This window comes from Variovorax nitratireducens, assembly GCF_051216545.1.
Classification (GTDB): Bacteria; Pseudomonadota; Gammaproteobacteria; order Burkholderiales; family Burkholderiaceae_C; genus Variovorax.
Map to the genome: position 1 here is coordinate 1 of NZ_JBPJZO010000005.1, position 111,929 is coordinate 111,929.

A 111,929-nucleotide genomic window follows, 5' to 3' on the forward strand; every position below is an offset into this window, starting at 1 on the left:
GAGGGCTTCTACAACCGCGTGCGCATGCACACGGCCATCGGATACCTTGCCCCTGTCGAAAGGGAACGCAGCCTCCTGGCTGCGTGACTTGGTGTACGTGGAAACGAGGCAGGGTCAACCTTCAAGCGCGCCGCTGAGGCCGCGCTGCGCGATGCACGCCCGCTGGCGCACAACGCCTACAAGGTCGAACTGGGTCACCGTTCCGTCGTGCGAGCGCTGATGCGCGCCGCACGACTGGCTTGAGAGAGAAGATCGTCATGGCACGCTATTTAGGCAAAGAAACGACCCGGGTCGATGGGCTCGCCAAGGTCACGGGCAAGGCGAAGTACACCGCCGAGTTCCAGATTCCTCACATCACTTACGGCTTCATCGTGTTGAGCACGGTGGCCAAAGGCCGCATCTCCGCGATCGACACACGCGACGCCGAGAAGGCCGGCGGCGTGATTCGCGTCTTCACGCACCTGAACGCAGGCAAGCTCGGCCCGGCACCTGCGGCCGGTGCGCCGCCGGCGTGGACCTGGCCGCTGCAGTCGGATCGGGTGTTCTTCAACGGCCAGCCGATCGCGCTGGTCGTGGCCGAGAGCTACGAACAGGCGCGGCACGCGTCGCGGCTGGTGAAGGTCACGTACCAGACCGAGCCGCACAACACCGACTTCTCGAAGGTGCTGGACCGCGCGCAGCCGGACCCCGCCACTGCGAAGGGCACGCCGCGCGGCAACCCGGTCGCCGCGATGCAGACCGCGGCGGTCAAGGTCGAAGCGGAATACCGCATTCCTATCAACCATCACAACCCGATCGAGCCGCATGCAGCCATTGCGTTCTGGCAGGGCGATCAACTCACGATCTTCGACAAGACGCAGGAGGTCTACGGCGTTCAGAAGCACCTGGCAGAAAGCCTGGGCGTGCCGGCCGAGAACATTCGCGTGGTCTCCCCGTTCGTCGGCGGTGCCTTCGGCGCATCGCTCAAGCCGAACTACTACCCGTCGTTGACGGCAATGGCCGCGCGTGAACTCAAGCGCCCGGTCAAGGTGGTGTACACCCGGGCTCAGATGTTCACGGGCCATGGCTACAGGCCGTACACCATCCAGAAGGTCGCGCTGGGCGCCGACCGCAGCGGCAAGCTGTCGGCGATGATTCACGAGGCCTTCCACAACACCTCCTCTTTCGAGCCTTTCTCGGATTCCACCACGGGCTTCAGCCGGCAGGTCTACGCATGCCCCAACCTGGATGCGCCGCTGAAGGTTGCGGCGACCGACCTGGCCACGCCCACCTGGATGCGCGCACCGGGCGCGGTGAGCGGCATGTTCGCCCTGGAAAGCGCCATGGACGAACTGGCCTACGCGCTCAAGATCGATCCGATGGAGCTGCGCCTCATCAACTATGCCGAAGTCGACCCGGAAAGCGGCAAGCCCTTCTCCAGCAAGGCCCTGCGCGAATGCTACCGGCTCGGCGCCAAGAAGTTCGGCTGGAAGAACCGCAAGGCCGAGCCGCGCTCGATGCGCGACGGTCGCCTGCTGGTCGGCTGGGGCATGGCCTCGAGCGTCTGGGGCGCGATGCAGATGCCTGCCAGCGCGCGCATCACGTTCCGCGCCGACGGGACCGCCGGCGTGACCAGCGCCACCAGCGACATCGGCCCGGGCACGTACACCGTGATGACCATGATTGCGGCCGAATTCCTCGGCCTTCGTCTGGACCAAGTGCACTTCGAGCTCGGTGACACGCGGCAGCCCAAGGCGCCGGCGCAAGGAGGATCGTGGACGACCTCCAGCGTGGGGTCGGCTGTGCGAGGCGCCGCGCTGACCATCGTGGCGAAGCTCCTGGACTTGGCGAACCGGGATTCCGCGTCTCCGCTGAAGGGCGTGAACGCAGCGGATGTGGAGATGCTCGATGGGCGCTTGCGTCTCAAAAGCGATCCGTTGCGCTCGGTCAGCATTGCCGACGTCATGCGTCGCACAGGAACCAACGAAATCACCGAGACCTACGATTCGACGCCGTCGCCGGAGCGCGAAAAGTACGCAACGCTGGGCCACGGTGCCCAGTTCGTCGAGGTGAAGGTCGACCCGGATCTTGGCACGGTGAAAGTGACACGCGTGATCGAGGTCACGGCCTGCGGCAAGATCCTCAATCCGCTGGCATCTCACAGCCAGGAGATCGGCGGCGTGGTCTGGGGCATCGGCATGGCATTGGAGGAAGCGACCGAGATCGACCACCGCTACGGCCGCATCATGAACGCCAGCCTGCAGCACTACCACGTGCCGGTGAATGCCGACATTCACTCCATTGAAACCATCTTCGTCGAAGAAGAGGACACCGTCGTCAATCCGCTGGGCGTCAAGGGCATGGGAGAACTCGGCATGGTGGGCATTCCGGCAGCCATCGCCAATGCCATCTTCCACGCGACCGGCCGGCGCGTGCGCGATCTGCCGATCACGCCGGAAAAGCTGCTGTGATGGCGAGATACCAGCGGGCTTGAAGGTTCGACAGCATTCGCCCCCCGGTCGCGCGAGATGTGCTTGGCGTGACCAAAGCCGGTGTAGTGGAAGTCCCGAATAACGCGCGATTAGCGATCCTTGTTGAGCGATTGGCGTACCGCGATCGAAGGGAAGCCTGTCCGCTGAGGGTCAAGCCGACTATCGTTGCGCGTCCCAGCAAGCAATCACCGCACGGCGACTACAGCCACCGGCTTGGCGGGACCGACCTATTGCAACTCCAGGAGACAACGAATGACGACATCCCTTTTGAAGCGGCGCGCCGCCTTGTTCACCCTGTCGGCGCTGACCTTGGCCGTCTACGGCCCTGCAGCCCAAGCCCAGGACGCCGCCAAGTGGCCCACGCGCACCGTGCGCCTGATCACGCCCTATCCGACTGGTGGCGCGCCGGACACGATTGCCCGGGTGTTGGCCGAGAAGCTCTCGCGCAAGTGGGGCCAGAGCGTGATCGTGGAAAACAAGCCGGGTGGCAACGGCTTCATCGCGATCGATGCGTTCAAGCGTGGCGCCAAGGACGGGCACGACCTGATCCAGCTCGACAGCGTGCACATCGCCGCCTATCCGTACCTGTTCAAGAAGCTGCCGTACGACCCAGCGAAGGACTTCGACGTGCAGGCCACGCTGTGGAAGGCCTACCTCATGTTCGTGGTGCCGACCGGCAGCAAGTACAAGACCGTGGGCGACGTGATAGCGGACGCCAAGGCCAACCCGGGCAAGATCGACTACGGCTCCTGGTCCATCGGCAACCCGGTGCATCTGGGGATGGAGGAACTGCAGCAGTTGACCGGCACCAGCATGCAGCACGTGGTGTACAAGGAGACCTCGCAGCTCTATACCGCGGTCGCCACCGGCGAGTTGCCCGTCACGCTGGGCACGGCCGGCACGACCGGGCCGATGTACAAGGCCGGCAAGGTTCGCTTCCTGGCCGTGGGTGCGCCTCAGCGCTTGGTCGCCTATCCCGACGTGCCAACTGTGGCCGAGGCCGGCGGCCCCAAAGACTACGAAGTCAGCGGTTGGAATGTGATCGCCACACCGAAAGGCTTGCCGCTGGCCGTCAGAGACAAGATCCGCCAGGACATTGCCGAGGCCGTGGCCAGTACCGACGTGCAGGATCGCTACGCGACGCTGGGTTACGTCCCGCTTGCGCTGGATCGCGCGAAGATCGAATCGTTCATCCAGGCCGAGACCAAGCGCCATGAAGCCATCATCAAGCGCGCCAAAATCGAACTGCAATGAAAGTAGAAGCGCCTGGAGCCGTGCCAAGTAGTCTGTCTGCTCGCGGTCCAGTTCGACAGGCCGCATGGACACTGGCATCCCTTCGTTGAGGGTGGCCTGTCCGGAGGGGATCGAACCCCCGACAACCTGCTTAGAAGGCAGGTGCTCTATCCAACTGAGCTACGGACAGAAGTGGCTTCAAGGATGGAACGAACCGTGGCGCGGGGTTCGATCAAGAGAAAAAGTGGTCGGGGCGAAAGGATTCGAACCTTCGACCCTCTGGTCCCAAACCAGATGCGCTACCAGGCTGCGCTACGCCCCGACGAGCCTTCGATTCTAACCTGACGAATCAGCGCTTCTGATATTGCGTCTTGCCGAAAAGGATGTCGCGTTCCTTGTCGCTGGTGAGCGGCTTGCGCAGGTCGGCCAAAACTTTCACGCCGCGCTGCACAGCGGGGCGGGCCGCGATGCCGTCGAACCAGGCTTTGAGGTGGGGGTAGTCGGTCAGCGTGATGCCCTGGTTCTCCCAGCTGCGCAGCCACGGGAAGATCGCGATGTCGGCAATCGAATAGGTCTTGCCGGCGATGAACTTGTTGGCCGAGAGCTGCTTGTCGATCACGCCGTAGAGTCGCTTGGCCTCGTTGCTGTAGCGGTCGATGGCGTAGGGGAGTTTTTCGGGCGCATACATGCGGAAGTGGTGGGCCTGGCCGAGCATCGGCCCGACGCCGCCCATCTGGAACATCAGCCACTGCAGCACGTCGTAGCGCGCGCGGTCGCCGGTGGGCATGAGCTTGCCGGTCTTGCCGGCCAGGTACACCAGGATCGCGCCCGACTCGAACAGCGAGATCGGCTTGCCGCCCGGGCCGGCCGGGTCGGTGATCGCGGGAATCTTGTTGTTGGGGCTGATCTTCAAGAAGGCCGGCTCGAACTGGTCGCCACGGCCGATGTTGACGGGGTGCGCCACGTAGGGAAGGCGGCATTCCTCCAGCATGATGTGGATCTTGTGGCCGTTGGGCGTGGGCCACGAATAAACGTCGATGGGGGCTTGTGGGGTCATGGCGGGCAGCATATCCGCGGCCCGGATTTCCTGCTGGCTCAGGCCGTGGTCGTCGCGCCCGACAGATGCTGGTGGATAAGCGCCACCACGGCCGCACCCTCGCCGATGGCGCCACCGACGCGCTTGACCGAGCCCGAGCGCACGTCGCCCACCGCGAACACGCCGGGCACGCTCGATTCGAGCGCAGCGGCCGGCCGAGCCGGGAAGCCGCCGCTGGCCGGCTGGCCGGTCAGCACGAAGCCGTGCCGATCGACCGCCACGCCGCAGCCATCGAGCCAGGTGGTTTCAGGCTCGGCACCGACAAACAGGAAGATGTTGCGCGCCGCGCAGTCGTGTTCGGTGCCGGTGCGGTGGTCGCGCCAGGTAGCGCCATTGAGGCCCGTTTCGGGGTCGCCGTGCAGGCCGCTCAACTCGGTGTGCGGATGCAGTTCGATGTTGGGCGTGGCCTCGATGCGGTCGATCAGGTAGCGCGACATGCTGGCCGCGAGCGACGGCCCGCGCACCAGCACGTTGACCTTGGCCGCGTGCTGCGAAAGAAACACCGCGGCCTGGCCGGCTGAATTGCCGCCGCCGACCAGCCCGACCTCCTGCTGTGCGCACAGCTTGGCTTCGAGCGCCGAAGCCCAGAACCAGATGCCGCGGCCTTCGAAATCGGCGAGGCGCGGAACGGCCGGGCGCCGGTAGCGCGCGCCACTGGCGATCACCACCGTTCGGGAGCGCAGTTGCCGGCCGTCTTCGAGCGTGATCGACAACTCGCCGGTACGGTGCGCCTTGCTGCAGTCCATCGACACCACCTTGGTCGGGATCAGCATCTCGGCGCCGAACTTCTGCGCCTGCACATAGGCCCGGCCCGCGAGCGCACCGCCCGAGATGCCGGTCGGAAAGCCGAGGTAGTTTTCGATGCGGGCGCTGGCGCCGGCCTGGCCGCCGTAGGAGCGGCAGTCGAGCACGATCACGCGCAGCCCTTCGGAGGCCGCATAGACCGCCGTCGCGAGGCCCGCGGGGCCGGCACCGACGACCACCACGTCGAACAGTTCGGCGTACTCCTCGCTGTCGATCATGCCGAGGCAGCGCGCCAGCGCATCTTCGGTCGGGTTCATCAGCACTGCGCCGTTCGGGCAGACCACCAGCAGCCGGGCCTCGCCGTATTGTTCGAGCAGGGCTGCGGCATCGGCATCCTGCGTAGCGTCGACCACGTGGTACGGATAGCCGTTGCGGCCCAGAAAGTTCTGCAGGCGGCGCACGTCGGGTGAGTCGGGCGGCCCGATCAGCACCGGGCCGCTCGCGCCGGCCTCGATCAGCGCCACACGCCGAAGGATGAGTGCGCGCACCAGCCGCTCGCCGAGATCCGCCTCGGCAATGATCAGCGCCCGCAACTGGTCAGGCGGCACCAGCAGCGTTTCGACTTCGCCGATCGCATGGCCATCGACCAGGGCAGGGCGGCCCGACAGTTGTCCCACTTCGGCCAGGAAGTGCCCGGGGCCCTGCTCGGCAATCGGTGTCACGTTGCCCAGGCCGTCGCGCTGCGTGATTGCCACGGCGCCCTTCAGCACGACGTACATGCCCGGGCCGGGTTCGCCGGCGCGGAACAGGCAGGCATCGGCGGGGTAGTGCCGCTGCGTGCCGAAGCGCGTGATGCGCGCGATATCGGCGGCGCTCAACACCGGAAACATCTGGTGCCGGCGGGTTTCGACTTCGATCGGGGCTTCGGTGGGCATGCGCCATTAGACGATGTTCACGCATTTGCCATGCTGCTGACACGGGCTTTTCATGTGCGGTCACCAGACTCCCGTGCAACCAATGCCGAAGGATCATGGATGAAAGAGTTGCCCAACCCGATGTTCGCCATTTCGCAACTGGGGCTGCGCGGCGTGCTGCAGCCTGCAGTGCCGGCGCGGCCGCAGATGCCGTTGCCGGTAGAGGCGAACGGCATCACCGTGCACTGGGCCCGGCACCAGGATGAAGTGCGTGCCGCGCAGCGTCTGCGCTTCGAGGTTTTTGCTGGTGAGATGGGCGCGCGCCTGAACACGCCGATCGCCGGCCACGACGTCGACCTGTTCGACGACTTCTGCGAGCACCTGCTGGTGCGGGACGCTGCCACGCGCATGGTCATCGGCACCTACCGCGTGCTCACGCCGGCGCAGGCGCGCCGTGTCGGCGGCACCTACAGCGACACCGAATTCGACCTGACGCGGCTGCGTTCGCTGCGCGAGCGCATGGTCGAGCTGGGTCGCAGCTGCGTGCACGCCGAGCACCGGCAGGGCGGCGTGATCATGGCGCTGTGGGGCGCGCTGGCCGGCTTCATGCACCGCAACAAGCTCGACACCATGATCGGCTGCGCCAGCATTCCGATGTGCCACCACGGCGTGGCCGGTGGCGATGCGGCGGCCAGCATCTGGCGGCAGCTGTCGGCCACGCACCTGGCGCCGATCCAGTACCAGGTGCAGCCGCGCCTGCCGCTGCCGGTGGATCGGCTCGATGGCGCGCTCCAGGTCGAGCCGCCAGCGCTGATCAAGGGCTATCTGCGGCTCGGTGCCAAGGTTCTGGGCGCACCGGCCTGGGATCCCGATTTCAACACCGCCGACCTGCCGATGCTGATGCGCATCGAAGACCTTCCGGCGCGCTACCGCAAGCATTTCCTGGGCAATTGACGGGTTGGGTCGTGTCATGAGATCGTCATATGGTTGTCATATGGTCGGTTTCCGCGTGCCCCTGGCGCCTTGTCCCAGAATCCATACCATGCAGCCTGCCGCCAACGATCCGGTTCATCAAGAAACCGCCCCGCAACCCGTTCTCACGCTGCTCGACCGCGACCACGCCATCCTGGCCTTCAACGAGCGCGTGCTCGACTGGGCCTATCGGCCCGAAGTGCCGCTGATCGAGCGGCTGCGCTACCTGTGCATCGTGTCGTCCAACCTGGACGAGTTCTTCGAGGTGCGCACTGCGCCGCACCTGATCGCGGCCGGCACGGGCGATCACACCGGCAGCTACACCGTCGAATCGTTCGAGGCGCTGTCGGCCGCGGCGCACAGCCTCGTGGCGCGCCAGTACGCGCTCTACAACGACGAGCTGATGCCGACCTTTGCCGGTCGCGGCATCGAGATGATCTCGCACGGCGAGCGCAACCCGGCGCAGCGCAAGTGGGTGCATGAGTACTTCGAGCGCGAGGTGCGGCCGCTGCTGATCCCGGTCGGGCTCGATCCGGCGCATCCGTTTCCGCAGGTGGCCAACAAGTCGCTCAACTTCATCGTGCGGCTGGCCGGCAAGGACGCATTCGGGCGCGAGAACCCGATCGCCATCGTCAAGGTGCCGCGGGTGCTGCCGCGCGTGATCCGCATGCCGGCCAAGCTGTCGGGTGGCAAGACGCTGTGCGTGGCGCTGTCGAGCATCGTGCGCTCGCACCTGTCGAGCATGTTCACCGGGCGCGAGGTCGGCGACTTCTCGCAGTTTCGCGTCACGCGCCATTCAGACCTCGCGGTCGACGAAGAAGACGTCAAGAACCTGCGCACCGCGCTGCGCCAGGGGCTGCAGCACCGGCACTACGGCCAGGCCGTGCGGCTCGAGGTGTCGGCCAGTTGCGCCGAATCGCTTGCGGGGTTCCTGCTGGCCCAGTTCAACCTGCCGCCGCAGGCGCTTTACCGCGTGCACGGGCCGGTGAACCTGGCGCGCCTCACGCAGATGATCGACCTGATCGACGAACCCGCGCTGCTGTTCCCGCCGTACCTGCCGTCGTACCCGGTCACGCTGTCGCCGGGCCAGTCGTTCTTCGACCGACTGCAGCGCGGCGACGCGCTGATCCACCAGCCCTTCGAGAGCTTCGACGGGGTGCTGGCCTTCCTGCGCGAGGCGGTCTACGACCCCGACGTGCTGGCCATCAAGCAGACCATCTACCGCACCGGCACCGATTCGGCGCTCATGGACTTGCTGCGCGAGGGCGTGCGGCGCGGCAAGGAGGTCACCGTCGTGGTCGAGCTCAAGGCACGCTTCGACGAAGAAGCCAATATCAACTGGGCCGAGATGCTGGAGTCGATCGGCGCGCAGGTGGTGTATGGCGTGGTCGGGCTCAAGACGCACGCCAAGATGCTGCTGGTCACGCGCCGCGAGGGCAAGCAGCTGCGCCGCTACGGCCACCTTTCCACCGGCAACTACAACCCGCGCACCGCGCGGCTCTACACCGACATCAGCCACCTCACGGCCGACCCGCTGCTCACCGCCGACATGGAAGCGGTGTTCGTGCACATGGCCAGCCAGAGCAGGCTGCCGAAGCTCCACCGCATGTGGCTGGCGCCATTCGACCTGCACAAGAACCTTGTGGCGCAGATCGATGCGCTCGGCGTTGCCGCGGCAGCGGGCCGCCCGACGCGGATCGTCGCCAAGATGAACGCGCTGACCGACGAGGCGCTGATCGCCGCGCTGGTGCGGGCCGGGCAGAAGGGCGTGAAGATCGACCTCATCGTGCGCGGCGCCTGCACGCTGCCCGCGCAGGTGCCCGGGCTTACGGACAACATCCGCGTGCGTTCGGTGATCGGCCGCTTTCTGGAGCATTCACGCGTTTTCTACTTCCGCAACGGCGAAGACGAAAGCCTCTACCTGTCGAGCGCCGACTGGATGAACCGAAACATGATGCGGCGCGTCGAGCTCGCCTGGCCGGTGACCGACCCGAGCCTGCGCCAGCGCCTGATCGACGAATGCCTGGTGGCCTATCTGCACGACGGCCGCGATGCCTGGGATCTCGGCCCGGACGGCCGCTACCACCGCGTCAACCGCGACACCCACAGCGAAGAGGCGGGCGCCTCGCGCTCGATCGAAGCCCACGGTGCGCAGAGCGCGCTGATGGGCCGCTATGCCTCGCGCGGCCTGCGTCGCGCCGCGGCAAGGGACTGATGATCTTTATTCGAGGACTGGACTGATGGATCTGATCTTCTGGCGCCATGCCGAAGCCGAGGACTGGACGGAGGGCTGCGACGACATGCAGCGCTCCCTGACCTCCCGCGGTGAGAAGCAGGCCAAGCGCATGGCGTCCTGGCTGGATCGCCAGTTGCCCGAGGGCACGCGCGTCATTTCGAGTCCGGCACGGCGCTGTGAACAGACGGTGCTGGCGCTCGGGCGCAAGTACAAGCTGCGCGCCGAGCTGAGCCCCGACACCACGGCCGATGCGCTGCTGGCGGCGGCCGGCTGGCCGAATGGCAAGTCGGTGGTGCTGCTGGTCGGCCACCAGCCGTCGCTCGGCCAGTCGATCGCCATGCTGCTCGGCTTGCAAAGCGACAGCTGCCAGGTGCGCAAGGGTGCGGTCTGGTGGATCCGCACGCGCGAACGCGATGGCGACGTGCAGACCGTCGTGGTCGCGGTGCAGTCGCCCGAGCTGCTCTAGCAGCCTTCAGCCGCCGAGCAGTTCGACGGCCCAGTTGGTCTTCTGCCAGGCCAGCACTTCTTCGCGCAACAGGTGCGCCGATTGCGGAAAGCGTTCCGGCCAACCCGGCCGGCAAACGATGCTGAAGCTGCGGCCGTCGGGCACGCCGAGCTTGAGCGCATTGGCTTCCGGGTCGCGCCGCGCGTGGCAAAGGATCACCGCCAGCCGCAGCGCCAGCAACTGGCGCGCGAAGGTTTCGTCGTCCAGCAGGGGGCCGAGCTTGCGCAGCTTGCCGCGGTGCCCCAGCACCAACTGGCCCAGCGCATGCAGTTCGTTCACGGCAAAGCCGGGTGCGTCGGCGTTGTCGAGGATGTAGGCGCCGTGCTTGTGGTACTCGCTGTGCGAGATCTGCGTGCCGATTTCGTGCAGCTGCGTGGCCCAGTCGAGCTTTCGCAGCGCCCGGCCGGCGCGGTGGGTGGTGCGGGCACCGCGGGCGGTCGGATCGAGCTGCACGAACAGCGCGGCAGCGGTTTCGCCAACGCGCTGCGCCTGCGCCGCATCGACCGTGAAGCGGGTAGCGAGCCGCGTTACGGTGGCAGCGCGCAAATCGGCCACGCCTTCGTCTCGTTCCAGCAACTCATACAGCACGCCATGGCGCAACGCGCCCTGGGCCACACGCATCTGGTCGATGTCGAGCAGGTCGAACACGGCGCGCAGCACGCTCACGCCGCCACCGATCACAGCCTTGCGGTCTTCGCGCATGCCTTCGATGCGCAACTTGTCCGCGCTGCCGGCCCTGAGCAGCCGGTCGAGCAGCCAGTCGAGCCCGGCGCGGGTCACCAGGCCGGGCGCGTTGCCGGCCGCGGCCAGCACGTCGCCGACCGCGCCGATGGTGCCCGACGCGCCATAGGCCACGTCCCACTGGTCGCGCGTGTAGCTGCTCAAGGCCTCGTCGAGCACCGCCTTGGCCGCGACTTCAGCGGCACGGAATGCGCCCGCGGTGAACTGGCCTTCGGCAAAGTGCTTCATCGACCAGGCCACGCTGCCGACGCGGTAAGACTCCATCACCTGCGCCTGCAGCGCCTGGCCGAGGATCATTTCGGTGGATCGGCCGCCGATGTCGACCACCAGGCGGCGTTCCCGGTCGGACGCGTCTGTCTGCGGCAGCGCGTGCGCGACGCCCAGGTAAATGAGCCGGGCTTCTTCGCGACCCGGAATTACGTCGATGCCGAAACCGAGCACGGTGCGCGCCCGCAACAGGAATTCGTCCCGGTTGCGCGCCTCGCGCAGCGTCTGGGTGGCCACGGCCCGCACCTGCGATCGCTTGAAGCCGGCCAGTCGCTCGCCGAAACGCGCAAGCGTGTCCCAGCCGCGTTGCATGGCTTCGGGCGTGAGGTTGCGTGCGCTGTCGAGGCCGTTGCCCTGGCGCACGGTTTCCTTCAGGTATTCGGTGCGGTGGATCTGGCCATGGTCGAGTTGACCGATTTCGAGGCGAAAGCTGTTCGAGCCGAGATCGACTGCGGCGAGACGGGTACCGTTTTGCATGGAAAAGAGAGAAAAGAAGGCACCCGCATGGTAGCCGCCGCAGTGGCGCCATCTTGTGACGGTTGTGTGACACGGTCACGCAGCAGCACCCCCGACCGACCATCCTTTCCCTCTGTGGCGGGGTGTCATAGAGGTGTCACATAAGCTTCCTAGAGTCGCCCGCATGCCCCGCAACGGGGTTTCGCTGTACGTCAAAAGGAAGCTTCATGAAAACGTCCCTCCAATTCGCAACCGCCGGCCTCGTGGCCGCCGCCTTCGCCCACGTCCCCGCCTTTGCCCAGAACGTGACTGGCGCCGGCGCCAGCTTTCCGGCGCCGCTGTATGCCAAGTGGGCCGGTGATTTCAACAAGGCGACCGGCACCCAGGTCAACTACCAGTCGGTCGGTTCGGGCGCCGGCATCAAGCAGATCGAAGCCAAGACGGTGGATTTCGGCGCTTCGGACATGCCGTTGACCGACGACGAACTGAAGACCAAGGGCCTGATGCAATTCCCGACCGTGATCGGAGGCGTGGTGCCGGTGGTCAACATCGCCGGCATCAAGCCGGGCGAACTGAAGCTCAGCGGTTCGGTGCTCGGCGACATCTACCTCGGCAAGATCACCAAGTGGAACGACCCGGCGATCAAGGCGCTGAACGGCTCGCTGGCGCTGCCTGACGCCGCCATCGCACCGGTGCGCCGCGCCGACGGCTCTGGCACCAGCTTCCTGTTCACCAACTACCTGAGCAAGGTCAACGCCGACTGGAAGAGCAAGGTTGGCGAAGGCACGGCCGTGAACTGGCCGATCGGCACCGGCGGCAAGGGCAACGAAGGCGTCGCAGCCTTCGTGAAGCAGCTGCCCAACTCGATCGGCTACGTCGAGTACGCCTACGTCAAACAGAACAAGATGGTCTACGCCCAGATGCAGAACGCAGCCGGCACGACCGTGTCGCCCGACGACAGCGCCTTCAAGGCCGCCGCCGCCAATGCCGACTGGAGCAAGACCTTCTACCAGGTGCTGACCAACCAGACCGGCAAGGAAGCATGGCCGATCACCGGCGCCACCTTCATCCTGATGCAGAAGGTGCAGGACAAGCCGGCCAACGCCACCAGCGTGCTGAAGTTCTTCGACTGGGCCTACAAGAGCGGCGACAAGACGGCTGACGACCTCGACTATGTGCCGATGCCCGACAGCGTGAAGACGGTGATCGCCAAGTCATGGGGCGAGATCAAGGACACGTCGGGCAAGTCCGTCGCGCCCTCCGCCGCCAAGTAAACCCGGCCGCCAAGTCAACCCGGACAGGCGCGCGCATGAGCAGCATTTCCCCGCTCGATGCGTCGCCGTCTTCGTCCATGTCGGAGCGACCCGTGTCATCCACCTTTCCCGCTAATGGCTCCACGCTCGACCACTCGGCCGAGCGTGCTGGGCCCTCCAATCCGCCGCCGGCCAAAAGGCCGCGCACCGGCGCCCTGACCGACCGCCTGTTCGGCATGGCCGCGATGGGCGCCGCGCTGATCACGCTGGCGCTGCTGATCGGCATCCTGCTGTCGCTGTTCGCCGGCGCCTGGCCGGCCATCTCCAAGTACGGCCTGAGCTTTCTGACCAGCACGACCTGGGATCCGGTGCAGGAGGAGTACGGCGGCCTCGTGATGATCTACGGCACGCTGGCTACCTCGCTGATCGCGCTGATCATCGCGGTGCCGGTGAGCTTCGGCATTGCACTGTTCCTGACCGAGCTGTCGCCCTCGTGGCTCAAGCGCCCGCTGGGCACCGCCATCGAATTGCTGGCCGCAGTGCCGTCGATCGTCTACGGCATGTGGGGCCTGCTGGTGTTCGGCCCGATCCTCGCGCAGTACGTGCAGCAGCCGCTGCAAAAGCTGTTTGCCGGCGTGCCGTACCTCGGCGCGCTGGTGTCCGGCCCGCCCGTGGGCATCGGCATCCTGTCGGCCGGCATCATCCTCGCGATCATGATCATTCCGTTCATTGCTTCGGTGATGCGCGACGTGTTCGAGGTGACGCCGCCGCTGCTGAAGGAATCGGCCTATGGGCTGGGCTCCACCACCTGGGAAGTCGTTTCCAAGGTGGTGCTGCCCTACACCAAGGCCGGCGTGGTCGGCGGCATCATGCTCGGCCTCGGCCGCGCGCTCGGTGAAACGATGGCCGTCACCTTCGTGATCGGCAACACCAACCAGCTCAATTCGCTGTCGGTGTTCGAGGCTGCGAACAGCATCACCTCGGCGCTGGCCAACGAGTTCGCCGAAGCCGGCGCGGGCCTGCACCAGGCGGCGCTGATGTATCTCGGCCTCGTGCTGTTCTTCATCACCTTCGTCGTGCTCACGCTGTCGAAGCTGCTGCTGCAACGCATGAAGAAGAGCGAAGGCACGAAGTCATGACCACCGCAGAAAAGCTCCTGGCCGTGAAGGCCCTCAACGAAACGCGTGCGGCGCGGTTCGCCAGCCGCAAGCGCGTCAACCAGATCGCGCTGGCGCTCTCGCTCGCGGCGATGGCGTTCGGCGTGTTCTGGCTGGTGTGGATCCTCTGGGAAACGCTGCGCCAGGGCATCGGTGGGCTCGCGCTCGCGACCTTTACCGAAATGACGCCGCCGCCGAACGAGGCTGGCGGCATCGCCAACGCGATCTTCGGCTCGCTCGTGATGGTCGCGATGGCCACCTTCGTCGGCACGCCGATCGGCATCATGGCCGGCATCTACCTGGCCGAGTACAACCCGAAGGGCTGGCTCTCGAACGTGACGCGCTTCGTCAACGACATCCTGCTGTCGGCGCCGTCGATCGTGATCGGGCTGTTCGTCTATGCGGTGGTCGTGGCGTACTTCAAGAGCTTCTCGGGCCTGGCCGGTGCGCTCGCGCTGGCGCTGATCGTGATCCCGGTCGTGATCCGCACCACCGAGAACATGCTGCAACTGGTGCCCCCGGGCCTGCGCGAAGCGGCCTATGCGCTCGGCACGCCGAAGTGGAAGGTGATCATCAGCATCACGCTGCGCGCCGCCCGCGCCGGTGTGGTCACGGGCATCCTGCTGGCCGTGGCGCGCATCGCGGGTGAAACCGCGCCGCTCCTGTTCACCGCGCTCAACAACCAGTTCTGGACGGCTGACGTCTCGCAACCGATGGCCAGCCTGCCTGTGACCATTTTCAAGTTCGCGATGAGCCCGTACGAAAACTGGCAGCAGCTGGCCTGGGCCGGCGTGTTCCTGATCACCGTCGCGGTGCTGGGCCTCAACATCCTCGCGCGGATCCTCACGCGCAACAAGTTTTGAAAGACAACAACATGGTCGCCACCCTCGCACAGCCCGCGCGCTCGAAGATCTCCGTCAAGGACTTGAACTTCTACTACGGCAAGTTCCATGCGCTGAAGGGCATCAATCTCGAGATCCCAGAGAACAAGGTGACGGCCTTCATCGGCCCGTCGGGTTGCGGCAAGTCGACCTTGCTGCGCACCTTCAACCGCATGTTCGAGCTCTACCCTGAGCAGCGCGCCGAAGGCACGATCGCGCTCGACGGCGAGAACCTGCTCACCAGCAAGCAGGACGTGGCGCTGATCCGTGCCAAGGTCGGCATGGTGTTCCAGAAGCCGACGCCGTTTCCGATGTCGATCTACGACAACATCGCCTTCGGCGTGAAGCTGTTCGAAAACCTGAGCTCCAGCGACATGGACGACCGCGTGGAGTGGGCGCTCAAGAAGGCTGCGCTCTGGACCGAAGTGCGCGACAAGCTCCAGCAAAGCGGCTCCGGCCTCTCGGGCGGGCAGCAGCAGCGCCTGTGCATCGCACGCGGCATCGCGATCAAGCCCGAAGTGCTGCTGCTCGACGAGCCGTGCTCGGCCCTCGACCCGATTTCGACGGCGAAGATCGAAGAATTGATCGCGGAGCTCAAAAGCGAGTACACCGTGGTCATCGTGACCCACAACATGCAGCAGGCAGCGCGCTGCAGCGACTACACGGCCTACATGTACCTCGGCGACCTGATCGAGTTCGGCGCCACCGAGCAGATGTTCTTCAAGCCGCAGCGCAAGGAGACCGAGGACTACATCACCGGCCGTTTCGGCTGATCCGGAGCAACGACATGACTGAAAAGCACCTCTCCAGCCAGTTCGACAGCGAACTGAATGCCGTCTCCTCGCGCGTGATGGAGCTCGGCGGCATGGTCGAGTCCCAGATTCACCAGGCCGTGTATGCGCTCTCGCAGTTCGATGCCGAGGCGGCCGACCGCGTGATGCAGGCCGAGCACAACGTGAACGCGATGGAGATAGAGATCGACCGCGAGCTGTCGTCGATCATCGCGCGGCGCCAGCCGACCGCGCGCGACCTCCGCCTGCTGATCGCCATCTCGAAGACCACTGCCAACCTGGAGCGCGTGGGTGACGAGGCCAACAAGATCGCGCGCATGGTCAAGTCGATCATCGAAAGCGGCTCGGCCCGCGCCTTGCCGTCGACCGAGATCCGCATTGCGGCCGACCTGGCGTCGGGCCTGCTGCGCAAGGCGCTCGACGCCTTCGCGCGGCTCGATACGGTGGCGGCGGTGTCGATCCTGAAAGAAGACGACCTGATCGACAAGGAGTTCGACGGCTTCGTGCGCAAGCTGGTCACCTACATGATGGAAGACCCGCGCACCATTTCGGCCAGCCTCGACCTGCTGTTCCTGGCCAAGGCGATCGAGCGCATCGGCGACCATGCCAAGAACATCGCCGAGTTCATCATCTACATCGTCAAGGGCGCCGATGTGCGGCACACTTCGATGGAAGAGATCGAATCCGCGCTGCAGTGAAGCTCGCCCCCAGGATGCGCGCACTTCGTGTCGCTCCTCCAACCCCCTGCTGGGGGCAACACCAGCGGCCCGGCAAAGCCGGTTCCGCGGTGTTCCGCGAAGGGACACCCTCAACATTGGACAATTCATTGTCATGAAGAAGCCCAGAGTCCTGATCGTCGAAGACGAGTCCTCGATCGCCGAGCTGATCGCGGTCAATCTGCGCCACAACGGCTTCGATCCGATCTGGGCCGAAGACGGCGTCTCGGCGCAGCGCGAGATCGACAGTGGCTTGCCGGACCTGATCCTGCTCGACTGGATGCTGCCGGGCCAGAGCGGCCTGGTGCTGGCACGCCAGTGGCGCAAGGATCCGCGCACCAAGGCGATTCCGATCCTCATGCTCACCGCACGCGGCGACGAGCCCGACAAGGTGGCCGGGCTCGATGCCGGGGCCGACGACTACATCACCAAGCCGTTCTCCACGCAGGAAATGCTGGCGCGCATCCGCGCCGTGCTGCGCCGCCGCGCACCCGAGGTGGCGACCGAGCGCGTCGAGATCGGCGAGCTCGCGCTCGACACCGCTACGCACCGCGTGACCTGGCAGGGCCAGTCGCTCAAGGTCGGGCCTACCGAGTTCAAGTTGCTGGCCTACCTGATGCAGCACGCCGAGCGTGTGCATAGCCGTTCGCAGCTGCTCGACAAGGTGTGGGGCGACCACGTTTACATCGAAGAGCGCACGGTCGACGTGCACGTGAAGCGGCTGCGCGAATCGCTCGGCGCGGCGGCGCCCATGGTCGAGACGGTGCGTGGCGCCGGCTACCGGCTCACCGCACAGATCACGGTCTAGCCGTTCCGGCCTTCAACAGGCCCGCCGCGCCGCACCTGGCGCGGATAATCCCTCGCCATGCCCTTTCGAATTGCTACGTTTTTGATAGCGTCCTGCGCAGGCGCAGTGGGTGCTTCCGCCATTCTGGGTTTGAAGTTTGCGTGGGCTGGCGCCTGGCTCGGCGCATTGCTGTGGCTGTTGCTCGATGCCTGGCGCGCCGGGCGGCTGCTGGCCGTGCTGCGCAGCGACGTAGCCGGCCTGCCTTCGCGCGGGCCGGGTATCTGGGGCGAGCTGTCGGAGCGCATCCGCAAGCTGCTGCGCGAGCGCGAGCAGCAAACGCGCCAGGCCGAAGACCGTCTCCAGGAGTTTCTGGCCGCGATCCAGGCTTCGCCCAACGGTGTGGTTCTGCTCGACGAACAGGGCCGCATCGAATGGTGCAACCAGACGGCCGCCACGCAGTTTGGCATCGATGCCGAACGCGACATGCTGCAGCACCTGGCCAACCTGGTGCGCGACCCAGCCTTCGTGGCCTACCTGGCGTCGTGGAACTACAGCCGTGACGTGCTGATCAATGCGCAAGGCCGCACGCAGCGCCGCCAGCCGGTGCGGCTGTCGGTGCAGGTGCATCCCTATGCCGGCAACCGCCGCATGCTCTTGACGCGCGACATCACTGCGCTGGAGCAGGCCGAGACCATGCGGCGCGATTTCGTCGCCAATGTGTCGCACGAGATCCGCACGCCGCTCACGGTGCTGGCCGGGTTCGTCGAGACGCTGCAGAACCTGCCGCTCGATGCCGAGGAGCGCGCGCGCTACCTGCGCCTGATGGGCCAGCAGTCGAGCCGCATGGAGATGCTGGTGAACGACCTGCTGACTTTGTCGCGGCTCGAAGGCAGCGCGGCCCCGCCGCCCACTCAGTGGATTCGCATGCGCGCGCTGTTTGCGCAATGCGAGGACGAGGGCAGGGGCCTGTCGGGCCGGCTTGCGCCGCAGGGCCACAGGCTGTCGTTCGCGCTCGAGGCCGACTCCGAAATCGCCGGTGCTTCGACCGAGCTGCAGAGCGCGATGTCAAACCTGCTGAGCAACGCCATCCGCTATACACCCGGCGGTGGCGAGGTGGCCGTGAGCTGGAAGCTGTTGCCCGACGGGCGCGGCGAATACGCGGTACGCGACAGCGGGCCGGGCATCGCGGCCGAACACATTCCACGGCTCACCGAACGCTTCTATCGCGTCGACCGCAGCCGGTCGCGCGAGACTGGCGGCACCGGGCTCGGCCTGGCCATCGTCAAGCACATCGCGCAGCGGCATGGCGTCGAACTGCATATCGAGAGCACGCTGGGGCAGGGGTCGAAGTTTGTGCTGGTGTTTCCTGCTGCGCGGGTGCGCGAGGCCAGGGAGCGTGTGAGTTGATGCCGTTCGATGAACTGGTCTACCAGGCGAAAGGCCTGAACTTGCAGCCTGCGCAGTAAAGGACGACGCGCTCGCCGTCGCCGATCGTCAGCGTGCCGGAGCGGAACTGGTCGATGCGCCAGCGACCGCTGCGCCCATCGCTGAAAGTCACGTCGCCTGCGGCGTAGCAGGGCGACCAGTCGAGCGTGAAGTGCGCCGCGCGCGCCGTCGTCGTCCTGGCGCGCGCTAGATAGCGCCGGACCTGTGCTTCGTGCAGGCGGAAGCCATCGCAACGGATCGCCGGATCTTTCTCTGCAGGCGACTTTGCTGCGTTTTCAGTGATGACGATCTGGCGGATCGCTGGCAGTTCCAGCGGGCAAAGCGGCGGTTCGAACTCCGAGCCAGCCGTGCAGCCACCATGCGCCTGCGCGGCCGACGCGGCCACGCACAACAACACCGATGCGGCAACGCGGATCATCATCGGGTGGTGGCCGAGACGCGAATCGTCCGCCAGAGCAGGGCCATGAACAGCACCGCCGTCCCAGCCAGTGCGGCCGCGCTCATGAGCCAGAACGCCAGTGGTGACTGCATCGCAGTCCACGGCCCGAGCCCGCGGTAGGCCAGCAGGTAGCTGCCGCCGAGCCCCACGCCCCACAAAAGCGCGCAGTAGAGCAGCAGGGGCAGCACGGTCACGCGGTAGCAGCGCAGCACGAACACGCACATTGTCTGCAGCACGTCGGCGATGTGGTAGCCGGCGGCCACGACCAGCAGCGCCGCCGCCAGCGCCGCCACTTCAGGGTTGGCCGAGTAGACGCCGGCCAGCCAGCCGCGCAGCAGCAGCATCGCGGCCGCGATCAGCAGTGCCATGGCGGTTGCCAGCTCGAAGCCTCTGCGGCAGGCCTGCCGCGCCAGCGCGGGCTCGCCGGCGCCGAGCCAGTAGCTCACCCGCGCGCTGGTCGCGATCGAGAGCGACAGCGGCATCATGTAGGCCACGGCGGTGAGGTTGGCCGCGATCTGGTGCGCGGCCGCCGCCGCAGTGCCCAGCCGCGCAATGAAAAGCGCCATCAGCGTGAACGAGGTCACCTCGACCAGCACCGCGAGCCCGCCCGGCCCGCCGAGCCGCAGGAACCGGCCGAGCTGGTGCCAATCCGGCGGCTCGATGCGCTGCCAGAAGCGGTAGCTGCGGTAGAACGCGCCCTGCCGCAGCAGCAGCAGCGCGCAGGCCAGCATCGTCCAGTTCACCACCAGCGTGGCCCAGCCGCAGCCGACCAGGCCAAGCGCCGGCACGCCGGCGCCGCCAAAGCAGAGCCACACCGACAGGGGCAGCTTGATCACGAGCGAGGCGAGCTGCAGCCAGGTCACGAGTTGGGGTTTGCCGAGGCTCTGGTTCAGTGTGCCGAACAGGCGGAACAACAGCGCCGGCGGCAGCCCGAATGCCAGCACCGCAAGGTAGCGGCCGACCTCGTCCTGCATCGCCGCAGGCACCCCGGTCCAGCGCATCAGGGCATCCGGCTGCAGCAGCACCGCCATGCCGAGCACGATGGTGAAGCCGCACAGGTAGAGCGACTGTCGCACCGAGCGGCCCACCTCGGCCGTGCGGCGCGCGCCGTGCAGCTCGGCCCAGACCGGCAGCAGCGCCTGCAGCACGCCCATGAGCGAGACATACACGCTGATGAAGATGGCCGAGCCGACCGACAGCGCCGCAAGGGCGCCTTCGGCATAGCGGCCTGCCACGATGGTGTCGGTCACGCCGAACGCCATCACGGCGAGTTGGCCGACCAGCACGGTGCCGGCGTGGCGCGCGATGACGCGCCATTCGCCGACCGCGCCCGCGTGGCTCACGGGGCGATGCGCTGGTACAGCAGCAGGTCGTCGCTCGGGCTGGTGGGGCGCCGCAGGGTACCCATGAAGCGCCAGTGTTCGAGGCTCACGATGTCGTGCAGCCGGGCGATCACCTCGGGGTTGACCAGCAGCCAGGCGCAGTCGGTCTTGCCGGTCAGGGGCTGCAGCTCGAAGTGGCCATGGTGCTGCAGCGCCGCCAGGTGCGGGCGCTGGAGGCCCAGCTCGGAAATGCATTTGGCGTCGCCCACTCGTTCCGAGATCGCGCGCACCTGCGGCACGTAGCTACGCGCGTAGTCGAGCAACGGCAGCCACAGCGTCATCAGCAGCATCCAGCAAAGGGCTGCGCCGCCGGCCGGCAGCACGAGCGTCCTCCAGAGCGCGGTGCGATGGCGGCCGGTGCGCCAGCGCACCAGCCAGCACCACGCCAGCGTGGCAGCCAGCGCGAACACGAAAGCCGGCACCGAGAACTGGGGCACGAAGCCGGGTGCGAGCTTGGCGACGTTGGCGGCAGGCTTGGCCGGCACGCCGGTCTGCATCGCGATCCAGATCACCCAGATGATCACGGCCGAGCCACTGAAAAAGAGCAGGGTGAACCAGTCGATCAGCGCTGCCACGCTGCGCCGGAAGGTGGGCAGCGCAAAAGCCGCGAGCGTGGCGAATGCCGGCAGCCCGAGCAGCAGCGAGCGTTCGGAGAAATCGGTGGTCAGCGTCGCTGCCAGCGGCACCAGCGCGAACCAGAATGGCAGCGCTACATGGCGTGCAGTGAGCTGTCGCCGCCAGCGCCAGAGCGTCCACACGGCAAGCGGCCACGCCGGCCATGTGAACCACAGCAGCAGCTTGGCCTGGCTGCGCAAGTCCTTGATCACCGACACATTGACGGTGCTGCCCGGCAGTTCGATGTGCCAGCGCAGCAGCCCGAGCGAGATCGCGAGCACTGCGGTCAGCGCCGTGATGGCGAGCATTGCGGCCAGCGCGTGTCGCGGGTAGGCCGGGCCTTCGGCGTCGTCGTCTGCGGGGTCGATCGACCGGCGCCGGTGCCGTTCCCAGCCGAGGAACAGCACGCAGCCGCCGCTCAGAATCAGTGCCAGCGTCGGCGCGCCGCTGAGCGCCATGCCAACCGCGCCGAGCACCAGTGCGAGCAGCCCGCTGCCATGCCGATACGGCAGGGCGGCAATGCCGTAGAACAGGTTCGCGGCGAAGAACAGCTGCGCTAGCGCCGGCGTAGTTTCATGCCCGAGCTGTGCAAGCCCGAGGCAGGCCAGCAATGCCAGCAACGCGCCGTCGGCCATTGCGCGGGCGTAGTCGGTCGGCCTGGCCTCGCCGCCGAAGGCGAACGCCAGTGGCTGGGCGCGCGGCGTGCGCGCAAGGTAGTACACCGCGTACCACATTGCCGTGAAGCTGCCCCAAAGCAGCAGGGCAAACGCGATGCGCACGGCCAGGTCGGGGTTCACCCAGGCCGGCGCGATCTTGATGGCCCAGGCACCGATCCAGTAGGGCAGCAGTGCCGGCGTCTCGGGCCGCAGGCCGAACAGCAACGGGTCGAACCAGCGGGCGATGCCTTCGGTGCTGCGCGCCAGTTCGGCCATGTAGCCGAAGGCCGTGATGTCGGCGCTCTTCCAGGGGCCGCGGCCGAGCAGGCCGGGCATCAGGTAGGCCGCGCAAAGCAACAGCAGGGCGACGCGCGGCAAGCGGCGCACGGCTGCTTGGGCAACGATGGCAGGCGTCGGCTGGCTCAACGGAGGACGAAAGAAGAGGCGTTGGGAATGAAAAAGGGCAGCGCGGTAAACCGGGCTGCCCTCGACCTGGAAGCGGCGAGCTTACTTGGAAGCGGCGCCGGTGGTCTTGCCGAAGCGGTTGCGGAACTTCTCCACACGGCCGCCCATGTTGTCGACCGACTTTTGCGTGCCGGTGTAGAACGGGTGCGATTCGCTCGTGGTGTCGAGCTTGAAAAGGGGCAGTTCGCGACCGTCGTCGGTCTTGCCCATTTCCTTGGTGTTCGCGCACGAACGGGTCACGAACTTGAAGCCGTTCGACATGTCGACGAACAGGATTTCGCGGTAATTGGGGTGGATGCCTTCTTTTGCCATGGTCTTTCCTTTTGCGCCCTGGAATCTGTGCGCGATCGATGCGAGAGCCACGTGCCCGGCGATCCTGCCCGGCCGCACTTTTCGCGGAGCCCATGATTATCGCATACTGCCTCGTTTCCGAGCAAACATCGCCTTCCCATGACTTCCACAACGTTGCACGCCGGCCTCGTCGGCTACGGTTTTGCCGGCCAGACTTTTCATGCCCCGGTGCTATCTGCCGTGAACGGGCTTGAACTGGGCGCGATCATGACCTCGCAGGCTGACAAGGCGCAGGCCGACTGGCCGGGCGCGGCGATCGTGCCCGACCTGGCCGCATTGCTGGCTCGGCCCGGCATCGACCTGATCGTGGTCGCGGCGCCGAACGACGCCCACTTTCCGGTGGCCAAGGCCGCGCTCGAGGCCGGCAAGCACGTGGTGGTCGACAAGCCGTTCACGCTCGACGCGGCGCAGGCGCGCGAACTCGCTGACTTGGCGCTGCGCCAGGGGCGAGTGCTGTCGGTCTACCAGAACCGGCGGTTCGACGCGGATTTCCTCACGCTGCGCGATGTGCTCGCGAGCGGGCGAATCGGCCGGCCGGTGTACTTCGAATCGCATTTTGACCGTTTCCGCCCCCAGGTGCGCGAGCGCTGGCGCGAGCAGGCGGTGCCCGGCGCCGGCCTGTGGGTCGACCTCGGCGCGCACCTGGTCGACCAGGCGGTGCAGCTGTTCGGCCAGCCCGACACGCTGCAGCTCGACACGGCCGCTCTGCGCGACGGCGCGCGGGTCGAAGACCATTTCCATGCGTTGCTGCGCTACGAGAGCGGCCCGCACGCGCCGCTGCGCGTGGTGTTGCACGCCAGCACGCTCGCGGCCCACGCGGCGCCGCGCTACATCCTGCACGGCACCAAGGGCAGCTATGTGAAGCACGGCACCGATCCGCAGGAGGACGCGCTGCGCGCGGGCGAGAGGCCTGGCGGCGAAGGGTGGGGCGTCGATCCGGTGCTGGGCGAGTTGAAGGTGGCGGCAGTGGATGACTGGGTGCAAAGCAGCACAGTGCCCAATCGCACCGGCAACTATGTCGATTACTACGCAGCAGTGCGCGACGCGATTCTCGGCACCGGCCCGAACCCCGTGCCACCGGAGCAGGCCGTGGCGTTGATGGAACTGCTCGACCTCGGCGCGCGCAGCGCTAGAGAGGGCCGAGCGCTCGCCCGATAAAAAAAGCCCGTCGACTTGACGGGCTTTCGTTGGTGAAACACCGCGGAACCGGCTTTGCCGGGCCGCTGGTGTTGCCCCCTTGAGGGGGAGTCGGCTACACGAAGTGAGCCAGCTCGGGGGTGGGCTACTCTCAGCCGCCCCTGCGCATCATGTCGAAGAACTCGACATTGGTCTTGGTCGCCTTCATGTTCTTGAGCATGAGCTCCATCGACTCGATCTCGTCCATGTTGTACATGAGCTGGCGCAGGATGCGGGTCTTTTGCAGGATCTCGGGGGCGAGCAGCAGCTCTTCGCGGCGCGTGCCGCTGCGGTTCAGCTGGATCGACGGGAACACGCGTTTTTCGTACAGGCGGCGATCCAGGTGGATTTCGCTGTTGCCGGTGCCCTTGAACTCTTCGAAGATCACTTCGTCCATGCGGCTGCCGGTGTCGATCAGCGCGGTGCCGATGATGGTCAGCGAGCCGCCTTCTTCCACGTTGCGCGCGGCACCGAGGAAGCGCTTGGGCCGCTGCAGCGCGTTGGAGTCCACACCGCCGGTCAGCACCTTGCCCGACGAAGGCACCACGTTGTTGTAGGCGCGGGCGAGGCGGGTGATCGAGTCGAGCAGGATCACCACGTCCTTCTTCAGTTCGACCAGGCGCTTGGCGCGCTCGATCACCATTTCGGCCACGTGCACGTGGCGCGCAGCCGGTTCGTCGAAGGTCGAAGCGATGACTTCGCCCTTCACGGTGCGCTGCATTTCGGTCACTTCTTCCGGGCGCTCGTCGACCAGCAGCACCATCATGTGCACGTCGGGGTAGTTGGCGCTGATCGCGTGGGCGATGTGCTGCATCATCACCGTCTTGCCGCTCTTGGGCGGCGCCACCAGCAGGGCGCGCTGGCCTTTGCCGATCGGCGCGATGATGTCGATGATGCGGCCGGTGATGTTCTCGTCGCTCTTGACGCCGTCGCGCTCCAGCTTCATCTGTTCCTTGGGGAACAGCGGCGTCAGGTTTTCGAACATCACCTTGTGCTTGTTGTTCTCGGGCAGGCCGTCGTTGACCTTGTCGAGCTTGGTCAGCGCGAAGTAGCGTTCGCCGTCCTTCGGCGTGCGCACTTCGCCTTCGACCATGTCGCCGGTGTGCAGGTTGAAGCGCCGCACCTGGCTCGGGCTGATGTAGATGTCGTCGGTGCTGGCCGTGAAGCTGGTGTCGGGGCTGCGCAGAAAGCCGAAGCCGTCGGGCAGGATCTCGAGCACACCGTCGGCAAACACCTGCTCGCCCGCTTTCGCGCGCTTCTTGATGATGGCGAACATCAGCTCCTGCTTGCGCATGCGGCCGGTGTTTTCGATCTCAAGGGCTTCGGCCTGCTTGAGGACTTCAGACACGTGGAGTGCCTTGAGTTCGTTTAAGTGCATGGAATGACCCCTGGTGGGGTTTTTCGACTGGAAACTGGGGGGAGGTTTGATGTGAGGCGAGAGGTGCCTCACAACCGGGGAACTCGAACCGGGGCGCTTGTGGCGAGCCGGTGATCTGCTGCGGATTATGCAGCAAATCTGGCGGGTGGCGCGTTGCGCGCCGCCCGCCGGGTGGAATCAGGCTGCAGGAGCGAGATGCTTGTCGATGAAAGCGGCAAGTTCGGTCTTGCGCTTGGCGCCCACTTCGGTGGCCACCAGCTGCCCGTTGTTGAACAGCATGAGCGTCGGCATCGCGCGGATGTTGAACATGCCGGGGATCTCGCGGTTCTCGTCCACGTCCATCTTCACGATCTGCACTTTGCCTTCGTAGGTGGCAGCGACTTCGTCAAGGGCGGGCGCCATCTGTACGCACGGGCCGCACCATTTGGCCCAGTAGTCCACCAGCACCGGCACGCTCGATTTGAGTACGTCGGCTTCGAAAGAGGAATCGGTCGTATGTTTGATGAGGTCGCTGGCCATGTTGGAATCCTTGAGCGCTGAGTGAAACCCGGGGTTCGGGTGCAGCTAAAGTTCAGGTCATTGTGACAGAGATCAAGGTATCGCGTGCCATGGGCACAGGCTATCGGCGTCATAGTCAAAAGCCCCCTGCAGCCTCTCTGGAATGGCCTCGTTTTCCCTGATGAACCCCGCCGACGCCCACGTCCCCCCACACGCGCTCTGGTGCGACCCTGCCACCGGCGTCGTTGCGCGCATCGCCGCGGCCCTGCGCCAGCGCGGCGCGCACCCGGCGCGTGCGGTGGTGCTGGTGCCGTATGCGCAACTCATGAACGTGGCGCGCTCCATGTGGGGGCGTAGCGGCCACGCCGGCTTCGTGCCTCGCTTCGAAACCACGCGCAACTGGGCCCGCAGCGCGGGGGGATTCCTGCCTGCCGGCTACGACATTGCTTTCGACATGGCGCGCGATCTGCTCACGGCCCAGTCGCTGCTGTCGCAGGCGGGCTTTGGTGCCGAGCGCCAGGCCTGGGCCGGGCGCGTGGTCGAGTTGGCGATGCAACTGGCGCCGCTGGCTGCGGCCGAGTTGCCCGACGCCCGCAATGCCTGGGCGCAGCGGGCGACGCGCGCTGCCGAAGCCGGCAACGAGTCGCAGTGGTTCGACATCGAGCGCGCACTGGTGCGCATCGCCGTGCTCTGGGCTGCAACCTCGGCCTATGCCACCGACGTGCTGCTGACCGAAACCACGCGCGGCCAGGTCGACGCGCTGATCGTGCTCGACGGCTTCCAGACCGACCCGCTGACGCAGAAGCTCGCCGCGTTGTGGGGCGAGCGCGCCATGCATCTGTCACTGGTGGCCGCGGACGGGCCGATGGGCGATGCCACCCTGCATGGCGCCGCCGACCCTGAAGACGAAGCCGACCTCGCTGCCGCGTGCGTGCTGCGCCACCTGGCCGAAGGCCGCGCGCCGGTTGCGCTGGTTGCCACCGATCGCGCGTTGACGCGCCGGATCAGCGCGCAACTCGCGGCCCAAGGTGTGGCGCCGCACGACGAAACCGGCTGGAAGCTGTCGACCACGCGCGCCGCCGCCACGCTGATGGGCGCGTTGCGCGCCTGCGCCCACGACGCCAGCAGCGATCAGGTGCTCGACTGGCTGAAAGGCACGAGCGCGCAGGCCTCGCTCGTGCTGTCGCTAGAAGCGCGTCTGCGCCGCGACGGCCAACGCGACTGGCTGAACTGGTGCTCCCATGTCGCACGCAGCGAGCGGCCACAAGACGTGGCGTTGCTGTTGTTCACGGAAGGCATCGAGGCGCGCCGAGCGCAGTTGATGCATGCGCGGCCGTTGGCCGACTGGCTGCCCGCGCTGCGCGCGCTGCTGCAGGCCGACGGTTCGTGGGATGCGCTCGCCGCAGACCTGGCCGGCGCCAACGTGCTGGCCGCGCTCTGGCTCGACGCCGAAGGCGGCGAAATCATCGGAGGCCGCCACACGCTGGCGGAGTTCACGGCCTGGGCGCGCGATGTGCTCGAGGCGGCGAGCTTCGTGCCGCCAACCGGCGGACAGGCGCCGCAGGTGGTGGTGCTGCCTCTGCACCAGCTGCTTGGCCGCGCGTTCGGTGCCGTGGTGATTCCCGGCTGCGACGACCGCCGCTTGCCGGCCTCGCCGGAGCCGCCCGGCAGCTGGAGCGCGGCGCAACGCAACGAACTCGGCCTTCCGGCGCGCGAACTGCTCGAGTCGGCGCAGCGCGCCGCCTGGGCCACTGCGTTGCGCAATCCGTTCTGCGAGCTGCTGTGGCGACAGTCGGACGCCAGCGGCGAGCCGGTGCAGCCCAGCCCCCTGGTGCAGGCGCTGCAGTTCGACCATGCGTTGCGCCCCGGCACCGAACCCCGCAGCCTGCGCGAAGTGCCGCTGCAGCCCACGCTGCGGCCGCTGCCTAGCGGCGCGTTGCTGCCGCTGCAAAACGTTTCGGCCACGGTGTACGAAGACCTGCGGCGCTGCCCATACCGCTTCTTCGCGCTGCGCCAGTTGGCCCTGCGCAGCGCCGACGAGCTCGATGCCGAGGTCGACAAGCGCGATTTCGGCAACTGGCTGCATGCCGTGCTGGGGCATTTTCATGAGGCATTGCAAGCGGCGCCGACGCCCGACCCGCGGGCACGGCGGGCGATGATTTCGTCGGCAGAGCAGCAGGCCACGCGCGAGTTCGGCTTGTCCGAAGCCGAGTTCCTGCCGTTCGCCGCCGCGTGGCCGGCCGTGCGCGACGGCTACCTGGCGTGGCTCACCGGGCACGAAGCGGACGGCACCACGTTCGTGGAGGCCGAGCCCTGGAAAGAGCAGCCGCTCGGCGCGCTCAAGCTGGTGGGTCGGCTCGACCGCATCGACCGCATGCCCGACGGCCGCGCCTTCGTGATCGACTACAAGACAGAATCCGCCGCCACCACGAAAGAGCGCATCAAGGAACCGACCGAAGACACGCAGCTTGCCTTCTATGCAGCGTTGGTGGCCGACGACACCCTGCGCGCCGCCTATGTCAATGTCGGCGAGAAGTCCTCGGGCACGCAGACCTTCGAGCAGGTCGAGGTGGTCGACGCGCGCGACGCGCTGGTGGCCGGGCTGATCGACGACTTCACGCGCATCGGCGAAGGTGCTGTGCTGCCGGCACTCGGCGAGGGCATGGTCTGCGAGCACTGTGCTGCACGCGGCCTGTGCCGCAAGGACTTCTGGGAGCTGTCCGAATGAACGGCGCAGCCTACGAACACAACGGCGCCCACGTCGTGCGCGAAGCCTTCTACACGATCGCCTGCGACCCGCGGCGCTCCGTCGCGGTCGAGGCCTGCGCCGGCGCGGGCAAGACCTGGATGCTGGTGTCACGCATCGTGCGGGCCTTGCTGGAGCAGGGCGACAACGCCTGCGAGCCGCACGAGATCCTGGCCATCACCTTCACCCGGAAGGCAGCCGGCGAGATGCGTGAGCGGCTCGACCAGTGGCTCGAGAACTTCGCAACGCGCGCGCCTGCCGACTTGATGGGCGAGCTCACGATGCGCGGCCTTTCGCCGCAGGCCGCCAGCGAGGCCGCGCCGCGCCTGCAGGGCCTTTACCGGCGCCTGCTCGAGGGCGGGCGCCCGGTGCAGTTCCGCACCTTCCACGCCTGGTTTGCCGGCCTGCTGCGCAATGCGCCGCTGGCGGTGCTGCAGCAGCTCGGCCTGCCCGCCAACTACGAACTGCTCGAAGATGACGCCGAGGCGCGCGCGCGCACCTGGCGCCCGTTTTTCGAGGCATTGGCCGAAGACAAGGCGGCGCTGGTCGACTACTACGCCGTGGTCGCGACGCATGGCCGCTCGCAGACCGCCAAGGCGCTGGGCGAGGCGCTCACGCGGCGTGTCGAGTTTTCGCTGGCCACACCGGAGACGGCGGTGCAGCCGTTCGGCGCGCTCTACCCGGCGCTGGCCGGTCTCGACGAGCCGACGCACGGCCTGCGCGGCGAGAACGTACGCCAGCGCTGGCTGGCCCACGCCGCCGCGCTCGGTCGCGAGTCCAACAAGACGCCGCAGAAGGCGGCCGAAGCCGTGATCGATGTGTTCGGCACCGGCTCGCCCGACGACGATGCCTTGCCCGCGGCGCTCGGGCGCTTGCGCAAGGCTTTTTTCGTGGCCACCGAAGACCGCCTGAACAAGAACCTGCAGAAGTTTCCCGCCGCGCAGCAGGCCGAAGCCGAGCTTCAGATGCTCTGCGCCGCACAGGCCCAGCACGGCGCATGGTGCTACCAGCAGCGCATGACGCGCCTCACGCGCCTGCTGCTCAGCGCCTTTGCGCAGGTCAAGCGCGTGCACGGCTGGGTCGACATGAACGATGTCGAGCAGGCCGCGCAACTGCTGCTGGGCGAATCGGCGCTGTCGGGCTGGGTGCAGGAGCGGCTCGATGCGCGCATTGCGCACCTGCTGATCGACGAGTTCCAGGACACCAATCCGCTCCAGTGGCAGGCGCTCTACGGCTGGCTCAGCGGCTATACGGGTGCCGGGGGCCGCGCGCCGCGCGTGTTCATCGTCGGCGACCCGAAGCAGAGCATCTACCGCTTTCGGCGTGCCGAGCCTCAGGTTTTCATCGCGGCCAAGGCCTTCGTGCGCGACGGGCTGGGCGGTGACGAGCTCAATTGCGACCACACCCACCGCAACGCGAAGGGCGTGATCGCCCTGGTCAACCAGGCCATGGGCGCCGCGCAGCATGCCGGCGAGTTCGAGGGCTACCGCGCCCATACCACTGAGCGCAAGGACGACGGCGAGGTGCTCAAGCTGCCGCCGATCGCCCGTGACGCAGTGGCCGGCGCGGGCGCGTCGGCGCCCGCAGACGACGGCATGCTGCACTGGCGCGACAGCCTCACCACGCCGCGCGTGCTGCCCGAGGAGCAACTGCTGCAAAAGGAGTGCGAGCAGGCCGCGCGCTGGATCGCGCAGCGCATCGCCGACGGCACGCCGCCGTCGCAGATCATGGTGCTGGCACGCCGCCGCAGCCGCCTGGCCGCCATGCAGGACGCATTGCGTCAGCGCCACATCCCGACGCAGCAGCCCGAGAAGAACGACCTGCACGATGCGCCGGAGGTGCAGGATGTGGTCGCGCTGGTCGATGCGCTGGTGTCGCCCGCGCACGATCTCTCGCTGGCGCGGGCCCTCAAGTCGCCGCTGTTCGGTGTCGACGATGCAGCGCTGGTGCAGATCGCGCTGCGCCAGCGTGCGCAGCCCGGTGCAAGTTGGTTCGCGCTGCTGCAGGCAGACGACCTGCCCGCGTCCGTCGCCTCGATCGGCGCGGTGTTGTGGCGCTGGCAAGGCTGGCTCGCTGCGCTGCCGCCGCACGATGCGCTCGACGCGATCTTTCACGACGGCGACGTGCTCGCGAAGTTCGGCGCGGCCGCACCTGTCGCACTGCGCCAGAGCATGTTGGCCAACCTGCGCGGTCTGCTGGCGGCATCGCTCGAGATCGAGGGCGCGCGCTTCGCCACGCCCTACGGTCTGGTGCGCGCGCTGCGCGCCGGTGGCGTGCGGGCGCCGACGGTGACGGCGCCCGACGCGGTTCGCCTGCTGACCGTGCATGGCGCCAAGGGCCTGGAAGCCGACAACGTGCTGCTGCTGGATTGCGACGCGGCCGCACCGCGCTCGCAGACCATGGGTGTGCTGGTCGAATGGAAGGGCAGCGACCGCGCGCCGACGCGCTTCGTCTTCATGGCGAGCGAAAAGACGCCGCCAGCCTGCGCCGCCACGCTGCTCGAAGAAGAGCAGCGTGCGCGCCATCGCGAAGAGCTCAACGGTCTTTACGTCGCGACCACGCGGGCGCGCGAGCGGCTGGTGCTGTCGTCGGTGCAACCGGCGCGCGCCAACGAAGGCAGCTGGTGGGTGCGGCTCGAAGCTGCATGCGAGGCGACCGAGGCCGATGAGCCGTTGGCGCCTGCTGCAGTACCCGGCACGGTCGCCAGTTTTCACATGAAAAAGCTGCCTGCAGCGCCCGTGCAGCCAGCGCCGGAAGCGATCAAGACCCCGGCAGCTACCACCCTCGATGCGCGCACCGCCGCGTTCGGTCAGGCGATGCACCGGCTGCTGGAGTGGGCCGTGCCGGGCGAAGCGCTGCCGGCCGCGCACGTGCGCGCGGCGGCGCGCGAGTTCATGCTCGATGCCCGCCAGGCGCGAGGCGCCGCGCTGCTCGCCGAACGCATCCGCGAGGGTGCGGGCGCCTGGGTGTGGGATGCGCGCATGATCGACTGGCACGGCAACGAGGTGACGCTGCTGCACGAAGGCGAGACGCTGCGCATCGACCGCCTGGTGCGCCATCGCGCCAGCGGTGCCTGGTGGGTGCTCGACTACAAATCCGCGGCGCGGCCCGAACGCGACGCCGCGCTCATCGCACAGCTGCAGCGCTATCGCGCGGCCGTGCAAACCGCCCATCCCGGTGCCACGGTGCGCGCCGCGTTCCTGACCGGGCAGGGCGAACTGATTGACCTTGAATGACTGACAAGAAAACCGTCGCCGTGATCGGTGCCGGCCCGGCCGGCCTGATGGCCGCCGAAGTGCTCGGCAACGCCGGCGTGCAGGTGCACCTGTACGACGCCATGCCCTCGGTGGGCCGCAAGTTCTTGCTGGCCGGCCGCGGTGGCCTGAACCTCACGCACTCGGAACCGTTCGATGTCTTTGCCAGCCGCTTCGGCGAGCGCCGTGCGCAGATCGAGCCGATGCTTCGGCAGTTCGGGCCGCAGCAGCTGCAGGAATGGGCGCACGGCCTCGGCATCGAAACCTTCATCGGCACGTCGGGCCGGGTGTTTCCGAAAGACATGAAGGCCGCGCCGCTGCTGCGCGCATGGCTGCACCGGTTGCGGGCAGCGGGCGTCCAGTTCCACATGCGGCATCGCTGGCTCGGCTGGGCCGACGATGGCACCCTGCATTTCGCCACGCCCGCAGGCGATGCTGGCGTGCAGGCCGACTCGGTGCTGCTCGCACTCGGCGGCGCGAGCTGGTCGCGCCTTGGTTCCGACGGTGCCTGGGTACCCTGGTTGCAGGCGCGAGGCGTGGAGGTCGCGCCGCTGCTGCCAGCCAACTGCGGCTTCGACCTCGGCTGGAGCGCGCATTTTGCGGGCCGCTTTGCGGGCCAGCCGTTCAAGTCGGTCGCCATCACGTTTGCGGATTCAGCCGGCCGCAGCTTTGCGCGTAAGGGCGAGTTCGTTGCGACGGAAACGGGCATCGAAGGCAGCCTGGTCTACGCGGCTTCGGCCTTGCTGCGCGACGAGATCGCGGCGCAGGGCAGCGCGACACTGCTGCTCGACCTGCTGCCGGATCGCAGTGCCGAACAGGTGCTGGCAGCGGTGCGGCATCCACGCGGCGCCCGTTCGCTCAGCAGCCACCTGAAGAGCCGGTTGGGCATCGACGGCATCAAGGCGGGCGTTCTGCACGAGATGTTGTCGCGCGAGCAGATGCAGGCGCCGGAACTGCTGGCCGCCACGCTCAAGGCCGTGCCGCTGCGCCTGACCGCAACCCGGCCGATAGACGAAGCCATCAGCACAGCGGGCGGCGTGCGCTTCGATGCGCTGGACGACGGCCTCATGTCCACCGCACAGCCCGGCGTGTTCTGCGCCGGCGAAATGCTCGATTGGGAAGCGCCGACCGGCGGCTACCTTCTCACCGCGAGCATGGCCTCGGGCCTGGTGGCCGCACAGGGTGTGCTGCGCCGGCTGGCGGCAGCGCGCTGAAGCTTTGCGTCGCGCGGAAACGGTCTGAATGAGGTTGACGAGCCTTACCGCCGCCCTTCAAAACAAAAAATCCAATTAAATCAACGACTTACGTGATGTCTTCCGACCTCAAGTGCTACAGTCCGGTGTCACAGGTAAGCCGGAATCTTAGCCGTTCCTCTCGCCTCCGGGATGGTTTCGATAGCGAGACCATCTCGATGCACGGCTTTTCATTTCTAAAAACTATCGGCATGATCCATCCCGCGCCGCTGTTGGCGTAGAGGAAAACCAGATCATGCTCATCCAAGCCGCCACCGTTGAAGTCGAATACAACGGGTCTCTTTTCTACTTCAAGAACGCCTCTTTCGAACTCTCGCTGAAGCCCTCGGGTAGCCCGTTCCCGCTGCGCAAGGGCGAGTCCCGATTCAAGCTCCCGCGTGTAGTGGAGCACGCCGATGGCTTCTCATGGGACGGCTTCGGGTTCGAGGTTGAGTACTGCCGCCTTGGCCCGCGCCGTTTTCTCAAGCCGGGTGCTTGACCCTCGCCGGTACGGGAACCCTGCGGAGCAAGGAGGTCGCCGCTACGTGGCTCCTGCTGGTGCGTGAGGCATTGGGATGTGAAGGCATCGTATGGAGACCTTCCCTGGTGACCTCCAGCCGTCGCGGTAGGCGGATGAAGCAGGCCACCGGAACCCTAAACGAGCGGTGGTAGCACGTACAGGCCGCCGCACTCCGCACAACGCCAAAGCTCACCGTTTTCCTCCAAGCGCTTATTGATCCACGCGAGAGGAACTTGATCGACTGCCGCATGAATCCACGGGGCGTCGTCAGGGAACTCTGCGATGTACTCTGAGCGGGCGGCAGCGAGCACATCAAGGCGCCGCAGGTGCTCGGGATCACTGGCACCGCGTCCCCCTTGGCCGTACTTCCAAAACGATGTCGGGCCGACGCCGTACATCGGGCTGCGGGCAGGGCGCCCGCCTCGACCATCGGCAGTGCCGGCATGGCCTCCATTCCCTCCCATGAGCACCCCACCGTCGCCGTTCAGTTCTCCGCCGCCCCCATTTCCACCCACACCAAACGGGCCCCCGTCGCCACCGCGGCCACCGATGATGATGTTGCCGTTTCCCGTCGCCGTTCCGCTGCCACCCGCCCCGCCGATTCCTGTCGCGGGTTGAGGCGACAGGGAGGGCAGCGACGCGGACGCCGGTTCTGCCGGCAAACCTGTTGGACGGAGCACATAGGCGAACCAGACCGCAAGACCAGCAGCGAGCATGGTAAACACCCACGGCGGCTGTGACAGAACTGTCCCCAGTAGTTTCGCGAGGAGGCCTTGGCTCTGCAGATCGTGGAGGACTGTTGCTCGGCCGAGGAAGTCGATCACCCAAGTCGAAAGGGCCACGGCCCAAAAGGCCCCGGTCACCGCGAGTGCGCCCAAACGCTTCAAATACATCGACATCCGGTGTTCCGCTTCAGCCCGTTGAAAGGCCATTTTAAAAATTGGTCGCAAGTCTGAGAGCCCCCTCGATCAAATCCCGCTGCGACTTTCCCCCCTCTGGCACCCCTCCGCGCCCACCCACAGAACGCCCGAAGCGGGCCGGCAAAAGCCGCACAGTACATCCTACCGGGTGCCTCAGTCGGAACCCTTCACGGCCCGCACAACGGCGCTCGCGAGGGCTATGTGATACGGGTTCATCCGGTCGCAGGGAGCCCCGTAGACCTCGGGGAACAGCGGCGGGATGGCTTCCCACACGGTGGCCTCATCGGCGGCGTGAAGGTGTGCCAAGCGGGAGGCCATAGAGGTCACCCAAGACATGGCTTCCGACGAACATCGCATGCGGACTCGTCCAGAGGCATCAGGGTCAAGTCCACCAGTGTTCACAACAATCTCCGAGCCTAAGCTTCTCAGTACACGCGCTGAACGCCAAAGCTCATCCCCGCCTCCGAACAGTCCGAGATGACTATGTTTTGTAATGTCGTTACACCCCCGCCAGGAGTCGTGACTGAAAAAACATCCCCATTCCCAATGACGCGATAGCCTCGCACAAGCATGTTCATTTTGGTCACGCGGATGCCTTCGCCCGGAAGAAACTGTACCTCTAAGGCAGTCTTTCTTGGTCCCTCTCGAACGGTCATGACTCCGCCCACAAGTTCTACATCCCAGTTCGAGTGAGCACGTATTTCATTTCGAACAATTGAAAGCGTGGGTAGGCCCGTAGAGTTAAAAAAGCGGGCAGAGAGTTGATAAGGGCCGCCTGCCTCTTCAGGAGGGGCAACTACAAGGGGGCGAACACCTTCGAGAATCAAAGGTGCAGGCGTGCGGATGAACGTTGCCCCGCCCATCACTATGGTGGGAGGTGTCAGTGAAGGATCCCAACCGGCAAACGAGAATCCCGACTGCTTGGCGGCGGGCGCCGATTTAGCTTGAAGAAGCCTTGCGAGGCCCAGCATCTTCCGAGTCTTCTCTGCATGGTGCTGCGGGCACAGAAGCACTATCCCGTCAACTGTATGTTCCCGTGCATCGGCAAACTCTGTGTCGACATGATCGTAGTCAATCAAAGCATTCCCGCAGATGACGCAACCAAATCCGTCCCTTTGTCTGACCGCCCTTGCTACCTCGGCTGGGATCGTGCGTGAAAGGCCGTACTTGTTTTCCATGCTGAAAGCATAGTCGTTCTGTCCTGTCCACCTAAGGTACACCCTCGGCAGACAGTCGCGACCACCCGGAATGGCGTCTAGATAGGATGTGATTCTGAATTGTTTGACACATTCCAGGTTTACTCTTAGACTCCAGTCATACAAACACAAGCACGGAGCTAAGACCATGACCCCATCCCGCACGTCCACCCCCACGAGCCTCGCCAAGGGTCAACGCATTGGCTACGTCCGGGTGTCCAGCGTTGACCAGAACGATGCCCGGCAGTTGGATGGAGTGGCACTTGATCGCGTGTTCACCGACAAGGCCAGCGGCAAGGACACCGACCGGCCACAACTGAAGGCGCTGCGTGAGGTCGTCCTCCGCGAGGGTGACCACCTGTTCGTTCACAGCATGGATCGCCTCTCCCGCTCGCTGAAAGACCTTCAGGCGGTCGTAGAGGAACTCACCGGGCGCGGCGTGTCGGTGACGTTCGTGAAAGAGAACATGACCTTCACGGGCAACGATGACCCAATGGCGACGCTCATGCTTCAGCTACTGGGTGCGGTGGGGCAGTTCGAGCGGGCGCTCATCAAGGAACGGCAGCGGGAGGGCATCGACGTTGCCAAGAGGATGGGGGTCTACAAAGGCAGGAAGCCATCGCTCGACGCAGAGGCAGCGGCCTCGCTTCGCGACATGGCAGCGAGGGGCGTCCCCAAGACTGATATCGCGGCCACGCTCGGCATCTCCCGGGCCAGCGTGTATGAGTACCTGAAGGCGCCCGCCTGAACGTGCAACTTTCCACAGGATGCTTCCGAAAGGGATGAAAACCCTGCCTGACACAATTGGAAACAATGGCCAAATGCAGCTGCATCACCTTGATGTGCAAAGGCTTGACCATGACTTTCATCAGACTCGCAGTTCTCGCGTTCCTTGCCGCATCGCTCTCGCCAGCGTTTGCGCACTCAGGCGGCACTGATCGGCAGGGTTGCCATGTAGACAGCCAGTCTGGTCAGCGCCACTGCCACTGAGTCGCTGCAACTGATTTTTCCGAAGGCCCCGCAAGGGGCTTTCATCATTGGACATCACACGATGGAACCCGTCATCGACATCCGCAAAGTCCGCTCCGGCGTCTACTCGTATCACCTCGCGGTGGGCGGTGATGTGCTCAACGAGCCAGAAGAGGGGCACCAGAGCGTCACCGAATGCCTGGAGGATGCGGCGCGGGAGATTGGCGACGACTTTCCCATAGTCCGCATCACCTATTCGTCCTTCGCCCTCGGGAGCTTCCCCACGACGCTGCTGGCGAACGCTGCCGAGCCACTCGCGGATGAACTTATGGCCCGCGTCTCGGCGCTGATCGACGCGACCCAGTAGGCGCGGGACGCAGCGACAGATTACCCCCTTCACTTGGTAGCCCCCGGGTGTGGCGGCTGCGGGGGGCGAAGACCAGATGCTGGCAATGGTTCGCGATTACCCCCCGCATTTGGTAGGAGAGGCGCCCCCGTCCGGCCCTTCGGATTTACCACCCCCATTAGGTAGAGCCAGCCTCTCGGATCGAATAACCCACCGATTGGGTAGATGCAAGGCCGGCCGACATCCGGGTGATGCTCGCCGAACTGGGGGCTCTCCACTTTTGGAGACACAGGCCGACACCCGCAGAACGGCCAGCGTTACCCCAAGTTCCGCCTACGCGAAGCGCGAGACCCTGATCCTCGCGTCGGGCTACAGCGTGGTCATGCGGGCCAACATCATCGACCGCTGGCTCGAATACCCCCTTGATTAGGTGAACGTGCCACGGTCGCCAGCCAAGCGGAGCGATTAATACGTTGATTCGGAAGGGGCGCCAGCCACGACAACGGGCGCGCCAATAACCTGCGCAATAGGTGGAGCACCCGAAGTGCCGACCACACGACCAGCCCTGTGCTGGCACCCAACCACATCCGCCGAGCCCCCTCAGGGCCGGCAGCGAACCATCGAAGGGGGCGATGGAATCGTGATGACGGGGGGCAGGGGGGTACCTAAAGGTGACTTCTAAAGGCTTCCTCTACGACTCCAGAACGTGCATCTTCATGGTGATGATTCTGAAGAAAGAAGAAACCTTAGAGATGAACCATGAAGGTTCTCCTGTTGGTTCCCTCTAACGCCATCGTTCCGGGATGCCAACAGCGTTCCTTCATCGCCTCCCTGAGCACGGGTTTCATCCGTGGTCTCACCCATTCAACGATGCCCCTCCGGCGTTCTATCGACAGCGGCTTGATGCCCTCCACGTCCATCTCTACGTGACTTCAAGCCGTTGCCGATAGGTCGCCCCTCAGCGTCCTTCCTCCGAGCCCCTGCGCCTCCCAAGGTGTCGGGGCTTTTTCTTTGTCCAACTACGAACCTACGAGCCTGAGCATGGCAGACAAGACATCCCCGCGCATCCTCCGCGCTTACTCCCTTCCTCTCGAACTCTTTGACCACCTGAAGGCCACGCAGCGGCAACGCCAGCGCGACATCGACCGGCGCACCGGCACGGTGGCCCGCGAGGGTGACCCCGAGTGGATCACCAACAGCGAAGCCCTCAGCGGCATCGTCTACGCCCACCGCCTGATGACCTCAGCGGCCGAGCGGGCGGGCATGACCGCCGACCAACTCCTTACCGCGATCACGCTCCACGGCCTCACCGTGAACGCGCAGGGCGCCGTTGAGGTGGCCCTGTGAGTCGCCGCCAAGTAAACGACAGCTACGGGAATCAGCAACTCCAGACCTTCGCGCAGCCGGTAGCGGCCACCGAGCAAGCCCAACAGCCCGTCGATGACGGACGCTGGAAGGCTCTCGCCAACGTCTTCGCCCAAGGTGCGGGACTGGCAGACACGGTGCGCCAGCAGGCCGAAGAAGATGATCGCGCAGCCGCAAAGCGGTGGGCGCAGTCGATGACCGTAGGGGAACTCGGCAAGGCCATCAAGGAGGGCAAGATGATGCCCTCTCAGTCGCCCGTGTTCGTGGGCACCGCGCAGCACATCTTCGGCGTGAACACGCACGAGGCTGGCATGCGGGACATGACCACCAAGCTGACCACCGGGGAACTGAAGTTCAACTCCCCGCAGGAGGCCGACCAATACCTCACCGAGTGGCGCAACACGTCCCTCGCGGGCCAATCCGAGTTCGCCTCTGCGGGCTTCGACAAGGCATACGCGCAGACCCGCGACCGGGTGATGGATCAAGTCTCGAAGATCAACGACAAGGCGTGGGTCGATAACGCCACCGTGCAGGCCACGGACTTCCTGTCCAACACCCTCAACCGGGTCACCGATCCGGCCTTCAAGGGCACCCCTCAGGAAGCCGCAGCGGAGGTGATGAATCAGTACCAACTGATGCGCCACACGATGACCCTGCCGGAAGGCGCCCGCCGTGGCGTGATGGCAGACATGGTGACCCGCCTCGCGACGACCGGGAACAAGGACGTGCTGAAGTCCTTCCTCGACTCCGACATGGAAGGCATCGGCTCCGTTCGGGGCTTCCTCGGGGCAACCAAAGCGGCCACCCTGGAGAACCAGTCCAACACGGTCTACACCGGGACGCAGCGCAAGCGCATTGACGATGAGCTTCTGCCCTTCTACCGCGAGGCAGACAACGGCGAACTCAACATGCAGAAGTTCGAGGCGTGGCACACCAACCCCGGCAACAAGGACTTCATCTCAGCGGCGCAGGTTCACAGCATCGAGCGGGCCAACCTCGCGGCCCAAGCGCGGGCACAGATGGCTTACCAGAAGTCCACCATTCAGGGTGCCGTAGAGGCGTCCGAAGCGGAGGCCCGCCGCAGGGTCGAATCGGCCCTCGTGAACGGCAACCTGCCGAGCGTGATGGGCACCAACAAGCCCAAGGTGCTGGACAAGCAGGGCGACCCCAAGGAACTCTCCGACACGGACGTGAAGGAGATGGCCGAGCGCATCGGCGTGGAGCGCACCAAGGACATGCCGTTCGAGCAACAGGTCGGCTTCTTCGCGCAGAACGGCCTGAAGAACCCGAACTGGGAAGCGTCGATGAACGCCGCGTTCTACAACCTGAACACCATCGGCGTGGACTCCAAGGGCAAGCCTACGGGGCAACTCAACGACTCCGGCAAGCAGGGCCTGGAACTGTTCAAGAAGCTCGACACCTACGGCGACTACGCCCGCAGCGTGATGAGCGAGAAGCAGTACAAGCGGTTCAGCGACATCGCGTTCCTGAACAAGATGGGCCGGGACGTGAGCGATGCCGCAGGGCTCGCCACATCGGCAGACATCGGCGCGGACGCAGACAGCCCCACCGGCAAGCTGGTGAAGGCCGTGCAGGCGCAAGTCGGCAAGGTTCAGTCCGACCCGTTCTACAAGTGGGACTTCGTTCAGAAGGCGTTCGGGGACAACGTGTCCACCAACACGGTGCAACTCACGAGCACGCTCCAGCGGTACGCCACGCTCCTCGCGCACAGCGGCCAGTACGGCACCGCAGAGGATGCCCTCGGTGCAGCCGCGAAGTACCTCTCCAATCCGGCCGTCAGCGCCAAGGTGAACGGCACCGTGTACCTCCGTAGCGAGATGCCCTCAGGGCCACCCACGCGGACGCAGGATGAGTGGTTCGACAGGTTCATCACGGATGGCCCGAAGGCCCGCGCTAAGGCGCTCGGCTTTGATGGCAATCAGGTGCGCCTTGAGTTCGATTCAACCATCCGTGCTTACCGTGCTTTCGTGGCCGGCGTTCCGATGACCAACGAGGACAACTCGCTGTATGTCGTGACCAAGGACGACATCTCGAAGTGGTACGCCACCAAGGGCCAGATCGATGTGGTCGATGCTGCCAGCAAGGCGGACACGAAGCAGCAGAAGCGCAAGGAAGCCGAGCGCATCGCGACACAGCAGGACTTCACCAAGCCGGCCATTGGTGGCCGCTACGCGCAGAAGCCGTGAGCACCTGAGGCAACCCCGCAGCAAGGCCCGCCAGAGCCCCGTGGCGCCCCCGTGAGGGCATCGCCCAAGGCAACCCACATGAAGCCCCGTTCGGCGTCCTCAAGGCGTCCTGCGGGGCTTTCTCTTTTTCAACTCCCAACTCTTAAAGCAAGCAATGAACACCCCGACCCCCAACGCCAGCGAAGAAATCCTGATCGAACGAAAGATCACCTTCAGGAACTCGACCTTCGGCGGACTCAAGACCTACATCCGTGAGCACGAACACCGCACAGGTGAACGCCTCACCAACGCCGCCGCCGTGGATCGACTCCTTCGGGCTCAGTTGGCCTACGCGATCAACCGCAACGCGGCCCACGAAATGATGACCCTTGCGCGGTCTGCTGGCGCCAAGTCGCTTCAGGCGATCGACAACAAGGAAGGTGCAGCATGAGCAAGCGTGATGGCCGCTCCCTAACCAGCACAGTCAACACAGTGCCGACCTCAACCATGCTGACGCTCGGGCTCACACCTTTGCAGGCCGAACGCATCATCCGCGTGCGCCGCGTGCTGCCTCTTGCCGAAAATCGCCGGTCGCCATGTCTTGATGGTCGGAAGCTGTGGGAGCGCATCGGCAAACCCCACGGGCGATTCCGGGACTGGGCCGATGCCTACATCAAGCCCATGATGGAGCGTTCGGCGACTTGCGCGGAAATAACCGCGAAACTCGTCCAGCCCAAAACGGGCCGTCCATCGAAGGAGTACATCCTGAGTCGCGACGTTGCTGCGAACCTTGCCATGATGGCGAACACGTCCGAGGGCGAAGACATCCGCGCCTACTTCCTCGACATGGAAGACCTCGCGCAGCGCCTCACCGTGCATCTTGGGGTTCGCGTTACGGCCATCGTAGAGACCGACGCTCAGGTCACCAGCCTGTTCCGCAAGCGGGCCGGCGACGATGCGAAGGCTGGACGCATCCCGAAGGGCGCCATAGCGGCCCAAGCGACCGAGCGCGAGAAGCTCCTCAAGGACAGCGTTTGTGTTGTCCTGACGGGGCAGCGCACGGGCTGGTGGCGGGAGACCTTCGGGCGAGGCGTCCGGGACGTGCTCGACACAGACGATGCGAAGCTGTACTCGAAGTGCTACGAGTCCGCCCGCGCAGCCATCGAGTCGAAACTGGTGAAGGACGCGGCAACGTTGGTGCGCTTCCTCACGCCGAGCTACGGCCGGAAGGTTGAGCCGGCCAAGTACGTGCGAGCGATGGCCGCTTAGCCCCCCTCGCGGAGCCCCATAGGCGGGCTCAGGGGCGCCACGGCGGTGCGGTTAAGGGGTGGGTGACCTCGCCGCATTCGCCGGCCCTGAGCATGAGTTGGCAAGGGGGCAGTTTGCCTGTTTGCTATCAAAATGATAGCGTCCCTGAGAGTATCTGTTGCCACCCCCTCCGGGGCATCTCTCAGGAATCCCTCGTGCGGCTCTCGCGGAACCGCTCAGAACCAACTCTCGACCTTCACCTTCGCCCCCGGCATGACCCTCCGCACCGTCCTGATCGCCAAGGCTCCGTCAGCGACAATCGCCGCATGGAAGAACTCAAGGCAAGTCACCGCTACGCCGTACTGTGTCATCTCAGCGGCAAAGTGGAGGAACTTCAATACCAACTATCCGAGGTTCTCGCCCGCTGCGACACATCCCTTAGTCGCTTCCAGACTGGGCAAGCGGCGCCCATGTTCGAGCAGAGACAGGTTTGCTACAGCTTCTCGGCATTCGCGAACGTGTTGCAAACGTTGAAGGACATCGCAAAGGACTTGCTCGGAGACAACAATCCCGGTGAGAGCCTACGCGCCCTGCGCCACGGCGCCTTCATTTTGGACAGTCGGAACGCCATGACTCATGACGGGCATCCAATCGTTGATGCTTGGGTTGACGGGCGCTTTCATGTTGCCGCAGACATCTACAGATTCAACAAGGGGACGCTGGTGACAATTCAAGCGCCATCGCAAGACATCCGGACGGTGTGCCTGGAGTTCACCGCCGATCTGTGCATTTATCTAAGGGGACTATTGGAAGCAAAGCGTGCCGAGCCCGCAATTGAGCACCCACTACCGGACTTCACGCGCATCGAGCAGGCCCTGACAAGTTCCATCGTCCCTGAATTCGCAAGGGCGCTCTTTGCTGATCAAAGGGAAGAAGTCCGGGCCAGCCTGCTGAGCTTTCGTCCCGATCCTTTGGATGCCGCATGCAGAAGCGCGGACTCTCTGGCTGACTACTGTGCCCGGGCGATGAAGTCAGCGCTGGTCTAAGGCATTTCGACGGCGCCGCCAAGCCCCTCAGGAAGCCCTCTACGGCCCCATCACGGCCAACTGAAGAGCAGGGTAGCGGATGGCCTCAACGGCGTCCTGTACCTCGATCAACGTGCGATGGTCGTAGACCACGGTGCCGACACTCCCCACCGTCTTGTGCCCCGTCACCTTGTCCATCGTGCCCTCGCTGTGACCCGCCTTGCGCATCAATGGGCGCACCGTGTGGCGGAAGCAATGGAAGTCAGGGCGGGTGCCCGTGAGTCCGAGCGCGTTGCGGTGCTCCTTGAACCAGCGCCCAAACAAGTCGCTCGGCTTCCCCGCACGCAGCGGCAGGGAGGGCCAGAGCGAGTCGCTGCCTGATGCCTTGATGGCCTTGACGTACTTGAGGAAGCCGAGCCGCACGAGTTCGCTGTGAATCGGAACGCTACGGTGGCCCGCATCGCTCTTGATGCTTTGGCCTTCGCCCTCATTCGTCAGCACCAGCACGTCGATGCCCTCGACCTTCTGCACGTCCACGGTGCGCAGTTGGCAGAGTTCACCCAACCGGGTGCCCGTATAGAGCCCCAACAGGGGAATCCAGTACGCAGCCTCACGGCCACCATAGCGGGCATCGGGGAGGGCGTAGGAGGCGTGCAGCGGCGCGGAGAACAGCGTCTGAAGTTCCTCTGCCGTCCATGGCCGGCGCTTGTTGGTCGTGGTCGTCTTGATGTCCAAGCCCCGCCACGGTTGCTTCGGGAGCCACTCAAGGGTCTCGTGCGCGTACTTCAGGAGGGACTTGATGTTCGTGAGGCGGTCGCGGGCGGTCTTCGAGGTGTTGCAGTTGTCCCGCAGCCACGTCCTGTAGGTATCGCCCATCTCCCGCGTGATCGCTTCCAAGGTGATGCCCTTGTGCTGCCCCTCGAACTGCCTCAAGGCGCGGTCGTAGACGGCTACGGAGTCGTCGGAGCGGGGTGCATCGCCGGACTTCTTCCAGCGGTCGAACACATCCCGCAGCGTTGGGGGCTTGGCCTTGCTGGCCTTGGGTGCCTCGACCTTCGGCGTCGGAACGACTTCCCCGGCGTCCTTATGGGTGGCCTCCCGGCGTGCCGTTCGGTGGGCGTTGAGCGCGAGGAGAAGGGCGTCGCGAGCCCCCGGCGTCTTTGGATTGAAGGAGACCCCGAGCTTGGCCGCTTCAGCGTGGACGATGGGCAGCACGGCTGCGAGGTTGCGGCCAGCAAGTGATACAGCGGCCTTGCCATCAAGGAAGGCATTCAAGCCCGACAGTGCCTCTCGTTCCTCCTCAGTGGCCCCGCTCAGATCATCGACACGGGGCAGGCTCTGCGGCCCTTCGGGGATGCTCAGGGGCGACATCTGGCGGCGCACGCGGGCCATGTCGGCGAGCGTCTTGAAGTCGTCGCGGAGGCTGTCGTCTCCAGCAAGTGCTACGGCCCGAACTCTGGCAGCAAGGAGCGCCGCCATGTCGGGCGTGATGAAGTCAACCGGGGAGGGGTTGAGTTCGCTTCGCTTGGCCTCGAACTCGGCAAGCCATTCAGCCCGCTTCAGGGTTGCCAGAAGGGTTGCATCGCGGCGGTCGCTGGTGCCCAACGATGGGTTTACAGACGCCTTCCCGTAGACCTTACGGAGGTCGTTCGGGATGACGACGCGAACGTAGAAACGCGAGCCCCGGAGGTTCAATCCCTCGACCTTTGCCATGTCTGTTCCCGTGGTCGTGGCGAGGTTTTCGCCGCGCTTGTTGCGAGGAAGTGACACGGCAAGTGCTACAGCAAAGTGCTACAGAGAGGGCTTGTAAGTGGTTGATAGCACTCAAGTTGTTGATAACTCAAGGCTTTTTGATGTGAGGTTGACGAGCCTTACCCCCGGCACTGGCTACGCAGTTAGGGCTGCTTGGTTCCCCACCTGACCCGGTTGGCCACTTCACCATGCGGGGAGGCCCGTCAACCGTCATTCTAAACCCCCGCGCCGGGCGCACTTCGTATCGCTTTTGTTTCCCCTTCGCGCTGCCGGGGCGCAGTGGCCGGCCTTTTAGAATGGGGCGATGTCCTATCTCGTGCTCGCCCGCAAATACCGTCCCCGGAACTTCGAGGAAATGGTGGGCCAGGAGCATGTGGTGCAGGCTTTGTCGAACGCGCTCACCACCCAGCGGCTGCACCATGCGTATCTGTTCACTGGCACGCGCGGGGTCGGCAAGACGACCGTCTCGCGCATCCTCGCCAAGTCGCTGAACTGCCAGGGGCCGGACGGGCAGGGCGGCATCACGGCCACGCCGTGCGGTGTGTGCCAGGCCTGCAAGGACATCGATTCGGGCCGCTTCGTCGACTACACGGAGCTCGACGCGGCCTCGAACCGCGGTGTGGACGAGGTGCAGTCGCTGCTCGAGCAGGCGGTCTACAAGCCGGTGCAGGGACGCTTCAAGGTCTTCATGATCGACGAAGTGCACATGCTGACCAACACCGCGTTCAACGCGATGCTGAAGACGCTCGAAGAGCCGCCCGAATACCTCAAGTTCGTGCTCGCAACGACCGACCCGCAGAAGGTGCCGGTCACGGTGCTGTCGCGCTGCCTGCAGTTCAACCTGCGGCCGATGGCACCCGAAACGGTGCTCGAACACCTCACGCATGTGCTGCAGACCGAGCAGGTACCGGCCGAGCCGCTGGCGCTCAAGCTGCTGGCGCGTGCCGCGCGCGGCTCGATGCGCGATGCGCTGTCGCTCACCGACCAGGCCATTGCGTTCGGCAACGGCACGCTGGTCGAAGGCGGTGTGCGCCAGATGCTCGGCACGGTCGACCGCGGCCATGTGTTCGGGCTGATCGAGGCCCTGGCAGCCGGCGACGGCAAGACTGTGGTCGAAACCTCCGAAGCGCTGCGGCGCGATGGTCTTTCGGCCGCATCCACGCTGGAGGAAATGACCAGCGTGCTGCAGGCCATGGCCGTGCTGCAGGCCGTGCCGTCGCGCGCCGAAGCCGCGCTCGACACCACCGACCCCGATGCGGCCGAAACCGCGCGGCTCGCCGTGCGCATGCCGGCCGACGAAACGCAGTTGCTCTACAGCCTGTGCCTGCATGGCCGCGGCGAGCTCGGCCTGGCACCCGACGAGTACGCGGGGCTCACGATGGTGTTGCTCCGGCTGCTGGCGTTCAAGCCAAACCCGGAAAAAAAAACTCTGAGTGAGCCAGTGCGGGCAGCTGCGCCCGCAGTCGAAAGACAGGCGTTGCCGGCTGCACCCGTGACCTTCCCAGTGGTGGCCGCAGTCGCCGCGCCGGTCGCACCGGTCGCACCGCCACCGGGCCATCGCCTCACCGTCGTCGAACCGCCCGCGCTCGCGGGCTCGGAGCCCAGAAGGCCAGCCGCACCTGTGGCGCCGGCCCAGGACGCCGCCAAGGTTGTCGCCATGCAGGTGCGCGTGCAGCCGCCGCCCGGCGCACGCGATGCAGCCCGAAGCGACGAACCGGGTGCGCCCATCGTGCCGAGCGAAGACGGCGATTTCTGGCACGAGACCGTGACGCAACTGGTGCTGGCCGAGGCCATCAGCGCACTCGCGCGCGAACTGGCGCTGCAGTCCCAGCTGGTGGCGCGCGATGTCGACCAGTGGCTGCTGCGGGTGGAGCGCGAGTCGCTCAATCAGGCCGCCAGCCGCGAGAAGCTGCAGACGGCATTGGTCACGCTGGGCCACGGCGTGAAGCTCGCAATCGAGATCGGCAGCGTGGTCGACAGCCCGGCGCGCCGCAACAAGCTCGCGGCCGAGGCGCGCCAGCGTGCCGCCGAGGAGGCGATCCACAACGACCCGCTGGTGCAGAGCATGATGCGCGACTTCGACGCGCGCATCGTGCCGGGCACCTTGCGGCCGGTTTAGCATTCGCCCCATTCATTCTTCTTTCAACGATTTCAGGATCAATACCATGTTCAACAAAGGACAACTGGCCGGCCTCATGAAGCAGGCCCAGGCCATGCAGGACAACCTCAAGAAGGCGCAGGACGAACTGGCGACCATCGAAGTCGAGGGCGAGTCCGGTGCGGGCCTGGTCAAGGTGGTGATGACCTGCAAGCACGACGTGAAGCGCATCACGATCGACCCGAGCCTGCTGGCCGACGACAAGGACATGCTCGAAGACCTGGTGGCCGCCGCCTTCAACGCCGCCGTGCGCAAGGCCGAAGAAACCAGCGAGGCCAAGATGGGCAAGCTGACGGCCGGCATGCCAGGCCTCCCCCCCGGCATGAAGCTCCCCTTCTGATGCAAGTCTGATGCAAGCTCCAGAAACACCGCGGAACCGGCTCCGCCGGGCCGCAGGTGTTGCCCCCGGCAGGGGGGTGGCGAAGCGACACGAAGTGCGCGAAGCCTGGGGGAGAGCCCCACTTGGCTGATTCCAGCTCACTCGATGCGCTGGTGGAGGCATTGCGGCGCCTGCCGGGCGTGGGCGTCAAGTCCGCGTCGCGCATGGCCTTTCATCTGCTGCAGCACGATCGCGAAGGCACCCAGTTGCTCGCGCGCGCGTTGCAGCAGGCGGCCAGCCAGGTGCGGCATTGCGACCGCTGCAACACCTTCACCGAAGGCGAGATCTGCAATGTGTGCAGCGATGCGCGGCGCGACGCGAGCAAGCTCTGCGTGGTCGAGACGCCGGCCGACCAGGCCGCGCTCGAGCGCACCGGTGCCTTTCGGGGTTATTACTTCGTGCTGATGGGCAAGCTAAGTCCGCTTGACGGCATCGGGCCCAAGGACATCGGGCTGCAAAAACTGTTCGACCGCGCACTCGACGGCAAAGTGGTCGAAGTGATCCTCGCCACCAACTTCACCGCTGAAGGCGAGGCCACCGCGCATGTGATCGGCGAGGCGCTGCGCCAGCGCGGCCTCACGGTGACGCGGCTGGCGCGCGGCGTGCCGGCCGGCAGCGAACTCGAATATGTCGACCTCGGCACCATCGCGCATGCGCTGGTCGACCGGCGTTGAACTGGCAAGGAACCTACATGACCTTTTTCTCGCTCACGCTGGCCTACTGGTGCGTGTTGTTCGCCGCCTTGCTGCCCTATGTTTGCGCGGTGTTTGCCAAGCGGGGCGCCTTCGGGCCGCGCGACAACGTGCAGCCGCGCGACTGGGACAGTCGCCAGACCGGCTGGCGCGCACGCGCCAACGGCGCGCAGGCCAACAGCTTCGAGGGCCTGCCGTTCTTCATCGGCGCGGTGGTCATTGCGCATCAGCTCGGCGCACGCCAGGGCTGGATCGACCTGCTGGCGCTGGGCTACGTGCTGCTGCGGCTCGTCTACATCGTGCTCTATGTGCGAGGCCTCGGCAGCGCGCGCAGCACGGTGTGGACGCTGGCGTTTCTGCTCAACATCGCGATCCTGTTCATTCCGCGATAGGTGTTCTTCATGCTTACGTGAAAACCCGCACGGGATGTTCCCGATGCAGTTGGAGGGTCGGCTCCCTAAGCTCGACCGAACTTCCAACGTCAGAATCAATGGCTTCCGTGCCCGTTTTCATGCTCAACCGCCGCACCTTCACTTCCGCTGCCGCGCTGGGCGCCGCCGCCATCGCCGTTCCGCACATCTACGCGCAGCCGAAGCTCGAGAAGTCCAAGGTCTCCATCGCCGTCGGCGGCAAGGCCGCCTTCTATTACCTGCCGCTCACCATCAGCGAACAGCTCGGCTACTTCAAGGCCGAAGGGCTGGAGGTCGAGATCTCCGACTTCGCAGGCGGCTCGCGTGCGCTGCAGGCCGTGGTCGGCGGCTCGGCCGATGTCTGTTCGGGCGCGTTCGAGCACACCATCAACCTGCAGGCCAAGAACCAGTTCTTCCAGTGCTTCGTGCTGCAGGGCCGAGCGCCGCAGATCGCCGTGGGCGTGTCGACCAAGAACATGCCCAGCTACAAGACCATTGCCGACCTCAAGGGCAAGAAGATCGGCGTGTCGGCACCAGGTTCGTCGACCAACATGGTGGCTAACCTCGTGCTGTCGCGCGGCGGGCTCAAGGCCAGCGACGTGAGCTTCATCGGCGTGGGCGTTGCTGCCGGCGCATTGACCGCGCTGCGCGCCGGCCAGATCGACGCCATCAGCAACACCGACCCGGTAATGACCATGCTCGAGCAGAAGGGCGACGTGAAGATCATCAGCGACACGCGCACGCTCAAGGGCACGCAGGAGGTGTTCGGCGGCATGATGCCGGCCGCCTGCCTCTACACCTCGGCCGAGTTCGTGCAAAAGAACCCCAACACCTGCCAGGCGCTCGCCAACGCAATCGTCCATGGGCTCAAGTGGCTGCAGACCGCCGGCCCGGGCGACATCATCAAGACTGTGCCGGAAACCTACCTGCTCGGCGACCGCGCGCTGTACCTGGCCTCATTCGACAAGGTGCGCGAGTCGATCGCGATCGATGGCCTGGTGCCCGCCGAAGGCCCCAAGACGGCGCTGAACGCCATTGCCAGTTTCGACCCCTCGGTCAAGGCCGACAAGATCGACCTTGCCAAGCTGTACACCAACGAGTTTGCAAAGCGCGCGAAGGACAGGTTCAAAGCCTGATTTTCAAGTGGATTGCGACCCGGCTTCGGCCGGGTTTTTTCTTTGGGCCTTGTCACAATCCCGCCATGTCCGAATACGCACTCGAACTCCTCGACATCACCTGCACCTTCCTCGCCAAGGACGATCCCAACCAGCGCTACACCGCCGTTGCCGACACCACGTTGCGCATTCGCGAGGGCGAGTTCGTGTCGGTGGTGGGCCCGACTGGCTGCGGCAAGTCCACGCTGTTGAACGTCGGCGCCGGCCTGCTGGAGCCGTCGAGCGGCACGGTCAACGTGTTCGGCAAGCCGCTGGCCGGCATCAACGCGCGTGCGGGCTACATGTTCCAGACCGAGGCGTTGATGCCCTGGCGCAGCACACTCGACAACGTGATGGTCGGCCTGCAGTACCGCGGCGTGCCCGACGCCGATGCAAGGGCGCAAGGCGAGGCGTGGCTCGCGCGGGTCGGGCTTACCGGCTTTGGCGACCGTTATCCGCACCAGCTCTCGGGTGGCATGCGCAAGCGTGCCGCACTGGCACAGACGCTGGCGCTCGACCCCGACATCATTCTCATGGACGAGCCCTTCAGCGCGCTCGACGTGCAGACCCGTCAGCTCATGGAGAACGAGGTGCTCGACCTGTGGGCCGCGAAAAAGAAAGCCGTGTTGTTCATCACACACGATCTCGACGAAGCCATCGCCATGAGCGACCGCGTGGTGGTGCTGTCGGCCGGGCCGGCCACGCATCCGATCGGCGAGTTCATTATCGATCTGCCGCGCCCGCGCGATGTGGCCGAGGTGCGCACCGATGCGCGCTTCGTCGAGCTGCACACGCAGATCTGGAACGTGCTGCGCGATGAAGTCCTCAAGGGCTACGCGCAGCAACTCAAGAAGGCTGCGTGATGACATTGAAGCCTAACGAACAGAACGCCCGCTTCTGGCAGATCGCTCTGCTGGCCGTCATCCTGGTGGCCTGGCACCTGGCCTCGCGCAACCAGCAGTTCGCGTTTTTCGTCGGCGAGCCGATCCAGGTCGCAGGGCGCATCTGGAGCTGGTTCCTGCCGTTCGACGTGCCGGCCAATGTGCTGTTTCCGGAAGGCATCAAGGGCAATGCCGATGTCTACCTGCACCTGGGCACCACCCTGCTCGAAACCGTGCTGGCTTTCGGCATCGGCACCGTGCTCGGCCTGGCTTGCGGGCTCTGGCTGGCGCTGGCGCCGACCGCGAGCCTGATTCTGGATCCCTACATCAAGGCCGCGAACTCGATGCCGCGCGTGATCCTGGCGCCGATCTTCGGGCTGTGGTTCGGCCTTGGCATCTGGAGCAAGGTGGCGCTGGCGGTCACGCTGGTGTTCTTCATCGTGTTCTTCAACGTCTACCAGGGTGTGCGCGAGGTGAGCCCGGTGATCCTGGCCAACGCGAAGATGCTCGGCGCCAACCAGCGCCAGCTGCTGCGCACCGTGTACCTGCCGAGTGCGACCAGCTGGGTGTTCTCGAGCCTGCACACCTCCGTCGGCCTGGCTTTCGTCGGCGCGGTGGTGGGCGAGTACCTCGGCTCGGCGCGGGGGGTTGGCTACCTCATCCTGCAGGCAGAGGGCACCTTTGATGTCAACACTGTCTTTGCCGGCATCGTGGTTTTGACGGCCTTTGCACTGGTGCTCGACAACATCGTCGGCATGACCGAGCGGCGCCTCATGAAATGGCAGCCGCGCAGCGGCGAAACGGAGAAGCTCTGAAGCTCGGCGCTTCCTTTTGAAGATCAGCGCTTCTTCTTCGACGGCGTACCACCGCGCTTTTCGCGCACCACCTGCTGCTTGCTCGAAGCGGGTGTCTTCGACACTTTGCCCTTGCCGCCGGCACCGGTGACAACGGCGACCGGCTTGGTCGTGCCGCCGCCACGGTGTGCCGTGACGATCTGCACGCGGCCGCGCGCCGGCGCCTCGCCGGTACCGACACTGGCGGCGTGCGCGGCGCGCACCGGCAGGTAGACCACCACGCTGAAGCCGCGCGGGAATGCATGGTTGGGCTTCACGTCGTTCCACTCCGCCACGTTGGTCGTGCTCACGCTGTAGCGCCGTGCAATGCTGGCGACGCTGTCGTTGCGACCGGCCTTGACCATGGTGCGACGCGTCACGATCTCGGGCTGGAAGCTCAGGTGCCCGGTGTCGGCCACCAGGGCGGCCACGTCTTCCTGCACCTTGGCCGAGCGCGGCACGATCAGCGTGGAGCCGGCCTTGATCAGCATGCGCGGCGGCACGTTGTTGACGGCGCGCAGGTCGACTTCGCTCATGCCAGAGCGTTGCGCTGCGTCGGCCACGGTCATGGTGCCTGGCACTGTCCAGGCCGTCCAGCTGGCGTACTGGCCCTGGCTGTAGGCCTCGAAATTGCGCTCGAAAACCGCGGCGTTGTCCCACGGCAGCAGGATCTGCGGCGTGCCGGCGGCCAGGATCACCGGCTTGTGCGCGGCCGGATTGAGCGCGCGAAAATCTTCGATGCGCACGTCGGCCAGCTTGGCAGCCAGTGCCACGTCGAGGTCGCGCGTCAGCGTCACGGTCTGGAAGTAGGGGTGGTTGGCGATCAGCGGCAGTTCGGCGTTGAACGCCTGCGGATTGGCCACGATGTTCTTCACGGCCTGCAGCTTGGGCACGTAGAGCCGCGTTTCGGCCGGCATCGTGAGGTCGCTGTAGGTGGTGGGCAGGCCGGCGCGCTGGTTCTTGGCGATCGCGCGGCTCACGCTGCCTTCGCCCCAGTTGTAGGCGGCCAGTGCCAGTTGCCAGTCGCCGAACATGTTGTAGAGCTTCTGCAGGTAGTCGAGCGCGGCGCGCGTCGACTGCAGCACGTCGCGGCGGTCGTCGCGGAAGATGTTCTGCTTGAGGTCGAAATCGGTGCCGGTGGCCGGCATGAACTGCCACATGCCGGCCGCGCGCGCGCTCGACACGGCCTGCGGGTTGAACGCGCTCTCGATGTAGGGCAGCAGTGCCAGCTCGGTCGGCATGTTGCGGCGCTCGAGCTCCTCGACGATGTGGAAGATGTACTTGTTCGAGCGCTCGGTCATGCGCTGGATGTAGTCGGGCCGGCTGGCGTACCACTGCTCCCGGTCGCGCACCAGGTCGCTCTCGAGGTTGGGCATCTTGAAGCCGCGCCGTATGCGGTCCCACATGTCGGCAGGTGGCGCGAGCTGCACCACGCTTTGCGACGTGGCGCGGCCCGAGGTGATGGGGGTCAGCGGGCCGTTCGGGTAAAGCGGCGCGGCGCCGCCGGTGGAGGACGCCGCGGCAGGGGCAGCGGCATTGGGATCGGTGCCGGTCGCGCAGCCTGCGAGCAGCAAGGTGCCCGCGAGGCAGGCGGCAATCAGGAATTTCATCGGAAGTCGTTTTTCCATTGGCGCAGCGCGGCGAACACCTGGGTGTCGGTCGCCGAAGCCGAAAGCTCGGCATGGGCGCGCACTGCTCGAAGGACAGAGGCTTCGCGGCTGCGAAGAAAGGGGTTGATCCTGCGCTCGGTGGCCAGTTGCGAAGGCAAAGTGGGCTGGCCGAGCGCGCGCTGTGCCTCGCACTGCGCCGTATAGGGAGTCAGATCGGGGTTGCCGGGTTCCACGGCGCGGGCGAATCGAAGGTTCGAAAGTGTGTATTCATGGCCGCAGCACACGCGGGTGTCGCCCGGCAACGCGGCCAGCGCGTCGAGCGAGGCCAGCATCTGGGCCGGCGTGCCTTCGAACAGCTTGCCGCAGCCCGCCGAGAACAGGGTGTCGCCACAGAACAGCAGGGGTGCCGCGGCGCCCTCGGCCGGCAGAAAGAAAGCGATGTGCCCGGCGGTGTGGCCCGGAATGTCGATCACCTCGAAGCGCAGGCCCAGTGCCTCGGCGTGGTCGCCCTGTGCCAACGGCGTGAACGGCGCGGGAATGCGCTCGCGCGCCGGGCCGAAAACCCTTGCGCCGGTGGCCGCGTGCAGCGCTGCCACGCCGCCGGTGTGATCGGCATGGTGGTGCGTGACTAGAATCGCGGCGAGTTGCAGCTGGCCGCGTTCGAGCGCTTCGAACACCGGCTGGGCATCGCCCGGGTCCACAACGATCGCATGCGGCCCGTGCTGCAGCATCCAGATGTAGTTGTCAGCAAAAGCGGGCAGCGGAACGAGGGTCATGAGCGGTCAAATTATAGGTTTGCAGGATTGGTTCCAGACCCCGCCCGGCCGCTACCTGCTGGCGTGGGAGCAGCGGCAGTTCGACCAGGCGGTGGCCGATATCTTCGGCTACCACGCGCTGCAGCTTGGCCTGCCGGCGGTCGATGCGCTGCGCGCGAACCGCATGCCGCACCGATGGCTGGCACTGCCGCGCGCCGAAGCAGCGGGCAAGCGCACGCCGCGCGTCGCGCTGCTGGCCGACTCCGTCGCCCTGCCGTTTTCGGCCAACAGCCTCGATCTGGTGCTGTTGCCGCACACCCTGGAACTCAGCGACGACCCGCACGCGACATTGCGGGAAGTCGAGCGGGTGCTGGTGCCCGAAGGCCGCGTGGTGATCTGCGGCTTCAACCCGCACAGCTTGTGGGGCCTGCGCCAGCGCCGCGCGCGCCTGTGGCGCAGCCTGGGTTTCGGCGAACTGTTCTTGCCCGATGCCGGCGAGTTCATCGCCTACCGCCGCATGCGCGACTGGCTGCGGCTCTTGAGCTTCGAGGTCGAATCCGGCCGCTTCGGCGCCTACCGGCCGGCGGTGCGCAGCGAAGCCTGGATCGAGCGCTACCGCTGGCTCGACAGTGCCGGCGAACGCTGGTGGCCGATTTTCGGCGCCGTTTATTTTCTGGTGGCGGTCAAGCGTGTGCGCGGGCTGCGGTTGCTGAGCGCCGACTGGCGTCGCGCCGCATCGCTCGCAAGCGCGCCAATACCGGTGACCGGCAAGGTGCACCGCCGGCCGGCCGGCGACACCCGCACGCTGGCGCACGGCGCCACCCAACAAGAGGAAAAGATAGTTTGAACGAAGTCGTGATCTACACCGATGGCGCCTGCAAGGGCAACCCGGGGCCGGGTGGCTGGGGCGCGTGGCTCAAGTCGGGCGCCACCGAAAAGGATCTGTTCGGTGGTGAACTCAACACCACCAACAATCGCATGGAACTGACGGCGGTGATAGAGGGCCTGGCCGCGCTCAAGCGGCCCTGCAAGGTGATCCTTTACCTCGACAGCCAGTACGTGCGCCAGGGCATCACCGAATGGATCCGCGGCTGGAAGGCCAAGGGCTGGATGACCGCGGCCAAGCAACCGGTGAAGAACGTCGAGCTCTGGAAGCAACTCGACAAGCTGGTGCAGGAGGGCGGCCACACCATCGACTGGCGCTGGGTCAAGGGCCATTCAGGCGACCCCGGCAACGAACGCGCCGACATGCTCGCCAACAAGGGTGTCGAGCGCGCGCTGGGCCGCCTCTAGACGCGTGGCGGCGCGGTGAGCGCCTCGCCCATGCGGGCGCGGAACAGCAGTTGGTCGGTCTCCCGCAAGCGACGGCTCAACTCGCGTCCGATGTTCATCTGGATCACTGCGAACTCCGCCGCATCGCGCTCGAACAGGCGGTAGAGATTGGCGGAACTGAGCTCGATCGCGCTGCAGTCCAGGTCGGCGCGCACGGAGGCGCTGCGCGGAAACAGGTCGAGCAGCGCCATCTCGCCGAAGCAGTCGCCTTCGCCGAGCCGGCGCAGCAGCAGGTCGTGGCCTTGCCAGGCCTTGGACACCGTGACCCGGCCGCGTTCCAGCACGAACATCGCGTGCGCCGGATCACCCTCGCGGCAGAAAAAGCCGCCGGCCGGCACCTGCACAAGGGGGGCGGGTTCGAGCAGGAACTCGAGCGTCTCGGCCCCGATCGCGCCGAAGATCGGCATCTGTTGCAGCAGTTCGACGCGGGCTGCGAGCATGGTGGCTACATCGCGCCGTCGAACATCATCACATCGACCTCGTCGCCCGGCGCAACGCTGTCCTGCGCGTGGTGCAGCACCACGAGGCCGTTGCCCTCGACCATCGAACTCAGTACGCCCGAGCCCTGGTTGCCAGCGATGCGCACCTCGGGCAGTGCGCCGGGCACCGGCGTGACCCGGCCGCGCTGGTATTCGGTGCGGCCGGGCTTCTTGCGGATGGCGGCCACGCTGCGCGCGCGCAGCAGCGGTGGCGGCGCGGCGCTGGCGGCGTTGCAGCCCATCAGCTGGAGCAGGGCCGGCCGCACGAAAGCCAGGAAGGTCACCATCACCGCGACCGGGTTGCCGGGCAGGCCGAACAGCACGGCCGAGCCGGTGTGCGGCGCGCGCGGGATCAGGCCAACCGCCATCGGACGCCCGGGCCGCATCGCCACGCGCCAGAACGCCATGTCGCCGAGTTGCTGCATCACGGCGCGGGTGTGATCGGCCTCGCCGACGCTGACGCCGCCGCTGGTGATGATGGCGTCGGCGCGGCCCGCGGCGTCTTGCAGCGCTGCCGCCAGCGCGGCCGGGTTGTCGCGCACCATGCCGAGGTCGACCACCTCGCAGCCCAGCCGCGTGAGCAGGCCGAACACGGTGTAGCGGTTGCTGTCGTACACGGCGCCTTCGCGCGGCGCATCGCCCAGGCTCAGGATCTCGTCGCCGGTGGAGAAATAGGCCACGCGCAGGCGGCGCAGCACCCCCACCGTGGGCAGGCCGAGGCTCGCGAGCAGGCCTAGCGCGGCGGGCGAGATGCGTTCGCCCTGCAACAGCGCCGGGCGGCCTTGCATCAGGTCTTCACCGGCGAAGCGGCGGTTGTCGCCGCGGCGCAGCGCCTTCGCAGGGAACCGCACGCGGTCGCCGTCGACGTTGCAGAACTCCTGCGGAACGACCGTGTCGAGGCCAGCCGGCATCACGGCACCGGTCATGATCCTGAGCGCATCGCCGGTGGCCAGCGTGCCGCGCCAGGCCGCACCGGCGAGTGCGGTACCGGCCACCCGCAGCGTCAGTTCGGGCGAGGGCGTCTCGAGCAGCGCGCCGTCGAAGGCAAACCCGTCCATCGCCGAGTTGTCGTGCGGCGGCACGTTGAACGGCGAGGTCACATCCTCGGCCAGCACCCGGCCCAGCGCCTCGAACAACGGAACGCTTTCGCGCTCGCGCACGACGGCCGGCGCCGCCAGGCTGGCCAGGAAGGCCTGTACTCCGTCGACGCTCAGGGCCTTGGGGTCATAGCCGGCCAGTGCGGCGGCGATCTCGGCGATGCGGCTCATCGTGCACGCGCGCCTTCGAGGGTCTGCAACTCGGCCAGAGTGTTCGCGTTGAAGAACGCGTCGGGCGCATCGCCGGCACGGTCGAAGGGCACCAGCACGGTGCGGTGCTGCGCCGTCCATGCGTCGATCTTGCGGCCGCCACCCTGCGTGAAGCGGATCAGGCTTTCGAGCAGCGTGGTCGGCAGCAGGCAGAACACCGGCTGGGCGCGCAGCACTGCGGGGCCGCCATCGTCCTGCGGTTCGGGCGCGCTGACCATGGCGATCTCGGCATCGGCCTCGACCAGCGCAGCGGCGAGCCGCTCGGCCAGATCGAGCGGAAACATCGGTGTGTCGCAGGGCACGGTCAGCAGCCAGGGTGTTTCGCAGCGCTCGAGCCCGGTCAGAAAGCCGGCCAGCGGGCCCGCGTAGTCGGCCAGGCTGTCTGGCCAGACCGGCACGCCGAACGACTCGTAGGCCGCCAGGTTGCGGTTGGCATTGACCATCATTTCGCCAACCTGCATGCCGAGCCGCAGCACCGCGTGCATGGCCAGCGGCGTGCCATTGAAATTCTGCAGGCCCTTGTCGACGCCGCCCATGCGCGAACCGCGGCCGCCGGCCAACACCAGCCCCGTGATTTCAGAAGCAGGGATCGAAGTATGGATTGGCATTGTCATCCGCCGATGTAGCTCATCTCGACGCGGCGCGGCGCGCTGCCGTCAGCTGCGGCATCCGGCCCGCGCAGGGCGCGCAGTTCGGAATAACGGTCGGCGCGGCCTTGCCAGATGTGGCCAATGGCAGAGATCAGTTGCCCGTCGGCCGCATCGCCCCGCAGCAACGGCCGCAGGTCGTGGCCGCGGCTCGCGAACAGGCAGGTGTAGAGCTGGCCTTCGGTCGACAGGCGCGCGCGGCTGCAGTCGTGGCAGAAGGCCTGCGTCACGCTGCTGATGACGCCGATCTCGCCGCCGCCGTCGGCATAGGCCCAGCGCTGCGCGGTTTCACCGGGCGCAGCGGGTTCCAGCGGCAGCAACGGGAATTCGGCCGCGATGCAGGCAATGACCTCGGCCGAAGGCATCACCTCGTCCATGCGCCAGCCGTTGGTGGCGCCCACGTCCATGTACTCGATGAAACGCAGCACGACGCCGGTGCCGCGGAAGTGGCGCGCCATGGGCAGGATCTCCTGCTCGTTGGTGCCGCGCTTCACAACCATGTTGACCTTGATCGGGCCGAGGCCCGCAGCGAGCGCTGCATCGATGCCCATCAGCACGTCGGCCACCGGAAAATCGACATCGTTCATCTGCCGGAACACGGTGTCGTCCAAGCCGTCGAGGCTGACCGTCACGCGCTGCAGGCCGGCCGTCTTGAGCGCGGCGGCCTTGCGCGCGAGCAGCGACCCGTTGGTGGTGAGCGTGAGGTCGAGCGGTCGCCCGTCCGTCGTGCGCAACGCGGCGAGTTGCCCGACCAGTATCTCGACATTCTTGCGCAGCAGCGGCTCGCCACCGGTGAGCCGGATCTTGCGTACGCCGTGCGCGGCAAACAGGCGCGCGAGCCGCGTGATCTCCTCGAAGCTCAGCAGCGCGCTGTGCGGCAGGTAGGTGTAGTCCTTGTCGAACACTTCCTTCGGCATGCAGTAGCTGCAGCGGAAGTTGCACCGGTCGGTCACGCTGATGCGCAGGTCGGTCAGCGGGCGGCCGAGCTGGTCGGCCAGGTGGCCGGTGGCCTCCAGCGGCAACTGCGCCACCACGGCGGCGTGCGGCACGACGCGCTGATCGACAAGGGGAATCACACGGCTGGACATGCCGCAATTCTGCGCCACTTGCCTTTGCCCGATCGTGGGGTGGAAATTGGCCGAGGGGTGCCTCGGCTGATGAGTAGTCTCAAACGCAGCGTGCGCCGTCGACCTCGATGCAGACGCCGCTGATGAACGACGCCTCGTCGCTCGCCAGATACAGCGCCGCGTTGGCCACGTCGAGCGCGGTCGAGAAGCGGCCCAGCGGAATGGTGGCGCGGAACTTGGCCTTGCGCTCTTCGGTGACTGGGCCGCCCGCGAACTCGGCGGCGAGGCCGGTGTCGGGGTTGAACACCGGGTTGATGCAGTTGACGCGGATATTGTCGGGGCCAAGCTCGGCCGCGAGCGACTTGCTGGTCGTGATGACCGCGCCCTTCGAGCCGTTGTACCAGGTAAGGCCGGGTCGCGGCCGCACGCCCGCCGTCGATGCAATGTTGATGAACGAGCCACCGCCGTTTGCGCGGAAGGCTGGCACGGCGTGGATCGTCGAAAGGTAGATGCTCTTGACGTTGACCGCATAGCAGCGGTCGAATTCGTCTTCGCCGACTTCGAGCGCAGGGCGGTTGCGGTGCGTCCAGCCCGCGTTGTTGACCATCGCATCGAGCTTGCCGTGGCGTTCGACGGCCGCGTCGACCAGCGCCTTCATGTCGGCCGACTTCGTGACGTCGGCCGCGAAGAACGAAGCGCGCCCGCCATCGCGCAGGATCGCATCAACCACCAGCTTGCCGGCCGCCGGGTTGATGTCGTTGACGATGACTTGGGCGCCTTCGGCTGCCAGCCGTTTGGCGATGCCTTCGCCGATACCGCCGCCGGAGCCGGTGACGATGATGGATTTGTCTTTGACGCGCACGAGTTGTCTCCTGGAAAAAAGGGGGGCGGCAGGCTTAACCGTGCCGCACGGCCACGGTCTTGAGGGTCGTGAAGCCGTACAGCGCTTCAAAACCCTTTTCGCGCCCGTAGCCGGAAGACTTCACGCCGCCGAACGGGAGTTCGACGCCGCCGCCGGCACCATAGTTGTTAATGAACACCTGGCCGCTGCGCACGCGCTTGGCCATGCGGAACTGGCGGGCGCCGTTCTGTGTCCAGATGCCGGCGACCAGGCCAAACTGGGTGGCGTTGGCCATGGCGACGGCTTCGTCCTCGTCGCTGAACTGCATGACGGCCAGCACCGGGCCGAACACTTCTTCCTGCGCGAGCCGGTGCAGCACGGGCACATCGCGCAGCAGCGTCGGCGCCTGGTAGAAGCCGGTTTCAGGGGCTTCGTCCACCACCACGCCCTGCGCCACCATCGGAATGCCGGCGTGCTGCGCATCGCTCAGGAAATCCCACACGCGCTGCTGCTGTGTCTGGCGGATCAGCGGGCCGACATCGAGGTCCATGGCCGCAGGCCCGACCCGCAGCGCCTCGAAGGCGTGGCCGAGCCGCTCGAGCACCGGTTCGTAGATCCCGCGCTCGATCAACACGCGGGAGCCGGCCGAGCAGGTCTGGCCAGCGTTCTGCACGATGGCATTGATCAGCACGGGGATGGCGGCGCCGATGTCGGCGTCGGCAAAGATGATCTGCGGGCTCTTGCCGCCGAGCTCCAGCGTGACCGGGCAGTGCCGTTCGGCCGCAACCTGCTGGATCAGCGTGCCGATCTTGGGGCTTCCGGTGAAGCTGATGTGGTCGATGCCTTCATGCCGCGCCAGTGCGTCGCCGACCTCGTGGCCGTAGCCGGTGACGATGTTGAGCGCGCCCGCCGGAAAGCCGACTTCGGCGGCGAGCTGCGCCACGCGAAGGAGCGAGAGGCAGGCATCTTCGGCCGGCTTGACCACGCAGACGTTGCCGGCCGCCAGGGCGCCGCCGACGCTGCGCCCGAAGATCTGCATCGGGTAGTTCCAGGGAATGATGTGGCCCGTGACGCCGTGCGGTTCGCGCCAGGTGAAGACGCTGTAGCCGTCCTGGTACGGAATGGTCTCGCCGTGCAGCTTGTCGCAGGCCCCGGCGTAGAACTCGAAGTAGCGCACCAGCGCCAGCGCGTCGGCGCGTGCCTGCTTGACGGGTTTGCCGCAGTCGCGCTGCTCGAGCAATGCGAGCTCGTCGGTGTGTTCGGCGATCTTCTGCGAAAGCTTGTAGAGCAGCCGGCCGCGGTCGGCCGCGCTGACCTTGTGCCAGACCGACTCGAAGCAATCGCGCGCCGCGCTCACGGCTGCGTCGATGTCGTTGGCATCGCTGCGCTGCAGTTCGTCGAAGGGCTGGCCGTCCGAAGGGTCGAGAACGGGAATGGTGCGGCCGGAGGCGGATGCAACGCTGGCGTTGCCGATGTAGTTCAGTTGCATGGGCGGCATTCTCACGCAAGGCGCGCTTCGTATGCTGTCGCGCAGATCCGGCGCGGCCGGGCTCGCTTATCCTCAGGTCAATCTTCAACCCATGGCCCAAACCTTCCAGTCCCTTTCGATGCTCCAGGTGATGGCCTGGGGCGTGCTGTTTTTCGGCGGCATCTACCTGGGTTTCGGTGCGCTGAACTGGTTGATCACGCGGCATTTGCTGCCGGCGCTCGGTATCGGCCGCGTGCTCGATCCGCGGCCAGTGGGTCGTGAGCAACTGCAACGCGAGCTGCTGCAATCGGGCAGCTCGGTGCTGATCTTCGGGCTTGGCATGGTGTTTCCCTGGGGGCTGCTGCAACTCGGCTGGGCGCGCCTGGCCGTGAACCCGGGCGGCTGGCAGATCGCCATCGAGATCCTCGTGCTCGCGGTGTGGAACGACATCCACTTCTGGATCAACCACCGCCTGCTGCACACGCGCTGGCTGCGGCGCTTCCACGGGCCGCACCACCGGTCGGTGGTGAGCACGCCGTTTTCCACCTACAGCTTTCACCCGGTCGAGGCGCTGATGCTCGGCAACGTGATCCTGCCGCCGATGCTGGTGCACGACTTCAGCTTCTGGGCGCTGGCCGCGGTGCCCTTGTTCAGCCTGTTCTTCAACAATGTCGGGCATTCCAACTACGACTTTTTCCCGCGCGTGTCGTACAGCCACTGGTTCGCGGCCAGCCGGCGGCACCATCTGCACCACGCGGCGCACGGCGGCAATTACGGCTTTCAATTTACTTTCATGGATCGGCTGTTCGGCACCCGGCTGCCGGCCGACGCGGCCGATGTGCAGCTCGACGCGTTCCGAAAGAAGCAGAAGGTCGTGCATGACGCATCGGCTTGACGGTCTGCCGCGCCTGCGCCGCCGGCGCGACTGGCAGAGCCTTGCGTACCTGGCCGCTTTCCCGGCGCTGGCGGCCTGGCAATGGGTTCACGGTTTCTGGTGGCCGTTCTATGCGCTGATGCTGTTTCTCACGCTCGGCATCGGCGTGATTCACCACAACCACACCCACCAGCGCATGTGGCGCGGGCGCCGCGCCAACCGGCTCACCGACTTCTGCATCACGCTGCTGCAGGGGCACCCGACCTTCGTGTTCTGGCCGGCCCATGTGGCGAACCACCACCGGCACCGGCATGGGCCCGACGACCTGGCGCGCACCTACCGCTTCGGTGGCGATACCAATCATCTGGCCGGCTACCTGCTGCACCCGCTGCAGGCCGCCTGGGTGCTGTACCCGCTGTTCGTCGAATGGCTGGGCCAGTTGCGGCGCAACGACTCGGGTGCGTTCCGCTATTGCGTCGCGCAGTACGCGGTATGGCTGGGGTCGTGGGCGCTGCTGCTCGCGCTCGACTGGCGCCGTGCGCTGCTGTTCGTCATCGTGCCGCAGCTGCACGGGCTGCACTGGCTGCTGGCGACAAACTACCTGCAACACGCCCATGCCGATGGCCGCCCGGCTGCCGTGAAAGAGGCGCAAGGCGATACGCCGGGTAGCGCGCTGAACTACGCACGCAACTTCGAGGGCTTGATCAATCCGCTGTTGTTCAACATCGGGTTTCACACCGCACACCACGAGACTCCGCATGCGCATTGGTCTGAACTTGCAAGCCTGCACCATGCGCATTACCGCAGCCGGGTCGATCCGGCGCTCAACGAACGGGGGATCGTGGCCTACATGTTGCGTGTGTTCGTGCTCGGCGCCCTGGTGCCGCGCTTTCGCAGCCGCTCGCTGATGCCGGCGGGTTCACTGCCAAAACCTTGAGTCTTTCGATGCCTGTTTCTTTCGACCGTGTCTATCTCCAGAGCGCCGGCTACTTCATGCCGGGCGCGCCGGTGAGCAATGAGCAGATGGACGCCTACATCGCGCCGCTGAACCGCATGTCGTCGCGCATCCAGCGCCGCATCCTGGCCGAGAACGGCATTCGCGAGCGCTACTACGCGATCGACACCGCGGGCGCCACGGTGTTCAGCAACGCGCAACTCGCTGCCAATGCGATTCGCGACTGTTTGCAGCGCGGGGGCAGCGACCTTGGCCGCGTGTCGCTCCTGGCCAGCGGCAGCTCGGGCGGTGATACGCTGATGCCGGGCTTCGCCAACATGATCCAGGGCGAACTTGCGGCACCGCCGATGGAGACGATCTCGGTGCACGGCATCTGCGCCGCGGGCGTCTCTGCGATCCAGGCGGCGGCGCAGGGTATCGAACTTGGCGCGCACCGCGCGGCCCTCGCGGTCGCGGCCGAAATGCCGTCTCGCCTGTTCAAGCGCTCGCGCTTCGCGGCACGCGGCTACGAGACCGATTTCGACTCGCACTTCCTGCGCTGGATGCTGTCGGACGGCGCAGGGGCGCTGCTGCTGTCCGACGATGCCGTGCTGCCCGGCGCGCCCGGCCTGCGCCTCAAGCTCAAGTGGGTTCATCAACGTGCGTTCTCGGGCGACTACCCGGTCTGCATGCAGCTCGGCCTGACCGAAGACCGGCAGCGAGGCCATCTCGATTTCGGCTCCTGGGGCGAGGCCGAAGCTGCCGGCGCGCTGTCGCTGCGGCAGGACATCCGGCTGCTGCCGCACCTGTTCGACATCGGCATCCACGAATATGCGCGGCTGGTGCACGACGGCTGGGTCGATCCGCAGAAGATCGACCATTTCCTCTGCCACTACTCGTCGGAGAAGTTCATCCCGGTGGTCGAGGGCCTGATGGACAAGGCCGGTCTCGCGATCCCGCGCGATCGCTGGTACAGCAATCTGGCCTGGCGCGGCAACACCGGCGCGGCGTCGATCCTCATCATGCTGGCGGAGTTTCTGCAGACGCGCACCGTGAAGCCGGGCGAGCAGATCTTCTGCTATGTGCCCGAGTCGGGGCGCTTCATGGCAGCGTACATGCTGCTCGAAGTGGAAGAGGCCGGCAAAGTGCCATCGGCCTCCGGCGCCCTTCCGCCGGGCGCGAGCGCAAAAGTCGATCTACCGGTTGCCGAAGACGCGATTGCGCCGCCACATGACCCGGCTGACTCACCCGCGGCGTTGCGCGACCTGCTTACCGAACTGGCCTCGATCTGGCACGACTACCGCTCGCAGGTCTGGCGCACGCCGTTGGTTCGGCAGATTCGCGAGCGCCGCTTTGCCTTGCCCGATTACCTGAACTGGATGGAAAACTGGATTCCACAGGTACGCGAGGGCAGTCTCTGGATGCGCGAAGGCGCCGCCTCGCTGAGCGGCCCGTTCCAGTCGCTCGCCGCGCTGATCGGCGTGCATGCGGGCGAGGAGCAAAACGACTTCAAGATCCTGTTCGACGACTACCGCAAGGCCGGCGGGCCCGTGGCCGACATCGACCAGTTGCGCCGCAACCCCGGCGGCGAGGCGCTCAACGCCTACCTGCACCGGCTGGCCGCGACGCGCGACCCGTTCGGCCTGCTGGGGGCGATCTACATCATCGAAGGCACCGGGCAACGCATCGTGCCGGCGCTGCTGCCGCTGCTCAAGAGTGCGCTGCAGTTGCCGCCCGACGTGTTTCGCTTTCTGGAGTACCACGGCCACAACGACGAGAACCATCTGGCGCGCTGGCTCACCGCAGTCGAAATGGTGATGGCGTTCGACACCGACGGCCGCGCTGCGCAGCAGATCCTCGGCACTGCCCGCCACACCGCGGCGCTGTACCTGATGCAGTTCCAACACGTGACGGCAGCATGAGCCGCCCCCAATCTTCGGCCGTGCCCGACTTCCTGTCCCGCCCCTGGGACGAGCGCGACCCCAGCCCCTGGCTCGCGCTGTATCTCGACCAGAGCACGCCGCTGCCGGATGAGGTCAAGAGCGCCTGGCTCACCGATTCAAGCTCGGCCTCGCGCCAGTACCTGCTGCCGTTCCTGCGGCCGCTGGCGCGCCTGTTCATCATCCTGTTCCAGGTCTGCAAGGTGTTCGTGCCGCGCAACTGGGCCCACTCGGGGCTGCTGCACCAGTTTCTGGCCTGGGGTCTCAAGCGCTTCGTGTCGCCCGAGGCGAACTGGCTGATCCTGCGGCATTTCCATCTGGGCTCGCAGGTGCTGACCTTCATCGGCCGCAACTCGCCGGCGCCGGTGGCCACCCACCCGCTGGAGCCGGCCGACATCGATGCGCTGAAGGATCACATGTTCCTGAAGCACGACCTGAACCTTTTCAACTTCGTGATCCGGCTCAACAAGGCGCTGCGCGAGCAGGGGCTGGCGTTGCGCAAGCCCGAACACATCGACTTCTCGATGATCCGCGAGCCGGGCCTGAAGCTCGAAGACATGCCGCATGGCCGGCTCAACTTTCTGGATCTGCAGAGCGCGATCGAACTCTTCACGCCGCTCTACCAGCTGATGCTCACCGACAACGACTTCTGGCGCGCCGCCAACTCGCTGCAGCTCGACGAAACCATCGGCATCTATGCGGCCACCTTGCTGGCCGCGCCGGAGCATCTGGTGCTGGTCAACAACAAGCATCCGCTGGTGCCGCTGTCGACCTTGCGGGCCGGGCACCGGCTCGTGATCCACGGCCTCTCGACTGAAATGCTTCACAGCCTGTTGCAACGTTTTCAGCTGGCACAGGCACAAGGGGTGGCCGTCGACACCACGACCGGGCCGACCGAGGCATGATGTCGGCATGAACAGATCCGTCGTTGCCTCGCTCGCTTTGGCCGCCTGCTGTGCGGGTGCGCCCGCGCAGGAAGTCAAGGTGCCGGTTCAGACCAGCGACAGCGGAACCGTGTACGTCGCTCCGAACGTGGCCTCGACTGAAGACTCGGCCAACACCAAAGGCGCCGTGATGGGTGTGGAGCGCCCCGACGGAAGCGGCGTCTATGGCGGCGTCGATACTTCGGGCCCCCGGCCGGCGTACTCGGCCGGCGCCAGCACGGGCGGCAATGTGTCGTTCTCGGCCGGCGTCAAGTCGGACGGCAAGAACAGCGCCGGCGCAAAGGCCGGCGTCACGATCAAGTATTAGGACGAGGCGCACTAGGCGCCGACGGGCAGGTACTGGTCGCGGTGGGCCGCCAGCCAGCGTGCCGACAAATCGCTGTCGTGCTGTCCCGGATGAAAGTCCTCGCGCAGGTAGTCGCGCCAGGCGCCGATGTTCTGCCGTACCAGACCCTGCCGTCCCAACAACAGCCGTGCCGCGCTGCGCCAGGTGCCGAAACGCCACAACGTGCCATCGCGCCGCAGGTTGGCCAGCGTCTGGCGCGCCACGTCGAGCAGAAATGAGGTCGTGATGCGCCGGAACCAGCGCACGCGCCAGGCATGGTTGCCGTCGAGCGCGCGGTAGAGGTCGAAGGCGGCGGCCTTGTGCTCGGTCTCTTCGGCGCTGTGCCAGAGCCACAGCGTCTGCAGCCGCGGCTCGGCGCCGGCCAGCACCTCGGGGTGGGCCAGCAGCCATTCGCCCATCATCGCGGTGAAGTGCTCGGTGGCGGCGGTGACCGCGATCGCATGGCGCGGGTCGGTGCCCTCGAGCAGTTTCTGCTGCTCAAGCATGCGTGGCGTCCATTGGTCGACCAGGCCTTGCCGCGCCAGATGCTCGTTGAAGCGCGTATGGATGCGCCGGTGTGCCGCCTCCTGTCCGATGAAGCCCTTGATCGCCTCGCGCCAACTTTCTTGCCGGTCGGCCGGAAGGGCCTGCACCCCGGCACGCACCGCGTCGATGAAGAACTGCTCGCCAGCCGGAAAGCTCATCGACAGCGCGTTAAGCAGCGCGGTCCGAAATGCGTCGCCGCCGCACCAGTGGCGCGCCACCGGCGCCTCCAGGTCGATCAGCAGGCGGCGGACGGGGAGGGCGGCCACCTTATTTCTTGTTCTGGGGAAGCTCCCTGACCGCGGCCAGCATCTTCTCGACGTGCTTGAACGGATTCAGGCTCTGGTAATACGACGCCACGGCGCCATTGGGCGCAATCACGTACGAGATACGGTTGGCATAGTCGGGCCGGGTCTGCATGATCGCGTCGAACGACTTGCTGATGTTCTTGGTTTCGTCCGAGGCGACCGGAAACTTGCCCTGGCAGGCCTGGTTCGAGAATTTCGACAGCGTGTCCATGTCATCGGTAGAAACACCGATAACCGTGGTGTTCATCGCTGCGAACTGATCAATGGCATCGGCAAAGGCATGGGCTTCGATCGAGCAGCCCACCGAAAACGCGGCCGGGAAGAAATACACCACCACCGGCCCTTTGGCCAGCGCCTGGGAGAGCGAATAGGTGAAGGGCTTGCCCGCCAATGCCGCCGGCGCCGTGAAGGGAGCCACCTTTTCGCCGATATCGAGTGCTGCCAAAGCTGGCGTGGCAGCGCTGAAACAGAGCATCATCGGCACCCACGCAAGCAACTGATTGAACCGTATCGTCATGGCCATTTCCTTCGAACAGATAGGCGCTATCTTATGCCTGCCACCGCTTCGGCGTGGCCTGCGGGCCATGCTTGTACTGGGCCTGGCGGCGCTGCTCGGCGCCTGCGGCACCTTGCCCCCGCGCACCGTCATGAACGAGACCGCCGCGCTCGCGCCCGACCCCGGCACGGCCCTCGCGAAGATCGTCGCCGCATCGACGCCGCCGGGCGAGCATTCGGGCTTTCGCCTGATGCCGCTGGGCGTCTATTCGCTCGATGCGCGCATCGAGCTCGCCCGGCGGGCCCAGCGCTCGCTCGACGTGCAGTACTACGTGATCGAGAACGACGGCGCCGGGGGGTTGCTGTTGCGCACGCTGAAGGAAGCTGCCTTGCGAGGCGTGCGGGTGCGCCTGCTGGTCGACGACCTGTATACCGCCCACACCGACCAGCTGCTGCTGGCGCTGGCCGCCACGCCCAACATCGAGGTGCGCCTGTTCAACCCTTTCTGCTGCGCGCGCGACCAGCTCGCCGGCCGCTTCATTGCCTCCGCCTTCGACATCTGGCGGCTCAACCACCGCATGCACAACAAGCTGTTCATCGCCGACGGCGTGATGGCCGTGGCCGGCGGGCGCAACATTGCCGACGAGTATTTCCTGCTCAACAGCGCGCAGAACTTCGTCGACATGGACGCCGTGGTGGTCGGCAAGGTCGTGCCGCAGTTGTCGGACATCTTCGACACCTACTGGAACAGCGAAGAGGTCTATCCGATCGCCAACATCGTCAAGCCCCACACCGGCCGCGCCGCCATGACCGAGGAATTCGACGAGCGGGTCGGCATGGCCGGCCCGCCGCCCAAGGTGGTGCTGCCGCCGACCGACGTGCTCGGCTACGGCCCGATTGGCGAAGAGCTCGACGCCGGCCGCATGGGCCTGCTCTGGGGCCCGGCCAATGCGGTGGCCGACCCGCCGACCAAGCTGCGCTACATGACCGCCGACGAGGCGCTGGCCACCAGCGTCACCATGCGTTTCTGGACGCAGCTGCTCACCGCCGAGAGCGACGTTCTGCTGACCTCGCCGTACCTTGTGCCCGGTGAGCGCGGCATGGAGGCTTTCGAGGCGCTGCGCAAGCGCGACGTGAGCGTGACCCTGCTGACCAACTCGCTCGCCGCCAACGACGAGCCGCTCGTGCACAGCGGCTATGCACGCTACCGGGAGCGGCTGCTGCTCGCGGGCGTCGAGCTGTACGAGCTGAGCCCGGCGCGCACGACGCGCAATCAGCGGCTCGGCATGTTCGGCAAATCGTTGGGGCGGCTGCATGCCAAGACGGCGGTGGTCGACAAGCGCAAGCTGTTCATCGGCTCGGTCAACCTCGACCCGCGCTCGGCCACGCAGAACACCGAGCTCGGCATCGTGGTCGACAGCCCGCAGCTCGCGCGCGAGCTGCTGCGCATCATCAACATCAGCAAGCTCGAGAGCGCCTACCGCCTGCGGCTGCTGGCCAATAAGCGCACGATCGAATGGCTGACGATGGACGACGACAAGGAAATGATCCTCACCACCGAGCCCGAGTCGACCTGGCTGCAGCGCTTGAAGAACACCGTGCTGGGGCCGCTGGTGCCGGAAGACCTGCTGTAGCGCAGCGGGGCGCCAGCTGCGCCGGGTCGTGGAAAAGAGCTTCTTCCGCGATGCGCTGGCCCTCCCGGCCGCTTTCGACCGCGGCGATGAAGGCTTCCAGCCTGTCCGGGCTCGGCATGCTCAGGTTTTGGCTTTCACCTCGACGCGGCGTGCCTCGGCGGGCCGCCCGTCGGCCTGGGTCTGTGCCGGCTTGGTCAACTCGATCTTGTCGGCCGGCGCGCTCACTGCAGCCGGAGGCGCCATCGACACCGCCGCCTTTCCGCCATGGAACTGCACCACCAGCGGCACGATCAGCAGCGCCACGATGTTGATGATCTTGATCAGCGGATTCACCGCCGGGCCGGCGGTGTCCTTGTAGGGGTCGCCCACGGTGTCGCCGGTGACGGCCGCCTTGTGTGCTTCGGAGCCTTTGCCGCCATGGTGGCCGTCCTCGATGTACTTCTTGGCGTTGTCCCAGGCGCCACCGCCGGTGCACATCGAAATGGCAACGAACAGACCGGTGACGATGGTGCCCATCAGCAGGCCGCCGAGCGCCTTGGGGCCCAGCAGCAGGCCGACGAGGATAGGCACCACCACGGGCAGCAGCGACGGGATCATCATTTCCTTGATCGCCGCGCCGGTCAGCATGCCCACGGCCTTGCCGTACTCGGGCTTGGCCGTACCTTCCATGATGCCGGGAATCTCGCGGAACTGCCTGCGCACCTCCTCGACCACGGCACCGGCGGCACGGCCGACGGCCTCCATCGCCATCGCGCCGAACAGGTAGGGGATCAGGCCGCCGATGAACAGGCCGACGATCACCATCGGGTCGCTCAAGTTGAAGTCGATCGACAGGCCGTAACCCTCGAGCTTGTGCGTGTAGTCGGCGAAAAGCACCAGCGATGCGAGGCCGGCCGAGCCGATCGCGTAGCCCTTGGTCACGGCCTTGGTGGTGTTGCCAACCGCGTCGAGCGGGTCGGTCACGGCGCGCACGCTGGCGGGCAGGTCACTCATCTCGGCAATGCCGCCGGCGTTGTCGGTGATCGGGCCGTAGGCGTCGAGCGCGACCACGATGCCGGCCATGCTCAGCATCGCCGTGGCGGCCACCGCGATGCCGAACAGGCCGGCCAGCGTGTACGAGGTCAGGATCGCAATGCAGACGAAGATCACCGGCCAGGCGGTGGAGCGCATCGACACACCGAGGCCCGCGATGATGTTGGTGCCGTGGCCGGTGGTGGAGGCTTGCGCGATGTGCTGCACCGGCTTGTATTGCGTGCCGGTGTAGTACTCGGTGATCCACACCAGTGCGGCGGTCAGCACCAGGCCGACGGCACAAGCGCCGAACAGCTTCATGACGCTGCCGGTGGGCGCGATCGCGTTGTCGGGAATCAGCCAGGCGGTGACGAAGTAGAACGCGATCAGCGAAAGGATGCCCGCAACGGCCAGGCCCTTGTAGAGCGCCGGCATCACGTTGACCATGCCGGGCGAGGCCTTAACGAAGAAGCAGCCGATGATCGACGCGATGATCGACACGCCGCCCAGCGCCAGCGGATAGAGCACCGCGTTTACAGGCGCAGCCGTCACCATCAGCGCACCGAGCACCATCGTGGCGATCAGCGTCACCGCGTAGGTTTCGAACAGGTCGGCCGCCATGCCGGCGCAGTCGCCGACGTTGTCGCCCACGTTGTCCGCGATCACGGCCGGGTTGCGCGGGTCGTCTTCCGGAATGCCGGCCTCGACCTTGCCCACCAGGTCGGCGCCGACGTCGGCACCCTTGGTGAAGATGCCGCCGCCGAGTCGCGCGAAGATCGAGATCAGCGACGAGCCGAAGGCAAAGCCGATCAGCGGATTGAGCAGTGATGCCAGGCTCTTGTCCGGCGTCAGGGCGCCATTGCCAACCAGGAACCAGTAGAAAATCGACACGCCCAGCAGGCCCAGCCCGACCACCAGCATGCCGGTGATGGCGCCCCCGCGGAACGCCACGTCGAGCGCCGGGCCGATGCCTTGCGTCGCGGCCTGCGCGGTGCGCACGTTGGCGCGCACCGACACGTTCATGCCAATGAAGCCGCAGGCGCCCGAAAGCACCGCGCCGATGATGAAGCCGACCGCGGTCGTGATGTCGAGGAAGAGGGCGATCAGCACGGCCAACACCAGGCCGACGACTGCGATGGTGGTGTATTGCTTGGCCAGATAGGCCGACGCGCCCTGCTGGATCGCGGCGGCGATCTCCTGCATTCGTGCGTTGCCGGGGTCTTTGGCCAGAATCCAACTGCGGGCCCAGAAGCCGTAGCCGACGGCCACGAGGCCGCAGACGATGGCGAGTATCAGGGGGGTGTTGCCAATCATGCTTTGCATCTCCAGTAGTTCGTTGTGACTTGTGGAGACGAAAGCCCTGGCCCTGCGTGCAACGCATACGGGTCTGAGCTTCCGTCGCGTTGCTTCCTCGAAGCCCACCGCCATCAAAGACAGGGAACCGATTGGCCAACGGCGGCAATTTACAGGCAAAAGTCTGGTTTGGTGCGACTGGTCCGTGACACGGGTCTTAAACTGCGGGTTTGTCCGAATCCGGCACCTTCCTTTCAATCAACTCCTAAAAGACATGTCCTTCGACAAAGTTTCCCCCGGCAATAACATCCCCGACGCATTCAATGTGGTGATCGAAATCCCGATGAACTCGGATCCGATCAAGTACGAAGTCGACAAGGAATCGGGCGCGCTGTTTGTCGACCGCTTCATGACGACGGCCATGTACTACCCGGCCAACTATGGCTACGTGCCGCAAACCCTGAGCGGCGACGGCGATCCGGTCGACGTGCTGGTGATCGCGCCGTACCCGCTGCTGCCCGGCGTGGTCGTGCCGTGCCGCCCGCTCGGCATCCTGATGATGGAAGACGAGGCCGGCGTCGACGGCAAGGTGCTGGCCGTGCCCACCACCAAGGTGCTGCCGATCTACAGCCACTGGAAGTCGATCGACGACGTGAACCCGATGCGCCTGAAGGCCATCAGCCACTTCTTCGAGCACTACAAGGATCTGGAAGAAGGCAAATGGGTCAAGGTGCTCGGCTGGGAAGGCATCGACGCCGCCAAGAAGGAAGTCGTGGACGGCCTCGCCGCGTACAAGCCGGCCGGCAAAGCCTGAGCCCTCTGAGCCCTACGGGCTTGTTTTATTCGGCGACGATGCCGGCGCGATGGGCCAATGCACGGTAGCGTGCAATTTCGCTCTCCATCTGCGCCCGGAACGGCTGCGGGCCGAGCACGACCGGCTCCATGCCCTGGGCGCGCAGCTGTGCCTGCAGGCCCGCATCGGCCATCACTGCGCTGACTTCGCGCAGCAGCACCTGCAACACCGGAGCCGGCGTTCTTGCCGGTGCCGCCAGCGCGTACCAGGCGTCGAAGGTGGCCTCCGGCAGCTTCAGCTCTGCAAGCGTCGGTACATCGGGCAGCAGGCTCGAACGCGTCGCGCCGACGATGCCCAGCGCACGCAGCTTGCCGGCACGCACCTGAGATGCCACGCTCGCCACGGTGTCGACACCCATCTCGATTTCCCCGCCGATCAGCGCCACCGTGCTTTGGGCGCTGCCCTTGTACGGGATCTCCTGCAACTGCACGCCTCCCGCAAGCGCGAACAGCTCGGCCGCCAACTGCGGGCCCGAGCCGGCACCGAAGCTCGCGTAGCGGATGCTTTTCGGCTTGGCCTTTGCGGCGGCGACCAACTCGTTCACCGTGCGCCATGGCGCATTGCCGCTCACCACCAGCGCCAGCGGTGCGCGCGCCACGATGGCGATCGGGGCCAGATCTTTCACCGGGTCGTAGGGCAGCTTCGCGCGCAACGCGGGGTTCACGCTGTAGCTGGTCGACCCCGACAACAGCAGCGTGTAGCCATCGGGTGCGGCCTTGGCCACGGCATCGGTGCCGATGATGGTCGAGGCGCCGGGCCGGTTGTCGATGACCACCGGCTGCTTGAGCCGTTCCGACAGCTTCTGGCCCATGGCACGGGCCACCAGATCGGTGCCGCCGCCGGGCGGAAACGGCACCACCAGCTTGACGGGTTTGGCCGGCCAGGCGTCCTGGGCCAGCGCAGCGCTTGTGGCGAAGACGGCGAACAGGGACAGGAAAAGAAGATGGCGGGTTTTCATGCAATGGACTCGGTAGGAAGTGAAGAGGAAGAGCGATCAAGTGCACCGGCCTGCCACGGCGCCTGCCCGGGTTCGCCGAGATCCCAGTACAGGCCGGCCATGATCTGCAGCCCTTCGCGCGCGACCGGCGCCAGCAGGTGCTCGTTCGGCGCGTGCTGGGCGCAGGCGGGATAGGAGTGCGGCACCCACAGCGTGGGCAGGCCGAGCAGGTCGGCAAACACGTCGTTGGGCAGCGAACCGGCCAGGTTCGGCAGTACATCGGGGCGCTGGCCGCTGCTCGCCTCGATCGAGCGGCCGGCCCAGGCCACCCAGGGGTTGTCCAGTTCGAGGCGCGTCGCTGCGCCGCTCAGCGTGATCGACACCTCGACACGCCCGAAGCCATGCGCGTCGAGGTGCGCCCGCACGATGTCTTCGAGCTGCCGCCAGGGCGTGCCGACTACGAAGCGCAGCTGGCAGTGCGCCACGGCCTCTGCGGGAATCGCGTTCACGGGCCGCTGCGGCGCGCCGGCGCCGAGTGCCAGCACCTCGATCGTGTTCCAGCCCATCAGTCGCTCGGCCGCGTTCAGGCCGGGCTCGCCCCAGCCGTCATCGAGCGCGGGATCGTCGGCACCGGTGCCGATTGCGATGTCGGCCAGCGCGCGGCGCACCGGGTCGCTGACCGGCGGAGGACGCAACGCGTCGACCAGAATGCGCCCTCGGGCATCGGCCAGCGACGCGACCGCATGGCTCAGCACCGTGGCCGGGTTCTCCAGCACGCCACCCCAGTTGCCCGAGTGGTAGCCGCGCGGCCGGCTCCTGAGCCGCAGCGTGAAGTTGACGGCGCCACGCGAGCCCAGGAACAGCGTCGGCCGTTGTGCGCTCACGCGCGGGCCGTCGCAGGCGATCAGCAGGTCGGCTCGCAGTTTGTCGCGTTGCTGCTCGCACACCGCATGCAGGCCGGGCGAAGCGGCTTCCTCGCCCATCTCGATCAGCCAGGTGACGTTGTAGCCAAGGCGCCCCTCACGCACCTGCAGCACGGCCGCCAGCGCCGCGAGGTTGATGCTGTGCTGGCCCTTGTTGTCGGCGGTGCCGCGGCCATACCACCGCTCGCCCTCGGCGGTGAGTGTCCAGGGGGAGAGGCCTTCGCGCCAGTGGGCGTCCTGCCCACTGACCACGTCGCCGTGGCCGTAGCCCAGAACGGTGGGCAGGGCAGGGTCTTCAATGCGCCGTGCAATCAGGAACGGGCCGCCGCCGGACACAGGGTTGTCGACCTGTTCGCAGGCGAAGCCCAGCGCGGCGAGCGCCGGCGCGATTTCTTCGCCGAGGTAGGCGCCGAGCGCGGGCGTGGCGGCGCCAGTGTCGCTTTCGGTGCGGAACGCGATGCGCCGCTGCAAGTCGGCGAAGAAGCGGCCGTCGTCGAATGGGGCGACGGCGGCGGCGAGGGCTTGGGTGCGTGACATGGGGCGTGATCCTTGTGCGTTTGGCTGCATGCAAGTTGAAAGCCTGAAGCCCGTTGCTTCCAGTACCGATTTAGCAAGCTACCATTGCCTTTGAGGCAATACCTTCCATTCCATGACCACGCCGCTGCTCAGCATCCCGATGCGCTACTTCCTCGAGGTGGCGCGCAGCGGCTCGGTCAACCAGGCGGCGGCGCGGCTCTTCGTGGCTTCGTCGGCCGTCAGCCGCCAGATCACCAAGCTCGAAGACAGCCTCGGCACGCCGCTGTTCGAGCGTCGTTCCCGCGGCATGGCGCTCACCGCGGCCGGCGAGCGGCTGGCCGCGCACCTGCGCAATGCGGTGCTCGACGCCGGGCAGGTGATCGATCAGGTGCGCAATCTCGGTGACGAGCGCGCCGGCCGCATCCGCGCGGCCTGCACCGAAGGCTTTGCAGGCAGCCTGATGCCGGTCGTGATGCGCACTTTCGAGTTGACCCACGCGCGCAGCCAGTTCGAACTGCACGTTGGCGCGCCCGACGAGGTGAGCGCGCTGCTGGTGCGCGGCGAGGCCGATATCGGCCTCAAGTACGTGGTGGCGCCCGAGCCGGGGCTGCGCATCGAGCACTCGGCCGTCGCGCCGGTGTTCGCCGTGATGTGCCCCGACCATCCGCTGGCGCGCCAGCGCGTTGTGACGGTGGCCGAGGTGGTGCGCTATCCGCTCGCGGTCGGCAGCCGCGGTGGCACGACCACGCGCCAGTTGTTCGACCTGGCTTGCAGCGAGCAGGGCCTGCAGTACCGCGCCAATTTCGTGAGCAACTATTCCGCAGCGCTGCTGCCGTTGATGCGCAGCCCCGACATCGTGCTGGCGGGGCATCACACGGTGCTGCACCTGATCGATGCCGGCACGCTGGTGGCACGCCCGTTCGCCGATGCGCAGTTGCAGCAGCGCCGGCTCCAGGTGTTGTCGCTCGAAGGCCGGACGCTGCCGCCGCTGGCGCATGCTTTCGTGCAGCACCTGGTCGGCGCGATCGCGTCGACCGGGCGTCGCAAGCTGGGCCGCGCGCGGGCAGCGCGGCCCGGGCCGGCTCAGATGCCCAGGTAGCGCCCCGGCCGGTGGTTGATGGCCAGCACCAGATTCAGCGCCACCGCACCCAGAATCGAGCAGGCCACGCGCCAGAGCTCGATTGTCAGCAGCGCCAGCAGCACGACCATGCAGTCGAGGCCCATCTGGACATGGCCGGCCCGCCAGCCGAAACGATCCTGCAGCCAGAGCGCGAGCACGCCGAACCCGCCAAGGCTGCACTTGTGGCGGAACAGGATCAGGAAACCGGTGCCGGTGATCAGCCCGCCGGCCACTGCCGCGTACACCGGCTGCAGGCTGCCGAACTGCAGGAAGTGCGGCTGCAGTTCGGTCAGCACGGAAACCAGCGCGACGGCCACGAAGGTTTTCAGCGTGAAGGCCACGCCCATCTTGCGCAGCGCCAGCCAGTAGAAGGGCAGGTTCAGCAGGAAGAAGACCTTGCCGAAGCCCCACCCGGTGGCGTAGCGGGTCAGGAAGGCGAGGCCGGCCGTGCCACCGGTGATGAGGCCGGCCGTGGTGAAGAAGGCCACGCCGACCGAGATCAGCAGCGTGCCGCTGGCGATGGCGAGCGCGTCTTCGAAGCGCGTGTGCTGTTGTTGCAGCGGCGTGGTTTCGGGCTCGCTCATGTAGCGGGGCCGGCCGGGGTTGTCGTCTTGAACGGGCTGCGCTCGTCCAGGTGTTCCATGTAGTTCGCGATGCCTTCGCCTTCGCGCTCGAGAAAACGCTCGATCGCATCGGCGAAGGCCGGGTGTGCCAGCCAGTGGGCGCTGGTGGTCTTGACCGGCATCAACGCGCGCGCCATCTTGTGCTCGCCCTGCGCGCCGCCTTCGAAGCGCTGCACGCCATGTTCGATGCACCACTGCAGCGGTTGGTAATAGCAGGCCTCGAAGTGCAGGCAGTCGACCCGCTCCAGCGCACCCCAGTAGCGGCCGTAGGCCACTTCGGGGCTCGAAGTGCCGCCAGGGCCGGCCGCATCGGCGGAGAGCGCGATCAAGCTCGTCGCGATCGGTTGCCCGTTGCGTTCGGCCACGAACAGCAGCCAGGCTTCGGGCATGGTGTCGGCCATGCGCTGGAAGAAGTCGCGCTTCAGGTAGGGCGGGTTGCCGTGCTCGCGGTAGGTGCGGGCGTAGCAGCGGTAGAAAAAATCCCAGTCGTCGACGCCGATGTCGACGCCGCGCGCCCAGCGGAAGGTGACGCCCGCCTCGGCCACCTTGCGGCGCTCCTGGCGGATCTTCTTGCGCTTGTCGTGGGCCAGGCTGGCGAGGAATGCGTCGAAGCTGGCGTAGCCTGCATTCGTCCAGTGGAACTGCACCGTGTGGCGCAGCATCAGGCCCGCATCGGCGCAGGCGCTGATGTCCTCGTCGGCGCCGAACAGCAGGTGCAGCGATGACAGCCCGGTCTGCTTGCACCACTGCACGAGCCCCTGTACCAGCAGCGCGCGGCTGGCGGCGTCGCGTGCCAGCAGGCGCGTGCCGGGCACCGGGGTGAACGGCACGGCCGCCACCGCCTTGGGGTAGTAAGCGAGGCCATGCTGTTCGTAGGCGTTGGCCCAGGCCCAATCGAACACGTATTCGCCGTACGAGTGATCCTTGACGTAGAGCGGGCAGGCGCCCGTCAGCTGCTCGCCCTGCCAGAGCGTGGCGACCGATGCCGTCCAGCCGCTGGCGGGGGTGGCGCTGCCGCTTTCATGCAGCGCGTCGAGGTACTCGTGGCGCATGAACGGGCTGGGCGCCGCCTGCTGCGCGAGCAGCGCGTTCCAGGCCGCCGCATCGATCTCCGACGGCGCCTGGTGAATGCGGAGGATGGTTTCGTCGGCCAAGGGGTGCTTTTTCACTGTTTGCGTGCGCCCAGGTACTCGGCGATCCATATGCCACCCAGCACGAGCGCCAGCGCCACCGCGTGGTAGGCCGACAGCGGCTCGCCGAGCACGAGCACCGCCAGCAACGGGCCGAAGATCGGCACCAGGTTCAGGTACACGCCGGCGCGGGCCGGGCCGATCAGCGTCACGGCGCGGATAAAGGTGAGCTGCGATACGTAAGACGGCAGCAGGCCGATGAAGACGATCAGCAGAATGCCCTTCATCGTCGGCACGATGAAGTTGCCCATCGCGATCTCGGCCGCCAGCAGCGGCAGCGAGACGACGCTGGCCACTGCCGCCGTGGCGGCGAAGAACACGATGGCCGGTACGGCCGGACGCCGGCGCAGACCGAGCGCGTAGAAGGTGTAGAGCAGGCACGCAATCACCATCCAGACATCGCCGATGTTGAAAGCGAAGCGGGCCAGCTGCGCGAGCTGGCCTTGCGACGCGACCACCGCGATGCCGGCCAGCGTGACCGCCACGCCGACCACCTGCAGCGCCGTGATGCGGGTGCGGTAGGCCCACACGCTGCCGAGCAGCACCAGCACCGGGATCGTGCCCTGGATGATGGCGATGTTGATCGCGGTGGTGTGGTGCGCGGCCGTATAGAACAGTGCGTTGAATCCGGTGAAGCCCAGCGTGCCCATCAGCGCCACGAAGCGCCAGTGCGGGAGCAGCGCGCGCCAGTGGGTGGCGATTTCCCGGCGCGAGGTCAGGCCCAGCGCGACGCAGCAGACCAGCCATCGTGCGGTGGTCACGAGCATCGGCGAGGCCTCGCCGACCGCCAGCCGTGCCGCCACCGCGTTGGCGCCCCAGATCAGCGTGGTGAACACCAGCAGCAGCCAGGCCCGGCTGTTGAACCATCGGGCCAGCGGCGCGAACAAGGAAATGGCGGGGGGGCTGGCGCTCATCGGGCTTCGAGCCTAACAGCGCGTGAATGACATAATCGTTCGAGCCCTTTTCCCGCCTTGTATGACACTCAAAATCGCGATCGCGCAATGCAATTTCGTGGTCGGCGACACCGCCGGCAACGCCCGCAAAATCATCGAGGCGGCGCACGGCGCATACGACGAAGGCGCCCGGCTGCTGCTGACCCCCGAACTCTCGATTTGCGGCTATGCGGCCGAAGACCTGTTCCTGCGCCCAGCCTTCATCGAAGCCTGCGACGAGGCCGTGAAGACGGTGGCGAGCGAACTCGCCGGCCTCGCCGGGATGACGGTGGTGGTTGGCCATCCGAGCGGCGGTAGCCTGCGCAGCCGTTCGGTGGCGGTGCAGTTGCGGCACAACGCGGCCAGCGTGATCCGCGAGGGCCGCATCCTCGACACCTATGCCAAACGCGAACTTCCGAACTACCAGGTGTTCGACGAGCGCCGTTACTTCACTCCGGGGCAGGGCGTGTGCGTGTTCGAGGCCGATGGCGTGCGCGTCGGCCTCCTGATCTGCGAAGACGCCTGGTTCGACGCGCCGGCCCAGCTCGCGAAGGAAGCTGGCGCCGAGCTGCTGGCGGTGATCAACGCCTCGCCCTACCACGTGGGCAAGGAAGGCGAACGCATCGCACGCATGGCGGATCGGACGCGGCATGTGGATTTGCCGCTGGTCTACGCACACCTGGTGGGCGGGCAGGACGAGGTGGTGTTCGACGGCGCATCGTTCGCGCTGCAGGCCGACGGTTCGCTCGCGATGCAGGCTGAAAGTTTCAGGGAGAAAGTGGCTTTTGCGCAGGTGGAGCGGGTGCAGGGCGCCATCAAATTCATGGCAGAACCGTCTTCCATCGCTGCCCCGCGCGAGGCCGAAGCCCAGTTGTGGGATGCACTCGTGGTCGGCGTGCGCGACTACATCGGCAAGAACGGCTTTCCCGGCGTATTGCTGGGGCTGTCGGGCGGCATCGACTCCGCGCTGGTGCTGGCCGTGGCGGTCGATGCGCTCGGCAAGGACAAGGTGCGCGCCGTAATGATGCCGTCGCCCTACACGGCCGACATCAGCTGGATCGATGCCCGCGACATGGCGGCGCGGCTGGGCGTGCGCTACGACGAGATCTCCATCAAGCACACCTTCGAGTCGTTCAAGTCGGCACTCGCGGAAGAATTCAGGGGCCGCGCCGAAGACACGACCGAAGAGAACCTGCAGGCCCGCATCCGCGGCACGCTGCTGATGGCGCTGTCGAACAAGTTCGGCAGCATCGTGCTGACCACCGGCAACAAGAGCGAGATGGCCACCGGCTATTGCACGCTCTACGGCGACATGGCGGGCGGTTTCGCCGTCATCAAGGATCTGCTGAAGACCACGGTGTTCGCGCTCGCGCGCTGGCGCAATGCGCACGACCCGTACGGCACCGGTGCGGCGCCGATTCCCGAGCGCATCATCACGCGCCCGCCGAGCGCTGAATTGCGCCCCGACCAGACCGACCAGGACAGCCTGCCGCCCTACGACATCCTGGACGGCATCCTCGCGCGCTACATGCAGGACGACGAGAGCGTGGCCGAGATCGTGGCGGCCGGCTACGAGCGCGCCGTGGTCGAGCGCGTGGCGCGGCTCATCAAGATCAACGAGTACAAGCGGCGCCAGGCGCCCGTGGGCATCAGGGTCACCCATCGCAGCTTCGGCAAGGATTGGCGTTACCCTATCACCAGCAAGTTCAACGAAACCGCCGGGAGCACCACCGCATGAAGCAGATCACCGCCATCGTCAAACCCTTCAAGCTCGAAGACTTGCGCGAGGCGCTGGCCGTCGTCGGCGTGACCGGACTCACCGTGACCGAGGTCAAGGGCTTCGGGCGCCAGAAGGGCCACACCGAGCTCTACCGCGGCGCCGAGTACGTGGTCGACTTCCTGCCGAAGATCAAGGTCGAGGTCGTGGTCAACACCGCCGATGTCGAGCGCTGCATCGAGGCCATCATCGGGGCTGCGCGCACCGGAAAGATCGGCGACGGCAAGATTTTTGTCACCGCCGTTGAGCGCATTGTGCGCATTCGCACTGGCGAACAGGACGAGGCGGCGATCTAAAGCACCTCGGCCAGCTTGTCGCCGCCCGGGTGGCGGCGTGATTCTTCGAGCAGTTCTGCCATCAACAGTGCCGGCTCGGTGCCGCTGCGGATCAAACCCATCTGCCAGTCGCCCATGAAGCCTTCGCGCACGCTGTGGGCAAGGAATGCCAGCAGCCCGTCGTAGTAGCCGGCGGTATTGAGAATGCCGACGGCCTTGTCGTGGTAGCCGAGCTGGCGCCAGGTCCAGATTTCGAACAGTTCCTCGAAGGTGCCGATGCCCCCGGCCAACGCCACGAAGGCGTCGGCGCGCTCGCCCATCATGGCTTTTCGCTCATGCATGGTGTCGACGACGTGTAGTTCGTCGCACAGCGGGTCGGCCAGCTCCTTGTCGACCAGGGCCTTGGGAATGATGCCGACCACGCGGCCGCCGGACGCGCGGGTGGCCTCGGCCACCGTGCCCATCAAGCCGGTGCGGCCACCGCCGTAGACCAGCTGGCCGCCGTGCTCGCCGATCCAGTGGCCCACGGCCAGGGCCGCTGCAATGTGTTCGGGTTGCTCGCCGGGGCGCGAGCCGCAATACACACAAATGGAAAAATCAGGGTTCATGACCCCGATCATGCCGCGTTCAGGTGACGAATCTCTGCCAGAGCGCGGTGAGCCAGATGCCACCGGAAAGGACGAGGGCGAGCAGCACGGCCGCGCTGCCCATGTCCTTGGCGCGCTTCGACAGGTCGTGCCATTCGGGGCCGATGCGGTCGATTGCGGCTTCCACGGCCGTGTTGAGGAGTTCGACGATCATCACCAGCAGCAGGCTGCCGGCCAGCAACGCGGTTTCGACCCAGTTGCGGCCAAGCCAGAAGGCGAAGGGCACCAGCACGATCGCGGCGATCGCCTCCTGCCGGAATGCCGGCTCTCCCCAGCCGGCGCGCAGCCCGTTGAGCGAAATCAGCGTTGCGTGGAAAACCCGCGTGAAGCCGCTTCGGCCTTTTTGCGGGTTGACGACAGGATCCGGGGCGCTCATCGACGGCTCATGGGTTTGGAGGCGATCAGCCGGGTGCCGGCCCAGGCGTCGTGCCAGAACTGGCGTTGCGGGTGAAAGCGCGCAAGCAGGGCCCAGACCAGCACCCAGCCAGCGATCAGCAGCGCCGATTCGCCACCCGACAAACTGAACGGCGCAATGGCCGCCAGCGGCGGCAGAAACCAGACCCAGCTCAACATGTAGCGCAGCAGGGCCCGACCCTGCCTGAGCGGCCGGCCGGCGCGGTCGACGATGCGCAAGCCCCAGGTTTTCATGGCCAGGGTCTGGCCATGAATCCAGAACCAGACGAAATAGACACCGAATACGACGAAAAGAAAGGCCTGCAGCAGGTGCCGGCGTTCGTCCATTGCATCGCGCATCTGGCCCAGGGTGCTGAACAACCAGCCTGCGACGAACACCACTGCGAACAGCAGCATGCCTTCGTAGACCCAGCACGCCATGCGGCGCCACAGGCCCGGGGCAGTCAGGTCGGGCAGGTCGGCAGCGGGTGCGGCGGAAGCAGTGTCGGGAGGGGCGGAGGCGCCAGCTTGCATGGATCCGGCGCCCTCGGGGCGCGGAGAAGGGTTACTCGGTCGGGCGGGCCGCAGGAACGGCGGCCGGCGCCGGTACCTGCGATTCGGCCGGCACCGGCGGCATGGTAACGGGTGCCGCCGCAGGCGCGCCTGGGTTGGGCGTGACGGTCACGCCCGGGGTTGTCGCCGGTACGGGTGCTGCCGCAACCGGCGCCACCGGCGTTGCAGGCGGCGCCAACTGGATGCGGGGCGTGTGTTCGCCCTTGGCCGAAGCCATCGGAATGGCGGGGACGGGCGCCAGCTTCCGAGCCGGCACGGGTCGGATCGGCAGCGCAGCGCTCGCCGGCCGGACGCGCGCGCTTTCGGCCAGCTTGCGTCTTTCTTCTTCGCTCAGGGCCTGATAGGCCTCCCACTTGGCCTTGCGCTCATCGACCGGCAGGCGTTTGACCTCGGCAAAGTTCAGTCGCGCCAGTGCGCGCTCATGCGCGCTCAGCCCGGCCCATTCGGTCATCCGGCTGTGCAGGGTCACCTGATCTTCGGGCTTCATGCTGCCGTAGTTGCGCGACAGCGCAAGCCATTTGCGCTTGTGAGGCTCGGAAATGCCGTTCCAGTGCGGCGCCAGCGGTTTCAGCGCGGCTTGCTGCTCGGCCGTCAGCGTGGCCCAAAGTGGCTTGGAAACAGTCACTTTGGCGGTCTGGGGCGAGGAGTCTGCGGCCGAGGGGGGCACGGCCGCAGCTGGCTGCGCTGCGGTTGGCAAGGCCTGGAGGCAGAAAGTTGCCGCGATCAAGAGCCCGGCGACGCCGGACAGGGGGCGAGCGGGCATGCGTATCAATGCGCGGTGCTGTCGTCGGTCTTGAGGAACTGCGCGAAGCCGGGGTCGGTGAACGCGGCCGGCGGCAGGTCGTCGGTCAGCAATGCGGCGTCGACTTCGGCGAGGTCGTTGGCACGGTTTTCGTCCTGCAGCGCGCTGATGGTGACCAGGCCGACCACCAGCGCCACCAGCGGCACCAGCGCGCCGACGCGCGTCCACCAGCCGCCGCCGAGCAGCGCGGCGCTACCACCCGACGAAACCACCACTGAGGCGGTACTGCGGGCCGGCGCCAGCTTGCGGTGGGCCAAAGCTTGTTGCCGCGCAACCCGCAAGCGCTCGCCGATGTCGTGCGGCAGCTCGGCGCTGCCAGCCGACAGACGAGTGACCAGACGGCGGGCAAACTGTTCTTGGAGGGCGGCGGAAGTTTGAGAAAGTGTTGCGTTCATAGCGAAATACCTTTGGCCTTGAGCGCTTTGCTCAACGCATGCACGGCACGCGAACAATGGGTTTTGACGCTGCCTTCGGAGCAGCCCATTGCTGCGGCCGTTTCGGCGACGTCCATTTCCTCCCAGTAACGCATCAGAAACGCCTCTCGTTGACGACCGGGCAGCGCGGCAATCTCTTCTTCGATCTCATGGAAGATCTGGGCGCGCCGCGTGGTGTCCTCGGCGCTCTCGGTTTCGCGCGAATCGGTCGGCGCGTTGAAATTCTCCAACAGATCGAAATCCCCGTCATCGTCGGCGGGCTCGAAGTCGCTCAGGTTCGAAAAAAGAGCGCGCCGGGTCTTTTGCCGGCGAAACCAGTCGAGCGTGCAGTTCGACAGGATCCGCTGGAACAGCATCGGCAACTCGTTGGGCGGCTTGTCGCCGTAATGTTCGGCCAGCTTCATCATGCTGTCCTGCACGATGTCGAGTGCCGCCTCCTCGTCTCGCACGTGGTAGACCGACCGCTTGAAAGCGCGGCGCTCGACACTTTTGAGGAAGTCGGAAAGTTCTTTGTCAGTGGCCAAGCGAAGTCGGCGCGGTCAAGCGCTTCGTGGGGGTTTTTGTCTCTCGCAAGAGTTCTGTTTTGGACGGCGCGGATTATCGCATCGGCTTTTCGCGAGGGGCCTGGCGTTCGAGGCGGCTCGCCGCAGTGTCATAATCCGCCCTGCAAGTCAAAAGGCAAACGGGTCACTGTCCGGCGGAGCATCAAGTCCGCCCATGGCTTTGGCCTCAAGTCCCGACGCGGCCTCACAAGGGTTGGCAAGGGGCACCCAAGGTTTTTCGTTCCCGAAAAAACACAAAGGTTCATCATGGAAATCTCGAAGGCGGAACTCACTTCCGCAGCAGCCGCATCCTCCGGGATGGGCAATCCAACTCAAGAGCTCATGGGCGCTGAAGTGCTGATCAAGGCACTGCAGGCCGAAGGCGTCCAGTACATCTGGGGATACCCCGGTGGCGCCGTGCTCTACATCTACGACGCGCTGTACAAGCAGGACACCATGCAGCACGTGCTGGTGCGGCACGAGCAGGCGGCGGTGCACGCGGCCGACGGTTATGCCCGCGCGACCGGCGAGGTCGGCGTGGCACTGGTCACCTCGGGCCCCGGCCTGACCAATGCGGTCACGGGCATCGCGACGGCGTACATGGACTCGATCCCGATGGTGATCATCTCGGGCCAGGTACCGACCGCGGCGATCGGCCTCGATGCATTCCAGGAATGCGACACGGTCGGCATCACGCGCCCCATCGTGAAGCACAACTTCCTCGTCAAGGATCCGAAGGATCTGGCGATGACGATGAAGAAGGCCTTCCACATCGCACGCACCGGCCGGCCGGGCCCGGTGGTGGTGGACGTGCCAAAGGACGTCTCCTTCAAGAAGGTGGCCTACACCGGCTATCCCGAGAAGGTCGAGATGCGTTCGTACAACCCCGTGCGCAAGGGCCACGGCGGCCAGATCCGCAAGGCGCTGCAACTGCTGCTCAACGCCAAGCGCCCGTACATCTACACGGGCGGCGGCGTGTTGCTGGGCAACGCCACCAACGAACTGCGCACGCTGGTCGACATGCTCGGCTACCCGGTCACCAATACGCTGATGGGCCTGGGCGCCTATCCGGCGAGCGACCGCAAGTTCCTCGGCATGCTTGGCATGCACGGCACCATCGAAGCCAACAATGCGATGCAGAACTGCGACGTGCTGCTGGCCGTGGGTGCGCGCTTCGACGACCGCGTGATCGGCAACCCGAAGCACTTCGCGCAGAACGAACGCAAGATCATCCACATCGACATCGACCCGTCGAGCATCTCCAAGCGCGTGAAGGTCGACATTCCGATCGTCGGCGACGTGAAGGACGTGCTGACCGAGCTGATCTCGATGATCCGCGAAAGCAGCACCAGGCCGGATGCCGGCGCCCTGTCCGAATGGTGGAAAACCATCGAAGCCTGGCGCGCAAAAGACTGCCTCAAGTACGACCGCGGCAACAAGGACGTGATCAAGCCGCAGTTCGTGGTCGAGACGCTCTGGAACATGACCAAGGACGCCGATGCCTACATCACGTCCGATGTCGGCCAGCACCAGATGTGGGCCGCGCAGTACTACCGCTTCGACGAGCCGCGCCGCTGGATCAATTCGGGCGGGCTGGGCACCATGGGCGTGGGCATTCCGTACGCCATGGGCATCAAGCTTGCCAAGCCGCAAGCCGAGGTGTTCACCATCACCGGCGAAGGTTCGGTGCAGATGTGCATCCAGGAACTCTCCACCTGCCTGCAATACAACACGCCGATCAAGATCTGCTCGCTCAACAACCGCTACCTCGGCATGGTGCGCCAGTGGCAGGAGATCGAATACTCCGGCCGCTACAGCCACAGCTACATGGACGCGCTGCCCAACTTCGTGAAGCTGGCCGAGGCCTACGGCCACGTTGGCATGCTGATCGAACGCCCGCAGGACGTGGAGCCGGCACTGCGCGAGGCGCGCAAGCTCAAGGATCGCACCGTGTTCATGGACTTTCGCACCGACCCCACCGAGAACGTATTCCCGATGGTCAAGGCGGGTGCCGGCATCACCGAAATGCTGTTGGGTTCCGAGGATCTTTAAACAGACGATAAGCCGGTCCGCTGCGCGGACTCGGCTCCTTCAATAACTTTTCTCAAGACGAATCTATTGCCCGCCGAGCCCGCGCATTACCGTGCGCGGGGGAGGGCGGCGAAAAGAGGAGTCTTTCGCCTATGAAACACATCATTGCCGTGCTGCTCGAAAACGAGCCCGGCGCACTCTCCCGCGTGGTGGGCCTGTTCTCGGCCCGTGGTTACAACATCGAATCGCTCACGGTCGCGCCGACAGAAGACGCGAGCCTGTCGCGCATGACCATCGTCACGGCCGGCTCGGACGAAGTCATCGAGCAGATCACCAAGCACCTGAACCGCCTGATCGAAGTCGTGAAGGTGGTCGACCTGACCGAAGGTGCCTACACCGAGCGCGAGCTCATGATGGTGAAGGTGCGCGCGGTCGGCAAGGAGCGCGAAGAAATGATGCGCATGGCCGAGATTTTCCGCGGCCGCATCATCGACGTGACCGACAAGAGCTACACCATCGAGCTCACCGGGGACCACGGCAAGAACGACGCCTTCCTCGAAGCCATCGAGCGCAGTGCGATCCTCGAAACCGTGCGAACCGGCGCCAGCGGCATCGGCCGCGGCGAGCGGGTTCTCCGCGTCTGAATTTTTTTACACCCCCGAACGAATTACCGAAGGAGCAATGACATGAAGGTTTATTACGACAAGGACGCGGATCTGAGCCTGATCAAGGGCAAGACGGTCGCCATCATCGGCTACGGCTCGCAAGGCCATGCCCACGCACAGAACCTGAACGACAGCGGCGTCAAGGTCGTGGTGGGCCTCCGCAAGGGCGGGGCTTCGTGGCCCAAGGTCGAGAAGGCCGGCCTCAAGGTCGCCGAAGTGGCGGACGCCGTGAAGGCGGCCGACGTGGTCATGATCCTGCTGCCCGACGAGCAGATCGCCAACGTCTACAAGAACGACGTGGCCCCGAACATCAAGGAAGGCGCTTCGCTCGTCTTCGCGCACGGTTTCAACGTGCATTACGGTTTCGTGCAGCCGCGCGCCGACCTCGACGTCTGGATGGTCGCGCCGAAGGCCCCGGGCCACACGGTTCGCAGCACCTACACGCAAGGCGGCGGCGTGCCCCACCTCGTGGCCGTGCACCAGGACAAGACCGGCAAGGCGCGTGACCTCGCGCTGAGCTACGCCACCGCCAACGGCGGCGGCAAGGCCGGCATCATCGAGACCAACTTCCGCGAAGAGACCGAAACCGACCTGTTCGGCGAACAAGCGGTTCTGTGCGGCGGTACCGTCGAGCTGATCAAGGCCGGTTTTGAAACGCTGGTGGAAGCCGGCTACGCGCCCGAAATGGCGTACTTCGAATGCCTGCACGAGCTCAAGCTGATCGTCGACCTGATCTATGAAGGCGGCATCGCCAACATGAACTACTCGATCTCGAACAACGCCGAATACGGCGAGTACGTCACCGGCCCGCGCATCGTGACCGAAGAGACCAAGAAGGTCATGAAGCAAGTGCTGAAGGACATCCAGACCGGCGAATACGCCAAGAGCTTCGTGCTGGAAAACGCCGGTGGCGCTCCAACGCTGATCAGCCGCCGCCGTCTGAACGCCGAGCATCAAATCGAAGTCGTCGGCGAAAAGCTGCGCGCGATGATGCCGTGGATCAAGAAGAACAAGCTGGTCGACCAGACCCGCAACTGATCTTCCAGCTGCCCAGTCGAGGCCACCCGTGCGGGTGGCCTTTTTCTTTCCGGGCGCGCAGGGCGCCTGAACTACACTGCCGACGATGCGAACACCACTCCGTTTTGCTATGAATTTGATAGCTTCCTGCGCTTGTTTCGCGGGCGCTGGAGGCATATTTCATGCATGACGACACACTGCCGGACGAAGTCGCGCCGCGCAAGCGCCGCAAGGGCATCTACATCCTGCCCAACCTGTTCACGCTGGCAGCGCTGTTCGGCGGCTTCTATTCGGTCGTGATGGCGATGAACGCGCGCTTCGACCTGGCGGCGCTGGGCGTGTTCGCCGCGATGATTCTCGACAGCCTCGATGGCCGCGTCGCCCGCATGACCAACACGCAGAGCGCGTTCGGCGAGCAAATGGATTCGCTGTCCGACATGGTGTCGTTCGGCGCCGCGCCCGCACTGATCGCCTACGAATGGTCGCTTAAAGGGCTTGGGCGCTGGGGTTGGATCGCGGCGTTCGTTTACTGTGCCTGCGCGGCGCTGCGGCTCGCGCGCTTCAACGTCAATACCGGCGTGGTCGACAAGCGCTGGTTCCAGGGGCTGCCGTCGCCCGCGGCGGCGGCGCTGGTGGCGGGCTTCATCTGGCTCGTGACAGAGTGGGGCAAGCGCGGCGGCGAAGTGCTGTACCTGTCGTGGAACCAGATCACCTGGATCACGTTTGCCTTCACCCTGTACGCGGGCCTGTCGATGGTGACCAACGCGCCGTTCTACAGCTTCAAGGACATCCAGATGAAAAAGAGCGTGCCGTTCGTCGTGATCGTGCTGATCGCGCTGGGCATCGCCGTGATCAACATCCATCCGCCGACCGTGCTGTTCGGCGTGTTCGTGGCCTATGGCCTCAGTGGCTATGTCGTCTATGCGTGGCGCAAGGCCAAGGGCCAGCCGGCCAGCATGATCAGCGTGTCCACCGAAGAGCCCGACGAACGCGGGCTGCACAACTGAGCGCTTTTTCGTCTACACTCGCCACTCTCATGCAAAAGATTTCGCTGGCCCTACTACTCATCCCCTTCGGGCGGAGACGGTAGCGCACGCGCAAACCTTTTCACACGGCCCGTTCGCACCAGCAACGGGCCGTTTTGTTTGGGGTTGCTGGTTCACCTCCCAACCTCACCGAGAAATCACATGTTGAAGCAACCGCAAGCCAAGTACCGTGCCTTTGCACCCATCGGCCTCAAGGATCGCACCTGGCCCGACGCCGTGCTGACGAAGGCGCCGATCTGGCTGTCGACGGATCTGCGCGACGGCAATCAGGCACTGGTGGAGCCGATGGACATCGCACGCAAGATGCGCATGTTCGAGACGCTCGTGGCCATCGGCTTCAAGGAAATCGAAGTCGGCTTCCCTTCCGCCTCGCAGACCGAGTTCGACTTCGTGCGCAAGCTCATCGAGGAAGACCGCATCCCCGACGACGTGACGATCCAGGTGCTGACGCAGGCGCGCGACCACCTCATCACGCGCACGTTCGAGGCGCTGCAGGGCGCACCGCGCGCGATCGTGCATCTGTACAACGCAGTTGCCCCGGTCATGCGCCGCGTGGTGCTCGGCATGGACGAAGACCAGATCGTAGAACTCGCCACCACGCACGCGGCAATGTTCAAGGACTGCGCCGCGCAGCAACCGGCCACGCAATGGACGTTCCAGTATTCGCCCGAAATGTTTTCGGGCACCGACCTCGCATTCTCGAAGCGCGTGGTGGATGCGGTGACCGCGGTCTGGGCGCCCACGCCGCAGCACAAGTGCATCGTCAACCTGCCGTCGACGGTCGAGCATTCAACGCCGAACATCTTCGCCGACATGATCGAGTGGATGCACCGCAACCTGGCGCGGCGCGAGTCGATCGTGCTGTCGGTGCATCCGCACAACGACCGCGGTACCGGCACCGCCGCAGGTGAGTTCGCACTGATGGCCGGCGCCGATCGCATCGAGGGTTGCCTGTTCGGCAACGGAGAGCGAACCGGCAACCTCGACCTCGTCAACGTTGCGCTCAATCTCTACACGCAGGGCGTCTCGCCGGAACTCGACTTCTCGCACATCGACGACATCCGCGCTACGGTCGAGCATTGCAACCAGATCCCCGTGCATCCACGCCATCCCTATGTGGGCGATCTGGTCTACACCTCGTTCTCGGGCTCGCACCAGGACGCGATCAAGAAGGCCTTCTCGGCGCGCAAGGACGGCGATATCTGGGACATGCCGTACTTGCCGATCGACCCCAAGGACGTGGGCCGCAGTTACGAGGCCGTGATCCGCGTCAACAGCCAGTCGGGCAAGGGTGGCATGGCCTACCTGCTCGAGAGCGAGTACGGGCTCGAGATGCCGCGCCGCCTGCAGATGGAGTTCATGCAGACCGTGCAGCGCGTGATGGACGTCGCCGGCAAGGAACTGAGCGCGGCCGACCTCTATGCCCTGTTCGAGCGCGAGTACGGTTTGAAGGCCGTCCATGCCCTGCAGCACCGCATGCTCGAAGAGCAGGGGGAGGGCGCTGGCGCCTCGGTGCTGCTGCGTGGCGACCTGCCGTGGGACGGCGGGATGCGGCCGATCGAAGGGCGCGGTAACGGCCCGATCGACGCCTTCATCCATGCGCTGACCGACGCCACCGGCCATACCGTGCGCGTGATCGACTACCACCAGCATGCGATCGGCGCGGGCGCCGACGCGCAGGCCGTGGCCTATCTCGAACTGCGGGTCGACGAGTCGCAAACGCTGTTCGGCGTCGGCATTGACGCCGACATCATTTCGGCTTCGCTCAAGGCCATCGTTTCGGGTCTGGAGCGCGCCCGGGGACAGGGCGCCCGCAGCGCACAATCGATGGCTGAGCCGGCCTGACGCGCAGACCGGTACGCCACACAAAAGACGGAGATCCACGATGACCGACCAACTGATCATTTTCGACACGACCCTGCGTGACGGCGAGCAATCGCCGGGCGCCTCGATGACCCGCGACGAGAAGCTGCGCATCGCCAAGCAACTGGAACGGCTCAAGGTCGATGTGATCGAGGCCGGTTTCCCGGCGAGTTCCAATGGCGACTTCGAAGCGGTGAAGGCGATCGCCAACGCGATCAAGGATGCGACCGTGTGCGGCCTCTCGCGCGCCAACGACCGCGACATTTCACGCGCGGCGGAGGCGCTCAAGGGTGCTGCGCGCGGGCGCATCCACACCTTCATTGCAACGTCGCCGCTGCACATGGAGAAGAAGCTGCGCATGAGCCCGGACGAGGTGTTCGAACAGGCCAAGCTGGCGGTGCGCTTCGCGCGCAACCAGATCGCCGATGTCGAGTTCAGCCCCGAGGACGGCTACCGCAGCGACATGGACTTCTTGTGCCGCGTGCTCGAGGCCGTGATCGCCGAGGGCGCCACCACCATCAACGTGCCCGACACCGTGGGCTATGCGATTCCCGAGCTCTACGGCACCTTCATCAAGACACTGCGCGAACGCATTCCGAACAGCGACAAGGCGATCTGGTCGGTGCATTGCCACAACGACTTGGGCATGGCGGTCGCCAACTCACTGGCCGGCGTGAAGATCGGCGGCGCGCGCCAGGTCGAGTGCACGATCAACGGCCTTGGCGAGCGCGCGGGCAACTGCTCGCTCGAAGAGATCGTGATGGCCGTGAAGACCCGCAAGGACTACTTCGGCCTGACGATGAACATCGATACCCAGCACATCCTTGCGGCCAGCCGCATGGTGAGCCAGACCACCGGCTTCGTGGTGCAGCCGAACAAGGCCGTGGTCGGCGCAAATGCCTTCGCGCACGCCTCGGGCATTCACCAGGACGGCGTGCTCAAGGCGCGCGACACCTACGAAATCATGCGGGCCGAGGACGTGGGCTGGAGCCACAACAAGATCGTGCTCGGCAAACTCAGCGGCCGCAACGCCTTCAAGCAGCGCCTGCAGGATCTGGGTGTGACCATGGAGAGCGAGGGCGACGTCAACACTGCCTTCGCGCGGTTCAAGGAACTGGCCGACCGCAAGAGCGAGATCTTCGACGAAGACATCCTCGCGCTTGTCAGCGACGAAGACGGCTCCCACGTTGGTGAGCAGTTTGCATTTGTGTCCCTGTCGCAGCACAGTGAAACCGGCGAACGTCCGCACGCCCGGGTCGTGTTCATGGCCCATGGCACGGAAGTCACGGGCGAATCCGATGGCAATGGCCCGGTTGATGCTTCACTGAAGGCGATCGAGTCGCACGTGAAAAGCGGGGCGGAAATGGTGCTTTATTCCGTGAATGCGATCAGCGGATCGACCGAAAGTCAAGGCGAAGTGACGGTGCGGCTGCAGAATGCAGGACGAGTGGTCAACGGCGTCGGCGCCGACCCCGATATCGTGGTCGCGTCGGCCAAGGCATATCTGAGTGCTCTCAACAAGTTACAGAGCCAAGCTGAGAGAATCGCGGCCCAAGGCTAGGTTTTCATGTGTTCTTTTGTTTTAGATTGAAGAAGAGGATGCAAGTAACTGATATTGCGTGTCTTTTTGTATTTCGATAAACTGCGGTTCTCATTCGTCGCCGCTGGAGAGTTTTTAATGCCCGAAGCCCGTCTTCATCGAGTTTCCCGCCAGCGGCTCCTACCCGCCTTTCGTCTGATCGCCGTCGCGCTGTGCGCCACGGCGTTTTTCTTGCCGGCAGCGCAAGCCGCCAAGAAGGAGGCGCCGTCCGCCAAGAAATCGCAGGCCGCCGCACCCGTCAAGCAGAAAGCCGGCGCCGCCAAGAGCGCGGCAACCAGCAAGGCCGCGAGCGGCGCTGCCATTGCCCGCATAGCCAAGGCTGACCGCGGCGACAAGGCCGACCGGTCGGTGCGCGGTGGCCACAACGTGGTGGCCACGATCCGCAAGCGCAATGGCAAGACTGTCGTTGCGGTGCAACGTCATTCGGTGGTGCGTGTGGTCGAAGCCGCTCCGCCACGGCTGTCGTATGGCCAGATCGCCGGCCTGCACGGCGCCAACGACGCGCTGGATCTCAAGTCGAGCGTGGCCCTCGTGATCGACCAGGACACGCGCGAAGTGTTGTTCAGCAAGAACGACCATGCCGTGCTGCCGATCGCCTCGATCACCAAGCTCATGACCGGCCTGCTCGTCAGCGAAGCCCGTTTGCCGATGGACGAGCCCATCACCATCACCCAGGACGACGTCGACACCGAAAAGGGCAGCCGCTCGCGCCTGCGGGTCGGCACCACGCTGTCACGCGGCGAGTTGCTGCACCTGGCGCTGATGTCGAGCGAGAACCGGGCGGCCCATGCCCTCGGCCGCACCTATCCGGGCGGGCTTGTCACCTTCGTGAGCATGATGAATGCCAAGGCCAAGCTGATCGGCATGAAGGACACCCGCTACGTCGAACCGACCGGCTTGTCGAGCCTCAACCAGTCGAGTGCGCAGGATCTGGCGCTGCTGGTCAATGTCGCATCGACCGACGCCACCGTGCGCCAGTTGTCGACCTCGCCGGACTACCAGGTCGAAGTCGGCAACCGCATGCTGCAGTTCAACACCACCAATCGGCTGGTGAAGAGCCCTGACTGGGAAATCGGCTTGCAAAAGACGGGCTACATCTCCGAGGCGGGTCAGTGCCTTGTGATGCAGACCAAAATCGCCGGCCGCAAGCTCATCATGGTGTTCCTCGATTCGGCCGGCAAGCTGAGCCGCATCGGCGATGCCGAGCGCGTGCGCCGCTGGGTCGAAGCAACCCAGGTGATGTCCCCGGCTGCCGCCCATCACCAGCAGAGCGTGACGGTAGGCGTTGCCGGCTGATATCGAAACAGTCTCCGGCGGTCGGGTTTGGGCGGCTAGCCCTTCAGGCCGGCGGGTGGGTGTTGTGGCCGAGCGCGCCTGAAATCTCGTTGGCGGTGGCCTGAAGCTTCGGCAGCCAGCCATCGTCCAGCCGGTCTGCCGGCGCCGAAATCGACAACCCCGCAATCAGCTTGCCCTGGTCGTCGTAGATGCCGGCAGCCATGCAGCGCACTCCCAATTCCAGTTCTTCGTTGTCGCGTGCGATGCCATACTGGCGCGCCTTGGACAACTCGCGCTCCAGTGCCGGCAACTGCGTGATGCTGTTGCGCGTATGGCCGGCCAGCCCGGTGCGCGTGGCATAGCTGCGCACGCGCTGCGGGTCGTCGGCCGCGAGGAATAGCTTGCCGGTGGAGGTCAGGTGCAGCGGTGCCCGCCCACCGATTGCCCGCACCACCTGCATGCCGGAGCGCTCGCTGTAGGCGCGCTCGATGTAGACGATTTCGTCGCCTTGCCGCATGCTGAGGTTGACCGGCTGCTGCGTGAGCTTGTGCAATTCGCGCATCGGCGTGAGCGCCGCGTCGCGCACGTTCAGCCGGCCCTTGACCAGATTGCCCAGTTCGAGCAGCCGCATACCGAGCCGGTAGCTGCCGGCCTCGGGGCGGTCGACGAATCGGCCAACGGCCAGATCGTTCAGGATGCGGTGCGTGGTCGACGGGTGCAGCCCCGTCTTCTCGCTGATTTCCTTGAGCGAAATCGCTTCCTCGCGCGAGGCCAGCACGTCGATCAGCGAAAACATGCGTTCGATCACCTGAATGACAGGCGTCGCAGGAACGTCGGATTGTGGTTTTCTCATGGACGGCAGGGCGAGTTGAGCACCTGCCATTTTACGTTGTGAAATTACTGTGCGCTTGCCAGCGCCCGTCGACGAGTACTTCGTGCGGCGTGTAACGCGCCTTGTAGTTCATCTTGGCGCTGCCCTTGATCCAGTAGCCAAGGTAAACATGCGGAAGCCCCAGCGTGCGGGCCTGTGCGATCTGCCACAGCACGCCATAGTTGCCATAGCCGGCGCCCGCATCGGGCTCGTAGAACGTGTAGACGGCCGACAGCCCGTCATTCAGCACATCCAGGATCGACACCATCTTGAGCGCACCGGCACTGCCGTCTGGCAGCGTCTCGCGGAACTCGACGAGGCGCGAATTGACCCGGCTTTGCAGCAGGAACTGCGTGTACTGGTCGATGCTGTCGTGATCCATCCCGCCGCCAGCGTGCCGGCCGTTCTGGTAGCGCAGATAGAGCTGGTAATGCTCGGGTACGAAGCACAGCTTGAGCACGCGCGCCTGCAGGTTGCCATGCTTGGCCGTCGCCCGGCGCTGGCTTCGCGTTGGCACGAACTCGTCGACCCGCACCCGCAGCGGCACGCAGGCGTGGCAGCCGTCGCAGTAGGGGCGGTAGGTGAACATGCCGCTGCGCCGGAAGCCTGCCAGCACCAGGTCGGAGTACGCGTCGTTGTGGATCAGGTGGCTCGGCGTCGCGACCTGGGAGCGCGCCTGCCGATCCGGCAGGTAGCTGCACGGGTAGGGCGCCGTTGCATAGAACTGCAGCGTGTGGAGCGGGAGATCCTTGAGGTGCGTCACGTCGGGTCGGAGGTTCGCGCGGACAGGAGTTCGGCCCAGTATACGGGCGCGAATTGCCATGCGGGGCCAGGTTGTGCGCGGGCGCGTGTCACGTACGCCACGAAGTCCGCGCGCCGCATTTCCTGCGCGCCAAGGCTGGCCAGATGGGCGGTGTTCTGCTGGCAGTCGATCATCGGCATGCCGTGGTGCCGGCAGAAGCTCACCAGCCCGGCCAGCGCGATCTTGGACGCGTCGGGCCGCCGCGTGAACATCGATTCGCCGAACACCGCGCGGCCGATCGAGACGCAGTACAGGCCGCCCGCCAGCTTGCCGTCGATCCAGGTCTCGACGCTGTGCGCATGGCCGGCCCGGTGCATCGCGATGTAGGCATCAACCATTTCCGGCACGATCCAGGTGCCCGACTGGCCGGCGCGCGGTGCCGCGGCGCAAGCCCGGATCACGGCTTCGAAGTCGTGGTCGAAGCGCAGTTCGCAGCCGGCAGCCTGGCGGAAATGCTCGAGCGTCTTGCGCAAGGAGCGGTGCAGCCGGAAGCGCGCCACCTCGAGCACCATGCGCGGGTCGGGGCTCCACCAGAGAATCGGCTGGTTGTCGCTGAACCAGGGAAAGATCGCGCTGCCATAGGCTTCCAGCAAGCGCCCGACGCTGAGTTCGCCGCCCGCCGCCAGCAGGCCGGGCACCGGCGCGTCGGGTCCCCAGGCGGAGGCTGCGTCAGGAAGGGGTTCGCCAGCGGCGAGCCAGGGGATTTGCATGGTGCAGGTATACACGCGTTTGCGTCTGCACTGCTGCGCCCGGCATTGGCGGGCGGCCCTGTTCAGAACGATTCGAGCGGCAGCCCCACGTAGTTCTCGGCCAGCGAAGTGGAAGCGGCGCGCGAGTTCACGAGGTAGTCGAGTTCGGCCTCCTGAATCTTCTGGCCGAACTCGCCGTTGTCCGGAAAGCGGTGCATCAGCGAAGTGAACCACCATGAAAAGCGCTCGGCCTTCCACACCCGGCGCAGGCACAGCTCCGAATAGCGGTCGAGCGCCGACGCGCTGTGCTCGCGGTAGAAGATTTCGAGTGCCCGCGACAGGTAGCCGACATCGGCCGTTGCCAGGTTGAGCCCCTTGGCACCGGTCGGCGGCACGATGTGGGCGGCATCGCCGGCCAGCAGCAAGCTGCCGAAGCGCATCGGCTCGGCCACGAAGCTGCGCAGCGGCGCGATGCTTTTCTCGAGCGAAGGGCCGGTGACGAGATGCTCCCGCGCTTCGGGGTCGAGGCGGTTGCGCAATTCGTTCCAGAACGCGTCGTCGCTCCAGTTCTCGACGCGTTCTTCGGTTCCCACCTGGACGTAATACCGGCTGCGCGTTGCACTGCGCATGCTGCACAGGGCAAAGCCGCGCGCCGTGTTGGCATAGATGAGTTCGTGCGACAGCGGCGGCACATCGGCCAGCACGCCGAGCCAGCCGAACGGGTAGACCTTTTCATAGAGGTGCAGCGCATCGGCCGGCACGCTCGCGCGGCTGATGCCGTGGTAGCCGTCGCAGCCGGCGATGAAGTCGCAGGCGATCTCGTGGGTGGCGCCGTCCTTCTGGTAGCGCACACGCGGGCTTGCCGTATCGAAATCGTGCAGGCTTACCGGCGCGGCGTTGTAGATGGTCGTGAGGCCGGCCGCGGCGCGAGCGTCCATCAGGTCGTGCGTCACCTCGGTCTGGCCGTAGACCGTAACCTGCTTGCCGCCGGTCAGCCCGTTCAGGTCGATGCGATGGCGCGCCCCCTTGAACAGCAACTCGATGCCGTCGTGCGGCAGGCCTTGGGCCCTGGCACGCGTGTCGACGCCGGCCTGCTTCAGCAGATCCATCGTTACCTGTTCGAGCACGCCGGCGCGGATGCGGCCCAGCACGTAGTCGCCGCTCTGGCGTTCGAGGATGATGTTTTCGATGCCTGCGCAGTGCAGCAACTGGCCGAGCAGCAGGCCGGAGGGCCCCCCGCCGACGATGACGACTTGTGTTCTCACGGATGTCTCCTGGTGAACCACGAGCGTAGGCGGCCTGCCTGCAGCACGGAAGGTGCACTGTCGCAGCATTGTGCGATCATGGAAGTACTTGCGCGATCATCGCGCAGCATGTCCGCATCAGTATCCCCATGACCATCGCCAAACCCGACTTCATCGAAGGCATCGCCAAGGGCATGGCCGTGCTCGAAAGCTTCGACACCGAGCGCCAGCGCCTCAACGCAACGCTGGCGGCGGAGCGCGCCGGCCTTACGCGCGCCGCCGCGCGCCGGCACCTGCTCACGCTCGCGCACCTGGGCTACCTGGAAACCGACGGCAGCTATTTCTGGATGGCGCCGAAGGTGCTGCGCTTTTCGGGAAGCTACCTTGCATCGTCGCGCTTGCCGCGTGCATTGCAGCCCACGCTGAACCGCCTGGCCGCGCAAACGCAGGAGTCGTTCTCCGCCGTGGTGCTCGACGGCGAAGAGGTGGTGATCATTGCGCGCAGCGGAAGCTACGGCGCGCCCACGCGTGTGCTGGCCTATGGCCTGCACCTCGGCGCGCGCCTGCCCGCGCACGCCACGTCGACCGGCCGCGTGCTGCTCGCGGCGCTAAGCGCGGCCGAACTCAACACATGGCTCAAGGGGCGGTTGTTGCCGCGACTCACGCCGCACACCCTCACGCAGGCAAAGGCGCTGCGCCAGCGCATCGCGCAGGTGCGGGCCGACGACTACTGCATTGCCACCGAAGAACACGAGCTCGGCGTGCAGGCACTGGCCGTGCCGCTGCGCAACATGCAGGGCCGGACGGTGGCTGCACTCAACGTCGTGCTGTCGGGCGGGCCGCGGCCGGTGCAGCAACTGGAGCGCGATCTGCTGCCATTGCTGTTCGAGGCCGCACGTGAAGTTCGCGCGCTGTTGTGAGGGCTGGGAAGAGCGCCAAAAACCACGCTATAATTTGAGGCTTCACATATTCCTCGATAGCTCAGTTGGTAGAGCGCCGGACTGTTAATCCGTAGGTCCCTGGTTCGAGCCCAGGTCGAGGAGCCAGATATGGCCCACAAGGCCAAAAGAAAAGCCTGCTACTTCATCGGTAGCAGGCTTTTTTATTTGGCCGCAGGCGCCTGGCCCGGCCACCAGGCCCGAAGTTTCAGTTCTTCTGCCGCCGAAGCGTAATCGCATCGATCGGCCGCTCTACGACAACCTCGTTGGACGAATCCAGGTTTTGCCAGCCGGTGTCGCCCAGCCGGTGCGCCTTGACGAAATCGAAGTCGTCGATGCCGTCGTCGTCCTGGATCTCGGCGGCAAGCCGGTGGAAGGCGCCCTCACTCAATCCGAGCGCAGCGGCTTTGACGACGATGGTTCCACCGGCGGGAACCTTCCAGAGCAGGTTGTCGAGAACTTTCATGATTGGCGAGTAGTAGTAGGGTTGACCGGCGCGCATCGACAAAAAATGTCAGATGAACTACTTACCGCAATCTTTGTTCCAGGTTGTTGCCGGCCCGGATTTGTCAGTATCGGGCGCTGAAGCAACTCAACCGCGGCGCTGCGGATCCGGGTAGACCAGCGCGCCGAGCCCCTTGCGGTTGAACGGCTTCCAGGCGCCTTCCGGTTGCGCCAGCCGATCCGCCACGGCGTAGAGCACCGAAGGGTTGGCGCCCAGGCCGATGTGGCTCGCAAAGACCTCGATGTTTTCGCTCGTCGGGCCCGGCTTTTCGACGCTGCCGCGCCAGGCCACGATGCCATCGGTGCGGCTGAAGATCGAAGTGGTCGGCACGGGTGGGGTGGGGCGGATGTGCCGCATGCGTGCAGAGTCGTTTGCGCTTTGCCCGCTCACGCCTTCATAGACGCGCCACGCGTTGGTAGAGCGCGGGTTGCCGGCGAACGGGCTGCCGAGCGTGATCACGCTGCGCACGAGCTCGGGCCGCTTCGAGGCGAGCAGGCGTGCGTAGGCGCCGCCGAGGCTCCAGCCGATCAGGCTGACCTTGCGGCCTTCTTTCGCATGCAGGGCTTCGAGCAGCTTGAACATGCCCGCCTCGACCCCCTCGCGCGGCCCGAGGTTGCGGCCCAACCCCCAGCCATGGGTGTCGTATCCGCGCCCGCGCAGGTAGCGGCGCAGCAACTCCGTCGAGAGGTCGCTGGCCACCAGGCCGGGCAACACCACCACCGGGTGGCCGTCGCCGCGCGGCGCCAGCTTGAGCAGCGGCCAGAGCGAAAGGGTGGCACCCAGTTCCCAGCCGGCGCGCAGTTCGGCGAGTTGCAGAAGGCGCGAGGGGGCTTCGATCGAGGCGTGCGAGGCGGTGCTTGTCATGGGATGCGTGTTTCTTTTATGGGTGAGATGGGTGTGACAGCGAAAGAATCAGGGGGTTCGCAACGGCTACTGCTGCACGTACTTGGCGCGCAGGTAATCAAGATAGGCCCGCGACGGAGGATCCACGTAGGGCGCGAGCAGTGTCAGCGTGTAGTACGCCGCCAGCCCGGTGTCGGTGCGACGCGATGCGGCGTCTTGCGCCACCAGCCGCTCGAACGACAGCCAGCAGGTGGTGGTGAACACGATCTGCAGCGCCAGCATTTCGGCTTCGTCGGCGCTGGCCCTGATCACGCCCTGGGCGGCCAGGCTTTCGCACAGGGCGCGGGCGTTCAGGAGGTTGCGCGCCATCAGCGCGCGCGACTTGGCGGCGGTTTCAGGGTATTCGCTCTCGAGGTGGGCCATGTCGCGGTAGACAAAACGGTACTCGTTGACCGCTTCGAAGCCCAGGTGCAGGGCAACCCACAGGTCGTCGATCGCGCGGACGCTGCCGGCGGCTTCGCTGAGCGTCGAGAGTTTTTCCTCGAAACGCCGGAACAGCCACTCGACGATCAGTCGCTTGGCCTTGAAATGGTAGTGGAGGTTCCCGGTGCTGATGCCCATCTCCGCCGCGATGCGATGCGTCGATACCGATGGCAGCCCTTGCGCGTTGAACAGCGCGAGACTCGTTTGCAGGATCCGCTCACGGGTGTTGGAACTGGCCACAGGTAAAAGCGTGGGGGCTGGCGCGGGCGCTTCAGCGCTTGCGGCGGGTCGGCGGGGCCGCAGCCTTGTCGCGTTCTTCGAGCAGCGTGCGGACTTGTTCTCGCAGCGCGGCAAATTCTTCGGCAGAAGGGGTGCCGAGCCGTCCCAGCGCAGCGGCAATGCGCTGGTCGAAAACGTCTTCGAGCTTGCGAAAGCCGAGCGAATCGCCCAGTGAATCGAGCGCGGTTTTCGGCGCGGCCGGCTTGGGATGGATCGCGCTGCCGGGCGGAATGCCCAGCAGCGTTTCGACCACGCGAGTCTGGCGCTGCACCACGCCGTCCCGCACCTCGCCAAGCGCCTTGAGCCCGGCGCGCAGCAGGGCCTCGCCCTTGTTGCCCTTTGGGGCAGCGACCGGCTCGGCAGCCGCCCGGGTGCGGCGCACGGCCGGTGCCTTGACGGCCTTGGGCTTCACCGCTTTCTTGGCGGCTGTTTTGGCGGGTGAGACGGCCATGCTGTCGGGCGATCAGGCCTTGCGAACGGCGCGACGGGCCGGCTTGGCCACGACGACGGCGATTTCGGCGGCTTCGTCGCTCACGCTGCCGATGCGGCTTTCGACCGCCTTGGCGCCCTGGGCGATCTTGTCGGCGAGTTGCGCGGCGAGCGTGGCGACCGGCATGTTCAGCGTGCGGACGGTGTCGAGGGCGGTCGAGTCGAATGCGGTTTCAACCCGGGTGGCGGTGCTGGCAAGGGCCTGGATGCCGCTGGTGGCACGCGTGCTCACGCTGTCGATGGCGAGCGCGGCGCGGTCGGAACCGGCGTGCACGCCCTTCAGCAGGAAACCGGCCAGCACTTGCTGCGCATTGATCAAGTCCGACTTGATCTGTTCGTTCACCAGCGGGATCGAACGGTTTTGCAGGAAGCTGGCGTAGCGGGCGTTGGCACCACCGACCAGGCGTTCGACGCCCGTGCGGTAAGCCTGGGTGAGGTGCTTGCCGGCGCTGCTGTATTGGTCGACAACGTGGATGGCAACGGCGCTGAGGGTTTGGCTGGACATGGTGAATTTCCTGAAGAAGTGGTTGGGATGGCCGCAATGGTCGCCGCAAAGCACTGGTCGGAAAAAGCTAGATCTGTACGAAAGTTAGACCAAGTGCCCCAGAACCCGGGGCAGGTGGGCCAGGCTCGAATCGTACGGCCTGCGTCGGCGGCTTCCCTGTGCGGGCTTACCCGCTAGCCCAAGGTATCAATTGTTCGCACCATTCGACCCCATGTCCAGCCACAACCCGCTCCATCCGATCCCGCACCCCCCCAAGAAGCCCTTTGTCGGCAACCTGCTGTCGATCGGCTCCGACTCGCCCGTTCTCGACATGTGGAAGATCGCGCAGGAGCTGGGCGGCATCTACTGGCTCGACATGCCGGGCATGCCGGTGATCGTGGTGTCGTCGCCCGAACTGGTAGACGAACTCTGCGACGAGAAGCGCTTCGACAAGAGCACGCGCGGCGCCCTGCGCCGGCTGCGCGCGGCGTCGCACGGCCTGTTCACCTCGGACACCGACGAGCCGACCTGGTCCAAGCCGCACAACATCCTGCTGGCCAACTTCAGCCAGCGCGCGATGCAGGCCTATCACCCGATGATGCTGGACATCGCCGAGCAGCTGGTCACCAAGTGGGAGCGCCTCAATTTCGATGACGAGGTGGATGTGACGCGCGACATGACGGCGCTCACGCTCGACACGATCGGCCTGTGCGGCTTCGGCTACCGCTTCAACTCGTTCTACCGGGAAGGCTTTCATCCCTTCGTCGACGCCATGGTGCGCACGCTCGAAACCGTGCAGGATCGCCGCGGCCTGCCGCTCGAAGAGTTCATGATGAAGAAGCAGCTGTCGCAGCAGCGCAAGGACATCCGCTTCATGCACCGGATGGTGGAAGACATCATTCGCGAACGGCGCGAGAGCGGCGCCGACATCGCGGCCAAGCCCGACCTGCTGAGCTACATGATTGCGGGCGTCGACAAGAAGAGCGGGGAAAAGCTCGACGACAAGATGATCCGCGACGAGTGCATCGAGTTCCTGATCGCGGGGCATGAAACCACCAGCGGCCTGCTGTCCTTTGCCACCTACTTTCTGATCAAGAACCCGCATGTGCTGGCCGAGGCGCGCGCCGAGGTCGACAGCGTGCTCGGCACCGATTTGTCGGCGCGGCCGACCTATGCGCAGGTCAACCGACTGCAATACATCCAGCAGGTGCTCAAGGAGGCGCTGCGCCTGTACCCGACCGCGCCGGCCATTGCCAAGCGCGCGCTGGAAGACACGGTGATCGGTGGCCAGTACACGATCAAGAAGAAGAACATGATCATCATGCATGCGCTCGCCCTGCACCGTGACAAGCGCGTCTGGGGCGAGGACGCCAACGAATTCAACCCCGAGCATTTCAGCCGCGAGGCCGAGCGCGCCCTGCCGCCCAATGCCTTCAAGCCCTTCGGCAACGGCCAGCGCGCCTGCATCGGCCGGCAGTTCGCGATGCAGGAGGCGGTGCTCACGCTGGCGATGGTGCTGCAGCGCTTCGACCTGGTCGACCACGCCAACTACCAGCTCAAGGTCAAGGAGGCGCTGACGATCAAGCCCGAGGGCTTCAAGATCAAGGTGAAGCCGCGCGACGTCAGGCACCGCGCACCGGCCGCCGGGCAAGCCGGCGCGACGGCGGCCAGCGCGGCTGCGCAGCCCGCTGCTGCGGCGGCCTCGGCGTCGAAGCACGGCACGCCGCTGCTGGTGCTGCACGGCTCCAACCTCGGCACCGCCGAAGACCTGGCGCGCCAGATTGCGGAGGAGGGCGAAACCCGCGGCTTCGCAGTCGAGCTGGCGTCGCTCGACGATTTCACGGCCAACCTGCCGGCCAATGGTGCCGTGGTGGTGGTCAGTGCCTCGTACAACGGCGTGGCACCGGACAACGCGGCCGGCTTCTGGAGCTGGGTCAAGTCGACCGACGCTTCGATGGCTGGCGTCAAGTTCAGCGTGTTCGGCTGCGGCAACCGCGACTGGGCCTCGACCTACCAGGTGGTGCCACGCAGCATCGACGAGCGCCTCGACACGCTCGGCGGCCAGCGCGTGCATCCTCGCGGCGAGGGCGATGCGCGCGAAGACATGGACGGCGCCTTCCAGGGCTGGTCGACGGCCCTGTGGCCGGCGCTCGCAGGCGCGTTAGAGCTCAAGCTCGACGCCGACGGCCCGCGCACCGAGCCGCTGCTGGCGTTCGACCTGGTGCCGCCCGCCGGCGTGCCTTCGCCCGCCGTGGCGCAAGGCTTCACCAAGCTGGAGGTGGCGGCCAACGAGGAACTGCAGAACGAGGTCGAAGGCCTGGCCGACACGCGCTCGACGCGCCATGTCGAGTTCCTGCTGCCCGAGGGCGTTAGCTACCGCGCCGGCGACCACCTGAGCGTGGCGCCGCGCAACAGCGCTGCGCTGGTCGAGCGCGTGATGCAGCGCTTCGGCTTCGCCAAGGATGCCTACATCAGACTGCGCACCACGGCCGGCCGCAAGACCTTCTTGCCGCTGGACCAGCCGATCTCGGTGATTCGCCTGCTGGGCGAGTTCGTCGAGTTGCAGGACGTGGCAAGCCGCAAGCACATCGCCACGCTGGCCGAGCACACGCAATGCCCATTCACCAAGCCCAAGCTGCTCGCGCTGACCGGCACCGACGAGGCGGCCTCGGCACTCTACAAGGGCGAGGTGCTGCAGAAACGCAAGTCGGTGTTCGATCTGCTCGACGAGTTTCCGGCCGCGCAGCCGCCGTTCGAGGTGGTGCTCGAGATGCTGGCGCCGCTGGCACCGCGCTACTACTCGATTTCGTCTTCGCCCGAAGTCGACCCGCAGCGCTGCAGCCTCACCGTGGGCGTGGTGCAGGGCGCCGCGCGCTCGGGCCAGGGGCACTATGAAGGTGTCTGCTCCAACCATGTGCTGCGGCTCAGGCCCGGGGAAACGGTGCATGCGCTGGTCAAGGAACCGACGGTCAATTTCCGCCTGCCATCGGATGCCAAGCGTCCCGTGATCATGATCGGCCCGGGCACCGGCCTGGCGCCGTTCCGCGGCTTCCTGCAGGAGCGCGCCGCCTTGCACCAGCGCGGCACCGAGCTTGGCGATGCGATGCTGTTCTTCGGCTGCCGCCATCCGGCGCAGGACTTCATCTATGTCGACCAGCTCAAGGCCTGGGCTGCGGCCGGTGTGGTCGACCTGCAGGTGGCCTTCTCGCGCGACGGCGACCGCAAGACCTATGTGCAGGATCTCGTGCGCGAGCAGGGCGCGAAGGTCTGGAAGCTGATCGAAGGCGGCGCCGTGATCTACGTTTGCGGCGACGGTTCGCGCATGGAGCCCGATGTGCGGCGCACCCTCACAGAGATCGCCCGCACCATCGGCCGTGACGGCCAGTCCGACGAATGGATCGAGCGCATGACGAACGAACAGCGCTACGTGACCGACGTCTGGACGGGCAGCTGACCTGCTACTTTTTTGGCTCGGTCAGCACCGCGTCGAGGTAGCTCGCCGACTGGCGCGTCCAACTGGACCGCAGGTGGCCGGCATCCTTGTAGATCGGCGTGCCATCGGGCATGGCGCGAGTGCACTGGTCGTTCTTGTCGCACAGGGCCGGCACGGGATCGATGACGGTCGCCCCGGCCCGTTCGGCCAGTTCGCGCATGCGCTGGTGCAACGCCTTCTGTTCAGGCGGCCAGGCCGCGGTGGGCGACATCCGATCCACGCGCAGGTTGCCCAGACGGTTGCCCTTGATCAGGTACTCGGGGCCAAAATTGTCACCTACCGGATTGTCCAGAATGAGGTAGACCTTCTTGTGCGCCGCCAGGTTCTTCATCGTGAATTCGAGCATCCGCAGCGCGTAGTCGGCGCCGTCGCCTCCGAGAAAGCGATGCTCGGTCTTGCCGTCAAGGTAGGAGAAGCGGTCGGCCCCCTCGTTCGAACCACCAGATGAAGCCGGCGCATTGATGAGAATGCAGTTCCAGCAAGCGCCGAACACCACGGTATCGACTTCGTTGCTCAGCGCGAACTTCATGATCTCGTCGCGCCGCTGCGCGCACAGACGGTTCTGCCCGTCGATCACGTTCGGTATCGGAGGGCAGGAGCCCCACGTCGCGAAATAGATGTCCTGCAGCCGGTCGGGCGCTGTCTTGCTGAGTTCAAGAGCGCGCGGGCTGTATTGCTCGATGTGGCTGTCGCCGAACATCAGCACTTTGCGCCGGCCTTCCCCAACGCGATACACCAGCTCGCCGTAGATGCTGAGGTAGTCCAGTCCACCCGGAAAGCTCCAGTCGCGCGCAGCGGCAGCCGTCTTTTCGAAATACGGGTCGCTGTGACGGCCTTTCAGATGCCCGGTGAAAACGAGCAGGCCCAGCAGCACGAAGGCCACCATCGCCGCCGCCAGCCCGACCATCACCGGCCGGCGCGTGGTCTGGCGCGTGTACCGTTCCACGAACCGCCAGGTCAGCCAGGCCAGCACGACGGCTGCCACCATGGCCGCAGCCCGCACCGCGTCCGACGGGGTCTTGCCTTCGAAGATGCGCGCAAACGAGAGCAGCGGCCAGTGCCAGAGGTAGAGCGGGTAGCTGATCAGCCCGACCCACACCAGCGGCTTCGAGCCGAGCACATGCCGATTGAGCCAGGCCTGCGGCCCGGCCGAAATGCAATAGAAGGTGCCGAGGACCGGCAGCAGCGCCCACCAGCCGGGAAAGGCCTTGCTGGGGCGCAGCAGCACCAGGCCCAGCGCGAGCAGCACAAAGCCGGCGATGGCCTGCACGTTGCGGTGCTTCACCAGCATGTGCGGCTTGTGCAGCCGCATGTACGCCAGCATGCCGCCCGCCATCAGTTCCCAGAAGCGCGACAGCGGGGAGTAGAACGCTGCGGTGCGGTGGCTGTGAATGGTGCCGACGTTGAGCAGGAACGACGCCGCCACCACGCCGGCTATCACGGCCAGCATGCGCCACTTGCGCGTCCACGCAAGGCCCAGCAGCAGCGGCCAGAAAATGTAGAACTGCTCCTCGATGGCCAGCGACCAGAGGTGCAGCAACGGCTTGGTTTCGGCCGCGTTGTCGAAGTAGCCGGCCTCGCCCCAGAACGCGAAGTTGGAGACGAAGCCCGCGCCCGCGGCGACATGCTTGCCGAGTTGCTGCCATTCGCCCGGCAGCAGCGTGTACCAGCCGAATGCGAAGGTCGCGCCCATCACCAACCAGAGGGCCGGAAAAATGCGCTTGATGCGCCGCGCATAGAACTCGCGGTAGCTGAAGCCTTTGCCCTCGAGGCTGGCGAAGATGATGGTGCTGATCAGGAAACCGGAGATGACAAAGAAGATGTCGACGCCGATGAAGCCACCCTTGACCCATTGCGGAAAGGCGTGGAAGCCGAGCACCGACAGGACGGCCACGGCGCGGAGGCCATCGATGTCCGGGCGGTACTTGGGGTGGATCAGGTGTTGTTGATCGGCGGCGGGCGCCATCGGAGTCGTCGTCATCGTTCTGGTCGTCGCTTCCTGCGACTTGTGCTTGATGCCTTCGATTGTCCGCGTAAAGCTGCGGGTATCCGGCGGCGCTACTCCGGCCGGATGAGCGCCACGTCCAGCCAGCTGCCGAACCTGCGCATGTAGCCGGCGCGCAGGTGATCCGAATCCTTGTAGATCGGGGTACCGTCGGGCAGCGTGCGGATGCACTGGTCGGCGCGGCACAGGTGGGGCAGCGGATCGATCACCGAGGCGCCCGCGCGCGTCGCCAGCGCCCGCAGCCGCTCGTTCAGCGCCACCTGCGCTGCCGGGAGCGGTGCCGTCGGCGACATGCGGCCCACGCTCATCTGGCCCATGCGGCTGCCGCTCAGCAGCTTTTCGGGCCCGAAGTCGGGGCCAACCGGGTTGTCGAGCAGCAGGTAGACCTTCTTCTGGACCGACAGCAGCCGCAGCAGCGCTTCGAGCGATGCCAGGGACCGCTCGACGCCATCGCCACCGCGGAACCTGTGCTTCACCTGTCCGTCCAGGTAGTAGTAGCCCTCGTCCTCGCGCAGCGCCGCGTTGGGCTGCGCCTGCGCGATGAAGTAGCAGTTCCAGCACCCGCCGATCACCACCGCGTCGATCTCGTTGCCGAGTGCGTACTGGATCATCGCGCTGCGGCGCGCGTCGCAGCGCACGTTGCGATCCTCGAAAACGCCGGGTATGGGCGGACAGCCGCCCCAGGTTGCGAAGTGCAGCGTGTTGAGCTGCTTCGGCACAGTGCGCTCGAGTTCGACCGCGCGCGGGCCGTACTGCTCGATATGGCTGTCACCGAACAGCAGCACCTGGCCACCGCCGGCGCCGATGCGCCAGGTTTTCTCGCCGCGCACGGTCTCGGACGTGAGCCCGTCGGGGTAGGCCCAGTCACGCACCGCCGCGGCCACCTGGCTGATGTACGGGTCGCTGTGCCGTGCCGGCAGGCGGGCCGTGGCCGCCAGTGCACCCAACAGCGCCAGCACCACCATGGCGCCGGCCAGCAGCGGCACCACGCTGCGCCGCTCGCTGTGGCGCGCATGGCGCTCGACGAAGCGGTAGGTGAGCCAGGCCAGCAGGGTCGCGATCAGCAGCGCCAGCGCGCGGATGCGCCGGTTCGGCGTGCCGTCTTCGAGGATGCGCGCGTAGGTCAGCAGCGGCCAGTGCCATAGGTAGAGCGGGTAGCTGATGAGGCCGAACCACACCATCGGGCGCGAGCCGAGCAGGTGTCGGTTCAGCCAGGCCTGCGGCCCGGCCGCGATGCACAGCACGGCGCCCACCGTCGGCAACAGCGCCCAGCCGCCGGGGAACGCATGGTGGCTGCGCACCAGCAGCAAGCCGAGCAGGATCAGGCCCAATCCGGCGCCGGCCTGCAGGTTGTGGTGTCCGCCGGGCGCCTGGGGCCGGCGCAGCCGCAGCCAGGCCAGCCCGCCGCCGAGCAGCAGCTCCCAGGCGCGCGAGGCCGGCGAGTAGAAGGCCGCGCTCGGATGGGTGTGCACGGTCGCCAGATTCACGGCCAGCGACAGCAGCGCGACCACGCCGATCACCAGCGCGATGCGCCAGCGCCGCCGCCATGCAAACCCGAGCAGCAGCGGCCACACGATGTAGAACTGCTCCTCGATGGCCAGCGACCACAGGTGCAGCAGCGGCTTGGTTTCGGCCGCGCTGTCGAAGTAGCCGGCTTCGTTCCAGAACGCGAAGTTCGAGACGAAGGCCGCGCCGGCTGCCACATGCTTGCCGAGCTGCTGCCATTCGTGCGGCAGCAGGGCATACCAGCCGAACGCCAGCGTGGCCGCGATCACCAGCAGCAGGGCCGGAAAGATGCGTCGGATGCGGCGCGCATAGAACTCGCGGTAACTGAAGCCTTCGCCGTGCAGGCTGGCGAAGATGATCGTGCTGATCAGGTAGCCCGAGATGACGAAGAAGATGTCGACGCCGATAAAGCCGCCCGGCACCCAGTTCGGAAAGCCGTGGAAGCCCAGCACCGAGAGCACGGCCACCGCGCGCAACCCGTCGATGTCGCTGCGGTACTTGGGGTGGGCGAGGTGAGGGTGGGCGGCGGCGGGCGTCGTCATGCGGGCCCCGATTCTCCCTGCAAACCCGGAACGCTCAGAGCGACGCGGTCAGCCCCACCCGCAAGGTGCGCGGCGCGCCCGGGAACAGGTAGACATGGCCGAATTGGTAGGGCGATTCCTTCCAGTAGCGCCGATCGGACAGGTTCTCGACGGCGACCGTCCAGGCGAGTCTTGTGCCGTTCCACTTCGTGTCGTAGCGCAGCGCGGCATCAAGGCGCGTCCACGACGGCAGGGTGATCGAGCCGTCGGCCAGCACGTTGCGCCGGCCTTCGTGCGAGAGCTGGCCCTGCAACTCGAGGCCCGGCACCGCTGCGATGCGGTATGCCGCCTGCGCGCGCAGCACCTGCTTGGGCACGTTGGTCGGGTGCTGGCCGTTGCTGGCGGGCTCGAGCTGGCTGCCTTCGCGCTTGGCGTCGACGAAGGTCACGCCGCCGGCCAGGCGCCACGGCCCCTGGCGCCACTGGGCGCTGGCTTCGAGGCCGCGATGGCGCGCACTGCCGTCGTAGGCGCCTTCGCAGGGTTGGCTGCAGGCGTCCAGGTTGGTCATGGGTCGACGGATGTCGAAGTACGCCACCTGCCAGGTCAACGTTTCGCGGCCGCCCTTGAGGCCGATCTCCCATTGGCGGGACTGCAGCGCGGGCAGCGCCTGACCCGCGTTGGCATAGCCGGAAACCGCGACGCCTCCCGGGTCGTATTCGAGCGGCTTGTTCGGCACGATCTGCGACTCGACCCCCTTGCCCCAACTCGCGTAGGCCATCAGGTCGGGCTGGATCGCGTAGCTCGCGGCCACCCATGGCGTGGTGATGCCATCCTTGTAGCCGGTCGGGCGCGAGCCGTCGGTGCGGACGCTGTCGCGATCCAGCCGCGTGTGCCGCACGCCGAGCCAGGTGGTGAACCTGTCGTTCCAGCGGATCGCGTCCTGCACCGACAGTTCGGTGCTGCGTTCATCGCGGTTGGTGTTGGCGTCGGTGAGCGTCGGGTCGGCCGGCACCACGGCCGTGCCCCACACGTTGCCGGTGCCCACATAGTTGTAGGCCTGATCCTGGAAGCGGTTGCGCACGCGGCTTTCGGTGAGGCCGAAGCCGAGGTCGTGCCGCACGCTGCCGGTGTCGAGCTTGCCCTTCAAGCTCAGGTTGCCGGCGGTGAGGCGGCGGCGTTCGTTCTCGCTGCGGAAGTCGTAGAAGTCGAAAGTGCCGTCGGAGCAATAGCGGTCGTAGTTGCCTTCGGCGCCGCAGCCGAATGCGTAGGCCAGCCGGTCATCGGTCTTCAGGCGCTGCTGGCCGAGTTGGGCGCTCCAGCGCCAGTCGGCATTGAGCGCCTGCGTGAAGCGCACGGTGCCGGTGAACGCGTCGAACACCGAGGGCTGCGACCAGGGCTGGTTGTTGAGATTGGTGCGCGGGTTCACCGGCGCCGGCAGCACGTTGCCGAGCAGGCTGTAGCCGTTCTGGCTCGGCTGGGCCTTGTGGCTGGTCTCGAACTCGGCCTCGAGCAGCGAGTCGCGCGTGATGCGCCAGTCGGCCGCGAGCGACAGCAGGTTGCGGTTGCCGTCGAGGTTGTGTGTCAGCGGCTTGAGGTTTTCCTGCACAGCGTTCAGGCGGTAGCCGAACTGGCGCTCGGCACCGAAGCGCCCGCCCAGATCGATCGCGCCCAGCGTGCTGCCGCGGCTCGTGGTCTCGAGGCGGAACTCGCGCAAGTCCTGCTCGGTCGGCCGCTTGACGACGTAGTTGACGAGGCCGCCCGGTGCACTGGTGCCGGCCTGGATCCCGCTGGTGCCGCGCAGGATCTCGACGCGCTCCTTGTTGTCGAGCGGGATCGAGGTCTCGGCGCTGATCGGCAGGCCCTCGCGCCGGTAGTTGAAGCGGTTGTCCAGCACGAAGCCGCGCACCGTCAGGTAGTCCCAGTAGCCGGCCGAGTTGTAGGCGTCGGTGACCGAGGCATCGAACTGCGCGAGGTCGGCCAGCCGCCGCGCGCCGCTGGCCTGGATCTGCTCGCTGGTGACCACGGTGGCCGACAGCGGAACGGTGCGCAACGGCATGTCGCCGAAGCCGCTGACGTCGGCCTGCGGCGGCGCACTGCGTGCGTCAACGTTGATGGCCGGCAGGGTGGTGTCCTGCGCCTGCGCGGCGGCGCTGGTGAGCGCGAGGAGTGCGGCGACGGCCAGGTTCGGCCGAAAGCGAGGGAGGGTGTTGTGAAGCGTCACTTAGTTCTTTCTGCGGTTGCGCCGGTCAGCGCGCCAGCGCCTGCTGGAAGCGCGCGACCTCGGCTTCGGGCGAGGCGGCTGCCACCAGTGCGCGCACCACGGCCACCGAGCCGACGCCGCTGCGCAGTACCTCGGGCAGCTTCGCCAGGTCGATGCCGCCGATGGCGACCAGTGGGTAGTCGCGCAGCAGGCGCGCATAGGCCTGCAGCCGCGCGGTTCCCTGCGGCGCCGTCGCCATGCGCTTGAGCGTGGTCGGAAACACCGCGCCCATCGCGATGTAGCTCGGGCTCAGTGCATCGGCGCGCAGCATTTCGGCATAGCCATGCGTGCTGAGGCCGAGGCGGAGGCCCGCGCTGCGGATCGCGTCGAGGTCGGCCGCGTCGATGTCTTCCTGGCCGAGGTGCACGCCATAGGCACCGGCATCGATCGCAGCTTGCCAGTGGTCGTTGATGAACAGCAGCGCGGGCGTGCCAGCCACCGCTTCGACGGCGGCGCGCACCTCGCGCCCAACCGCCGCGCTGTCGTCGGACTTGAAGCGCAGCTGCAATGTCTGCACGCCCGCGCGCGCCATGCGGCCGACCCATGCCGCGTCGGGCAGCACGGCATAGAGGCCGAGCGCCCGGGGGCAGGGCGCAAACGCACCCTCGCGTGGCCACGGGCGCAGGCCGAAGTCGGCCGGATCGTCGGGCCAGGCGGTGGCATCGAAGCCGAGCCGCTGGCTGCGCGCTGCCCAGGCCTCGGCGAGGCATTCGGCATCGATCCCGATGAAACCGAGTCGCAGGCAGGCGGCCCTGGCGGCGCGGTAGACCGGATCGTCGCGCGTGCAGGCCGTGTCGGTCGGCGTATCGGTCGGCGTATCGACGGATGCAACGCCGAAGCGCGCGGTGTGTGCGTCGAAGATGGCTTGTGCGGAAACTGATGTCATGACTGGTGCCAGAAAGGTGTGCCGAGCACCGGCGTGCTGGGTTGGGCTGATTCCTGCGCGGCCATCACGCCCGCGCGGTGCGCCGCGCGGCCGGCCTGCACGGCATCCGCAAAGGCGCCGGCCATTGCGACCGGGTCTTGCGCGAGTGCCACGGCGGTGTTGAGCAGCACGCCGTCGTAGCCCCACTCCATCACCTGGCACGCGTGCGAGGGTCGGCCCAGACCGGCGTCGACCAGCATCGGCACGTCGAGTCGTTCGCGCAGCAACTGCAGTGCGTAGGGGTTGACCGGGCCGCGCCCGGTGCCGATCGGTGCGGCCCAGGGCATCACCGCCTGGCAACCGACGTCGACCAGCCGCTGGCACAGCACCAGGTCTTCGGTGCAGTACGGCAGCACCTGGAAGCCGTCGCGGATCAGTTGCGCGGCGGCGTCGACCAGGTTCAGCGTGTCGGGCTGCAGCGTGTAGTCGTCGCCGATGAGTTCGAGCTTGATCCAGGGTGTGTCGAACAGCTCGCGCGCCATCTGCGCGGTTGCGATCACCTCCTGCACGCTGTGGCAGCCGGCGGTGTTGGGCAGCACCGGCACGTCGAGGCGGCGCAGCAGTTCCCAGAAGCCGTTGTCGCCGGCGCCGGTGCCGCCGGTCGCGGTCTGGCGCCGCAGCGAGGCGGTGAGCATGGCGGGGCGGGCACGCAGCACTGCTGCTTCGAGCAGGTCGGGCGAGGGGTAGCGCGCGGTGCCGAGCAGCAGCCGGCTCGTGAAGCTCTGGCCATAGAGCACCAGCGGATCGTGGTTGTCGGTCATGTCTGTCTCTTTCTGGTTCAGCCCCCGGTGACGGGGCGGATCACTTCGACGCGGTCGTCAGGTTGCAGCGCATGGGCCGCATAGGCCGAGCGCGGCAC

The 111,929-nt window shown here is 66.1% G+C and carries 103 protein-coding genes, 3 tRNA genes and 1 other RNA gene (1 of these 107 running past the window's edge); 54 read left to right on the top strand and 53 right to left on the bottom strand.

Annotated features, from left to right (window positions below):
- Nucleotides 1-257 precede the first annotated feature (257 nt).
- Both ACSFA8_RS14540 and ACSFA8_RS14545 read left to right on the top strand, forming a co-directional pair.
- Nucleotides 258-2,450: a xanthine dehydrogenase family protein molybdopterin-binding subunit gene (locus ACSFA8_RS14540; RefSeq protein ID WP_435480223.1), complete on the top strand. Its 2,193-nt coding sequence runs from the start codon at nt 258-260 to the stop codon at nt 2,448-2,450.
- 273 nt (nt 2,451-2,723) lie between these two features.
- Nucleotides 2,724-3,725 carry a Bug family tripartite tricarboxylate transporter substrate binding protein gene (locus tag ACSFA8_RS14545; protein WP_435480224.1) on the top strand — a complete coding sequence of 334 codons (1,002 nt, stop codon included), beginning with the start codon at nt 2,724-2,726 and terminating at the stop codon, nt 3,723-3,725.
- Between the two features lie 92 nt (nt 3,726-3,817).
- Here the strand turns inward: ACSFA8_RS14545 and ACSFA8_RS14550 are convergent.
- The 4 genes from ACSFA8_RS14550 to ACSFA8_RS14565 all read right to left on the bottom strand — a co-directional run bounded on the left by ACSFA8_RS14550 (nt 3,818) and on the right by ACSFA8_RS14565 (nt 6,479).
- Nucleotides 3,818-3,894, bottom strand: a tRNA-Arg gene (locus ACSFA8_RS14550).
- Nucleotides 3,895-3,949: 55 nt separating this feature from the next.
- Nucleotides 3,950-4,026, bottom strand: a tRNA-Pro gene (locus ACSFA8_RS14555).
- Between the two features lie 27 nt (nt 4,027-4,053).
- Entirely contained in the window at nt 4,054-4,761 is a 708-nt protein-coding gene (locus ACSFA8_RS14560; protein WP_435480225.1) for a glutathione binding-like protein, read from the bottom strand.
- Between the two features lie 38 nt (nt 4,762-4,799).
- Nucleotides 4,800-6,479, bottom strand: coding sequence for an FAD-dependent oxidoreductase (locus ACSFA8_RS14565; protein ID WP_435480226.1), 1,680 nt, complete (start codon nt 6,477-6,479; stop codon nt 4,800-4,802).
- 99 nt (nt 6,480-6,578) lie between these two features.
- Here ACSFA8_RS14565 and ACSFA8_RS14570 point away from each other — a divergent pair, with 99 nt between their 5' ends.
- From ACSFA8_RS14570 to ACSFA8_RS14580, 3 genes are all read left to right on the top strand, one after another.
- Nucleotides 6,579-7,412 (top strand): GNAT family N-acetyltransferase, encoded by an 834-nt coding sequence (locus ACSFA8_RS14570; RefSeq protein WP_435480227.1) that lies wholly within the window; start codon nt 6,579-6,581, stop codon nt 7,410-7,412.
- 88 nt (nt 7,413-7,500) lie between these two features.
- On the top strand, nt 7,501-9,645 hold the full coding sequence (gene ppk1 / locus ACSFA8_RS14575) for a polyphosphate kinase 1 (protein WP_435480228.1): 2,145 nt from the start codon (nt 7,501-7,503) through the stop codon (nt 9,643-9,645).
- Between the two features lie 25 nt (nt 9,646-9,670).
- On the top strand, nt 9,671-10,132 hold the full coding sequence (locus tag ACSFA8_RS14580; protein ID WP_435480229.1) for a SixA phosphatase family protein: 462 nt from the start codon (nt 9,671-9,673) through the stop codon (nt 10,130-10,132).
- Between the two features lie 6 nt (nt 10,133-10,138).
- Here ACSFA8_RS14580 and ACSFA8_RS14585 read toward each other — a convergent pair whose 3' ends face one another.
- Nucleotides 10,139-11,656 carry a Ppx/GppA phosphatase family protein gene (locus ACSFA8_RS14585; protein ID WP_435480230.1) on the bottom strand — a complete coding sequence of 506 codons (1,518 nt, stop codon included), beginning with the start codon at nt 11,654-11,656 and terminating at the stop codon, nt 10,139-10,141.
- Nucleotides 11,657-11,862: 206 nt separating this feature from the next.
- Between ACSFA8_RS14585 and pstS the strand changes: the two genes are divergently transcribed.
- The 7 genes from pstS (at nt 11,863) to phoR (ending at nt 18,627) form a co-directional block, all read left to right on the top strand.
- Nucleotides 11,863-12,909, top strand: coding sequence for a phosphate ABC transporter substrate-binding protein PstS (gene pstS, locus ACSFA8_RS14590; RefSeq protein WP_435480231.1), 1,047 nt, complete (start codon nt 11,863-11,865; stop codon nt 12,907-12,909).
- Nucleotides 12,910-12,944: 35 nt separating this feature from the next.
- Entirely contained in the window at nt 12,945-14,027 is a 1,083-nt protein-coding gene (pstC, locus tag ACSFA8_RS14595) for a phosphate ABC transporter permease subunit PstC (RefSeq protein WP_435480232.1), read from the top strand.
- Nucleotides 14,024-14,908, top strand: a complete 885-nt coding sequence (pstA, locus tag ACSFA8_RS14600; RefSeq protein ID WP_435480233.1) for a phosphate ABC transporter permease PstA — start codon at nt 14,024-14,026, stop codon at nt 14,906-14,908. Before pstC ends, pstA begins: the two co-directional genes overlap by 4 nt.
- A gap of 11 nt (nt 14,909-14,919) precedes the next feature.
- On the top strand, nt 14,920-15,699 hold the full coding sequence (pstB, locus tag ACSFA8_RS14605) for a phosphate ABC transporter ATP-binding protein PstB (RefSeq protein WP_286544901.1): 780 nt from the start codon (nt 14,920-14,922) through the stop codon (nt 15,697-15,699).
- Between the two features lie 14 nt (nt 15,700-15,713).
- Complete coding sequence (phoU, locus tag ACSFA8_RS14610) at nt 15,714-16,415, top strand: phosphate signaling complex protein PhoU (protein WP_286544899.1); 702 nt, start codon at nt 15,714-15,716, stop codon at nt 16,413-16,415.
- A 133-nt stretch (nt 16,416-16,548) separates the two neighbouring features.
- On the top strand, nt 16,549-17,241 hold the full coding sequence (phoB, locus tag ACSFA8_RS14615; protein WP_435480234.1) for a phosphate regulon transcriptional regulator PhoB: 693 nt from the start codon (nt 16,549-16,551) through the stop codon (nt 17,239-17,241).
- A gap of 57 nt (nt 17,242-17,298) precedes the next feature.
- Nucleotides 17,299-18,627, top strand: a complete 1,329-nt coding sequence (phoR, locus tag ACSFA8_RS14620; protein WP_435480235.1) for a phosphate regulon sensor histidine kinase PhoR — start codon at nt 17,299-17,301, stop codon at nt 18,625-18,627.
- A gap of 19 nt (nt 18,628-18,646) precedes the next feature.
- Here phoR and ACSFA8_RS14625 read toward each other — a convergent pair whose 3' ends face one another.
- From ACSFA8_RS14625 to ACSFA8_RS14640, 4 genes are all read right to left on the bottom strand, one after another.
- Nucleotides 18,647-19,087 (bottom strand): hypothetical protein, encoded by a 441-nt coding sequence (locus ACSFA8_RS14625; RefSeq protein ID WP_435480236.1) that lies wholly within the window; start codon nt 19,085-19,087, stop codon nt 18,647-18,649.
- Nucleotides 19,084-20,448, bottom strand: coding sequence for an MATE family efflux transporter (locus ACSFA8_RS14630; RefSeq protein WP_435480237.1), 1,365 nt, complete (start codon nt 20,446-20,448; stop codon nt 19,084-19,086). Before ACSFA8_RS14630 ends, ACSFA8_RS14625 begins: the two co-directional genes overlap by 4 nt.
- Complete coding sequence (locus ACSFA8_RS14635; RefSeq protein ID WP_435480238.1) at nt 20,445-22,184, bottom strand: hypothetical protein; 1,740 nt, start codon at nt 22,182-22,184, stop codon at nt 20,445-20,447. The genes ACSFA8_RS14630 and ACSFA8_RS14635 overlap by 4 nt, the downstream gene beginning before the upstream one ends.
- Nucleotides 22,185-22,265: 81 nt before the next feature.
- Nucleotides 22,266-22,535 carry a type B 50S ribosomal protein L31 gene (locus ACSFA8_RS14640; RefSeq protein WP_007836661.1) on the bottom strand — a complete coding sequence of 90 codons (270 nt, stop codon included), beginning with the start codon at nt 22,533-22,535 and terminating at the stop codon, nt 22,266-22,268.
- Nucleotides 22,536-22,673: 138 nt separating this feature from the next.
- Here ACSFA8_RS14640 and ACSFA8_RS14645 point away from each other — a divergent pair, with 138 nt between their 5' ends.
- Nucleotides 22,674-23,732: an oxidoreductase gene (locus ACSFA8_RS14645; RefSeq protein ID WP_435480239.1), complete on the top strand. Its 1,059-nt coding sequence runs from the start codon at nt 22,674-22,676 to the stop codon at nt 23,730-23,732.
- 130 nt (nt 23,733-23,862) lie between these two features.
- Here the strand turns inward: ACSFA8_RS14645 and rho are convergent, their stop codons facing one another.
- Nucleotides 23,863-25,128 (bottom strand): transcription termination factor Rho, encoded by a 1,266-nt coding sequence (gene rho, locus ACSFA8_RS14650; RefSeq protein WP_286544882.1) that lies wholly within the window; start codon nt 25,126-25,128, stop codon nt 23,863-23,865.
- 177 nt (nt 25,129-25,305) lie between these two features.
- Entirely contained in the window at nt 25,306-25,647 is a 342-nt protein-coding gene (gene trxA / locus ACSFA8_RS14655; RefSeq protein WP_286544879.1) for a thioredoxin, read from the bottom strand.
- A gap of 142 nt (nt 25,648-25,789) precedes the next feature.
- Here trxA and ACSFA8_RS14660 point away from each other — a divergent pair, with 142 nt between their 5' ends.
- The 4 genes from ACSFA8_RS14660 to ACSFA8_RS14675 all read left to right on the top strand — a co-directional run bounded on the left by ACSFA8_RS14660 (nt 25,790) and on the right by ACSFA8_RS14675 (nt 33,357).
- Nucleotides 25,790-28,354 carry a PD-(D/E)XK nuclease family protein gene (locus ACSFA8_RS14660; protein WP_435480240.1) on the top strand — a complete coding sequence of 855 codons (2,565 nt, stop codon included), beginning with the start codon at nt 25,790-25,792 and terminating at the stop codon, nt 28,352-28,354.
- Nucleotides 28,351-31,608: a UvrD-helicase domain-containing protein gene (locus ACSFA8_RS14665; RefSeq protein WP_435480241.1), complete on the top strand. Its 3,258-nt coding sequence runs from the start codon at nt 28,351-28,353 to the stop codon at nt 31,606-31,608. The genes ACSFA8_RS14660 and ACSFA8_RS14665 overlap by 4 nt, the downstream gene beginning before the upstream one ends.
- On the top strand, nt 31,605-32,840 hold the full coding sequence (locus tag ACSFA8_RS14670) for a TIGR03862 family flavoprotein (protein ID WP_435480242.1): 1,236 nt from the start codon (nt 31,605-31,607) through the stop codon (nt 32,838-32,840). Before ACSFA8_RS14665 ends, ACSFA8_RS14670 begins: the two co-directional genes overlap by 4 nt.
- Nucleotides 32,841-33,114: 274 nt before the next feature.
- Nucleotides 33,115-33,357, top strand: coding sequence for a hypothetical protein (locus tag ACSFA8_RS14675; RefSeq protein WP_435480243.1), 243 nt, complete (start codon nt 33,115-33,117; stop codon nt 33,355-33,357).
- Between the two features lie 155 nt (nt 33,358-33,512).
- On the opposite strand, the gene ACSFA8_RS14680 is transcribed toward ACSFA8_RS14675, so the two are convergent.
- From ACSFA8_RS14680 to ACSFA8_RS14690, 3 genes are all read right to left on the bottom strand, one after another.
- The gene (locus tag ACSFA8_RS14680) at nt 33,513-34,310 is read right to left on the bottom strand and encodes a hypothetical protein (RefSeq protein WP_435480244.1); all 798 of its coding nucleotides are present in this window, start codon (nt 34,308-34,310) and stop codon (nt 33,513-33,515) included.
- A 141-nt stretch (nt 34,311-34,451) separates the two neighbouring features.
- Nucleotides 34,452-34,604: a hypothetical protein gene (locus ACSFA8_RS14685; RefSeq protein ID WP_435480245.1), complete on the bottom strand. Its 153-nt coding sequence runs from the start codon at nt 34,602-34,604 to the stop codon at nt 34,452-34,454.
- Nucleotides 34,605-34,723: 119 nt separating this feature from the next.
- Entirely contained in the window at nt 34,724-35,476 is a 753-nt protein-coding gene (locus ACSFA8_RS14690) for an HNH endonuclease (RefSeq protein ID WP_435480246.1), read from the bottom strand.
- Nucleotides 35,477-35,642: 166 nt separating this feature from the next.
- On the opposite strand from ACSFA8_RS14690, the gene ACSFA8_RS14695 reads away from it, so the two are divergent.
- The 8 genes from ACSFA8_RS14695 to ACSFA8_RS14730 all read left to right on the top strand — a co-directional run bounded on the left by ACSFA8_RS14695 (nt 35,643) and on the right by ACSFA8_RS14730 (nt 42,654).
- A complete protein-coding gene (locus ACSFA8_RS14695; RefSeq protein ID WP_435480247.1) occupies nt 35,643-36,242 on the top strand; it encodes a recombinase family protein in 600 nt (199 codons plus the stop codon).
- Between the two features lie 110 nt (nt 36,243-36,352).
- Nucleotides 36,353-36,484: a YHYH domain-containing protein gene (locus ACSFA8_RS14700; RefSeq protein ID WP_435480248.1), complete on the top strand. Its 132-nt coding sequence runs from the start codon at nt 36,353-36,355 to the stop codon at nt 36,482-36,484.
- A 61-nt stretch (nt 36,485-36,545) separates the two neighbouring features.
- Complete coding sequence (locus ACSFA8_RS14705) at nt 36,546-36,830, top strand: hypothetical protein (RefSeq protein ID WP_435480249.1); 285 nt, start codon at nt 36,546-36,548, stop codon at nt 36,828-36,830.
- A gap of 1,020 nt (nt 36,831-37,850) precedes the next feature.
- Entirely contained in the window at nt 37,851-38,156 is a 306-nt protein-coding gene (locus ACSFA8_RS14710; protein ID WP_435480250.1) for a hypothetical protein, read from the top strand.
- Nucleotides 38,153-40,381 (top strand): hypothetical protein, encoded by a 2,229-nt coding sequence (locus ACSFA8_RS14715; protein WP_435480251.1) that lies wholly within the window; start codon nt 38,153-38,155, stop codon nt 40,379-40,381. Before ACSFA8_RS14710 ends, ACSFA8_RS14715 begins: the two co-directional genes overlap by 4 nt.
- A gap of 154 nt (nt 40,382-40,535) precedes the next feature.
- On the top strand, nt 40,536-40,811 hold the full coding sequence (locus tag ACSFA8_RS14720; protein WP_435480252.1) for a hypothetical protein: 276 nt from the start codon (nt 40,536-40,538) through the stop codon (nt 40,809-40,811).
- A complete protein-coding gene (locus ACSFA8_RS14725; protein WP_435480253.1) occupies nt 40,808-41,629 on the top strand; it encodes an antA/AntB antirepressor family protein in 822 nt (273 codons plus the stop codon). The genes ACSFA8_RS14720 and ACSFA8_RS14725 overlap by 4 nt, the downstream gene beginning before the upstream one ends.
- 305 nt (nt 41,630-41,934) lie before the next feature.
- On the top strand, nt 41,935-42,654 hold the full coding sequence (locus tag ACSFA8_RS14730) for a hypothetical protein (protein ID WP_435480254.1): 720 nt from the start codon (nt 41,935-41,937) through the stop codon (nt 42,652-42,654).
- A 39-nt stretch (nt 42,655-42,693) separates the two neighbouring features.
- Here the strand turns inward: ACSFA8_RS14730 and ACSFA8_RS14735 are convergent, their stop codons facing one another.
- Both ACSFA8_RS14735 and ffs read right to left on the bottom strand, forming a co-directional pair.
- Nucleotides 42,694-44,346 (bottom strand): DUF6538 domain-containing protein, encoded by a 1,653-nt coding sequence (locus tag ACSFA8_RS14735; RefSeq protein WP_435480255.1) that lies wholly within the window; start codon nt 44,344-44,346, stop codon nt 42,694-42,696.
- Nucleotides 44,347-44,493: 147 nt separating this feature from the next.
- Nucleotides 44,494-44,590, bottom strand: an RNA gene (gene ffs, locus ACSFA8_RS14740) — signal recognition particle sRNA small type.
- A gap of 99 nt (nt 44,591-44,689) precedes the next feature.
- Here ffs and dnaX point away from each other — a divergent pair.
- From dnaX to ACSFA8_RS14775, 7 genes are all read left to right on the top strand, one after another.
- The gene (gene dnaX / locus ACSFA8_RS14745) at nt 44,690-46,504 is read left to right on the top strand and encodes a DNA polymerase III subunit gamma/tau (RefSeq protein ID WP_435480256.1); all 1,815 of its coding nucleotides are present in this window, start codon (nt 44,690-44,692) and stop codon (nt 46,502-46,504) included.
- A gap of 46 nt (nt 46,505-46,550) precedes the next feature.
- Nucleotides 46,551-46,883 carry a YbaB/EbfC family nucleoid-associated protein gene (locus ACSFA8_RS14750; protein ID WP_435480257.1) on the top strand — a complete coding sequence of 111 codons (333 nt, stop codon included), beginning with the start codon at nt 46,551-46,553 and terminating at the stop codon, nt 46,881-46,883.
- A gap of 122 nt (nt 46,884-47,005) precedes the next feature.
- On the top strand, nt 47,006-47,596 hold the full coding sequence (gene recR / locus ACSFA8_RS14755; RefSeq protein ID WP_286544870.1) for a recombination mediator RecR: 591 nt from the start codon (nt 47,006-47,008) through the stop codon (nt 47,594-47,596).
- A gap of 17 nt (nt 47,597-47,613) precedes the next feature.
- Complete coding sequence (locus tag ACSFA8_RS14760; protein ID WP_435480258.1) at nt 47,614-48,006, top strand: MAPEG family protein; 393 nt, start codon at nt 47,614-47,616, stop codon at nt 48,004-48,006.
- 119 nt (nt 48,007-48,125) lie between these two features.
- Nucleotides 48,126-49,160 (top strand): ABC transporter substrate-binding protein, encoded by a 1,035-nt coding sequence (locus ACSFA8_RS14765; RefSeq protein WP_435480468.1) that lies wholly within the window; start codon nt 48,126-48,128, stop codon nt 49,158-49,160.
- A gap of 65 nt (nt 49,161-49,225) precedes the next feature.
- The gene (locus tag ACSFA8_RS14770; protein WP_435480259.1) at nt 49,226-50,041 is read left to right on the top strand and encodes an ABC transporter ATP-binding protein; all 816 of its coding nucleotides are present in this window, start codon (nt 49,226-49,228) and stop codon (nt 50,039-50,041) included.
- On the top strand, nt 50,041-50,874 hold the full coding sequence (locus tag ACSFA8_RS14775) for an ABC transporter permease (RefSeq protein ID WP_435480260.1): 834 nt from the start codon (nt 50,041-50,043) through the stop codon (nt 50,872-50,874). Before ACSFA8_RS14770 ends, ACSFA8_RS14775 begins: the two co-directional genes overlap by 1 nt.
- A gap of 23 nt (nt 50,875-50,897) precedes the next feature.
- Here the strand turns inward: ACSFA8_RS14775 and ACSFA8_RS14780 are convergent, their stop codons facing one another.
- Together ACSFA8_RS14780 and gloB are read right to left on the bottom strand one after the other, a co-directional pair.
- Nucleotides 50,898-52,502: a transglycosylase SLT domain-containing protein gene (locus ACSFA8_RS14780; protein WP_435480261.1), complete on the bottom strand. Its 1,605-nt coding sequence runs from the start codon at nt 52,500-52,502 to the stop codon at nt 50,898-50,900.
- Nucleotides 52,499-53,278, bottom strand: coding sequence for a hydroxyacylglutathione hydrolase (gloB, locus tag ACSFA8_RS14785; RefSeq protein ID WP_435480262.1), 780 nt, complete (start codon nt 53,276-53,278; stop codon nt 52,499-52,501). Before gloB ends, ACSFA8_RS14780 begins: the two co-directional genes overlap by 4 nt.
- On the opposite strand from gloB, the gene ACSFA8_RS14790 reads away from it, so the two are divergent.
- Both ACSFA8_RS14790 and rnhA read left to right on the top strand, forming a co-directional pair.
- Complete coding sequence (locus ACSFA8_RS14790; RefSeq protein WP_435480263.1) at nt 53,277-54,104, top strand: class I SAM-dependent methyltransferase; 828 nt, start codon at nt 53,277-53,279, stop codon at nt 54,102-54,104. The genes gloB and ACSFA8_RS14790 overlap by 2 nt on opposite strands.
- Complete coding sequence (gene rnhA / locus ACSFA8_RS14795) at nt 54,101-54,550, top strand: ribonuclease HI (protein ID WP_435480264.1); 450 nt, start codon at nt 54,101-54,103, stop codon at nt 54,548-54,550. Before ACSFA8_RS14790 ends, rnhA begins: the two co-directional genes overlap by 4 nt.
- On the opposite strand, the gene ACSFA8_RS14800 is transcribed toward rnhA, so the two are convergent.
- The 6 genes from ACSFA8_RS14800 to ACSFA8_RS14825 all read right to left on the bottom strand — a co-directional run bounded on the left by ACSFA8_RS14800 (nt 54,547) and on the right by ACSFA8_RS14825 (nt 60,419).
- Entirely contained in the window at nt 54,547-55,029 is a 483-nt protein-coding gene (locus ACSFA8_RS14800; RefSeq protein ID WP_435480265.1) for a Crp/Fnr family transcriptional regulator, read from the bottom strand. The two genes, rnhA and ACSFA8_RS14800, sit on opposite strands and share 4 nt — an antisense overlap.
- A 5-nt stretch (nt 55,030-55,034) precedes the next feature.
- Nucleotides 55,035-56,336 (bottom strand): molybdopterin molybdotransferase MoeA, encoded by a 1,302-nt coding sequence (moeA, locus tag ACSFA8_RS14805; RefSeq protein WP_435480266.1) that lies wholly within the window; start codon nt 56,334-56,336, stop codon nt 55,035-55,037.
- On the bottom strand, nt 56,333-56,983 hold the full coding sequence (gene mobA / locus ACSFA8_RS14810; RefSeq protein ID WP_435480469.1) for a molybdenum cofactor guanylyltransferase MobA: 651 nt from the start codon (nt 56,981-56,983) through the stop codon (nt 56,333-56,335). The genes moeA and mobA overlap by 4 nt, the downstream gene beginning before the upstream one ends.
- 2 nt (nt 56,984-56,985) lie before the next feature.
- Entirely contained in the window at nt 56,986-58,110 is a 1,125-nt protein-coding gene (moaA, locus tag ACSFA8_RS14815; protein WP_435480267.1) for a GTP 3',8-cyclase MoaA, read from the bottom strand.
- A 79-nt stretch (nt 58,111-58,189) separates the two neighbouring features.
- Nucleotides 58,190-58,951: an SDR family oxidoreductase gene (locus tag ACSFA8_RS14820; protein ID WP_435480268.1), complete on the bottom strand. Its 762-nt coding sequence runs from the start codon at nt 58,949-58,951 to the stop codon at nt 58,190-58,192.
- A gap of 34 nt (nt 58,952-58,985) precedes the next feature.
- Complete coding sequence (locus ACSFA8_RS14825; RefSeq protein ID WP_435480269.1) at nt 58,986-60,419, bottom strand: aldehyde dehydrogenase family protein; 1,434 nt, start codon at nt 60,417-60,419, stop codon at nt 58,986-58,988.
- Nucleotides 60,420-60,510: 91 nt separating this feature from the next.
- On the opposite strand from ACSFA8_RS14825, the gene ACSFA8_RS14830 reads away from it, so the two are divergent.
- Genes ACSFA8_RS14830 through ACSFA8_RS14850 form a run of 5 tightly spaced genes read left to right on the top strand, consistent with a single transcriptional unit; the run spans nt 60,511 to nt 65,397 of the window.
- Complete coding sequence (locus tag ACSFA8_RS14830) at nt 60,511-61,293, top strand: sterol desaturase family protein (RefSeq protein WP_435480270.1); 783 nt, start codon at nt 60,511-60,513, stop codon at nt 61,291-61,293.
- Nucleotides 61,277-62,209: a fatty acid desaturase family protein gene (locus tag ACSFA8_RS14835; RefSeq protein ID WP_435480271.1), complete on the top strand. Its 933-nt coding sequence runs from the start codon at nt 61,277-61,279 to the stop codon at nt 62,207-62,209. The genes ACSFA8_RS14830 and ACSFA8_RS14835 overlap by 17 nt, the downstream gene beginning before the upstream one ends.
- An 8-nt stretch (nt 62,210-62,217) precedes the next feature.
- Nucleotides 62,218-64,128 (top strand): 3-oxoacyl-[acyl-carrier-protein] synthase III C-terminal domain-containing protein, encoded by a 1,911-nt coding sequence (locus ACSFA8_RS14840; RefSeq protein ID WP_435480272.1) that lies wholly within the window; start codon nt 62,218-62,220, stop codon nt 64,126-64,128.
- Complete coding sequence (locus ACSFA8_RS14845) at nt 64,125-65,051, top strand: DUF6999 family protein (RefSeq protein ID WP_435480273.1); 927 nt, start codon at nt 64,125-64,127, stop codon at nt 65,049-65,051. Before ACSFA8_RS14840 ends, ACSFA8_RS14845 begins: the two co-directional genes overlap by 4 nt.
- Nucleotides 65,052-65,058: 7 nt before the next feature.
- Nucleotides 65,059-65,397, top strand: a complete 339-nt coding sequence (locus tag ACSFA8_RS14850; protein WP_435480274.1) for a hypothetical protein — start codon at nt 65,059-65,061, stop codon at nt 65,395-65,397.
- A gap of 11 nt (nt 65,398-65,408) precedes the next feature.
- On the opposite strand, the gene ACSFA8_RS14855 is transcribed toward ACSFA8_RS14850, so the two are convergent.
- The gene (locus ACSFA8_RS14855) at nt 65,409-66,227 is read right to left on the bottom strand and encodes a metal-dependent hydrolase (protein ID WP_435480275.1); all 819 of its coding nucleotides are present in this window, start codon (nt 66,225-66,227) and stop codon (nt 65,409-65,411) included.
- 1 nt (nt 66,228) lies between these two features.
- Nucleotides 66,229-66,744: a peroxiredoxin gene (locus ACSFA8_RS14860; RefSeq protein WP_435480470.1), complete on the bottom strand. Its 516-nt coding sequence runs from the start codon at nt 66,742-66,744 to the stop codon at nt 66,229-66,231.
- A 106-nt stretch (nt 66,745-66,850) separates the two neighbouring features.
- On the opposite strand from ACSFA8_RS14860, the gene ACSFA8_RS14865 reads away from it, so the two are divergent.
- A complete protein-coding gene (locus ACSFA8_RS14865; RefSeq protein ID WP_435480276.1) occupies nt 66,851-68,395 on the top strand; it encodes a phospholipase D family protein in 1,545 nt (514 codons plus the stop codon).
- A gap of 120 nt (nt 68,396-68,515) precedes the next feature.
- Here the strand turns inward: ACSFA8_RS14865 and ACSFA8_RS14870 are convergent, their stop codons facing one another.
- Nucleotides 68,516-70,720: a sodium-translocating pyrophosphatase gene (locus ACSFA8_RS14870; RefSeq protein WP_435480277.1), complete on the bottom strand. Its 2,205-nt coding sequence runs from the start codon at nt 70,718-70,720 to the stop codon at nt 68,516-68,518.
- A 253-nt stretch (nt 70,721-70,973) separates the two neighbouring features.
- Between ACSFA8_RS14870 and ppa the strand changes: the two genes are divergently transcribed.
- Nucleotides 70,974-71,513, top strand: a complete 540-nt coding sequence (ppa, locus tag ACSFA8_RS14875; protein WP_435480278.1) for an inorganic diphosphatase — start codon at nt 70,974-70,976, stop codon at nt 71,511-71,513.
- Nucleotides 71,514-71,538: 25 nt separating this feature from the next.
- On the opposite strand, the gene ACSFA8_RS14880 is transcribed toward ppa, so the two are convergent.
- Entirely contained in the window at nt 71,539-72,510 is a 972-nt protein-coding gene (locus tag ACSFA8_RS14880) for a Bug family tripartite tricarboxylate transporter substrate binding protein (RefSeq protein ID WP_435480279.1), read from the bottom strand.
- The gene (locus ACSFA8_RS14885) at nt 72,507-73,949 is read right to left on the bottom strand and encodes a M20 family metallopeptidase (protein WP_435480280.1); all 1,443 of its coding nucleotides are present in this window, start codon (nt 73,947-73,949) and stop codon (nt 72,507-72,509) included. Before ACSFA8_RS14885 ends, ACSFA8_RS14880 begins: the two co-directional genes overlap by 4 nt.
- Before the next feature lie 112 nt (nt 73,950-74,061).
- On the opposite strand from ACSFA8_RS14885, the gene ACSFA8_RS14890 reads away from it, so the two are divergent.
- Entirely contained in the window at nt 74,062-75,027 is a 966-nt protein-coding gene (locus ACSFA8_RS14890) for a LysR family transcriptional regulator (protein ID WP_435480281.1), read from the top strand.
- Here the strand turns inward: ACSFA8_RS14890 and ACSFA8_RS14895 are convergent.
- From ACSFA8_RS14895 to ACSFA8_RS14905, 3 genes are read right to left on the bottom strand one after another with little or no spacing between them, the layout of a single operon-like run.
- Complete coding sequence (locus tag ACSFA8_RS14895) at nt 75,012-75,632, bottom strand: YitT family protein (protein WP_435480282.1); 621 nt, start codon at nt 75,630-75,632, stop codon at nt 75,012-75,014. The genes ACSFA8_RS14890 and ACSFA8_RS14895 overlap by 16 nt on opposite strands.
- Nucleotides 75,629-76,825: a GNAT family N-acetyltransferase gene (locus ACSFA8_RS14900; RefSeq protein WP_435480283.1), complete on the bottom strand. Its 1,197-nt coding sequence runs from the start codon at nt 76,823-76,825 to the stop codon at nt 75,629-75,631. Before ACSFA8_RS14900 ends, ACSFA8_RS14895 begins: the two co-directional genes overlap by 4 nt.
- Before the next feature lie 11 nt (nt 76,826-76,836).
- A complete protein-coding gene (locus ACSFA8_RS14905; RefSeq protein WP_435480284.1) occupies nt 76,837-77,775 on the bottom strand; it encodes a DMT family transporter in 939 nt (312 codons plus the stop codon).
- Between the two features lie 61 nt (nt 77,776-77,836).
- Between ACSFA8_RS14905 and ACSFA8_RS14910 the strand changes: the two genes are divergently transcribed.
- Nucleotides 77,837-79,531, top strand: a complete 1,695-nt coding sequence (locus tag ACSFA8_RS14910; protein WP_435480285.1) for an NAD+ synthase — start codon at nt 77,837-77,839, stop codon at nt 79,529-79,531.
- Nucleotides 79,528-79,866: a P-II family nitrogen regulator gene (locus ACSFA8_RS14915; protein WP_435480286.1), complete on the top strand. Its 339-nt coding sequence runs from the start codon at nt 79,528-79,530 to the stop codon at nt 79,864-79,866. The genes ACSFA8_RS14910 and ACSFA8_RS14915 overlap by 4 nt, the downstream gene beginning before the upstream one ends.
- Here the strand turns inward: ACSFA8_RS14915 and ACSFA8_RS14920 are convergent.
- The 6 genes from ACSFA8_RS14920 to ACSFA8_RS14945 form a co-directional block, all read right to left on the bottom strand.
- Entirely contained in the window at nt 79,863-80,453 is a 591-nt protein-coding gene (locus ACSFA8_RS14920) for an LOG family protein (RefSeq protein WP_435480287.1), read from the bottom strand. The two genes, ACSFA8_RS14915 and ACSFA8_RS14920, sit on opposite strands and share 4 nt — an antisense overlap.
- Before the next feature lie 19 nt (nt 80,454-80,472).
- Nucleotides 80,473-80,868, bottom strand: coding sequence for a diacylglycerol kinase (locus ACSFA8_RS14925; RefSeq protein WP_435480288.1), 396 nt, complete (start codon nt 80,866-80,868; stop codon nt 80,473-80,475).
- Entirely contained in the window at nt 80,865-81,419 is a 555-nt protein-coding gene (locus ACSFA8_RS14930; protein ID WP_435480289.1) for an RDD family protein, read from the bottom strand. Before ACSFA8_RS14930 ends, ACSFA8_RS14925 begins: the two co-directional genes overlap by 4 nt.
- A 31-nt stretch (nt 81,420-81,450) precedes the next feature.
- Nucleotides 81,451-82,083, bottom strand: coding sequence for a DUF3106 domain-containing protein (locus tag ACSFA8_RS14935; protein WP_435480290.1), 633 nt, complete (start codon nt 82,081-82,083; stop codon nt 81,451-81,453).
- A gap of 143 nt (nt 82,084-82,226) precedes the next feature.
- Nucleotides 82,227-82,655 (bottom strand): DUF3619 family protein, encoded by a 429-nt coding sequence (locus ACSFA8_RS14940; protein WP_435480291.1) that lies wholly within the window; start codon nt 82,653-82,655, stop codon nt 82,227-82,229.
- Complete coding sequence (locus ACSFA8_RS14945; protein WP_286544786.1) at nt 82,652-83,218, bottom strand: RNA polymerase sigma factor; 567 nt, start codon at nt 83,216-83,218, stop codon at nt 82,652-82,654. The genes ACSFA8_RS14940 and ACSFA8_RS14945 overlap by 4 nt, the downstream gene beginning before the upstream one ends.
- A 285-nt stretch (nt 83,219-83,503) precedes the next feature.
- Here ACSFA8_RS14945 and ACSFA8_RS14950 point away from each other — a divergent pair, with 285 nt between their 5' ends.
- The 7 genes from ACSFA8_RS14950 to ACSFA8_RS14980 all read left to right on the top strand — a co-directional run bounded on the left by ACSFA8_RS14950 (nt 83,504) and on the right by ACSFA8_RS14980 (nt 92,754).
- A complete protein-coding gene (locus ACSFA8_RS14950; RefSeq protein ID WP_435480292.1) occupies nt 83,504-85,288 on the top strand; it encodes an acetolactate synthase 3 catalytic subunit in 1,785 nt (594 codons plus the stop codon).
- Nucleotides 85,289-85,419: 131 nt separating this feature from the next.
- Nucleotides 85,420-85,911: an acetolactate synthase small subunit gene (gene ilvN, locus ACSFA8_RS14955; RefSeq protein WP_286544783.1), complete on the top strand. Its 492-nt coding sequence runs from the start codon at nt 85,420-85,422 to the stop codon at nt 85,909-85,911.
- Nucleotides 85,912-85,953: 42 nt separating this feature from the next.
- Nucleotides 85,954-86,970, top strand: coding sequence for a ketol-acid reductoisomerase (gene ilvC, locus ACSFA8_RS14960; RefSeq protein ID WP_286544782.1), 1,017 nt, complete (start codon nt 85,954-85,956; stop codon nt 86,968-86,970).
- A 161-nt stretch (nt 86,971-87,131) separates the two neighbouring features.
- On the top strand, nt 87,132-87,956 hold the full coding sequence (gene pssA, locus ACSFA8_RS14965; protein ID WP_435480293.1) for a CDP-diacylglycerol--serine O-phosphatidyltransferase: 825 nt from the start codon (nt 87,132-87,134) through the stop codon (nt 87,954-87,956).
- Nucleotides 87,957-88,136: 180 nt separating this feature from the next.
- Entirely contained in the window at nt 88,137-89,840 is a 1,704-nt protein-coding gene (gene leuA / locus ACSFA8_RS14970; RefSeq protein WP_435480294.1) for a 2-isopropylmalate synthase, read from the top strand.
- Nucleotides 89,841-89,880: 40 nt separating this feature from the next.
- Nucleotides 89,881-91,419 carry a 2-isopropylmalate synthase gene (locus ACSFA8_RS14975; RefSeq protein ID WP_435480295.1) on the top strand — a complete coding sequence of 513 codons (1,539 nt, stop codon included), beginning with the start codon at nt 89,881-89,883 and terminating at the stop codon, nt 91,417-91,419.
- 117 nt (nt 91,420-91,536) lie between these two features.
- Nucleotides 91,537-92,754 carry a serine hydrolase gene (locus tag ACSFA8_RS14980; RefSeq protein WP_435480296.1) on the top strand — a complete coding sequence of 406 codons (1,218 nt, stop codon included), beginning with the start codon at nt 91,537-91,539 and terminating at the stop codon, nt 92,752-92,754.
- A gap of 43 nt (nt 92,755-92,797) precedes the next feature.
- On the opposite strand, the gene ACSFA8_RS14985 is transcribed toward ACSFA8_RS14980, so the two are convergent.
- The 4 genes from ACSFA8_RS14985 to pobA form a co-directional block, all read right to left on the bottom strand.
- The gene (locus tag ACSFA8_RS14985; protein WP_435480297.1) at nt 92,798-93,586 is read right to left on the bottom strand and encodes an IclR family transcriptional regulator; all 789 of its coding nucleotides are present in this window, start codon (nt 93,584-93,586) and stop codon (nt 92,798-92,800) included.
- Between the two features lie 31 nt (nt 93,587-93,617).
- Entirely contained in the window at nt 93,618-94,367 is a 750-nt protein-coding gene (locus ACSFA8_RS14990; RefSeq protein ID WP_435480298.1) for an arginyltransferase, read from the bottom strand.
- Entirely contained in the window at nt 94,364-95,116 is a 753-nt protein-coding gene (aat, locus tag ACSFA8_RS14995) for a leucyl/phenylalanyl-tRNA--protein transferase (protein ID WP_435480299.1), read from the bottom strand. Before aat ends, ACSFA8_RS14990 begins: the two co-directional genes overlap by 4 nt.
- A gap of 62 nt (nt 95,117-95,178) precedes the next feature.
- Complete coding sequence (gene pobA / locus ACSFA8_RS15000; RefSeq protein ID WP_435480300.1) at nt 95,179-96,360, bottom strand: 4-hydroxybenzoate 3-monooxygenase; 1,182 nt, start codon at nt 96,358-96,360, stop codon at nt 95,179-95,181.
- 128 nt (nt 96,361-96,488) lie between these two features.
- Here pobA and ACSFA8_RS15005 point away from each other — a divergent pair, with 128 nt between their 5' ends.
- Nucleotides 96,489-97,259, top strand: coding sequence for an IclR family transcriptional regulator domain-containing protein (locus tag ACSFA8_RS15005; RefSeq protein ID WP_286620640.1), 771 nt, complete (start codon nt 96,489-96,491; stop codon nt 97,257-97,259).
- 50 nt (nt 97,260-97,309) lie between these two features.
- A tRNA-Asn gene (locus ACSFA8_RS15010) sits at nt 97,310-97,385 on the top strand.
- Between the two features lie 100 nt (nt 97,386-97,485).
- Here ACSFA8_RS15010 and ACSFA8_RS15015 read toward each other — a convergent pair.
- The 5 genes from ACSFA8_RS15015 to ACSFA8_RS15035 all read right to left on the bottom strand — a co-directional run bounded on the left by ACSFA8_RS15015 (nt 97,486) and on the right by ACSFA8_RS15035 (nt 100,381).
- Nucleotides 97,486-97,743 (bottom strand): hypothetical protein, encoded by a 258-nt coding sequence (locus tag ACSFA8_RS15015; RefSeq protein ID WP_435480301.1) that lies wholly within the window; start codon nt 97,741-97,743, stop codon nt 97,486-97,488.
- A gap of 126 nt (nt 97,744-97,869) precedes the next feature.
- Nucleotides 97,870-98,646, bottom strand: coding sequence for an esterase/lipase family protein (locus ACSFA8_RS15020; RefSeq protein ID WP_435480302.1), 777 nt, complete (start codon nt 98,644-98,646; stop codon nt 97,870-97,872).
- A 66-nt stretch (nt 98,647-98,712) separates the two neighbouring features.
- Nucleotides 98,713-99,348 carry a TetR/AcrR family transcriptional regulator gene (locus tag ACSFA8_RS15025; RefSeq protein WP_435480303.1) on the bottom strand — a complete coding sequence of 212 codons (636 nt, stop codon included), beginning with the start codon at nt 99,346-99,348 and terminating at the stop codon, nt 98,713-98,715.
- Nucleotides 99,349-99,379: 31 nt separating this feature from the next.
- Nucleotides 99,380-99,838: a phasin family protein gene (locus ACSFA8_RS15030; protein ID WP_435480304.1), complete on the bottom strand. Its 459-nt coding sequence runs from the start codon at nt 99,836-99,838 to the stop codon at nt 99,380-99,382.
- A 12-nt stretch (nt 99,839-99,850) separates the two neighbouring features.
- Complete coding sequence (locus ACSFA8_RS15035) at nt 99,851-100,381, bottom strand: hypothetical protein (protein WP_435480305.1); 531 nt, start codon at nt 100,379-100,381, stop codon at nt 99,851-99,853.
- Nucleotides 100,382-100,592: 211 nt separating this feature from the next.
- Between ACSFA8_RS15035 and ACSFA8_RS15040 the strand changes: the two genes are divergently transcribed.
- Nucleotides 100,593-103,814 (top strand): bifunctional cytochrome P450/NADPH--P450 reductase, encoded by a 3,222-nt coding sequence (locus ACSFA8_RS15040; RefSeq protein ID WP_435480306.1) that lies wholly within the window; start codon nt 100,593-100,595, stop codon nt 103,812-103,814.
- A 4-nt stretch (nt 103,815-103,818) separates the two neighbouring features.
- On the opposite strand, the gene ACSFA8_RS15045 is transcribed toward ACSFA8_RS15040, so the two are convergent.
- The 6 genes from ACSFA8_RS15045 to thiS form a co-directional block, all read right to left on the bottom strand.
- Nucleotides 103,819-105,834 carry an acyltransferase family protein gene (locus ACSFA8_RS15045; protein ID WP_435480307.1) on the bottom strand — a complete coding sequence of 672 codons (2,016 nt, stop codon included), beginning with the start codon at nt 105,832-105,834 and terminating at the stop codon, nt 103,819-103,821.
- A 77-nt stretch (nt 105,835-105,911) separates the two neighbouring features.
- A complete protein-coding gene (locus ACSFA8_RS15050) occupies nt 105,912-107,906 on the bottom strand; it encodes an acyltransferase family protein (RefSeq protein ID WP_435480308.1) in 1,995 nt (664 codons plus the stop codon).
- Between the two features lie 34 nt (nt 107,907-107,940).
- Nucleotides 107,941-110,067 carry a TonB-dependent siderophore receptor gene (locus ACSFA8_RS15055; protein WP_435480471.1) on the bottom strand — a complete coding sequence of 709 codons (2,127 nt, stop codon included), beginning with the start codon at nt 110,065-110,067 and terminating at the stop codon, nt 107,941-107,943.
- 64 nt (nt 110,068-110,131) lie between these two features.
- On the bottom strand, nt 110,132-111,031 hold the full coding sequence (locus ACSFA8_RS15060; protein WP_435480309.1) for a thiamine phosphate synthase: 900 nt from the start codon (nt 111,029-111,031) through the stop codon (nt 110,132-110,134).
- Entirely contained in the window at nt 111,028-111,831 is an 804-nt protein-coding gene (locus tag ACSFA8_RS15065; RefSeq protein WP_435480310.1) for a thiazole synthase, read from the bottom strand. The genes ACSFA8_RS15060 and ACSFA8_RS15065 overlap by 4 nt, the downstream gene beginning before the upstream one ends.
- Before the next feature lie 17 nt (nt 111,832-111,848).
- Nucleotides 111,849-111,929: the final stretch of a sulfur carrier protein ThiS gene (gene thiS, locus ACSFA8_RS15070; protein ID WP_435480311.1), read on the bottom strand. Its footprint extends 117 nt past the window's final position; 81 of the gene's 198 nt are visible here — the last part of the coding sequence; its start codon lies beyond the right edge, outside the window; the stop codon is at nt 111,849-111,851.

Excerpts from the sequence above, each read along its gene's own strand:
- ACSFA8_RS14670 (WP_435480242.1), top strand. The coding sequence starts at position 31,605 with ATGACTGACAAGAAAACCGTCGCCGTGATCGGTGCCGGCCCGGCCGGC.
- ACSFA8_RS15045 (WP_435480307.1), bottom strand. The coding sequence starts at position 105,834 with ATGACGACGACTCCGATGGCGCCCGCCGCCGATCAACAACACCTGATC.
- ACSFA8_RS14790 (WP_435480263.1), top strand. The coding sequence starts at position 53,277 with ATGAGCGGTCAAATTATAGGTTTGCAGGATTGGTTCCAGACCCCGCCC.
- mobA (WP_435480469.1), bottom strand. The coding sequence starts at position 56,983 with ATGCCAATCCATACTTCGATCCCTGCTTCTGAAATCACGGGGCTGGTG.
- ACSFA8_RS14700 (WP_435480248.1), top strand. The coding sequence starts at position 36,353 with ATGACTTTCATCAGACTCGCAGTTCTCGCGTTCCTTGCCGCATCGCTC.
- ACSFA8_RS14675 (WP_435480243.1), top strand. The coding sequence starts at position 33,115 with ATGCTCATCCAAGCCGCCACCGTTGAAGTCGAATACAACGGGTCTCTT.
- phoU (WP_286544899.1), top strand. The coding sequence starts at position 15,714 with ATGACTGAAAAGCACCTCTCCAGCCAGTTCGACAGCGAACTGAATGCC.
- trxA (WP_286544879.1), bottom strand. The coding sequence starts at position 25,647 with ATGGCCAGCGACCTCATCAAACATACGACCGATTCCTCTTTCGAAGCC.
- ppk1 (WP_435480228.1), top strand. The coding sequence starts at position 7,501 with ATGCAGCCTGCCGCCAACGATCCGGTTCATCAAGAAACCGCCCCGCAA.
- ACSFA8_RS14765 (WP_435480468.1), top strand. The coding sequence starts at position 48,126 with ATGCTCAACCGCCGCACCTTCACTTCCGCTGCCGCGCTGGGCGCCGCC.
- ACSFA8_RS14645 (WP_435480239.1), top strand. The coding sequence starts at position 22,674 with ATGACTTCCACAACGTTGCACGCCGGCCTCGTCGGCTACGGTTTTGCC.
- phoR (WP_435480235.1), top strand. The coding sequence starts at position 17,299 with ATGCCCTTTCGAATTGCTACGTTTTTGATAGCGTCCTGCGCAGGCGCA.
- ACSFA8_RS15005 (WP_286620640.1), top strand. The coding sequence starts at position 96,489 with ATGACCATCGCCAAACCCGACTTCATCGAAGGCATCGCCAAGGGCATG.
- ACSFA8_RS14840 (WP_435480272.1), top strand. The coding sequence starts at position 62,218 with ATGCCTGTTTCTTTCGACCGTGTCTATCTCCAGAGCGCCGGCTACTTC.
- pssA (WP_435480293.1), top strand. The coding sequence starts at position 87,132 with ATGCATGACGACACACTGCCGGACGAAGTCGCGCCGCGCAAGCGCCGC.
- ACSFA8_RS14750 (WP_435480257.1), top strand. The coding sequence starts at position 46,551 with ATGTTCAACAAAGGACAACTGGCCGGCCTCATGAAGCAGGCCCAGGCC.
- phoB (WP_435480234.1), top strand. The coding sequence starts at position 16,549 with ATGAAGAAGCCCAGAGTCCTGATCGTCGAAGACGAGTCCTCGATCGCC.
- ACSFA8_RS14665 (WP_435480241.1), top strand. The coding sequence starts at position 28,351 with ATGAACGGCGCAGCCTACGAACACAACGGCGCCCACGTCGTGCGCGAA.
- ACSFA8_RS14880 (WP_435480279.1), bottom strand. The coding sequence starts at position 72,510 with ATGAAAACCCGCCATCTTCTTTTCCTGTCCCTGTTCGCCGTCTTCGCC.
- moeA (WP_435480266.1), bottom strand. The coding sequence starts at position 56,336 with ATGAGCCGCATCGCCGAGATCGCCGCCGCACTGGCCGGCTATGACCCC.
- ACSFA8_RS14905 (WP_435480284.1), bottom strand. The coding sequence starts at position 77,775 with ATGAGCGCCAGCCCCCCCGCCATTTCCTTGTTCGCGCCGCTGGCCCGA.
- ACSFA8_RS14930 (WP_435480289.1), bottom strand. The coding sequence starts at position 81,419 with ATGCAAGCTGGCGCCTCCGCCCCTCCCGACACTGCTTCCGCCGCACCC.
- ACSFA8_RS14835 (WP_435480271.1), top strand. The coding sequence starts at position 61,277 with ATGACGCATCGGCTTGACGGTCTGCCGCGCCTGCGCCGCCGGCGCGAC.
- ACSFA8_RS15015 (WP_435480301.1), bottom strand. The coding sequence starts at position 97,743 with ATGAAAGTTCTCGACAACCTGCTCTGGAAGGTTCCCGCCGGTGGAACC.
- ACSFA8_RS14940 (WP_435480291.1), bottom strand. The coding sequence starts at position 82,655 with ATGAACGCAACACTTTCTCAAACTTCCGCCGCCCTCCAAGAACAGTTT.
- ACSFA8_RS14695 (WP_435480247.1), top strand. The coding sequence starts at position 35,643 with ATGACCCCATCCCGCACGTCCACCCCCACGAGCCTCGCCAAGGGTCAA.
- pstA (WP_435480233.1), top strand. The coding sequence starts at position 14,024 with ATGACCACCGCAGAAAAGCTCCTGGCCGTGAAGGCCCTCAACGAAACG.
- ACSFA8_RS15030 (WP_435480304.1), bottom strand. The coding sequence starts at position 99,838 with ATGGCCGTCTCACCCGCCAAAACAGCCGCCAAGAAAGCGGTGAAGCCC.
- rho (WP_286544882.1), bottom strand. The coding sequence starts at position 25,128 with ATGCACTTAAACGAACTCAAGGCACTCCACGTGTCTGAAGTCCTCAAG.
- gloB (WP_435480262.1), bottom strand. The coding sequence starts at position 53,278 with ATGACCCTCGTTCCGCTGCCCGCTTTTGCTGACAACTACATCTGGATG.
- ACSFA8_RS14585 (WP_435480230.1), bottom strand. The coding sequence starts at position 11,656 with ATGCAAAACGGTACCCGTCTCGCCGCAGTCGATCTCGGCTCGAACAGC.
- ACSFA8_RS14985 (WP_435480297.1), bottom strand. The coding sequence starts at position 93,586 with ATGAGAAAACCACAATCCGACGTTCCTGCGACGCCTGTCATTCAGGTG.
- ACSFA8_RS14950 (WP_435480292.1), top strand. The coding sequence starts at position 83,504 with ATGGAAATCTCGAAGGCGGAACTCACTTCCGCAGCAGCCGCATCCTCC.
- ACSFA8_RS14910 (WP_435480285.1), top strand. The coding sequence starts at position 77,837 with ATGACACTCAAAATCGCGATCGCGCAATGCAATTTCGTGGTCGGCGAC.
- ACSFA8_RS14800 (WP_435480265.1), bottom strand. The coding sequence starts at position 55,029 with ATGCTCGCAGCCCGCGTCGAACTGCTGCAACAGATGCCGATCTTCGGC.
- ACSFA8_RS14885 (WP_435480280.1), bottom strand. The coding sequence starts at position 73,949 with ATGTCACGCACCCAAGCCCTCGCCGCCGCCGTCGCCCCATTCGACGAC.
- ACSFA8_RS15040 (WP_435480306.1), top strand. The coding sequence starts at position 100,593 with ATGTCCAGCCACAACCCGCTCCATCCGATCCCGCACCCCCCCAAGAAG.
- pstS (WP_435480231.1), top strand. The coding sequence starts at position 11,863 with ATGAAAACGTCCCTCCAATTCGCAACCGCCGGCCTCGTGGCCGCCGCC.
- ACSFA8_RS14570 (WP_435480227.1), top strand. The coding sequence starts at position 6,579 with ATGAAAGAGTTGCCCAACCCGATGTTCGCCATTTCGCAACTGGGGCTG.
- ACSFA8_RS14560 (WP_435480225.1), bottom strand. The coding sequence starts at position 4,761 with ATGACCCCACAAGCCCCCATCGACGTTTATTCGTGGCCCACGCCCAAC.
- ACSFA8_RS14915 (WP_435480286.1), top strand. The coding sequence starts at position 79,528 with ATGAAGCAGATCACCGCCATCGTCAAACCCTTCAAGCTCGAAGACTTG.
- ACSFA8_RS14890 (WP_435480281.1), top strand. The coding sequence starts at position 74,062 with ATGACCACGCCGCTGCTCAGCATCCCGATGCGCTACTTCCTCGAGGTG.
- ACSFA8_RS14730 (WP_435480254.1), top strand. The coding sequence starts at position 41,935 with ATGGAAGAACTCAAGGCAAGTCACCGCTACGCCGTACTGTGTCATCTC.
- ACSFA8_RS14780 (WP_435480261.1), bottom strand. The coding sequence starts at position 52,502 with ATGAAATTCCTGATTGCCGCCTGCCTCGCGGGCACCTTGCTGCTCGCA.
- ACSFA8_RS14895 (WP_435480282.1), bottom strand. The coding sequence starts at position 75,632 with ATGAGCGAGCCCGAAACCACGCCGCTGCAACAACAGCACACGCGCTTC.
- moaA (WP_435480267.1), bottom strand. The coding sequence starts at position 58,110 with ATGTCCAGCCGTGTGATTCCCCTTGTCGATCAGCGCGTCGTGCCGCAC.
- ilvC (WP_286544782.1), top strand. The coding sequence starts at position 85,954 with ATGAAGGTTTATTACGACAAGGACGCGGATCTGAGCCTGATCAAGGGC.
- ACSFA8_RS14710 (WP_435480250.1), top strand. The coding sequence starts at position 37,851 with ATGGCAGACAAGACATCCCCGCGCATCCTCCGCGCTTACTCCCTTCCT.
- ppa (WP_435480278.1), top strand. The coding sequence starts at position 70,974 with ATGTCCTTCGACAAAGTTTCCCCCGGCAATAACATCCCCGACGCATTC.
- ilvN (WP_286544783.1), top strand. The coding sequence starts at position 85,420 with ATGAAACACATCATTGCCGTGCTGCTCGAAAACGAGCCCGGCGCACTC.
- ACSFA8_RS14690 (WP_435480246.1), bottom strand. The coding sequence starts at position 35,476 with ATGGAAAACAAGTACGGCCTTTCACGCACGATCCCAGCCGAGGTAGCA.
- ACSFA8_RS14830 (WP_435480270.1), top strand. The coding sequence starts at position 60,511 with ATGGCCCAAACCTTCCAGTCCCTTTCGATGCTCCAGGTGATGGCCTGG.
- ACSFA8_RS14770 (WP_435480259.1), top strand. The coding sequence starts at position 49,226 with ATGTCCGAATACGCACTCGAACTCCTCGACATCACCTGCACCTTCCTC.
- pstB (WP_286544901.1), top strand. The coding sequence starts at position 14,920 with ATGGTCGCCACCCTCGCACAGCCCGCGCGCTCGAAGATCTCCGTCAAG.
- leuA (WP_435480294.1), top strand. The coding sequence starts at position 88,137 with ATGTTGAAGCAACCGCAAGCCAAGTACCGTGCCTTTGCACCCATCGGC.
- ACSFA8_RS14850 (WP_435480274.1), top strand. The coding sequence starts at position 65,059 with ATGAACAGATCCGTCGTTGCCTCGCTCGCTTTGGCCGCCTGCTGTGCG.
- ACSFA8_RS14975 (WP_435480295.1), top strand. The coding sequence starts at position 89,881 with ATGACCGACCAACTGATCATTTTCGACACGACCCTGCGTGACGGCGAG.
- ACSFA8_RS14725 (WP_435480253.1), top strand. The coding sequence starts at position 40,808 with ATGAGCAAGCGTGATGGCCGCTCCCTAACCAGCACAGTCAACACAGTG.
- pstC (WP_435480232.1), top strand. The coding sequence starts at position 12,945 with ATGAGCAGCATTTCCCCGCTCGATGCGTCGCCGTCTTCGTCCATGTCG.
- ACSFA8_RS14720 (WP_435480252.1), top strand. The coding sequence starts at position 40,536 with ATGAACACCCCGACCCCCAACGCCAGCGAAGAAATCCTGATCGAACGA.
- ACSFA8_RS14870 (WP_435480277.1), bottom strand. The coding sequence starts at position 70,720 with ATGATTGGCAACACCCCCCTGATACTCGCCATCGTCTGCGGCCTCGTG.
- ACSFA8_RS14540 (WP_435480223.1), top strand. The coding sequence starts at position 258 with ATGGCACGCTATTTAGGCAAAGAAACGACCCGGGTCGATGGGCTCGCC.
- ACSFA8_RS15065 (WP_435480310.1), bottom strand. The coding sequence starts at position 111,831 with ATGACCGACAACCACGATCCGCTGGTGCTCTATGGCCAGAGCTTCACG.
- ACSFA8_RS14680 (WP_435480244.1), bottom strand. The coding sequence starts at position 34,310 with ATGGCCTTTCAACGGGCTGAAGCGGAACACCGGATGTCGATGTATTTG.
- ACSFA8_RS15035 (WP_435480305.1), bottom strand. The coding sequence starts at position 100,381 with ATGTCCAGCCAAACCCTCAGCGCCGTTGCCATCCACGTTGTCGACCAA.
- ACSFA8_RS14580 (WP_435480229.1), top strand. The coding sequence starts at position 9,671 with ATGGATCTGATCTTCTGGCGCCATGCCGAAGCCGAGGACTGGACGGAG.
- ACSFA8_RS15060 (WP_435480309.1), bottom strand. The coding sequence starts at position 111,031 with ATGACATCAGTTTCCGCACAAGCCATCTTCGACGCACACACCGCGCGC.
- ACSFA8_RS14640 (WP_007836661.1), bottom strand. The coding sequence starts at position 22,535 with ATGGCAAAAGAAGGCATCCACCCCAATTACCGCGAAATCCTGTTCGTC.
- ACSFA8_RS15050 (WP_435480308.1), bottom strand. The coding sequence starts at position 107,906 with ATGACGACGCCCGCCGCCGCCCACCCTCACCTCGCCCACCCCAAGTAC.
- ACSFA8_RS14825 (WP_435480269.1), bottom strand. The coding sequence starts at position 60,419 with ATGCAACTGAACTACATCGGCAACGCCAGCGTTGCATCCGCCTCCGGC.
- ACSFA8_RS14660 (WP_435480240.1), top strand. The coding sequence starts at position 25,790 with ATGGCCTCGTTTTCCCTGATGAACCCCGCCGACGCCCACGTCCCCCCA.
- ACSFA8_RS14860 (WP_435480470.1), bottom strand. The coding sequence starts at position 66,744 with ATGATGCTCTGTTTCAGCGCTGCCACGCCAGCTTTGGCAGCACTCGAT.
- ACSFA8_RS14735 (WP_435480255.1), bottom strand. The coding sequence starts at position 44,346 with ATGGCAAAGGTCGAGGGATTGAACCTCCGGGGCTCGCGTTTCTACGTT.
- ACSFA8_RS14625 (WP_435480236.1), bottom strand. The coding sequence starts at position 19,087 with ATGATGATCCGCGTTGCCGCATCGGTGTTGTTGTGCGTGGCCGCGTCG.
- ACSFA8_RS14775 (WP_435480260.1), top strand. The coding sequence starts at position 50,041 with ATGACATTGAAGCCTAACGAACAGAACGCCCGCTTCTGGCAGATCGCT.
- dnaX (WP_435480256.1), top strand. The coding sequence starts at position 44,690 with ATGTCCTATCTCGTGCTCGCCCGCAAATACCGTCCCCGGAACTTCGAG.
- ACSFA8_RS14920 (WP_435480287.1), bottom strand. The coding sequence starts at position 80,453 with ATGAACCCTGATTTTTCCATTTGTGTGTATTGCGGCTCGCGCCCCGGC.
- aat (WP_435480299.1), bottom strand. The coding sequence starts at position 95,116 with ATGCAAATCCCCTGGCTCGCCGCTGGCGAACCCCTTCCTGACGCAGCC.
- ACSFA8_RS14545 (WP_435480224.1), top strand. The coding sequence starts at position 2,724 with ATGACGACATCCCTTTTGAAGCGGCGCGCCGCCTTGTTCACCCTGTCG.
- ACSFA8_RS14565 (WP_435480226.1), bottom strand. The coding sequence starts at position 6,479 with ATGCCCACCGAAGCCCCGATCGAAGTCGAAACCCGCCGGCACCAGATG.
- ACSFA8_RS15020 (WP_435480302.1), bottom strand. The coding sequence starts at position 98,646 with ATGACAAGCACCGCCTCGCACGCCTCGATCGAAGCCCCCTCGCGCCTT.
- ACSFA8_RS14705 (WP_435480249.1), top strand. The coding sequence starts at position 36,546 with ATGGAACCCGTCATCGACATCCGCAAAGTCCGCTCCGGCGTCTACTCG.
- ACSFA8_RS14845 (WP_435480273.1), top strand. The coding sequence starts at position 64,125 with ATGAGCCGCCCCCAATCTTCGGCCGTGCCCGACTTCCTGTCCCGCCCC.
- ACSFA8_RS14760 (WP_435480258.1), top strand. The coding sequence starts at position 47,614 with ATGACCTTTTTCTCGCTCACGCTGGCCTACTGGTGCGTGTTGTTCGCC.
- ACSFA8_RS14865 (WP_435480276.1), top strand. The coding sequence starts at position 66,851 with ATGCTTGTACTGGGCCTGGCGGCGCTGCTCGGCGCCTGCGGCACCTTG.
- ACSFA8_RS14980 (WP_435480296.1), top strand. The coding sequence starts at position 91,537 with ATGCCCGAAGCCCGTCTTCATCGAGTTTCCCGCCAGCGGCTCCTACCC.
- ACSFA8_RS14925 (WP_435480288.1), bottom strand. The coding sequence starts at position 80,868 with ATGAGCGCCCCGGATCCTGTCGTCAACCCGCAAAAAGGCCGAAGCGGC.